The sequence below is a fragment of the Streptomyces harbinensis genome, assembly GCF_900116145.1.
Taxonomy (GTDB): Bacteria; Actinomycetota; Actinomycetes; order Streptomycetales; family Streptomycetaceae; genus Streptomyces; species Streptomyces carpaticus.
The window spans coordinates 33,316-143,335 of record NZ_FPAB01000007.1 but is presented as its reverse complement, the minus strand read 5'-3'; the positions used below and the strand labels follow the sequence as shown (position 1 = coordinate 143,335).

121 protein-coding genes, 4 tRNA genes and 1 pseudogene (1 of these 126 cut by a window edge) are annotated in these 110,020 nt (G+C 71.6%); 26 read left to right on the top strand and 100 right to left on the bottom strand.

Features of this window, described 5'->3' with window-relative positions:
* Positions 1-706, top strand: the 3' portion of a protein-coding gene (locus BM385_RS19910; protein WP_175543046.1) for a hypothetical protein. 74 nt of this gene lie to the left of the window's left edge; the window shows 706 of its 780 coding nt (coding positions 75-780); its start codon lies beyond the left edge, outside the window; it ends in the stop codon at positions 704-706.
* Positions 707-787: 81 nt separating this feature from the next.
* On the top strand, positions 788-1,339 hold the full coding sequence (mscL, locus tag BM385_RS19905) for a large conductance mechanosensitive channel protein MscL (protein ID WP_019433487.1): 552 nt from the start codon (positions 788-790) through the stop codon (positions 1,337-1,339).
* A gap of 26 nt (positions 1,340-1,365) precedes the next feature.
* Here the strand turns inward: mscL and BM385_RS19900 are convergent, their stop codons facing one another.
* Positions 1,366-1,776 (bottom strand): organic hydroperoxide resistance protein, encoded by a 411-nt coding sequence (locus BM385_RS19900; RefSeq protein WP_019433486.1) that lies wholly within the window; start codon positions 1,774-1,776, stop codon positions 1,366-1,368.
* 124 nt (positions 1,777-1,900) lie between these two features.
* On the opposite strand from BM385_RS19900, the gene BM385_RS19895 reads away from it, so the two are divergent.
* Positions 1,901-2,395: a MarR family winged helix-turn-helix transcriptional regulator gene (locus BM385_RS19895; protein ID WP_093843977.1), complete on the top strand. Its 495-nt coding sequence runs from the start codon at positions 1,901-1,903 to the stop codon at positions 2,393-2,395.
* Positions 2,396-2,419: 24 nt separating this feature from the next.
* Here the strand turns inward: BM385_RS19895 and BM385_RS27275 are convergent, their stop codons facing one another.
* Positions 2,420-2,650, bottom strand: a complete 231-nt coding sequence (locus BM385_RS27275) for a hypothetical protein (protein WP_380980031.1) — start codon at positions 2,648-2,650, stop codon at positions 2,420-2,422.
* Between the two features lie 102 nt (positions 2,651-2,752).
* Positions 2,753-3,115, bottom strand: a pseudogene (locus BM385_RS27270) (AMP-binding protein); the annotation flags it as partial.
* A gap of 93 nt (positions 3,116-3,208) precedes the next feature.
* On the opposite strand from BM385_RS27270, the gene BM385_RS19885 reads away from it, so the two are divergent.
* Genes BM385_RS19885 through BM385_RS19875 form a run of 3 tightly spaced genes read left to right on the top strand, consistent with a single transcriptional unit; the run spans position 3,209 to position 5,910 of the window.
* Positions 3,209-4,375, top strand: a complete 1,167-nt coding sequence (locus BM385_RS19885) for a P1 family peptidase (protein WP_093843872.1) — start codon at positions 3,209-3,211, stop codon at positions 4,373-4,375.
* Between the two features lie 45 nt (positions 4,376-4,420).
* Positions 4,421-5,041, top strand: coding sequence for a cyclodeaminase/cyclohydrolase family protein (locus tag BM385_RS19880; RefSeq protein WP_019433481.1), 621 nt, complete (start codon positions 4,421-4,423; stop codon positions 5,039-5,041).
* The gene (locus BM385_RS19875; protein WP_093843871.1) at positions 5,038-5,910 is read left to right on the top strand and encodes a bifunctional 5,10-methylenetetrahydrofolate dehydrogenase/5,10-methenyltetrahydrofolate cyclohydrolase; all 873 of its coding nucleotides are present in this window, start codon (positions 5,038-5,040) and stop codon (positions 5,908-5,910) included. Before BM385_RS19880 ends, BM385_RS19875 begins: the two co-directional genes overlap by 4 nt.
* Here BM385_RS19875 and BM385_RS19870 read toward each other — a convergent pair whose 3' ends face one another.
* The 5 genes from BM385_RS19870 to BM385_RS19850 form a co-directional block, all read right to left on the bottom strand.
* Positions 5,911-7,962, bottom strand: a complete 2,052-nt coding sequence (locus BM385_RS19870) for a PTS fructose transporter subunit IIABC (protein WP_093843870.1) — start codon at positions 7,960-7,962, stop codon at positions 5,911-5,913.
* Positions 7,959-8,906, bottom strand: a complete 948-nt coding sequence (gene pfkB / locus BM385_RS19865) for a 1-phosphofructokinase (RefSeq protein ID WP_019433478.1) — start codon at positions 8,904-8,906, stop codon at positions 7,959-7,961. Before pfkB ends, BM385_RS19870 begins: the two co-directional genes overlap by 4 nt.
* Entirely contained in the window at positions 8,903-9,664 is a 762-nt protein-coding gene (locus tag BM385_RS19860; protein ID WP_019433477.1) for a DeoR/GlpR family DNA-binding transcription regulator, read from the bottom strand. The genes pfkB and BM385_RS19860 overlap by 4 nt, the downstream gene beginning before the upstream one ends.
* Positions 9,665-9,835: 171 nt before the next feature.
* Positions 9,836-11,374 (bottom strand): MFS transporter, encoded by a 1,539-nt coding sequence (locus BM385_RS19855; protein WP_093843869.1) that lies wholly within the window; start codon positions 11,372-11,374, stop codon positions 9,836-9,838.
* Between the two features lie 106 nt (positions 11,375-11,480).
* Positions 11,481-12,131, bottom strand: coding sequence for a TetR/AcrR family transcriptional regulator (locus tag BM385_RS19850; RefSeq protein WP_019433475.1), 651 nt, complete (start codon positions 12,129-12,131; stop codon positions 11,481-11,483).
* A 211-nt stretch (positions 12,132-12,342) separates the two neighbouring features.
* Here BM385_RS19850 and BM385_RS19845 point away from each other — a divergent pair, with 211 nt between their 5' ends.
* Positions 12,343-13,137 carry a universal stress protein gene (locus BM385_RS19845; RefSeq protein WP_093843868.1) on the top strand — a complete coding sequence of 265 codons (795 nt, stop codon included), beginning with the start codon at positions 12,343-12,345 and terminating at the stop codon, positions 13,135-13,137.
* A gap of 180 nt (positions 13,138-13,317) precedes the next feature.
* Here the strand turns inward: BM385_RS19845 and BM385_RS19840 are convergent, their stop codons facing one another.
* From BM385_RS19840 to BM385_RS19830, 3 genes are all read right to left on the bottom strand, one after another.
* Positions 13,318-14,553, bottom strand: a complete 1,236-nt coding sequence (locus tag BM385_RS19840; protein ID WP_093843867.1) for a M20 metallopeptidase family protein — start codon at positions 14,551-14,553, stop codon at positions 13,318-13,320.
* A gap of 2 nt (positions 14,554-14,555) precedes the next feature.
* Positions 14,556-16,037, bottom strand: a complete 1,482-nt coding sequence (locus BM385_RS19835; RefSeq protein ID WP_093843866.1) for an FtsW/RodA/SpoVE family cell cycle protein — start codon at positions 16,035-16,037, stop codon at positions 14,556-14,558.
* Between the two features lie 74 nt (positions 16,038-16,111).
* Positions 16,112-17,371, bottom strand: coding sequence for a M6 family metalloprotease domain-containing protein (locus tag BM385_RS19830; RefSeq protein WP_093843865.1), 1,260 nt, complete (start codon positions 17,369-17,371; stop codon positions 16,112-16,114).
* A gap of 382 nt (positions 17,372-17,753) precedes the next feature.
* On the opposite strand from BM385_RS19830, the gene BM385_RS19825 reads away from it, so the two are divergent.
* Complete coding sequence (locus BM385_RS19825) at positions 17,754-18,767, top strand: sigma-70 family RNA polymerase sigma factor (protein WP_093843864.1); 1,014 nt, start codon at positions 17,754-17,756, stop codon at positions 18,765-18,767.
* 72 nt (positions 18,768-18,839) lie between these two features.
* On the opposite strand, the gene BM385_RS19820 is transcribed toward BM385_RS19825, so the two are convergent.
* Positions 18,840-19,238: an NUDIX hydrolase gene (locus BM385_RS19820; protein WP_093843863.1), complete on the bottom strand. Its 399-nt coding sequence runs from the start codon at positions 19,236-19,238 to the stop codon at positions 18,840-18,842.
* Positions 19,239-19,350: 112 nt separating this feature from the next.
* On the opposite strand from BM385_RS19820, the gene BM385_RS19815 reads away from it, so the two are divergent.
* Positions 19,351-20,091, top strand: a complete 741-nt coding sequence (locus BM385_RS19815) for a FadR/GntR family transcriptional regulator (RefSeq protein WP_093843862.1) — start codon at positions 19,351-19,353, stop codon at positions 20,089-20,091.
* On the opposite strand, the gene BM385_RS19810 is transcribed toward BM385_RS19815, so the two are convergent.
* The gene (locus tag BM385_RS19810; protein ID WP_093843861.1) at positions 20,064-21,374 is read right to left on the bottom strand and encodes an L-fuconate dehydratase; all 1,311 of its coding nucleotides are present in this window, start codon (positions 21,372-21,374) and stop codon (positions 20,064-20,066) included. The genes BM385_RS19815 and BM385_RS19810 overlap by 28 nt on opposite strands.
* 217 nt (positions 21,375-21,591) lie before the next feature.
* Here BM385_RS19810 and BM385_RS19805 point away from each other — a divergent pair.
* Both BM385_RS19805 and BM385_RS27265 read left to right on the top strand, forming a co-directional pair.
* Positions 21,592-21,664, top strand: a tRNA-Arg gene (locus BM385_RS19805).
* Positions 21,635-21,790, top strand: coding sequence for a hypothetical protein (locus BM385_RS27265; protein WP_158687193.1), 156 nt, complete (start codon positions 21,635-21,637; stop codon positions 21,788-21,790). Before BM385_RS19805 ends, BM385_RS27265 begins: the two co-directional genes overlap by 30 nt.
* 38 nt (positions 21,791-21,828) lie before the next feature.
* On the opposite strand, the gene BM385_RS19800 is transcribed toward BM385_RS27265, so the two are convergent.
* Genes BM385_RS19800 through tsaB form a run of 6 tightly spaced genes read right to left on the bottom strand, consistent with a single transcriptional unit; the run spans position 21,829 to position 26,074 of the window.
* Complete coding sequence (locus BM385_RS19800) at positions 21,829-22,338, bottom strand: methylated-DNA--[protein]-cysteine S-methyltransferase (RefSeq protein WP_093843860.1); 510 nt, start codon at positions 22,336-22,338, stop codon at positions 21,829-21,831.
* The gene (locus BM385_RS19795) at positions 22,335-23,513 is read right to left on the bottom strand and encodes a mandelate racemase/muconate lactonizing enzyme family protein (protein ID WP_175543045.1); all 1,179 of its coding nucleotides are present in this window, start codon (positions 23,511-23,513) and stop codon (positions 22,335-22,337) included. The genes BM385_RS19800 and BM385_RS19795 overlap by 4 nt, the downstream gene beginning before the upstream one ends.
* A complete protein-coding gene (locus tag BM385_RS27260; RefSeq protein ID WP_019433464.1) occupies positions 23,510-23,758 on the bottom strand; it encodes a hypothetical protein in 249 nt (82 codons plus the stop codon). The genes BM385_RS19795 and BM385_RS27260 overlap by 4 nt, the downstream gene beginning before the upstream one ends.
* Positions 23,755-24,903 carry a tRNA (adenosine(37)-N6)-threonylcarbamoyltransferase complex transferase subunit TsaD gene (tsaD, locus tag BM385_RS19785; RefSeq protein ID WP_019433463.1) on the bottom strand — a complete coding sequence of 383 codons (1,149 nt, stop codon included), beginning with the start codon at positions 24,901-24,903 and terminating at the stop codon, positions 23,755-23,757. Before tsaD ends, BM385_RS27260 begins: the two co-directional genes overlap by 4 nt.
* Positions 24,904-24,914: 11 nt before the next feature.
* Positions 24,915-25,412 (bottom strand): ribosomal protein S18-alanine N-acetyltransferase, encoded by a 498-nt coding sequence (rimI, locus tag BM385_RS19780; protein WP_093843858.1) that lies wholly within the window; start codon positions 25,410-25,412, stop codon positions 24,915-24,917.
* Positions 25,409-26,074, bottom strand: a complete 666-nt coding sequence (tsaB, locus tag BM385_RS19775) for a tRNA (adenosine(37)-N6)-threonylcarbamoyltransferase complex dimerization subunit type 1 TsaB (RefSeq protein ID WP_093843857.1) — start codon at positions 26,072-26,074, stop codon at positions 25,409-25,411. The genes rimI and tsaB overlap by 4 nt, the downstream gene beginning before the upstream one ends.
* A 94-nt stretch (positions 26,075-26,168) precedes the next feature.
* On the opposite strand from tsaB, the gene BM385_RS19770 reads away from it, so the two are divergent.
* The gene (locus BM385_RS19770) at positions 26,169-26,771 is read left to right on the top strand and encodes a L,D-transpeptidase (RefSeq protein ID WP_254791667.1); all 603 of its coding nucleotides are present in this window, start codon (positions 26,169-26,171) and stop codon (positions 26,769-26,771) included.
* A 121-nt stretch (positions 26,772-26,892) separates the two neighbouring features.
* Here BM385_RS19770 and tsaE read toward each other — a convergent pair whose 3' ends face one another.
* Together tsaE and alr are read right to left on the bottom strand one after the other, a co-directional pair.
* A complete protein-coding gene (gene tsaE / locus BM385_RS19765; RefSeq protein ID WP_106438414.1) occupies positions 26,893-27,387 on the bottom strand; it encodes a tRNA (adenosine(37)-N6)-threonylcarbamoyltransferase complex ATPase subunit type 1 TsaE in 495 nt (164 codons plus the stop codon).
* A 10-nt stretch (positions 27,388-27,397) separates the two neighbouring features.
* Entirely contained in the window at positions 27,398-28,555 is a 1,158-nt protein-coding gene (gene alr, locus BM385_RS19760; RefSeq protein WP_093843855.1) for an alanine racemase, read from the bottom strand.
* Between the two features lie 50 nt (positions 28,556-28,605).
* On the opposite strand from alr, the gene BM385_RS19755 reads away from it, so the two are divergent.
* Positions 28,606-30,183: an NAD(P)H-hydrate dehydratase gene (locus tag BM385_RS19755; RefSeq protein WP_217650961.1), complete on the top strand. Its 1,578-nt coding sequence runs from the start codon at positions 28,606-28,608 to the stop codon at positions 30,181-30,183.
* A gap of 165 nt (positions 30,184-30,348) precedes the next feature.
* Here BM385_RS19755 and BM385_RS19750 read toward each other — a convergent pair whose 3' ends face one another.
* Complete coding sequence (locus BM385_RS19750) at positions 30,349-30,717, bottom strand: holo-ACP synthase (RefSeq protein ID WP_019433456.1); 369 nt, start codon at positions 30,715-30,717, stop codon at positions 30,349-30,351.
* Positions 30,714-31,478: a hypothetical protein gene (locus tag BM385_RS27255; RefSeq protein ID WP_093843853.1), complete on the bottom strand. Its 765-nt coding sequence runs from the start codon at positions 31,476-31,478 to the stop codon at positions 30,714-30,716. The genes BM385_RS19750 and BM385_RS27255 overlap by 4 nt, the downstream gene beginning before the upstream one ends.
* 69 nt (positions 31,479-31,547) lie before the next feature.
* Here BM385_RS27255 and coaA point away from each other — a divergent pair, with 69 nt between their 5' ends.
* Positions 31,548-32,549, top strand: a complete 1,002-nt coding sequence (gene coaA, locus BM385_RS19740) for a type I pantothenate kinase (protein WP_019433453.1) — start codon at positions 31,548-31,550, stop codon at positions 32,547-32,549.
* A gap of 22 nt (positions 32,550-32,571) precedes the next feature.
* On the opposite strand, the gene glmM is transcribed toward coaA, so the two are convergent.
* From glmM to BM385_RS19710, 7 genes are all read right to left on the bottom strand, one after another.
* On the bottom strand, positions 32,572-33,927 hold the full coding sequence (gene glmM / locus BM385_RS19735; protein WP_026047372.1) for a phosphoglucosamine mutase: 1,356 nt from the start codon (positions 33,925-33,927) through the stop codon (positions 32,572-32,574).
* Positions 33,928-34,028: 101 nt separating this feature from the next.
* Positions 34,029-34,547, bottom strand: coding sequence for a 30S ribosomal protein S9 (rpsI, locus tag BM385_RS19730; RefSeq protein ID WP_374313350.1), 519 nt, complete (start codon positions 34,545-34,547; stop codon positions 34,029-34,031).
* Positions 34,548-34,586: 39 nt separating this feature from the next.
* Positions 34,587-35,030, bottom strand: a complete 444-nt coding sequence (gene rplM, locus BM385_RS19725) for a 50S ribosomal protein L13 (protein ID WP_019433450.1) — start codon at positions 35,028-35,030, stop codon at positions 34,587-34,589.
* Between the two features lie 219 nt (positions 35,031-35,249).
* On the bottom strand, positions 35,250-36,869 hold the full coding sequence (locus BM385_RS19720) for an ABC-F family ATP-binding cassette domain-containing protein (protein ID WP_019433449.1): 1,620 nt from the start codon (positions 36,867-36,869) through the stop codon (positions 35,250-35,252).
* A gap of 138 nt (positions 36,870-37,007) precedes the next feature.
* Positions 37,008-37,262, bottom strand: a complete 255-nt coding sequence (locus BM385_RS26850) for a hypothetical protein (protein WP_139275209.1) — start codon at positions 37,260-37,262, stop codon at positions 37,008-37,010.
* 114 nt (positions 37,263-37,376) lie between these two features.
* Complete coding sequence (locus tag BM385_RS19715) at positions 37,377-37,616, bottom strand: hypothetical protein (RefSeq protein WP_019433448.1); 240 nt, start codon at positions 37,614-37,616, stop codon at positions 37,377-37,379.
* Positions 37,617-37,674: 58 nt separating this feature from the next.
* Positions 37,675-39,288, bottom strand: coding sequence for a hypothetical protein (locus BM385_RS19710; protein ID WP_093843852.1), 1,614 nt, complete (start codon positions 39,286-39,288; stop codon positions 37,675-37,677).
* Positions 39,289-39,476: 188 nt separating this feature from the next.
* Here BM385_RS19710 and BM385_RS19705 point away from each other — a divergent pair, with 188 nt between their 5' ends.
* A complete protein-coding gene (locus BM385_RS19705; RefSeq protein ID WP_139275208.1) occupies positions 39,477-40,355 on the top strand; it encodes a hypothetical protein in 879 nt (292 codons plus the stop codon).
* Here the strand turns inward: BM385_RS19705 and truA are convergent.
* The 36 genes from truA to BM385_RS19525 all read right to left on the bottom strand — a co-directional run bounded on the left by truA (position 40,352) and on the right by BM385_RS19525 (position 61,831).
* Positions 40,352-41,191, bottom strand: a complete 840-nt coding sequence (gene truA / locus BM385_RS19700) for a tRNA pseudouridine(38-40) synthase TruA (protein ID WP_019433442.1) — start codon at positions 41,189-41,191, stop codon at positions 40,352-40,354. The two genes, BM385_RS19705 and truA, sit on opposite strands and share 4 nt — an antisense overlap.
* Before the next feature lie 84 nt (positions 41,192-41,275).
* Complete coding sequence (rplQ, locus tag BM385_RS19695) at positions 41,276-41,782, bottom strand: 50S ribosomal protein L17 (RefSeq protein ID WP_019433441.1); 507 nt, start codon at positions 41,780-41,782, stop codon at positions 41,276-41,278.
* Positions 41,783-41,875: 93 nt separating this feature from the next.
* Positions 41,876-42,898: a DNA-directed RNA polymerase subunit alpha gene (locus BM385_RS19690; protein ID WP_093843850.1), complete on the bottom strand. Its 1,023-nt coding sequence runs from the start codon at positions 42,896-42,898 to the stop codon at positions 41,876-41,878.
* Between the two features lie 112 nt (positions 42,899-43,010).
* Positions 43,011-43,637, bottom strand: a complete 627-nt coding sequence (rpsD, locus tag BM385_RS19685) for a 30S ribosomal protein S4 (protein WP_019433439.1) — start codon at positions 43,635-43,637, stop codon at positions 43,011-43,013.
* 28 nt (positions 43,638-43,665) lie between these two features.
* Positions 43,666-44,070, bottom strand: a complete 405-nt coding sequence (rpsK, locus tag BM385_RS19680; protein WP_019433438.1) for a 30S ribosomal protein S11 — start codon at positions 44,068-44,070, stop codon at positions 43,666-43,668.
* A 67-nt stretch (positions 44,071-44,137) separates the two neighbouring features.
* Positions 44,138-44,518, bottom strand: a complete 381-nt coding sequence (gene rpsM, locus BM385_RS19675) for a 30S ribosomal protein S13 (protein ID WP_019433437.1) — start codon at positions 44,516-44,518, stop codon at positions 44,138-44,140.
* A 211-nt stretch (positions 44,519-44,729) separates the two neighbouring features.
* The gene (rpmJ, locus tag BM385_RS19670; protein ID WP_009740505.1) at positions 44,730-44,843 is read right to left on the bottom strand and encodes a 50S ribosomal protein L36; all 114 of its coding nucleotides are present in this window, start codon (positions 44,841-44,843) and stop codon (positions 44,730-44,732) included.
* A gap of 39 nt (positions 44,844-44,882) precedes the next feature.
* Positions 44,883-45,104, bottom strand: a complete 222-nt coding sequence (gene infA, locus BM385_RS19665; protein WP_003948620.1) for a translation initiation factor IF-1 — start codon at positions 45,102-45,104, stop codon at positions 44,883-44,885.
* 135 nt (positions 45,105-45,239) lie between these two features.
* Positions 45,240-46,076, bottom strand: a complete 837-nt coding sequence (map, locus tag BM385_RS19660; protein ID WP_019433435.1) for a type I methionyl aminopeptidase — start codon at positions 46,074-46,076, stop codon at positions 45,240-45,242.
* Positions 46,077-46,207: 131 nt separating this feature from the next.
* A complete protein-coding gene (locus BM385_RS19655) occupies positions 46,208-46,867 on the bottom strand; it encodes an adenylate kinase (protein WP_019433434.1) in 660 nt (219 codons plus the stop codon).
* Complete coding sequence (secY, locus tag BM385_RS19650) at positions 46,867-48,189, bottom strand: preprotein translocase subunit SecY (RefSeq protein ID WP_019433433.1); 1,323 nt, start codon at positions 48,187-48,189, stop codon at positions 46,867-46,869. The genes BM385_RS19655 and secY overlap by 1 nt, the downstream gene beginning before the upstream one ends.
* A gap of 213 nt (positions 48,190-48,402) precedes the next feature.
* A complete protein-coding gene (rplO, locus tag BM385_RS19645) occupies positions 48,403-48,870 on the bottom strand; it encodes a 50S ribosomal protein L15 (protein WP_019433432.1) in 468 nt (155 codons plus the stop codon).
* A 1-nt stretch (position 48,871) separates the two neighbouring features.
* Positions 48,872-49,054: a 50S ribosomal protein L30 gene (rpmD, locus tag BM385_RS19640; RefSeq protein WP_019433431.1), complete on the bottom strand. Its 183-nt coding sequence runs from the start codon at positions 49,052-49,054 to the stop codon at positions 48,872-48,874.
* Positions 49,054-49,656, bottom strand: a complete 603-nt coding sequence (gene rpsE / locus BM385_RS19635; protein ID WP_016473411.1) for a 30S ribosomal protein S5 — start codon at positions 49,654-49,656, stop codon at positions 49,054-49,056. The genes rpmD and rpsE overlap by 1 nt, the downstream gene beginning before the upstream one ends.
* A 37-nt stretch (positions 49,657-49,693) precedes the next feature.
* Positions 49,694-50,077 (bottom strand): 50S ribosomal protein L18, encoded by a 384-nt coding sequence (gene rplR, locus BM385_RS19630; protein ID WP_093843849.1) that lies wholly within the window; start codon positions 50,075-50,077, stop codon positions 49,694-49,696.
* A 3-nt stretch (positions 50,078-50,080) separates the two neighbouring features.
* On the bottom strand, positions 50,081-50,620 hold the full coding sequence (gene rplF / locus BM385_RS19625; RefSeq protein WP_019433429.1) for a 50S ribosomal protein L6: 540 nt from the start codon (positions 50,618-50,620) through the stop codon (positions 50,081-50,083).
* A 19-nt stretch (positions 50,621-50,639) separates the two neighbouring features.
* The gene (rpsH, locus tag BM385_RS19620; RefSeq protein WP_026047368.1) at positions 50,640-51,038 is read right to left on the bottom strand and encodes a 30S ribosomal protein S8; all 399 of its coding nucleotides are present in this window, start codon (positions 51,036-51,038) and stop codon (positions 50,640-50,642) included.
* A 96-nt stretch (positions 51,039-51,134) separates the two neighbouring features.
* Positions 51,135-51,320: a type Z 30S ribosomal protein S14 gene (locus BM385_RS19615; protein WP_019433427.1), complete on the bottom strand. Its 186-nt coding sequence runs from the start codon at positions 51,318-51,320 to the stop codon at positions 51,135-51,137.
* A 3-nt stretch (positions 51,321-51,323) separates the two neighbouring features.
* A complete protein-coding gene (gene rplE / locus BM385_RS19610) occupies positions 51,324-51,890 on the bottom strand; it encodes a 50S ribosomal protein L5 (protein WP_019433426.1) in 567 nt (188 codons plus the stop codon).
* On the bottom strand, positions 51,890-52,213 hold the full coding sequence (gene rplX / locus BM385_RS19605; protein ID WP_019433425.1) for a 50S ribosomal protein L24: 324 nt from the start codon (positions 52,211-52,213) through the stop codon (positions 51,890-51,892). Before rplX ends, rplE begins: the two co-directional genes overlap by 1 nt.
* Positions 52,214-52,216: 3 nt before the next feature.
* Complete coding sequence (rplN, locus tag BM385_RS19600; protein ID WP_019433424.1) at positions 52,217-52,585, bottom strand: 50S ribosomal protein L14; 369 nt, start codon at positions 52,583-52,585, stop codon at positions 52,217-52,219.
* Between the two features lie 2 nt (positions 52,586-52,587).
* Positions 52,588-52,884 (bottom strand): 30S ribosomal protein S17, encoded by a 297-nt coding sequence (rpsQ, locus tag BM385_RS19595; protein WP_019433423.1) that lies wholly within the window; start codon positions 52,882-52,884, stop codon positions 52,588-52,590.
* Entirely contained in the window at positions 52,884-53,120 is a 237-nt protein-coding gene (gene rpmC, locus BM385_RS19590) for a 50S ribosomal protein L29 (protein WP_019433422.1), read from the bottom strand. Before rpmC ends, rpsQ begins: the two co-directional genes overlap by 1 nt.
* The gene (gene rplP, locus BM385_RS19585) at positions 53,120-53,539 is read right to left on the bottom strand and encodes a 50S ribosomal protein L16 (RefSeq protein ID WP_019433421.1); all 420 of its coding nucleotides are present in this window, start codon (positions 53,537-53,539) and stop codon (positions 53,120-53,122) included. The genes rpmC and rplP overlap by 1 nt, the downstream gene beginning before the upstream one ends.
* A gap of 5 nt (positions 53,540-53,544) precedes the next feature.
* Complete coding sequence (gene rpsC, locus BM385_RS19580; RefSeq protein WP_019433420.1) at positions 53,545-54,384, bottom strand: 30S ribosomal protein S3; 840 nt, start codon at positions 54,382-54,384, stop codon at positions 53,545-53,547.
* Complete coding sequence (gene rplV / locus BM385_RS19575; protein WP_026047367.1) at positions 54,384-54,731, bottom strand: 50S ribosomal protein L22; 348 nt, start codon at positions 54,729-54,731, stop codon at positions 54,384-54,386. Before rplV ends, rpsC begins: the two co-directional genes overlap by 1 nt.
* Before the next feature lie 41 nt (positions 54,732-54,772).
* Entirely contained in the window at positions 54,773-55,054 is a 282-nt protein-coding gene (rpsS, locus tag BM385_RS19570) for a 30S ribosomal protein S19 (RefSeq protein WP_019433418.1), read from the bottom strand.
* A gap of 14 nt (positions 55,055-55,068) precedes the next feature.
* The gene (gene rplB / locus BM385_RS19565; RefSeq protein WP_019433417.1) at positions 55,069-55,905 is read right to left on the bottom strand and encodes a 50S ribosomal protein L2; all 837 of its coding nucleotides are present in this window, start codon (positions 55,903-55,905) and stop codon (positions 55,069-55,071) included.
* A gap of 40 nt (positions 55,906-55,945) precedes the next feature.
* A complete protein-coding gene (gene rplW, locus BM385_RS19560) occupies positions 55,946-56,278 on the bottom strand; it encodes a 50S ribosomal protein L23 (RefSeq protein WP_019433416.1) in 333 nt (110 codons plus the stop codon).
* Complete coding sequence (gene rplD, locus BM385_RS19555; protein WP_019433415.1) at positions 56,278-56,943, bottom strand: 50S ribosomal protein L4; 666 nt, start codon at positions 56,941-56,943, stop codon at positions 56,278-56,280. Before rplD ends, rplW begins: the two co-directional genes overlap by 1 nt.
* A gap of 9 nt (positions 56,944-56,952) precedes the next feature.
* Positions 56,953-57,597, bottom strand: a complete 645-nt coding sequence (gene rplC, locus BM385_RS19550; protein WP_019433414.1) for a 50S ribosomal protein L3 — start codon at positions 57,595-57,597, stop codon at positions 56,953-56,955.
* 14 nt (positions 57,598-57,611) lie between these two features.
* Complete coding sequence (rpsJ, locus tag BM385_RS19545; RefSeq protein WP_016473429.1) at positions 57,612-57,920, bottom strand: 30S ribosomal protein S10; 309 nt, start codon at positions 57,918-57,920, stop codon at positions 57,612-57,614.
* 344 nt (positions 57,921-58,264) lie between these two features.
* Positions 58,265-59,740, bottom strand: coding sequence for a sodium/solute symporter (locus tag BM385_RS19540; RefSeq protein ID WP_093843848.1), 1,476 nt, complete (start codon positions 59,738-59,740; stop codon positions 58,265-58,267).
* On the bottom strand, positions 59,737-60,075 hold the full coding sequence (locus BM385_RS19535; protein ID WP_019433412.1) for a hypothetical protein: 339 nt from the start codon (positions 60,073-60,075) through the stop codon (positions 59,737-59,739). The genes BM385_RS19540 and BM385_RS19535 overlap by 4 nt, the downstream gene beginning before the upstream one ends.
* Positions 60,072-60,815, bottom strand: a complete 744-nt coding sequence (locus tag BM385_RS19530; protein ID WP_019433411.1) for a LytR/AlgR family response regulator transcription factor — start codon at positions 60,813-60,815, stop codon at positions 60,072-60,074. Before BM385_RS19530 ends, BM385_RS19535 begins: the two co-directional genes overlap by 4 nt.
* Positions 60,812-61,831 carry a sensor histidine kinase gene (locus BM385_RS19525; RefSeq protein ID WP_202803437.1) on the bottom strand — a complete coding sequence of 340 codons (1,020 nt, stop codon included), beginning with the start codon at positions 61,829-61,831 and terminating at the stop codon, positions 60,812-60,814. Before BM385_RS19525 ends, BM385_RS19530 begins: the two co-directional genes overlap by 4 nt.
* A gap of 190 nt (positions 61,832-62,021) precedes the next feature.
* On the opposite strand from BM385_RS19525, the gene BM385_RS19520 reads away from it, so the two are divergent.
* Genes BM385_RS19520 through BM385_RS19510 form a run of 3 tightly spaced genes read left to right on the top strand, consistent with a single transcriptional unit; the run spans position 62,022 to position 64,472 of the window.
* Positions 62,022-62,255 (top strand): acyl carrier protein, encoded by a 234-nt coding sequence (locus BM385_RS19520; RefSeq protein WP_026047365.1) that lies wholly within the window; start codon positions 62,022-62,024, stop codon positions 62,253-62,255.
* A complete protein-coding gene (locus tag BM385_RS19515; RefSeq protein ID WP_093843847.1) occupies positions 62,255-63,499 on the top strand; it encodes a beta-ketoacyl-[acyl-carrier-protein] synthase family protein in 1,245 nt (414 codons plus the stop codon). Before BM385_RS19520 ends, BM385_RS19515 begins: the two co-directional genes overlap by 1 nt.
* A 55-nt stretch (positions 63,500-63,554) precedes the next feature.
* Positions 63,555-64,472, top strand: coding sequence for an alpha/beta fold hydrolase (locus BM385_RS19510; protein ID WP_019433407.1), 918 nt, complete (start codon positions 63,555-63,557; stop codon positions 64,470-64,472).
* Between the two features lie 62 nt (positions 64,473-64,534).
* Here BM385_RS19510 and BM385_RS19505 read toward each other — a convergent pair whose 3' ends face one another.
* The 17 genes from BM385_RS19505 to dctA form a co-directional block, all read right to left on the bottom strand.
* The gene (locus BM385_RS19505; protein ID WP_175543044.1) at positions 64,535-65,923 is read right to left on the bottom strand and encodes an ABC transporter substrate-binding protein; all 1,389 of its coding nucleotides are present in this window, start codon (positions 65,921-65,923) and stop codon (positions 64,535-64,537) included.
* Between the two features lie 20 nt (positions 65,924-65,943).
* Positions 65,944-66,768, bottom strand: coding sequence for a carbohydrate ABC transporter permease (locus BM385_RS19500; RefSeq protein ID WP_093843845.1), 825 nt, complete (start codon positions 66,766-66,768; stop codon positions 65,944-65,946).
* A complete protein-coding gene (locus tag BM385_RS19495; protein ID WP_019433404.1) occupies positions 66,765-67,721 on the bottom strand; it encodes a carbohydrate ABC transporter permease in 957 nt (318 codons plus the stop codon). The genes BM385_RS19500 and BM385_RS19495 overlap by 4 nt, the downstream gene beginning before the upstream one ends.
* Before the next feature lie 200 nt (positions 67,722-67,921).
* A complete protein-coding gene (locus BM385_RS19490; RefSeq protein WP_093843844.1) occupies positions 67,922-69,622 on the bottom strand; it encodes a monocarboxylic acid transporter in 1,701 nt (566 codons plus the stop codon).
* Complete coding sequence (locus BM385_RS19485) at positions 69,619-69,984, bottom strand: DUF485 domain-containing protein (RefSeq protein WP_019433402.1); 366 nt, start codon at positions 69,982-69,984, stop codon at positions 69,619-69,621. The genes BM385_RS19490 and BM385_RS19485 overlap by 4 nt, the downstream gene beginning before the upstream one ends.
* 200 nt (positions 69,985-70,184) lie before the next feature.
* Positions 70,185-71,378 (bottom strand): elongation factor Tu, encoded by a 1,194-nt coding sequence (gene tuf, locus BM385_RS19480; RefSeq protein ID WP_019433401.1) that lies wholly within the window; start codon positions 71,376-71,378, stop codon positions 70,185-70,187.
* Between the two features lie 168 nt (positions 71,379-71,546).
* Entirely contained in the window at positions 71,547-73,670 is a 2,124-nt protein-coding gene (fusA, locus tag BM385_RS19475; protein WP_019433400.1) for an elongation factor G, read from the bottom strand.
* A 36-nt stretch (positions 73,671-73,706) separates the two neighbouring features.
* The gene (gene rpsG, locus BM385_RS19470) at positions 73,707-74,177 is read right to left on the bottom strand and encodes a 30S ribosomal protein S7 (RefSeq protein WP_019433399.1); all 471 of its coding nucleotides are present in this window, start codon (positions 74,175-74,177) and stop codon (positions 73,707-73,709) included.
* 3 nt (positions 74,178-74,180) lie between these two features.
* Positions 74,181-74,552, bottom strand: coding sequence for a 30S ribosomal protein S12 (rpsL, locus tag BM385_RS19465; protein ID WP_026047363.1), 372 nt, complete (start codon positions 74,550-74,552; stop codon positions 74,181-74,183).
* Positions 74,553-74,916: 364 nt separating this feature from the next.
* Positions 74,917-78,816, bottom strand: coding sequence for a DNA-directed RNA polymerase subunit beta' (locus tag BM385_RS19460; protein WP_019433397.1), 3,900 nt, complete (start codon positions 78,814-78,816; stop codon positions 74,917-74,919).
* A 92-nt stretch (positions 78,817-78,908) separates the two neighbouring features.
* A complete protein-coding gene (gene rpoB, locus BM385_RS19455) occupies positions 78,909-82,394 on the bottom strand; it encodes a DNA-directed RNA polymerase subunit beta (RefSeq protein ID WP_093843843.1) in 3,486 nt (1,161 codons plus the stop codon).
* 478 nt (positions 82,395-82,872) lie between these two features.
* Complete coding sequence (gene rplL, locus BM385_RS19450; protein WP_019433395.1) at positions 82,873-83,265, bottom strand: 50S ribosomal protein L7/L12; 393 nt, start codon at positions 83,263-83,265, stop codon at positions 82,873-82,875.
* Between the two features lie 88 nt (positions 83,266-83,353).
* Positions 83,354-83,914 (bottom strand): 50S ribosomal protein L10, encoded by a 561-nt coding sequence (gene rplJ / locus BM385_RS19445; protein WP_019433394.1) that lies wholly within the window; start codon positions 83,912-83,914, stop codon positions 83,354-83,356.
* 251 nt (positions 83,915-84,165) lie between these two features.
* Complete coding sequence (locus BM385_RS19440; RefSeq protein WP_093843842.1) at positions 84,166-85,074, bottom strand: SCO4651 family lipoprotein; 909 nt, start codon at positions 85,072-85,074, stop codon at positions 84,166-84,168.
* Positions 85,075-85,213: 139 nt separating this feature from the next.
* The gene (gene rplA, locus BM385_RS19435; protein ID WP_019433392.1) at positions 85,214-85,930 is read right to left on the bottom strand and encodes a 50S ribosomal protein L1; all 717 of its coding nucleotides are present in this window, start codon (positions 85,928-85,930) and stop codon (positions 85,214-85,216) included.
* A 75-nt stretch (positions 85,931-86,005) separates the two neighbouring features.
* Positions 86,006-86,440: a 50S ribosomal protein L11 gene (gene rplK / locus BM385_RS19430; RefSeq protein ID WP_019433391.1), complete on the bottom strand. Its 435-nt coding sequence runs from the start codon at positions 86,438-86,440 to the stop codon at positions 86,006-86,008.
* Positions 86,441-86,591: 151 nt separating this feature from the next.
* Positions 86,592-87,995, bottom strand: a complete 1,404-nt coding sequence (gene dctA / locus BM385_RS19425) for a C4-dicarboxylate transporter DctA (RefSeq protein WP_019433390.1) — start codon at positions 87,993-87,995, stop codon at positions 86,592-86,594.
* A 103-nt stretch (positions 87,996-88,098) separates the two neighbouring features.
* On the opposite strand from dctA, the gene BM385_RS19420 reads away from it, so the two are divergent.
* Positions 88,099-89,028, top strand: a complete 930-nt coding sequence (locus BM385_RS19420) for a TAXI family TRAP transporter solute-binding subunit (protein WP_019433389.1) — start codon at positions 88,099-88,101, stop codon at positions 89,026-89,028.
* A gap of 12 nt (positions 89,029-89,040) precedes the next feature.
* Here BM385_RS19420 and BM385_RS19415 read toward each other — a convergent pair whose 3' ends face one another.
* From BM385_RS19415 to BM385_RS19395, 5 genes are all read right to left on the bottom strand, one after another.
* The gene (locus BM385_RS19415; RefSeq protein WP_139275207.1) at positions 89,041-90,420 is read right to left on the bottom strand and encodes a HAMP domain-containing sensor histidine kinase; all 1,380 of its coding nucleotides are present in this window, start codon (positions 90,418-90,420) and stop codon (positions 89,041-89,043) included.
* 21 nt (positions 90,421-90,441) lie between these two features.
* Complete coding sequence (locus BM385_RS19410; RefSeq protein WP_093843841.1) at positions 90,442-91,131, bottom strand: response regulator transcription factor; 690 nt, start codon at positions 91,129-91,131, stop codon at positions 90,442-90,444.
* Between the two features lie 71 nt (positions 91,132-91,202).
* Positions 91,203-92,087 carry a transcription termination/antitermination protein NusG gene (gene nusG / locus BM385_RS19405; RefSeq protein WP_019433386.1) on the bottom strand — a complete coding sequence of 295 codons (885 nt, stop codon included), beginning with the start codon at positions 92,085-92,087 and terminating at the stop codon, positions 91,203-91,205.
* A gap of 76 nt (positions 92,088-92,163) precedes the next feature.
* Complete coding sequence (gene secE / locus BM385_RS19400) at positions 92,164-92,427, bottom strand: preprotein translocase subunit SecE (RefSeq protein ID WP_026047361.1); 264 nt, start codon at positions 92,425-92,427, stop codon at positions 92,164-92,166.
* Positions 92,428-92,534: 107 nt separating this feature from the next.
* Positions 92,535-92,607, bottom strand: a tRNA-Trp gene (locus tag BM385_RS19395).
* A 137-nt stretch (positions 92,608-92,744) separates the two neighbouring features.
* On the opposite strand from BM385_RS19395, the gene BM385_RS19390 reads away from it, so the two are divergent.
* A complete protein-coding gene (locus tag BM385_RS19390) occupies positions 92,745-93,989 on the top strand; it encodes a pyridoxal phosphate-dependent aminotransferase (protein ID WP_019433384.1) in 1,245 nt (414 codons plus the stop codon).
* A 71-nt stretch (positions 93,990-94,060) separates the two neighbouring features.
* Positions 94,061-95,080, top strand: a complete 1,020-nt coding sequence (locus BM385_RS19385; RefSeq protein ID WP_026047360.1) for an adenosine deaminase — start codon at positions 94,061-94,063, stop codon at positions 95,078-95,080.
* A 40-nt stretch (positions 95,081-95,120) separates the two neighbouring features.
* Here BM385_RS19385 and BM385_RS19380 read toward each other — a convergent pair whose 3' ends face one another.
* The 9 genes from BM385_RS19380 to BM385_RS19340 form a co-directional block, all read right to left on the bottom strand.
* Positions 95,121-95,975, bottom strand: coding sequence for an inositol polyphosphate kinase family protein (locus BM385_RS19380; RefSeq protein WP_093843840.1), 855 nt, complete (start codon positions 95,973-95,975; stop codon positions 95,121-95,123).
* 181 nt (positions 95,976-96,156) lie between these two features.
* Positions 96,157-97,221, bottom strand: coding sequence for a UDP-N-acetylmuramate dehydrogenase (locus BM385_RS19375; RefSeq protein WP_093843839.1), 1,065 nt, complete (start codon positions 97,219-97,221; stop codon positions 96,157-96,159).
* A 66-nt stretch (positions 97,222-97,287) separates the two neighbouring features.
* A complete protein-coding gene (locus BM385_RS19370; protein WP_093843838.1) occupies positions 97,288-98,742 on the bottom strand; it encodes a DHA2 family efflux MFS transporter permease subunit in 1,455 nt (484 codons plus the stop codon).
* Between the two features lie 87 nt (positions 98,743-98,829).
* The gene (locus BM385_RS19365; protein WP_037755831.1) at positions 98,830-99,405 is read right to left on the bottom strand and encodes a TetR/AcrR family transcriptional regulator; all 576 of its coding nucleotides are present in this window, start codon (positions 99,403-99,405) and stop codon (positions 98,830-98,832) included.
* Between the two features lie 65 nt (positions 99,406-99,470).
* A complete protein-coding gene (locus BM385_RS19360) occupies positions 99,471-99,905 on the bottom strand; it encodes a MaoC family dehydratase (RefSeq protein ID WP_019433378.1) in 435 nt (144 codons plus the stop codon).
* Entirely contained in the window at positions 99,902-100,357 is a 456-nt protein-coding gene (locus tag BM385_RS19355) for a MaoC family dehydratase N-terminal domain-containing protein (protein WP_019433377.1), read from the bottom strand. Before BM385_RS19355 ends, BM385_RS19360 begins: the two co-directional genes overlap by 4 nt.
* A 73-nt stretch (positions 100,358-100,430) precedes the next feature.
* A complete protein-coding gene (gene rpmG / locus BM385_RS19350) occupies positions 100,431-100,595 on the bottom strand; it encodes a 50S ribosomal protein L33 (RefSeq protein WP_019433376.1) in 165 nt (54 codons plus the stop codon).
* Positions 100,596-100,685: 90 nt separating this feature from the next.
* Positions 100,686-100,758: transfer RNA gene (locus tag BM385_RS19345), tRNA-Met, on the bottom strand.
* Between the two features lie 47 nt (positions 100,759-100,805).
* Positions 100,806-100,878 (bottom strand) — tRNA-Thr (locus tag BM385_RS19340).
* Between the two features lie 156 nt (positions 100,879-101,034).
* On the opposite strand from BM385_RS19340, the gene BM385_RS19335 reads away from it, so the two are divergent.
* Positions 101,035-102,276 (top strand): amidohydrolase family protein, encoded by a 1,242-nt coding sequence (locus tag BM385_RS19335; RefSeq protein WP_093843837.1) that lies wholly within the window; start codon positions 101,035-101,037, stop codon positions 102,274-102,276.
* Here the strand turns inward: BM385_RS19335 and BM385_RS19330 are convergent.
* Positions 102,255-103,085: an alpha/beta fold hydrolase gene (locus BM385_RS19330; RefSeq protein ID WP_019433374.1), complete on the bottom strand. Its 831-nt coding sequence runs from the start codon at positions 103,083-103,085 to the stop codon at positions 102,255-102,257. The two genes, BM385_RS19335 and BM385_RS19330, sit on opposite strands and share 22 nt — an antisense overlap.
* Positions 103,086-103,111: 26 nt before the next feature.
* On the opposite strand from BM385_RS19330, the gene BM385_RS19325 reads away from it, so the two are divergent.
* A complete protein-coding gene (locus BM385_RS19325) occupies positions 103,112-103,774 on the top strand; it encodes an NAD(P)H-binding protein (protein ID WP_093843836.1) in 663 nt (220 codons plus the stop codon).
* A gap of 68 nt (positions 103,775-103,842) precedes the next feature.
* Here the strand turns inward: BM385_RS19325 and BM385_RS19320 are convergent, their stop codons facing one another.
* Positions 103,843-104,445, bottom strand: coding sequence for a TetR/AcrR family transcriptional regulator (locus tag BM385_RS19320; protein WP_019433372.1), 603 nt, complete (start codon positions 104,443-104,445; stop codon positions 103,843-103,845).
* A gap of 369 nt (positions 104,446-104,814) precedes the next feature.
* Between BM385_RS19320 and BM385_RS19315 the strand changes: the two genes are divergently transcribed.
* The 3 genes from BM385_RS19315 (at position 104,815) to BM385_RS19305 (ending at position 108,547) form a co-directional block, all read left to right on the top strand.
* Entirely contained in the window at positions 104,815-105,528 is a 714-nt protein-coding gene (locus BM385_RS19315) for a helix-turn-helix transcriptional regulator (protein WP_019433371.1), read from the top strand.
* Positions 105,529-105,683: 155 nt separating this feature from the next.
* A complete protein-coding gene (locus BM385_RS19310) occupies positions 105,684-106,397 on the top strand; it encodes a Pvc16 family protein (RefSeq protein ID WP_019433370.1) in 714 nt (237 codons plus the stop codon).
* Entirely contained in the window at positions 106,394-108,547 is a 2,154-nt protein-coding gene (locus BM385_RS19305; RefSeq protein ID WP_093843834.1) for an AAA family ATPase, read from the top strand. Before BM385_RS19310 ends, BM385_RS19305 begins: the two co-directional genes overlap by 4 nt.
* A 24-nt stretch (positions 108,548-108,571) precedes the next feature.
* On the opposite strand, the gene BM385_RS19300 is transcribed toward BM385_RS19305, so the two are convergent.
* Entirely contained in the window at positions 108,572-110,002 is a 1,431-nt protein-coding gene (locus BM385_RS19300) for an RICIN domain-containing protein (protein WP_437438504.1), read from the bottom strand.
* Positions 110,003-110,020 lie beyond the last annotated feature (18 nt).

Here is a 110,020-nt window from a genome sequence, read left to right as displayed (position 1 = left end):
CGTCACCACTCCCCCCACTCCCCCCACTTTCCTCACCTCTCCCGCGTCCCCCGCGTCCCCCGCACCGGGTGCGTCCGCCCCGGCGGACGGCGGCGCGACCGCCACCACGGCCGGTCCGCCCGCTCCCGCCGCCTCGCTCCCGCACGTGCCCGGCCCGGGCTCCGGGACGGCCTTCGGGGCGGACCGGCCCGCGGTGCCGGAGTTCGCCCCGGTCCGCCCCCGCGCCCGCCGGTTCCGGCCGGGCCTGCCCCTGCGGGGCCGGGCCCGGGCGGTGACCGCGGCGCTGGTGGTGGCGGGGGCGGCGCTGGCGGTGGCGCTTCCGGCGGGCGGCACCGCGCCCCCGGCCGAGCAGCCGACCGCCACCGTGACGGTCGCCGACGCCCGGGAGGGGCCCGCGGAGCCACCACCGCCCGCTGAGCTGGTCGCGGCGCCGGTCCGGATCGCCGACGCGGAGGTGGTGCGGCTGCTGGCGCCCGGCGACGTGGTCGATGTGCTGGCCGCCGACCCCGGGGCGGCGGAGCCGGCCCGGGTGGTGGCACGCCGGGCGGAGGTGGCCGACATCCCCGGCCGGGACGAGGCCCCGCGGGAGCCCGGGCTTCTCGCCCCCACCGAGGGCGCGCTGCTGGTGCTGACCGTGCCCCGGGCGACGGCGGCCGAGCTGGCCGGGGCCGCGGCCGGATCCCTTCTGGCGGTGTCCCGATGGTAGTTCGAACCGATTGGACACGGAATGCCATCGTGGTGCACCGTGCGGGGTCCGATGCGGATCTCACCCCAGAAGGACAGAGCAGTGAGCGAGACCAAGGCAATCCTGAGTGGATTCAAAGAGTTCCTGATGCGCGGGAACGTGATCGAGCTGGCGGTGGCGGTCGTCGTCGGCGCCGCGTTCACCGGGATCGTCACCGCCGTGGTCGAGGGTGTCATCAACCCGCTGATCGGCGCCTTCGGCACCCAGGACCTCGATCAGTACGTGCTCTGCCTGACGGGGGACTGCTCGACGGACGGCGGCGGTGCGGCGATCCGCTGGGGCTCGGTGCTGACCGCCTCGCTGACCTTCCTGATGACCGCCGCGGTCGTCTACTTCCTGATGATCATGCCGATGAACAAGTTCAACGCCCGCCGGGCGGCGAAGGCCGAGGTGCCGCAGGAGGCGGTCGCCAAGACGGAGCTGGAGATCCTCATCGAGATCCGCGACGAGCTGATCGCCCAGCGCGCCGCCGGTGGCGGCGAGGGGACGGCGCCGGCCCTGGTGGGCCAGCGCGGCGCCCCGGCGGACGGTTCGGGAGCCGATGCCGCCCCGGCACCGGAGCGACCCGGGGACGGCTCCGACTCCCCGCGCTGACGGCCGGCGGCCCCGGCCGCAGCCGGCTACTCGACGACGAGCCGGACGTCGATGTTGCCCCGGGTGGCCCGGGAGTACGGGCACACCTGGTGCGCCTGGGCCACCAGCTTCTCCCCCGCCTCGCCGGCGAGCGCGTCCGGCAGCTCGACGCGCAGCACCACCGCGAGCCCGAACCCGGGCCCGTCCTTGCCGATGCCGACCTCGGCGGTCACCGAGACGTCGCTGGTGTCGACCTTCTCCTGACGTCCCACCGCGCCCAGCGCGCTGGCGAAGCAGGCGGCGTAGCCGGCCGCGAACAGCTGCTCGGGGTTGGTGCCCTTGCCGCTGCCGCCGAGTGCGGGCGGCGGGGCGAGGGTGAGGTCGAGCTGTCCGTCGGAGCTGACGGCGCGCCCCTCACGTCCGTTGGCGGTCGCGATCGCGGTGTACAGCGGTTCCATGACGCTCTCCCTCATCCCTCTCGTCGCCGGTATCGGCGGGGCCTTCCGTGCCGCCAACCTAAGCACACAATCAAGTTGTGCACAACTAAAATGGGGACAAGGAAGTCCGGGTACCGTGGAGACCATGACCACCGAGCCCAGCACCGTGCCCACCGGCGGGCCGCACCGGCCGCCGGAGGAGGAGTATCTGCGGCTGCACCACCAGATCTGCTTCTCGCTCCACGCCGCGTCCCGGGCCTTCAGCGGCGTCTACCGGGTCGTGCTCAAGGACCTGGGGCTCACCTACCCGCAGTACCTGGTGATGCTCGTGCTGTGGGAGCACGGCGAACTGCCGGTCAAGCGCATCGGCGAACTGCTGCGGCTGGACTCCGGCACGCTGTCCCCGCTGCTCAAGCGGCTGGAGGCGGCCGGCCTCGTCCACCGGGCACGCAGCACCGAGGACGAGCGCTCGGTGACCGTCCGGCTCACCGAGCGGGGCGATGCCCTGCGGGAGCCGGCGCAGCGGGTGCCGCGCCGCATCGCGGAGGCCACCGGCCTCACAGCCGCGGAGGTCACGGAGCTGCGGGAGCGGCTGACCCGGCTCACCGACGCCCTCGACTCCGCCCGCCTCACGGACTGAACGGCACCGCCCGCGCCGCCCGGCTCACAGATGGTGCGGGGGCTTCTCCTCCAGGAAACGGAGCAGATCGCCCCGCGCGCCGTCCGCCGCGGGACGCTCTCCCCAGCCCTGATCGCTGTCATCGGCCGAACGGCGGTCCAGCGGATCGTCGAAGATCAGCGCGGCGGGCGGAACCGGCGCGGCGGACCCCGCCTGCGGCCGGCCCTGCGCCCGGTCCGCCGACTGGTCCAACGGCTGGTCGGTGCTGCTGCTCATGGCTCCAGCGTACGGTCCGCCCGGCACCGGCCCGGCGGCCAGTGCCTCGTGCCACCACACATCACGGCCCGGCACCCACGGCACCGGCCTGGGCACCTGCTGCACCACGAGCACCGAATGCACCTCGGGGCAGGCCCACAAGGCGCGGTCGAGACCCGACTTGATGTCCCGGACCGTGCCGTCCACGGCACAGCTCCCGGCGGTGATCACCACCCGCGCTCCGGAGGTGCGCAGGCGATGACGGATGAATCCCAGATGGTCCCCCAGCGGCAGGGTCAGCCGCCGGGCCTCCAGCCGGATGCAGGCGAGCGTCACCACCACCGACTCCAGGGACATGGGCAGCAGCACCGCCACCTGATCGCCCGGGCGCACACCGAGTTTCGCCAGCGCCACGGCCGCCCGCTCCCCCTGGTCGAGCAGCTGGCTGTGGCTGAGCACATCGGCCGGGCCGTGTTGATCCACCATCATGACGGCAGCCTGACGGAAGGCGATGGATGACCGATAAACATCCGCTGTACGCCTGGCCGGGCGCTCGCGGGGCGTGATAGCTCTGAACACATGAGCGAGCTGGGACGGTCCTCGGGACCCGCCGACGCCCTGACAGACGTACCCGGCATACGCGTCGGTCATGCCCAGCGGATCGGCGACGGCTGGCTGACGGGCGTGACCGTGGTCCTCGCCCCGGAGGGCGGCGCGGTCGGCGCGGTCGACGTCCGCGGCGGCGGCCCCGGCACCCGGGAGACCGACGTCCTGGATCCACGCAACCTCGTCGAGAAGGTGAACGCCGTCGTGCTCACCGGCGGCAGCGCCTTCGGCCTCGACTCGGCCTCCGGCGTGATGAGCTGGCTGGAGGAGCAGGGCCGCGGCTACCAGGTCGGCCCCGGGCCCGGCCAGGTGGTGCCGATCGTGCCCGCCGCCGTGCTGTTCGACCTGGGCCGGGGCGGCGACTGGCACGCCCGCCCGGACGCGGCCCTCGGCCGCGCCGCCGTACAGGACGCCGCGGCCGGCCCGGCGGGCCCCGGCACGCCCGTCGCCATGGGCACCGTCGGCGCGGGCACCGGAGCCACCACCGGAGCCGGAACGGCACCCGGGGAGGGGGAGGGGGGTGGGTCCCCCGGAGGGCAGCCCAAGCTCAAGGGCGGCGTCGGCACCGCCAGCACCGTCCTGCCGAACGGCGTCACCGTCGCCGCACTGGTCGCCGTCAACGCCGCCGGCTCCCCGATCGACCCGGACACCGGGGCCTTCTACGGCGAGGACCCCGGCGCCCGGCCGCCCACCCCCGAACAGCACGCACGGGCCCGCCGCCTGCTGGCCGAGGCGCACCACGCCTCCACCCACCGCTCCCCCACCGCCGGCGACCCGCCGCTCAACACCACCCTCGCCGTCGTCGCCACCGACGCCGTCCTCACCCCCGCCCAGGCGCAGAAGCTCGCCGGCACCGCCCACGACGGGCTCGCCCGCGCCGTCCGCCCCGTCCACCTCATGACCGACGGCGACACGGTCTTCGCCCTCGCCACCGGCGACCGGCCCCTCACGTACCCCGACGGCACCCCGCCCGACCCCCGGTGGCCCATCGAGTCCGGGCTGCTCCTGAGCGAGTTGCTCGCCGCCGGCGCCGACGTCCTCTCCCGCGCCGTCGTCAAGGGCATTCGCGCTGCCCGGGGCACCGACACCCCCGGTGGCCGGTTCCCCGCCCACCGCGAGCTGTACGGCCGGCCGGACTGACCGATCCGCCCGGCACGCGCCCGCTCCCGTGACAGAATCCCTCCCGTGCGCGATCAGACGATCACCGAGTATCTGTCCCAGCTCGCCGCCCGCGTCCCCGCCCCCGGCGGCGGAGCCGCGGCAGCGCTGCACGCCGCCCAGGCCGCCGCCCTGCTGGGGATGGTCGCCCGCTACTCCACCGGCGGGAAATACGCCGCGCACGCCGTCACCGTCGACCGGATCGTCCGCGAGACCGACACGCTGCGCACCGCCGCCGTCCGGCTCGCCGAGGAGGACGCGGCGGCGTTCACCGCCGTCACCGACGCCTACCGGCTGCCCAAGGACACCGACGCCGCCAAGGCCGAGCGGTCGGCCGCCATCGCCCGCGCGCTGGCCGGCGCCGCCCGCCCCCCGGCCGAGGTCATCGGCCTGGCCCGCGCCGCTGTCGAACTCGCCGCCGAACTCCTGCCCATCGGCAACCGCAACGTCGTCACCGACATCGCCGCCGCCACCGAAGCGGCCCGCGCCGCCGCCACCACGGCCCGCGTCAATGTGGAGATCAACCTCGGCGGCATCCGCGACGACGCCCTGCGCGCCGAGCTGACGGCGGTCACCGCCGCCGTCGACACCATCGCCGAGCGCGCCGCCGCGATCACCGCCGCCATCCGTGAGGACATCGCCCCGTGACCGAGACCGCCACCCTCTCCGGCCGTGAACACGCCACCCGGCTGCGCGCCGACACCACCGTCGAGGCCGCCCGGCTGACCGCCACCGGCACGCCGCCGCGGCTGGCCGTCGTCACCGCCACCGCCGACGAGTCCAGCGCCTGGTACGTACGGTCCATCGCCAAGGCCGCCGGGAAGTGCGGCATCCACTGCGACATCGCCGACCTCGGCCCGGACGCGGCGCCCGCCGCGATCCGGGACCGGCTCACCGAGCTGAGCGCCGACCCGGCCGTGCACGGCATCATCCTCCAGACGCCGCTGCCGCCCGGGGCGAACGCCCAGGAGCTGGCCGGCGCGATCGCCGTCGCCAAGGACGTGGACGGCGCGGGCCCGCTCTCGCTCGGCCGGCTCACCGCCGGGCTGCCGGCGTTCGCGCCGGCCACCGCCGAGGCGGTCGTGGCGGTGCTGGACGCGCACGACATCCCGCTGGCGGGCCGCCGGGTCGCCGTCGTCGGCCGCTCCACGGTGGTCGGCAAGCCGGCCGCCCAGCTGCTGCTGGCCCGGGACGCGACCGTCACCGTGGCCCACTCCCGCACCACGGACCTCGCCGCCCTCACCGCGAGTGCCGACATCGTCGTGGCGGCGGCCGGCCGTCCGGGCCTGATCACCGCCGCCCACCTCCGCCCCGGGGCGGTGGTGGTGGACGTGGGCACCAACCCCACCCCGGACGGCGGCCTCACCGGCGACGTGGACGCCGCCTCGGTGACCGGCAAAGCCGCGGCCCTCACCCCCGTGCCCGGCGGCGTCGGCCCGGTGACCACGGCCCTGCTCCTGCACCACACGGTGCGCGCCGCGGCCACCGCCCACTCCGCCGCCGACTCCGCCGCCTGATCAGCGGGCCGCGCCGGCCGGCTCCGGTGCGGCCGTCGCGGACCCGGACCCGGACCCGGCCGCGACCGCCGTCTTCCGGGCGCGGCCGGTCTTGAGCAGGACGACCAGCGCCGTGCTGACGAGGGTGCCCGCCGCGATCGCGATCAGGTAGAGGAGCGGGCTGCCGATCAGCGGGACGACGAAGAACCCGCCGTGCGGCGCCCGCAGCGTGTTGCCGAACGCCATGGTCAGCGCGCCGGTGACCGCGCCGCCCGCCATGGCGGAGGGGATGACCCGCAGCGGGTCGGCGGCGGCGAACGGGATCGCGCCCTCGGTGATGAACGAGGCGCCCAGCACCCAGGCCGCCTTGCCGTTCTCCTTCTCCGTCCGGGTGAACAGCTTGCCGCGCACCGTGGTCGCCAGCGCCATGGCCAGCGGCGGGACCATGCCGGCCGCCATCACGGTGGCCATGATCTGGAGGCTGGTGTCGCTGGGGGCGGTGACCGCGATGCCGCCGGTGGCGAAGGCGTAGGCCACCTTGTTGACCGGCCCGCCGAGGTCGAAGCACATCATGAGCCCGAGCAGGATGCCCAGCAGGACGGCGTTGCTGCCGCTGAGTCCTTCCAGCCAGTCGGTGAGCCCGGACTGGGCGGAGGCGATGGGCTTGCCGATGACGATGTACATCAGGAAGCCGACGACGGCGGAGGAGATGAGCGGGATGACGACGACCGGCATGATGCCGCGCAGCGCCGCCGGGACGTCGACCCGCTGGATGGCCATCACCACCGCGCCCGCGAGGAGCCCGGCGGCGAGTCCGCCGAGGAATCCGGCGTCGATGGTGACGGCGATGGCGCCGCCGACGAAGCCGGGGACGAGTCCGGGCCGGTCGGCCATGCCGTAGGCGATGTAGCCGGCGAGTACCGGGATGAGGAAGCCGAACGCGGCGCCGCCGAGCTGGAAGAGCAGCGCGGCCCAGCTGTGGGCCTCGGTCCACACGAAGTGGTCGGCGACGGAGGGGGCGTCGCTGATCTCGTATCCGCCGAGGGCGAAGCCGAGGGCGATCATGAGTCCGCCGGCGGCGACGAACGGCACCATGTAGCTGACGCCGGTCATCAGCCAGGTGCGCAGCCGGGTGCCGAAGCCGTCGGCGCTGTCCCCGGCGGCGCGGTCCATGGGCGCGGTGTCGTCGCCGTCACCGTCGGTGCCGGTACGGGGCTGGGTGCCGGCGGGGGCGTCGGCGGCGCGCCGCCGGGCTTCGGCGATGAGTTCGGCGGGGCGGTTGATGGCGGCTTTGACGCCGACGTCGACGGTGGGAAGGCCTGCGAACCGGTGGCGTTCGCGTACTTCGACGTCGTGGGCGAAGACGACCGCGTCGGCGGCGGCGATGACGGCGGGGTCGAGGCGTTCGAAGCCGGCGGAGCCCTGGGTTTCGACGCTGATCAGGACGCCGTCGGCCTCGGCGGCGGCGCGGTCGAGGGATTCGGCGGCCATGTAGGTGTGGGCGATGCCGGTGGGGCAGGAGGTGACGGCGACGATACGGAACGGCGCGCCGTCCCCGGCCGCGTCCGCGTCCGCGTCTCCCTCATCGGCTGCCGGTGCGGCGGGGTCCGCCGCCTGCGCCGGGTCCTCGCCGCGGATGAGGGCGGCGGCCCGCTCGGGGGAGGTTTCGGCGCGCAGCGCGTCGGTGAACTCGGCGCGCATCAGGTCGCGCGCCAGGGTGGAGAGGATGCCGAGGTGGTCCTGGTCGGCGCCGGCGGGGGCGGCGATGAGGAAGACGAGGGTGGCCGGTCCGTCGGCGGCGCCGAAGTCGATGCCGGTGGTGCTGCGGCCGAAGGCGAGGGTGGGTTCGGTGACGTGGGCGCTGCGGCAGTGGGGTATGCCGATGCCGCCTTCGAGGCCGGTGGGCATCTGTTCCTCGCGGGCGGCGACGTCGGCGAGGAAGCCGTCGAGGTCGGTGACGCGTCCGGCGGCGGCCATGCGGCCGGCGAGGGAGCGGGCCGCCTCGTCCTTGGTGGTGGCGGTGCGGTCGAGGTCGAGGTCCACCAAATCAGCGGTGATCAGGGGGGTGTTCATCTCGTGGCTCCATCGAGGGGGCGGTCGAGGGGGACGTCGGTGGTGACGGTCACCGCTTCGGGGCGGAGGTCGTCGGGGGTGGGCATGAGGGAGCCGGGGAGTGCGACGGCGGCGGCTCCGTGGGCGAGGGCGGCGGCGAGGGCGGCGGGGCCGGTGCCGCCGGCGGTGAGGAATCCGGCGAGGGAGGCGTCTCCGGCGCCGACGTCGCTGCGGACGGCGGTGACGCGGGCGCTGCCGAAGCAGGTGCCGCGTTCGTCGACGAGGAGTTGTCCGGTGGCGCCGAGGCTGGCGAGGACGGCGCGGGCGCCGCGGGCGCGGAGTTCGCCGGCGGCTTTGACGGCGTCGCCGACGGTGGTGAGGGGGTGTCCGACGGCTTCGGCGAGTTCTTCGGCGTTGGGTTTGATGACGTCGGGGGCTTCGCGGAGGGCGGCGAGCAGGGCGGGGCCCGAGGTGTCGAGGGCGATGCGGGCGCCGGCCCGGTGGGTGCGGGCGACGAGTTCGGCGTACCAGTGGGCGTCGAGGCCGCGGGGCAGGCTGCCGCAGCAGACGGTCCAGGTGGCGCGGGCGGCGTGCACGCGGGCGGTTTCCAGGAGGGTTTCGGTCTCGGTGGGGCTGAGGTGGGGGCCGGCGGCGTTGAGTTTGGTGAGGGTGCCGTCGGGTTCGGCGATGGAGACGTTGACGCGGGTGGAGCCGGTGACGGGGACGCCGGCGACGTGGACGCCGAGTCCGGTGAGGAGGTCGGCGAGGAGGGCGCCTTCGGGTCCGCCGAGGGGGAGGACGGCGGTGGTGGGGAGGCCGGCGGCGGCGACGGCGCGGGAGACGTTGACGCCTTTGCCGCCGGGGTCGACGCGGTCGGTGCCGGCGCGCAGGACGGTGCCGCGTTGGAGTGCGGGGATGTCGTAGGTGCGGTCGAGGCTGGGGTTGGGGGTGATGGTGAGGATCATGCGCGGATCACCTCGGTGCCTCCGTCCTCGATGGCGCGGGTGGCGTCGTCGCTGAGGCCGGTGTCGGTGATGAGGAGGTCGAGCTGGTCGAGGGTGCCGAAGCGGGCGAAGTGTTCCTCGCCGTGTTTGCGGGAGTCGGCGAGCAGGACGACGCGGCGGGCGGCGGTGATGAGGGCGCGTTTGACGGCGGCTTCGGCGAGGTCGACGGTGGTGAGTCCCGAGGTGGTGCCGAAGCCGTTGGTGGCGAGGAAGAGAACGTCGGCGGTGATTTCGCCGTAGGTGCGCAGGGCCCAGGCGTCGACGGCGGCGCGGGTGCGGTGTCTGAGGCGTCCGCCGACGATGTGGAGTTCGATGCCGGGGTGGTCGGCGAGGCGGGTGGCGAGCGGCAGGGCGTGGGTGACGACGGTGAGGGCGGCGTCGGTGGGGAGGGCGGCGGCGAGGGCGGCGGTGGTGGTGCCGGCGTCGAGGATGACGGTGCCGTCCTGGGGGAGGTGGTCGAGGGCGGCGGTGGCGATGCGTTCCTTCTCGGCGACGGCGGTGGTTTCGCGTTCGCTGAGGTCGGGTTCGAAGTCGAGGCGGCCGACGGGGATGGCGCCGCCGTGGACGCGGCGGAGCAGGCCGGCGCGGCCGAGGGTGTTCAGGTCGCGGCGGATGGTTTCCGCGGTGACCTGGAAGGTGTCGGCGAGCGCGAGGACCTCGACCCGGCCTTTTTCGCGGGCCAGGTGGAGGATGGCTTGTTGCCTCTCCGGTGCGTACATCTGTGTTTGCGTCCGTTCTACGCCCGAACATGTGGTTTGGGCGCCAGATTACGGCCGCGCTGCCGGAATGTAAACACATCCGGAAATCGGAACACAGACGAACGGACCCCGCGGCGATCGCTGCGGGGTCCGTTCGGGTGGGTTCGGGCGGCGGCGGGGGGCCGGGCCGGATCAGTGCGCCAGCACCGGTACCGGCTCGCCCTCCTCCTCACCCGCGGCCGCGGCCTTGTGGGCGGCCGGCCCCTTGCCGTTGATGAGCACGCCCGCGATGGCGGCCGACAGCAGCAGGATGCCGAACGCCCACCAGATGCCGCGGGTGAACCCGTGCACCTGGCCCTCCAGGGCCAGCAGCCCCTGCGCCTGCTCGCCCATGCCCAGCTGGGTGCGGGCGGCGATGTAGGAGGTGGTGGCGGAGGCCGCGATGGTGTTGAGCAGCGCGGTGCCGATGGCGCCGCCGACCTGCTGGGAGGTGTTGACCATGGCGGAGGCGATCCCGGCGTCGGCCGGCTGCACGCCGCCGGTGGCCAGCTGCATCGCCGGCATCATCGCGGTGCCGAGCCCGAGGCCGATCAGCAGCATGGCGGGCAGGATCAGCAGCGGGTACGAGGTGTCCATCCCGATCTGGGTGAGCAGCAGCATGCCGACGGCCGCGACGAGGTAGCCGGGCACCATGAGCAGGCGCGGCGGTACCCGCAGCATCAGCCGGGTGGCGATCTGGGTCGAGCCGGTGATCATGCCGGCGACCATCGGCAGGAAGGCCAGGCCGGTGACGACCGGCGAGTACTCCTTGATGAGCTGCATGTAGAAGGTCAGGAACAGGAAGAGACCGAACATGCCGATCACCGCGATGCCGGTGGCCGCGTACGCGCCGCCCCGGTTGCGGTCCAGGACGACCCGCAGCGGCAGCAGCGGGTGCTTCACCCGGGCTTCGACGGCCACGAACGAGACCAGCAGGACGGCCGCGGCCACGAACATGCCGATGGTCAGCCCGTCGCCCCAGCCCGCTTCCTCGGCGCGGCTGAAGCCGTACACCAGGGCGACGAGGCCGGTGGTGGCGAGGACGACGCCGGGCAGGTCCAGCGGGGAGCGGTTGCGGGCGCCCTCGGGTTCCTTGATCAGCGCGACGGCGCCGGCTATGGCGACGGCGGCGAAGGGGATGTTGACGTAGAAGGTCCAGCGCCAGTCGAGGTACTCGGTGAGTACGCCGCCGAGCAGCAGCCCGACCGCGCCGCCGGCGCCGGCGATGGCGCCGAAGATGCCGAAGGCCTTGGCCCGTTCCCTGGCCTCGGTGAAGAGCACGGTGAGCAGGGAGAGCGCGGCCGGCGCCAGGAGGGCGGCGAAGACGCCCTGGAGCGCGCGGGAGGCGAACAGCAGCCCGGCGTTGGAGGCGGCGCCGCCGAGGGCGGAGGCGATGGCGAAGCCGACGAGGCCGGTGATGAAGGCGTTGCGCCGGCCCCACAGGTCGGCGATGCGACCGCCGAAGAGCAGCAGTCCGCCGAAGGCGAGGGCGTAGGCGGTGATGACCCACTGCCGGTTGCCGTCGGAGAGTCCGAGGTCCACCTGGGCGGAGGGCAGGGCGATGTTGACGATGGTGGCGTCCAGCACCACCATCAGCTGCGCGATGGCGATGAAGGCGAGGATCCGCCAGCGGCGCGGATCGAGCGCTCCGGGCGCGGGGGCCGGGGCGGTCTGGGTGGAGTCCGGTGGCATAGGGGTCGTAACCTCACGTTGCGGTCTGAGTAAAGACGGGTAAAACCTGGGCAAAGAGGACCCGGCTGGGCGCGCCGGGCCCCGGTGGTGGCCGGGGGGCGGTGGGTCAGATCAACTCGTCTTCGAGGTCTTCCACCTGGGCGGGTGCTCCCGGAAGCTCGGAGCGCGCCGGGGCGCGCAGCCCGTCCAGGAAGATCTGGAGGTGCCGGCGGGCCAGGAGTTCGCTGCCGGAGCAGCGGGTGCCGGGCAGCGGCCGGGTGAGGCGGCTGACGGCGACCAGCAGATCGCCGGCGCCGACGTCGTGCCGCAGCTGTCCGGAGGCCTGGGCCCGGTCGAGCAGCCGTCCGCAGACCTCCAGCAGCCGGTCGCGGCTGGCGGTCAGTTCGGGGTCGCCCGGGTCGAGGCTGATGCCGAGCACCGGGCAGAGCGCGCCGATGCGCTCGTCCGCGGAGCCGAGGATGGTCCGGCGCAGCGCCTCGAAGGGGTCGCTCTCCTCTTCCAGTGCCTGCTGTGCGCGCTCGGTGATCCGGTCGTTCACGTAGAGCACCACGTGGTAGAGGAGCGCTTCCCGGTCGGGGAAGTGCCTGTACAGGGTGGCATTGCCGACTCCGGCCTGTCGAGCGATTTCGTCGAGGGGGGCGTCCTTGCCCTGATCGACGAAGGCGTCGCGGGCGGCGGCCAGGATGCGCTCACGGTTGCGTACGGCGTCGGCGCGCAGCCTGGGCCGGGCCGCCGTGGTGCAGTCGCCGCCGATCATGTTCGCCGCCTTCGTCCGTGAGCCGGTCCGGGAAGCGGGGAGTGGTTCCCCGCTTGGACATACGGAGTTCCAAACGGGGAAGCCGTCCCCGGTTATTTCGGCTTCCCGTGTGCCGTGGGTCACAGGGCGCGGGTCCGGCCGGGCCCTGGCGAGAGATAATGGTTCACATCGGATGATGTGTGGATAAATACTCCTGCTGCGGAGGTGCCTCATGACTCTCCTCCCCGTCACGGCGGGCGTGGACGGCTCGGCGGAGAGTTCGGCCGCCGCCCACTGGGCCGCCGAAGAAGCGGTACGGCGCGGGCTGCGGCTGCGCCTGGTGCACGGCTGGGGCCTCTCCTCGCCCCTGGAGCCGGTGGTGGACCGGGCCGGCGACGAGCAGCGGCGCGCGCAGCGCCTGCTGCGCGAGACGCAGGAGGCGCTGCTGGATCGGCATCCCCGGCTGAACGTGTCCCTGGAGGCGATGGCGGACGGTCCGCGGGCCGCGCTGCTGGACGTCTCGCACGACTCGGAGCTGCTGGTGGTGGGCTCGCGCGGGCTCGGCGCGCTCTCCGGGTTCCTGCTGGGCTCGGTGAGCGGCCACCTGGTGGGAAACACCGCGTGCCCGGTGGTCGTGGTGCGCTCCGCCCCGGCGGGCGGGCCCGCGCCCGGCGGGGCGGACGCGGAGGTGGTGGTGGGCCTGAAGGACCCGGACCGGCCGCAGGGCACGGTGCTGGAGTTCGCCTTCACGGCCGCGGCGGGGCGCCGGGTGCCGCTGCGGATCGTGTACGCGGGCGAGCGCGACGACGCGGCGGTCGGCGCGGCCGTGGCGCGCTGGCGGGCGGCCCATCCGCAGGTGGTGGTCGTCGAGACGGCCGTGGCGGGCAGCGCCTCACCCGTCCTGCTGTCGGCGGCCTCCGACGCGGCGCTGGTCGTGGTGGGACGCGGGCCCGGCCGGGTCGGGCCGGTGGTGCACGGTCTGCTGCATCACGCGCGCAGCCCGGTGGCGGTCGTACCGCATCCCTGACCGGGAGCGTCCGTCCGGCCCCGGGCAGGACGGAAGCCAAGGGCCGTTCACCCGGAATGTCTTCCGAGCCCCTGATGTCGCGCGTCTGCTCCACTTCATCAAGGTGGTCCTTGGCTCCACTTCCATACTGCCACGCCGATCGCCCGAATGCCACCTTTTCGGACTATCGGAACATAAGGCTCAGGCAGCCGCGGCCCCGGCCTCCGCTTCCAGCCGCCGCAGCGCCAGCTCCGCGTACAGCGCGGCCCCGTCCGGCAGCACCGACTCGTCGAACACCGCCAGCGGCGAGTGATTGCTCGGCGCCGTCTCCGGATCCGCGCCCACCGGCGTCGCGCCCAGGAACACCATCGCGCCCGGCACCGCCTCGATCACCCGGGAGAAGTCCTCGGCCCCCAGGCTCGGGTTGTCCATCGGCGCGTACTTCTCCTCCCCCAGCAGCTCCCGCACCGTGTGCGCCGCGAAGTCCGTCTCGGCCCGGTCGTTGACGGTCACCGGGTACTGCTCGGAGAACACCGCCTCCACCTCGACCCCGTACGCCGCCGCGATCCCCTCGCACACCGCGACCGTACCGGCCCGCAGCCGCTCCAGGTTCTCCGCCGAGAAGCAGCGGATCGTGGCCTCGAACCGGGCCGTGTCCGGGATGATGTTGGTGGCCGTGCCCGCGTGGAAGGTCCCCACCGTCAGCACCACCGGGTCGAACACGTCGAAGCTCCGGGTGACGAACGTCTGCAGCGCGCCCACCATCTCGGCGGCCGGCGGGATCGGGTCCTTCCCCTTGTGCGGGGAACTGCCGTGCGCGCCCGCGCCCCGCACCGTCACCGACAGCACATTGGAGGAGGCCATCTGCGGGCCGCCGCGCGCCGTGAACACCCCGGCCGGCCAGCTGTGCGACATCACGTGCAGCGCGTACGCCGCCACCGGACGCCGGCCCGGCCCCGCCGCGTTCAGCACGCCCTCCGCCAGCATCCGGCCCGCACCGTCGTACCCCTCCTCGCCCGGCTGGAACATGAAGATCACGTCCCCGGCCAGCCGGTCCCGGCGCGCGCTCAGCAACCGCGCCGCGCCCGCCAGCATGGTGGTGTGCAGATCGTGCCCGCAGGCGTGCATCCGCTCCACCGGCGCGGCGAACTCCAGGCCGCTGCGCTCGGCCAGCGGCAGCGCGTCCATGTCACCGCGCAGCAGCACGGTGGGCCCGGGCAGCGCCCCGCGCAGCACGCCGGTCACCGAGCTGAGCCCGGTGCCGGTGGTGATCTCCAGCGGCAGCCCGTCCAGCGCGGCCAGCACCGCCTCCTGGGTGCGGGGCAGCTGGAGCCCCACCTCGGGGATGCCGTGCAGGGTGCGGCGCAGCCGGGTCAGCTCGCCGGCCAGCGCGCCGGCGTCATCGGTCAGGGAAGCACTGCTCGTGGTCACGGTCATGGTCAGCGGGGCTCCTTCGGTGCCGTGGAGGGTGAGGAGGGGGGAGCGGGGTCGTCGTCGGTCCGGATCACGGGGGTGAGGATGGTCGCGTTGCCCTCGGGCTCGGTGGACGCCTTCCCTGCGCTGTCGCTGATTCTGATCAGCAGCGCGACCAGCAGGAAGTTCGCCACGGTCGAGGAGCCGCCCTGGGCCAGGAACGGCAGCGCCTTGCCGGTGAGCGGGATCAGCCCGGTGACGCCGCCGGCGACCACGAAGACCTGGAGCGCGACGACGCAGGCCAGCCCGGCCGCCAGCAGCTTCCCGAACGGGTCGGTGACCGACAGCGCCGTGCGCATCGCCCGTTCGATGAGCAGCACGTACAGGAAGAGCACCGCGACGACGCCGGCCAGGCCGAGTTCCTCGCCGACCGTGGAGAGGATGAAGTCGGAGCGCCCGGCGAAGCCGATCAGATCGGGGTGCCCCTGGCCGAGACCCGTTCCGGTGAGCCCGCCGGTGCCGAAGCTGAACAGCGCCTGCGCCGACTGGTCGGAGATCAGGCCGGGCGGGCGCTGCTCCGGCGGCAGGTAGATCGCCATCGGGTCCAGCCACGCCTGGACCCGGCCCTTGACGTGCGGCTGGGTGGCGGCCACCAGGACGGTGCCGCCGACCGCCATCAGCCCGCCGAGGAGCACCCAGCTGGTGCGCTCGGTGGCGATGTAAAGCATGAGGATGAAGACACCGAAGAAGATCAGCGAGGTGCCGAGGTCGCGCTCGTAGAAGAGCACCACCAGCGAGACGCCCCACACCAGCAGCACCGGTCCCGCGTTGCGCCCGCGCGGCAGGGCAAGACCCAGGAAGCGGCGGCCGACCAGGGCGAGGGCGTCGCGATTGGCCATCAGATAGCTGGCGAAGAACACCACGATCATGACCTTGACGAACTCGCCCGGCTGGACCGACAGCGGCCCAAGGGTGATCCACCGCTTGGCGCCGTACCTGTCCGCGCCGAAGAACGCCGGGGCCATCAGCAGCAGCAGCGAGATCGCCATGCCGACGTAGGTGTAGCGGGCCAGCAGCCGGTGGTGGCGCAGCACGATCAGGGTGCCGATGAGCAGCGCGATGCCGATGACGGTCCACATGACCTGGCCGGACGCCACCGGATCGGAGCCGTAGCGCAGCGCGTAGGAGTGGTCGAGCCGGTCCATCAGGAGCAGGCCGAGCCCGGAGAGCATCACGGTGACCGGCAGGATCAGCGGGTCGGCGTGCCGGGCGAAGCGCCGTACCGCCAGATGGGCGGCGAGCGCGACGCCCGCGAGCAGCGCGGTGTACGGGAGCAGGCCGGACGGCACGCTCTCCTCCAGCGCGAGGCCGGCACTGGTGTGGCCGGCGGCGCAGACCAGGACGGCCAGGATGATGAGCACCAGTTCGGTGTTGCGCCGGTGGGCGATCCACCGTCTGATCTCGGCGCGCGGATCCGCTCCGTCCGCGCCGCGCCCGTTGCGCCCCATGTCCGTGTCCCGCCCCGCCCCTGCTGGTGGTGTGTGTGCTGTGGGCCGAACCTACCCCGGCCGGTGCCCCCGGGTCACCAGCGAGTGACCCGCACCCGGTGGGAGCCGTCGGGGTCGGCGGCCAGCACCTCGACGCGGACGCCGGCGGCCTCGTCGGTGAAGGTCTCGCCGGGGACGAAGGGGGCGTCCGTCAGCTCTGCGGTCACCTGCGGGTCGGGCAGGGTCTGGCAGCCGGCGGAGCCCGGGGTGGCGTCCTCGACCCGGACGGGGCCGCGGCCGGTGGGGACGGCGGCGTCCACCCGGGAGATCAGGACGCCGGGGCGGCACACCACGCTGTCGAGTTCGGCGGGGGTGCGCACCTCGACGGCGATGGCCTCGCTGGGGCCGGTGCGCAGGGCGAGCAGTTTGACGCCGGTGCCGGTACCGGGGTCGGCGACGGGGAGCAGGGTGTACTCGGTGGGGCCGCTGCCGGCCGGGACGCACACCACCTCGGCGTCGGTGAGCCAGCCGAGCTTCCACTTGTGCCAGGCGAGGAAGTCGTTGGTGGGGCCCCAGTCCTGTTCCATGACGTCCCAGTGGCCGGCGAGCAGCGGGGCGTCGTCCTGGCCGGTCCAGTAGAGGTCGGGGAGGCCGAAGGCGTGGCCGTTCTCGTGCACCAGGACGCGGTGCGGGCTCTCACCCGGCTGCCGGCTCCAGATGAAGCTGACATTGGAGAGGGTGCCGGTGGGGGTCTCGGCGAGCGGGCGGCCGGGGAAGGAGACGGAGAGCACCTTCTCGGTGGCGGGCGGTCCGGCGTTGGGGGTGGCGAGCACATTGACCAGGTCGTAGGCGGAGTGGTCCACCTCCTCGCCGAGGGCGGCGACGATCTCCTCGATCAGCCGGTTGTAGCCCTGGGGGTCCTCGGGGTGCCAGCCGGCGCCGCGGTCGATGCCGTAGGCCTCGAACGGCTGGGACATGCGCAGCCAGCGGTGGACGGGTTTGGCCCGGTAGTCGAGGAGCCCGTAGGAGCTGGTGCGGAAGTAGTCGCTGGTGGCGGGGAAGAACTCGGCGTACCGCTCGTGGGTGCTGCCGCGGGCCTCGGCACCGGGGAAGTCGATGAAGACGGTGAGCGCGGTGATGGTGCCGGTGGTGGGGGTGTAGCCGGGTGAGGTGGGCATGCCCACGCTCAGCCCCTCGTGCTCGGCGGGGGCGCAGGCGCCGTCGGTGGCGGCGGCGGCGCGCAGCAGGTGGTGCGGGAGTACGGGGGCCGTACCAGGCGTTGAACCGATGACCAGGGCCAGGGATCCGCCGACGGCGACGAGGGCTCGCCGGGGGCGGCCGGGTATGTGGGGCATCTCGCTTCTCGCCCTTCCCCGCCGTGCGGCCCCCGGGGTACGGGTGGCGGCGGTGGCGGTCCGGTCGGGGTGGAGGCCGGTTGGGAATCCACCTTCGGCCGGTGAAAGGGGGCGCGCTCGCGGAGTGACGCATCCGGGTGGTGGGCACCCGCGCAACCATCGGAGGGCGCCGTTCGTCTTCACAGACGTGGGGAGAAGATCGTGGACTGCGCGTGGGCGGGCAGGATACTGCATCGGCGGAAAAAGATGCGTCGCTTGGGAATTCTGTCCGGATTCCCGTCGTTGATTCGTTACGGACGCGGGAGGCGAGGGGGCATCCCAGGCGTCCGGGTTGACCAGCGCGTCAATCGATCAGGATTCGATCACTCGCAAGGGAGCACGTATGGCAACCCGTGCCGTCGCCCGACGTAAGGACACCGTGGAGGGTGCCGAGTCGACGGGCAGTGTCCGGTCCAGTGCAGGCGGTGATGCCACCGAGCGCGATCTCGTGGGGATGTATCTCGATGAGATAGCCCGCACGCCGCTGCTGGACGCGGCGAAAGAGGTCGAGCTGTCCCTCGCGATCGAAGCGGGGCTGTTCGCCGAGCGTCTGCTGAGCGGCGAGGAGCCGCCTCTCACGCAGGGGCCCGCCGCCGATGTCACCCGCGAGGAGCTGGAGGCGATCGCCGCCGCCGGCGAACGCGCCAAGGACGTCTTCATCCGCTCCAATCTGCGCCTGGTGGTGGCGGTGGCCCGCCGCTATCCGCGCAGTGGGCTGCCGCTGCTCGACCTGATCCAGGAGGGCAACGCCGGCCTGGTGCGCGCGGTGGAGAAGTTCGACTACAGCAAGGGCTTCAAGTTCTCCACCTACGCCACCTGGTGGATCCGGCAGGCCATCACCCGGTCGATCGCCGACCAGTCGCGCACCATCCGGCTGCCCGTCCACCTGGTGGAGGAGCTGGGCCGGATCCGGCGCGTGCAGCGGGAGTTCAACCGCGAGCAGGGCCGTGAGCCGGAGCCGTCGGAGGTGGCGGCCGAGCTGGGCTCCACCCCGGAGCGGGTCCAGGACGTCCTGGACTGGGCGCGCGACCCCGTCTCGCTGAACATGTCGGTGGACGACGAGGGCGAGACCCAGTTCGGCGACCTCCTGGAGGACACCTCGGCGGCCTCGCCGGAGCAGTCGGTGCTGGTGATGCTGCGCCGGGAGGGTCTGGAGGACCTGATCGGCCGTCTCGACCAGCGGACCGCGGCGATCATCCGGGCCCGTTACGGCATCGAGGACGGCCGCGAGCGCACCCTGACGGAGGTCGGCAAGCAGCACGGCCTCACCCGGGAGCGCATCCGGCAGATAGAGAAGCACGCCCTGCTGGAGCTGAAGAAGATGGCCAGCGACTCGGGGTTCGACGCGGCGGCGTGAGCCGCCCCGTCACCCTCCGGAAGGTCCCGGCGGAGGTCCGCCGGGACCTCGGCCTGTGCGGCCGGAGGGGGATCAGCGCAGTTCCCCCGCGGCGTGCAGCTGGTCGAGGATCTGCCGGGTGGCCGGGGAGACCCGGTCCCGGTCGGCGTGGCCGAGCCAGGTGAGTTCCTCGATCTCCGCGCTGGGGGCCAGGGTGCCCCGGTAGTCGGCGGTGTAGCAGGTGATGCGGACCGTGGTGCCGGAGGTACGGCCGTGGGCCTGGGCCTCGAAGGTGCCGGCGTGCGCGGCGCCGGCCGGGTCGATGGTCACGGCCAGTTCCTCGGCGACCTCCCGGACCAGGGTCTGCAGGTCGCTCTCCCCCGGCTCGCGCTTGCCGCCGGGGATGTAGTAGGTGTCCTTGCCGCGGGAGCGGGCGGCGAGCACCTTCCCGTCCTCCAGCCGCAGCCAGGCGACCTTGTCGATGATCGTCATGCTCGTCCGTTCCTGCCGTTTCCGTGCGGGTGCGCCGACGACGATATCCCCGGCTACCCGCACGGCCGGGAACGGCCCCGGGCCGGGCGGCGCCTGGCGATAGAGTGACGCGGTGACCAACCGTGACGACGGGTCCCGCTCCCAGACCGACGTGGTGGTCGACGGCGTCAAGCAGATGATCGTCACCGGCGAGCTGGCCGCCGGCGCCCGCCTCCCGGTGGAGAAGGAGCTGGCCGCCCGGCTCGGTGTCTCGCGCGGGTCGCTGCGCGAGGGCGTGCGCGCGCTGACCCTCACCGGTGTGCTGGAGACCCGGCAGGGCGCCGGTACGTTCGTCACCGCGCTGGATCCGGGCCGGCTGCTCGGCCCGGTGCGGTTCCTGGCCGAGCTGAACCGGCCCGGGGACCTGGCCGATCTCCAGTCCGTCCGCCGGGTCCTGGAGGTGGAGGCGGCCGGCCGGGCGGCGCTGCGGATCACCGGCGCCGAGCTGGAGCGGGCCGAGGAGATCCTGGCCGCCCTCGACGGGCCGGTGGACGGCGGCGCCCCGGACCACCAGGCGGCGATGGAGGCCGACCTCGCCTTCCACCGGGTGATCGCCGGGGCCGCCGGCAACGCCACCCTGGCGGCGCTGATCGACGTGCTGGCCGGGCGCACCGTACGGGCCAGGCTGTGGCGCGCCATCGAGGAGGAGGGCGCCGGGCGGGCCACCCACCACGAGCACCGGGCGATCCTGGCCGCGCTGCGCTCGGGCGATCCGGAGGCCGCCCGGCTGCGGATGGGGGTGCATCTGCTGGCCGTGGAGCAGTACCTGGCCGGCCGGGCCGGCGGTCAGGCGCCGCCCCGGCCCGCCCAGTAGGCGCCGTCCGGGTAGCGGTACGCGGCCACGCTCGCCGGGTGCAGTTCGGCGCTGTAGCCGGGGGCGGACGGCAGGACGTACGCGCCGTCGCGCACCACGCACGGGTCGGTGAAGTGCTCGTGCAGATGGTCGACGTACTCGGTGACCCGGCCCTCCAGCGAGCCGGACACCGCGACGTAGTCGAAGACCGACAGATGCTGGACGAGTTCGCACAGCCCGACCCCGCCCGCGTGCGGGCAGACCGGCACCCCGAACTTGGCGGCCATCAGCAGGACGGCGATGACCTCGTTGACGCTCGCGAGCCGGGCGGCGTCCAGCTGGCAGTAGTCGATCGCCTCCGCCTGGAACAGCTGCTTGAACAGCACCCGGTTCATGCCGTGTTCGCCGGTGGCCACCCCGATCGGGGCGACCGCGCGGCGGATGGCGGCGTGGCCGAGGATGTCGTCCGGGGAGGTGGGTTCCTCGATCCACAGCGGCTCGAACGGGGCGAGCGCGCGCACCCACGCGATGGCCTCGGGGACGTCCCACACCTGGTTGGCGTCGATCATCAGCCGGGCGTCCCCGTACCCGATGACCTCGCGGGCGATGCGCAACCGCCGGATGTCGTCCTCCAGGTTGCCGCCGACCTTGAGCTTGATGTGCCGGTAGCCGGAGTCCACCGCTTCCTGGCACAGCCGGCGCAGTTTGGCGTCGGAGTAGCCGAGCCAGCCGGCGCTGGTGGTGTAGCAGGGGTAGCCGGTCGCGGTCAGCTCGGCGATGCGCCGGTCCCGGGTGGGCGCCCGTTCGGTGAGCAGGCCGATGGCCTCCTCCCGGGTGAGGACGTCGGAGAGATAGCTGAGGTCGGCGGCGTCGGCGAGTTCGGTGGGCGTCATGTCGGTGAGCAGCCGCCACAGCGGCTTCCCGGCGGCGCGGGCGGCGAGATCCCACACGGCGTTCATCACGGCGGCCAGCGCCAGATGCTCCACTCCCTTGTCGGGGCCGAGCCAGCGCAGCTGGGAGTCCGAGGCCAAGTCCCGGTAGACGGCGCCGAGATCGCCGGTGACCTCGGCCACCGTCCGGCCGACCAGCGGCCGGCCGCGCAGCCGGGCGGCGAGCACGCACACGTCGTTGCCGCGCCCGATGGTGAAGGTGAACCCGAAGCCGGACAGCCGCGGGTCGTCGGTCCTGATGACGACATAGGCGGCGGAGTAGTCGCCGTCCTTGTTCATGGCGTCGGAGCCGTCCAGGTCGACGGAGGTCGGGAACCGGACGTCGGACACCTCGACGCTGACGATCGTGGTCATCGTTTCTCCCCGGGCGCGGGTACGGAATCGCCCGAGCCTAGATCCGATGATTCGGCCCTTACAAGACCACCCGTCCCCACAAAAGGGCCGAAAACCGGGCCGCAAGCACGGCATTCATCTGATGTATCGGCCAGGTGGCGCCACCCGCCGCGACCACACCCACCGGAACACGCCACCGGCCGGCCGCCCCGGCCCCACCCGCTACACTTGCACAACCGCCTCCGTAGCTCAGGGGATAGAGCACGGCTCTCCTAAAGCCGGTGTCGCAGGTTCGAATCCTGCCGGGGGCACACGACATGCGCGGCGGGCGCGCGGCGGCCATGCCGGCCGTGCGGGGCTGGATGAACAGCCACAGCCGGCCGATCACCATCGGCGCCTGCGCCCTCGTCATCGTGCCGATCCCGACGGGCGGCTGACCGGCCCTCAGCCGCACAGGCCCCCAGCCCGCGCCGGCTCAGAACAGCCGGGCGGCCCGGTCCGCGGCCGGCTCCTCCAGCTCCAGCAGGAAGCGTTTGCGCGCCAGCCCGCCCGCGTACCCCGTCAGGCTGCCGTCCGCGCCCACCACCCGGTGGCAGGGCACGATCACCGAGATCGGGTTACGGGCGTTGGCCGACCCGACCGCCTGGGCCAGCGACACATCGCCCAGCTCGCGCGCCAACTGTCCGTACGAGCGCCGCTGTCCGTACGGGATCCGCTCCAGCAGCCGCCACACCTTCAGCTGGAAGGCGTTGCCGCGCGGCGCCAGCGGCAGGTCGAAGCGGGTGCGCTCGCCGCTGAAGTACTCCGCGAGCTGGCCGCGCACCGCCACGAAGCCGGTGCTCACGCGCCGGCCCAGCTCCTCCGGCGGCGGCATCCGCAGATGCCGGGCGAAGTACAGCCCGGTCAGCGCCCCCGACTCCTCCTCCGCCACCGCCGTCAGCGGGCCGAGCGGCGAGTCGATCACGGTGTGCACCAGTACCGTCATGCACGCAGCTCCACGGTGTGGTCCGGCAGCCGGTGGGCGCGGACCCACTCCTCGTCGACGGTGACGCCGAGCCCGGGTCCTTCCGGGATCGGGGCCCGGCCGCCCGGGGCCGGGCGCACCGGGTCGGCGAGCACGCCCTCGCGCAGCGGGTTGGTGCCCCGGTCGAACTCGAACAGCAGCGGCTCGCCGCCGGCCGGTCCGTGCGGGACGTCCGGTACCGCCGACAGCAGCTGGAGCGTCGCGGCCTGCGCGAGCCCGGTGCCCCAGCAGTGCGGGGACAGCCGCAGGTTCCAGGCCGCCGCCAGGGCGCGGATCGCCTGCGCCTCGGTGAACCCGCCGCACTTGGCCAGGTCCGGCTGCACGATGTCGAGCAGGCCGTGCGCGATCGGATCGCGGAACCCGTACCGGGTGTACAGCGCCTCCCCGCCGGCCACCGGCGGCAGTCCGGCGGCGCGCAGGGCGCGGTAGCCGTCGTGGTCGTGCGGCGGCACCGGTTCCTCGATCCAGTACGGGTCGAGGTCCGCCAGCCGGGCGGCGGAACGGCGGGCCGAGGCGGCGGTGGTGGCGCTGTTGTAGTCCACCAGGACCAGCCCGTCGTCGCCGAACACCTCGCGGGCCACCCGGGTGCGCGCCCGGTCCTCGGCCGGGCCGAGCCCGATCTTGATCTTGACGGCGCGGAAGCCCTCGGCGGCCGTGCCCGCCAGCATGGCGCGCAGCTCGCCCAGGTCACGGCCGGGGGTGACATAGCCGCTTGAGGCGTACGCGGCCACGCTGTCCCGCAGCCGCCCGCCCAGCAGGGCACCGACCGGCACCCCGAACGTCCGGGCCCTGGCGTCCCACAGCGCGATGTCCAGGCCGCTGAGCGCGGCCACGTGGGGGCCGCCGGTGGTGTGGTGGTAGCCGGCGGACAGGTGCTGGAGGATGTGCTGCTCGGTGATGTCGGCGGGGGCGCCGAGCAGCGCCGCGCCGTACTCGGCCAGGAACGGCGCCACCCGGCGCGGCGGCCCGAACGCCTCACCCCAGCCGGCCACCCCGTCCGAGGTCGTGACCTTGACCAGCGTCGCCACCCGCCGGTCGCCCAGCGCCTTGGCGGTGCCGTACACGTCGTCCGGCAGCAGGGCCTCCAGCGGGAAGGTCTCCACGCCGGTGACGACCGGCCGCCCGGGGCCGCTCACTCCGGGACCCGCTGGAAGCGCCAGCGGTGCACCGGCCGGTGCAGCAGCCCGGCGGGCGGCTCGGGGAGTTCGGCGATCGGGCCGTCGGTGTCCCACCAGGTGATGACGAGCACCCGGTCGGCGGCGGCCGTGAACGTCTCCCGGCGCACCGGCGCCGGGTCCAGCTTCTGGCCGCGTACCCAGTCCAGCAGTTCGGCGCCGCGCCCCTCGGCGGCCCGCGCCTCCCACATGAGGGTGGTGGTCACCCCTGCCCCCCGTAGAGATTGGCGGCGCTCAGCTCGTGCACATGGTCGTGGCCGTGGTCATGACTGTGGTCGTGGCTGTGCTCGTGGTCGTGGCTGTGGGCCTGTCCCGGGATGTGGGGCTCGGTCACCGGCAGCGAGGAGTCGGCCGGCAGGTCGAGCCCGGAGGCCGGACGGTTGCGCGCCACCATCTCCGCGCCGAGCGCCGCCACCATCGCGCCGTTGTCCGTGCACAGCTTGGGCCGGGGCACCCGCAGGACGATCCCGGCGGCGTCGCAGCGCTCCTGCGCCATGGCGCGCAGCCGGGAGTTGGCCGCCACCCCGCCGCCGATCATCAGATGGTCCACGCCCTGTTCCTGGCAGGCACGCACCGCCTTGCGGGTCAGCACATCCGTGACCGCTTCCTGGAACGAGGCCGCCACATCCGCCACCGGTACCGGCTCGCCGGCCCGCCGCCTGGCCTCCACCCAGCGGGCCACCGCGGTCTTCAGCCCGGAGAAGGAGAAGTCGAACGGCGCGTCCCGCGGCCCGGTCAGCCCGCGCGGGAACCGGATCGCCTCCGGATCGCCCTCGCGCGCGTACCGGTCGATCACCGGACCGCCGGGGAACCCGAGCCCCAGCACCCGCGCCACCTTGTCGAACGCCTCCCCCGCCGCGTCGTCGATCGTCGAGCCCAGCGGCCGGACGTCGGCCGTGATGTCGGGGGCGAGCAGCAGCGAGGAGTGCCCGCCGGAGACCAGCAGCGCCATGGTCGGCTCGGGCAGCGGGCCGTGCTCCAGCTGGTCCACGCAGATGTGCGAGGCCAGGTGGTTCACGCCGTACAGCGGCTTGCCCAGCGCGTACGCGTACGCCTTCGCCGCCGAGACGCCCACCAGCAGCGCGCCCGCGAGCCCGGGCCCGGCGGTCACGGCGATGCCGTCCAGATCGCTCGCCGCGATCCCCGCCTCCTTCAGCGCCCGCTCGATCGTGGGGACCATCGCCTCCAGGTGCGCCCGGCTGGCGATCTCCGGGACCACGCCCCCGAACCGGGCGTGGTCGTCCACGCTCGACGCCACGGCGTCCGCGAGCAGCGTGGTCCCGCGCACGATCCCGACCCCGGTCTCGTCGCAGGAGGTCTCGATGCCCAGCACGAGCGGTTCGTCAGCCATCTCTTTCCGTCTCAGCTCTCGTCGGGGTGATCGTGCGGCGCCGTCCGCCGCATCACCAGCGCGTCATGGTTGCCCGGCTGGTAGTAGCCGCGCCGGATGCCCAGCGGCTCGAAGCCGAACCGGGTGTACAGCCGCTGGGCCCGGGCGTTGTCCACCCGCACCTCCAGGAACACCTCGCCGCAGCCGGCCGCCCCGGCGGCGGCCAGCAGCTCGGTGAGCAGCCGGGCGCCGAGGCCGGTGCCCTGCCGGTCGGGGGCCACCGCGATCGTCTGCACATCGGCTTGGTCCCCGGCCACCGCGAGACCGGCGTACCCGGCCGCGGCGCCGCCGGGGCCGTCGGCCACCACGTAGTGCCGGCTGCGCCGGGGGCCGTGGGCCAGTGCCAGCTCGGACCAGAACATCCCCGGCGACCAGGCGTCCTCCGGGAACACCGCCCGCTCCAGCTCCAGCACCGGCTCGATGTCCCACCAGCGCATCTCGCGCAGGCCGCCGGGTCCGCCGTCCGTCATGGGGTGACGACCTTGTAGCCGGCCGGCACCTGGGCGTCGGGCCGGCGCAGGTAGAGGGGGTGCGGCGGCCCGGGCTCCTCGCCCGCGGCCAGCCGCTCGGCGGCCAGCGCGGCCAGCGCCCCGGCCGAGGCGTGCTGGGGGGCGTCCCGGCGCGGGTCGGCGAAGGCGTCCGCGTACAGCAGGGCGCCCGCGCCGGCGGCCGGCAGGGCGGTCACCTCGGCCGGCAGTTCCCCGGCCCGGTCGACGGCGGGGCCGGTGGCCCGGGTGCGGGCGTCGGTGTACCGGGCCCAGTACACCTCTTTGCGCCGGGCGTCGGTGGCCACCACGAAGGGGCCGCTCAGTCCGGCCTGCCCGGCTGCGTACGCGATGCCGTCCAGGGTGCACAGCCCGTACACGGGAACGGAGAGGGCCGCGCCGAGGGTGGCGGCCGTCACCAGGCCCACCCGCAGCCCGGTGTACGGGCCGGGCCCGTTGCCCACCACCAGGCCGGTGACCTCGCTGATCTTCCGTCCGGCGGAGGTCAGCACCCGGTCCACGGCGGGCATCAGCAGCTCGCCGTGCCGGCGGGCGTCAATCTGTTCCCAGGAGGCGAGCACCCGGCCCTCCCCGTACAGCGCGACGGTGACGGCGGGGGTGGCGGTATCCATGGCAAGCAGCAGCACGTCAGCAAGCGTACGGTCTCTCGCGCCCGGCCATGCGGCTGATAGCGTCACCACAGGTTTTCCCCGCATCACAGCGAAAGGCGGCAGCAGCCCCGTGGCGCGCAGTCACTCCCGCTCCCGGCCAGGACCCACCGTGGCCGTGCTCACCGCTGTCGCCCTCGCGGTGGTCGCATTCTTCGCCTACCAGGCGAACGCGGCCCCCGACCGGCCCGGGGCCTCCGGGAAGCCGGAGCCGGCCCCGACCGACGAGATCGTGCCGGACAAGCCCGACGGGGACGAGCAGGAGGACCCGGAGAATCCGGCCCTGCCCGCCGACTCGGGCGAGGGCGTGCGGGTGGTCTACTCGCTGGGCGAGCAGCGGCTGTGGCTGGTGACCGAGGCGCTGGACGGGCTGGGCGAGGAGGTGCTGCACACCTACCCCGCGCACCGCAGCACGGTGGACCCGCAGCCCGGGACGTACGAGGTGACGCGCCGGGACGAGGCCATCCCCGGCTCGGACGGGGTGCCGATCCAGCACGTGGTGGTCTTCCACACCGACCCGGAGGGCATCGTCTTCGGCTTCTCGGCCGCGGTGGACGGCTCGCTCCCGGACCCATCGGCCCAGGCCCGCACCGGCGGCATCCGCCAGTCCCCGGAGGACAGCCCCCAGCTGTGGGACTTCGCCGAGGTGGGCACCAAGGTGGTCGTGGTCCCCTGACCGCACTGTCCTGACCGCGCCGCCCCGACCCGGCCGGGGGCCGACCCGGCCCGCCGGATCAGCGGGTCAGCGGGCCCCGGCAGGCCGCCGGGGCCGTACCGCCCGCCCCGGCGGACCTCGCTCAGTCGCTCTCCGCCAGCGCGGCGAGCGGGACCCCGGCCCAGCGCTCGCCGACACCGGTGAGGAGAAGCGTGCGGCTCTCCTCGCCGTCCTGGCCGATGGCGATGTGCAGCCGGTCCCCGGACAACTCCTCGACCTTGCCCTCGCCCCACTCGACGACGATCACGGACTCGGGGAGCGAGACATCGAGATCGAGGTCCTCCATCTCCTCGAGACCGCCGCCCAGCCGGTACGCGTCCACGTGCACCAGCGCGGGACCCTCGGCCAGCGGCGGATGGACCCGGGCGATGACGAAGGTCGGCGAGGTCACCGCCCCGCGCACCCCCAGGGCCTCGCCGATGCCCCGGGTGAGCGTGGTCTTCCCGGCACCGAGATCACCACTGAGCACCAGCAGGTCACCGGCCCGCAGCAGCCCGCCGAGCCGGCGCCCCAGCGCCGTCATCCGCTCGGGGCCGTGAACGGTGATCCGGGTGCCCGCTCCCGCAGAGGTCGTCATGCTCTGGATGCTACGCGCCGCCGGCGGCGTAGACGCGCGGCACCCGGGGGCCGATCCGGGTGACGATCTCGTAGCCGATGGTGCCGGTGGCCCGCGCCCAGTCCTCGGCGGTCGGCTCCCCGGCGTCGCCCGGGCCGAACAGCACCGCCTCGTCCCCGGTCTCCGCCAGATCACCGCCGAGGTCGACGACGAACTGGTCCATGGCCACCCGCCCGGCCACCGTCCGCCACTTCCCGGCCACCAGCACCGGGCCGCTGCCCGAGGCGTGCCGGGGGATGCCGTCCGCGTACCCGGCCGGCACCAGCGCCAGGGTGGTCGCGCCGGGCGTGACATAGCTGTGGCCGTAGCTGACGCCGTGGCCGCCCGGCACCCGCTTCACCATCGCCAGCCGGGCCGTCAGGGTCATCACCGGGCGCAGCCCGAAGTCCTGCGGGGTGCCCACCTCGGGTGAGGGCGACAGGCCGTAGACCGCGATCCCGGGGCGCACCAGGTCGTAGTGGGCGTCCGGCAGGGTGAGGGTGGCGGGCGAGTTCGCGAAGTGCCGGACCTCGGGCCGGATCCCGGCCCGCTCGGCGACCGCGAGCGCCGTGCGGAAGGACTCCTGTTGGGCGGCGATGGACGGGTGCCCCGGCTCGTCCGCGCACGCGAAGTGCGACCACAGGCCGGTGACCGTGATGGCGCCCTCGGCCTCCGCCGCCCGGGCGGCGGCGACCAGGTCCGGCCAGTCGGCCGGCTGGCAGCCGTTGCGCCCCAGCCCGGTGTCGGCCTTGAGGTGCACCCGGGCGGTACGCCCGCAGGCCCGGGCCGCCGCGACGATCTCCTCCAGCGCCCAGCGCCCGCTCGCCGAGACGTCGATGTCCGCCTCGATGGCCTCCCGCCACGGCCCGCCGGGCGTCCACAGCCAGCACAGCACCCGGCCGCCGTCCCCGGCCGCCCGCAGCGCCAGCGCCTCGTGCGGCGTGGCGGTCCCCAGCCAGGCCGCCCCGGCGTCCCGGGCCGCCCGGGCACAGGGCACCAGGCCGTGTCCGTAGGCGTCGGCCTTGACCACGGCCATCACCTGCGCGCCGCCCACCGCCCGCTCGCGCAGCACGCGGACGTTGGACCGCAGCGCGGCCAGATCGATCTCGGCACGCAGCCGGGCACATTCCGGCGGCAACTGGTCGCTCATAGGCTCAAGTGTCGCAGGAGAGAACGCCCGCTCTGCCGCAGACTGGGCCCATGAGGACCGCTTACCGCGTGGAGACCGTACGCGCCGCCGAGCGCGCCCTGCTGGCCCGGCTGCCCGAAGGCACCCTGATGTCCCGCGCCGCTGCCGGCCTCGCCGCCGCCTGCGCCCGGCTGCTGACGACCGCGCCCGGCCGGCCCGCCGACCGCCCCACCCGCACCGCCCGGCTCTACGGCGCCCGGGTGGCGCTGCTGGTCGGCAGCGGCGACAACGGCGGCGACGCCCTGTACGCCGGCGCCCGGCTGGCGCGCCGGGGCGCGGCCGTCACCGCCGTGCTGCTGGCTCCCGACCGGGCCCACGGCGCCGGTCTGGCCGCCCTGCGCCGGGCCGGCGGCCGGGTGCTCACCCCGGAGCGTTCCTCATCGGTGTCCTCCCTTCTGCGGTCGGCGGATCTGGTGGTGGACGGCATCGTGGGCATCGGCGGCCGGGGCGGGCTGCGCCCCGACGCCGCCCACCTGGCCCAGCGGGTGGCCGAGGCGGGGGTGCCGGTGGTGGCGGTCGATCTGCCCTCCGGCATCGACCCGGACACCGGCGAGGTGAACGGCCCGGCCGTGCGGGCCCGGCTGACCGTCTCCTTCGGCACCCTCAAGCCGGGGCTGCTGGTGGACCCGGCCCGCGACCGTACCGGCGAGGTGCACCTCGTCGACATCGGTCTCGGCCCCGAACTGCCACCCGTCCCCGAGCTGGCCGCCCTGGAACGCGCCGACGTGGCGGCCCTGCTGCCCCGGCCCGCCGCCGAGAGCGACAAGTACCGGCGCGGTGTGGTCGGCGTCGCCGCCGGCTCCGCCCGCTACCCGGGCGCCGCCGTGCTGTGCGTGGCCGGTGCGCTGCACGGCGGGGCGGGCGCCGTCCGCTACGCGGGCCCGGCGGCCGACCCCGTGCTCGCCCGCTACCCGGAGACGCTGGTCTCCTCCGGGTCCCCGCACCGGGCCGGCCGGGTCCAGTCCTGGGTGGTGGGCCCCGGGCTGGGCGAGGAGCCGGCCGCGCGGGAGACGGTCGCGGACGTGCTGGCCACCGAGGTGCCGGTGCTGGTGGACGCGGACGGGCTGCGCGCGCTCGATCCCGGCCGGCTGCGGAGCCGCGAGGCCCCCACCCTGCTCACCCCGCACGCGGGTGAGGCAGCCGCCCTGCTGGGCACCAGCCGGGAGCGGGTCGAGTCCGCACGGCTGGCCGCCGTGCGCGAACTGTCCCGGCGCTACGGCGCGACGGTCCTGCTGAAGGGCTCCACCACGCTGATCGCCGGGCCCGATCCCCGGGAGCCGGTGCGCGTGAACCTGACCGGCACCCCCTGGCTGGCCACCGCCGGCAGCGGTGATGTGCTCTCCGGCCTGGCCGGCTCCCTCCTCGCCGCGGGGCTCTCCCCGCTGGACGCGGCCTCGGCCGGGGCCTGGCTGCACGGCCTCGCCGGCACCCTGGCGGCCACCCCGCCCAGCGCCACCACCGTCGCCGCCGCTCTCCCCCGGGCCTGGGCCCACGTCACCGGCACGCGCTCCGGAACGGGCACCCCGGGCGGCACCGGCGAAGGACCGGCGCTGCCATCTCTCCCCTCATCCGCATTCCCCCTCTCCTGAACCCGGGCGACCACCCGCGGCCCGCCCTCGGCGCCGGGCCCCGGCCCCAGCACGCCGGCCCCCGACTCCCCTCCGTGACCGCCCCCTTGACCGTCACACCCCAAGGCTGCCCCAGCCCGGCCCGCCTGCACACCCCTCACCAGCACAGTTCACTCGAACTGGTGATCATCCCTCCGCGATGACAACAGCCGAGGCCACTCCCGCGTCGTGACTCAGTGACACATGCCAGGACCGCACCCCCAGCACGGCCGCCCGCTCCGCCACCGTCCCCCGTACCCGCAGCCACGGCCGCCCCGAGTCCTCCTGGCAGATCTCCGCGTCCGTCCACCGCAGCCCGCCCGGCGCCCCCAGCGCCTTCGCCAGCGCCTCCTTCGCCGCGAACCGCGCCGCCAGCGAGGCCACCCCCCGCCGCTCCCCGCCCGGCAGCCACAACTCGCCCGTCACGAACAGCCGGTCCGCCAGCTGCGGCGTCCGCTCCAGCGACTCCCCGAACCGCGCGATCTCCGCCACATCGATACCCACCCCCACGATCACGGCGCCACCACCGCACCCCGCCCGTCGGTGATCTCCCACCGCACCTCGTCGAACTCCCGCCGCACCAGCACCACCTGATCGCTCCCCAGCACCGCACTCTTCCCGTCCCCGGCCCCCGGAACACCCGCCCCCGAGGCAACCCGCACCTCACCGTCCCCGGCCGACACCACCAGCGGCGGCCCGCCCCCCGCGCCCACCACCGTGTCCGGCTCGTCGGCATGCACCGCCAGCACCGCGAACTCTCCTGCCAGCGCCCCGCGCACCTGCCGCACCGCCTCCACCAGCTCACCGCACGAGGAGAACGCCTCCGCGACCAGATGCGCCACCACCTCCGCGTCCGCCCCCGAGGCACCCAGCGCATGCCCGCGCCCCCGGAGCTCCGCCCGCAGCCGCGCCCCCGCTCCGGCCTCCAGCCCGCCCGCCAGCACCACCGCGACCCGCCCCGCGCCGTCCAGCCCCGGCACCCCGCCCAGCTGCCCGATTCCGCACGTCCCGGCCGGCACCGGCCGCCGCCCCAGCGCCCCGCGCAGCCCGCGCAGCCCACCACCGGCACCACCGGAACCAGCGACCCCCGGAGCACCCGCCGGACCGGCACCACCCCCGTCCCACACCGCCGCAAGCCCCCCGTCGGCCGGTACCGCGACCCCGGCCGCCACCCCCACCCCGGCACCCGCACCGCCTCCCAGCCGGCCGAGCCCCGCCAGCAGCTCATCCTCGGCCGACCGGCCTCCTGCCCCCGCATACCCGACGATGCCGCACATGCGGGCAGACTAGCCCGCCGCATTGCCCCCACCACGCCCGGCATGGCACGGCCGAGCACAATGTTCCCCGTGACCCCTTCGCCCCCGGACGTCCCCCCGGTCCCGGCCGCCACCCCCACCCCGGCACCCGCGCCCGCGTCCTCCCCCGCCCCGCACCCCAGCCCGTACATCGACCTCTCCCGCGCCGAGTGGAGCGCCCTGCGCGACCGCACCCCGCTCCCCCTCACCGCCGCCGAGCTGGAATCGCTGCGCGGCCTCGGCGACGTCATCGACCTCGACGAGGTCCGCGAGATCTACCTCCCGCTCTCCCGCCTCCTCAACCTGCACGTCGCCGCCACCCACCAGCTGCGCGCCGCCGTCGGCTCCTTCCTCGGCGGCCCCCAGCCCACCACCCCCTTCGTCATCGGCGTGGCCGGCAGCGTCGCGGTCGGCAAGTCCACCGTCTCCCGTCTCCTCCAGGCGCTCCTCGCCCGCTGGCCCGAACACCCCCAAGTCGCCCGCGTCACCACCGACGGCTTCCTCTACCCCAAGGCCGAACTGGAACGCCGCGGCCTGATGTCCCGCAAGGGCTTCCCCGAGTCGTACGACCGCCGCGCCCTCACCCGGTTCGTCGCCGAGGTCAAGGCCGGCCGCGCCGAGGTGAGCGCGCCGGTGTACTCGCACCTCTCCTACGACATCGTGCCCGGCGAGCGGCTGACCGTACGCCGCCCGGACATACTGATCGTCGAGGGCCTGAACGTCCTCCAGCCCGCCGCCCCCGGCCAGGTCGGGCTCGCCGACTACTTCGACTTCTCGGTGTACGTGGACGCCCGCCCCGCCGACGTCGAGTCCTGGTACCTGGAGCGGTTCCGCCAGCTGCGCGCCACCGCCTTCCAGAACCCCGCCTCGCACTTCCACCGGCACGCGGCCCTGCCCGAGGACGAGGCCATGGAGTACGCCCTCACCACCTGGCGCACCATCAACGAGCCGAACCTCCGGGAGAACATCGCCCCCACCCGGGGCCGCGCCACCCTGGTACTGCAGAAGGCGGCGGACCACTCGGTCCGCCGCCTGAGGCTGCGCAAGATCTGAGCTGAGAAGCCCCGGGAAGGCGTCAGCCCAGCGCCGACTTCACCGCGTCCGCGAGACCGGACGCCACCGCCCGCGCCTGCGCCGCGTCCGCCGCCTCCACCATCACCCGCACCAGCGGCTCGGTACCCGAGGGCCGCAGCAGCACCCGGCCGGTCGCGCCCAGCTGGCGCTCGGCGTCCGTGACCGCGTCCGCCAGCTCCGGCGAGCGGCCCACCCGGGCCTTGTCCACGTCCGGCACATTGATCAGCACCTGCGGCAGCCGCTCCATCACGGCGCCCAGCTCCGCCAGGCTCCGCCCGGTCGCCGCCACCCGGGCCGCCAGCAGCAGACCGGTCAGCGTGCCGTCGCCCGTCGTCGCGTGCTCGGTGACGATGACGTGCCCGGACTGCTCGCCGCCCAGCGCGTACCCGCCGCGCCGCATCTCCTCCAGGACGTACCGGTCCCCCACCGCCGTCCGGCGCAGCGACAGCCCCTCGCGCTCCAGGGCGAGCGACAGGCCGAGGTTGGACATGACGGTGGCCACCACCGTGTCCTCGCTCAGCGTGCCGGCCTCGCGCATCGCCACCCCGAGGACGGCGAGGATCTGGTCCCCGTCGATGTCCCGGCCGGCCGCGTCCACCGCCAGGCAGCGGTCGGCGTCGCCGTCCACCGCGATCCCGAGGTCCGCGCCGTGCTCCACCACGGCCGCCCGCAGCGGCTCCAGGTGGGTGGAGCCGCAGCCCTCGTTGATGTTGAGCCCGTCGGGCGCGGCGCCGATCGCCACCACCTCGGCGCCGGCCCGCGCGAACGCCTCCGGCGCCACCCGCGCCGCGGCGCCGTGCGCGGTGTCCACCACGATCTTCAGTCCGTCGAGCCGGTTGGGCAGCGCGCCCACCAGGTGCGCGGCGTAGTCGTCGGCCCCCGCGCCGTACTCCGTCACGCGCCCCACCCCGGCGCCCACCGGCCGGTCCCACGGCTCACCGGCCGCGTGCGCCCGGTAGGCCGTCTCGATCCGGTCCTCCAGTTCGTCGGCCAGCTTGTGCCCGCCGCGGGCGAAGAACTTGATGCCGTTGTCCGGCATCGGGTTGTGGCTGGCCGAGAGCATGACGCCGAAGGCGGCGTCCAGCGCGCCGGTCAGGTACGCGACGGCCGGTGTCGGCAGGACGCCCACCCGCACCACGTCCACTCCGGCGCTGGCGAGGCCGGACACCACCGCCGCCTCCAGGAACTCGCCCGAGGCGCGCGGGTCGCGCCCGACCACCGCCGTGGGCCGACCGTCACCGGTACTGTCGCCGCGCAGCACGCCCGCCGCCGCCACGGACAGCCCGAGGGCCATCTCGGCCGTCAGATCCGCGTTGGCGATTCCGCGCACTCCGTCGGTACCGAAGAGTCGTCCCACTGTCATTCCTCCACGTTCACAAGGCTGACCCGCGTCGTTAACCTTATAAAAGAACGCCCCGACAGCGCGGAAGCACTGTCGGGGCGTCAGCAGCAATCGGGTTAGCGCTTGCTGTACTGGGTACCCTTACGGGCCTTCTTCAGACCGGCCTTCTTGCGCTCGACGGCGCGGGCGTCACGGGTCAGGAAGCCGGCCTTCTTGAGGGCGGCGCGGTTGTTCTCCACGTCGGCCTCGTTCAGGGCGCGGGCGACACCGAGACGGAGCGCACCGGCCTGGCCGGAGATGCCGCCGCCGGAGATGCGGGCGACCACGTCGTAGCGGTCGTCCAGCTCCAGCACCTTGAACGGCTCGTTGACTTCCTGCTGGTGCACCTTGTTGGGGAAGTACCCCTCCAGGGTGCGACCGTTGATCTTCCACTTGCCGGTGCCGGGCAGGATGCGCACCCGGGCGATGGCGTTCTTGCGGCGCCCGGTGCCGGCACCCGGCAGCGGCTCACCGAAACGCGCGGCGAACTCGTCGCCCTCGGCCGCGAACTGCTCCGGCGCGCTCTCGGTGGTGTACTCCTCGACCTCGGGGACCTCGGTGTCGATGGTCTCGTCAGTGGTGGGCTCGGCCACGATTCTCCTCGGAATTCTCTTCGTCTTAGGGGTGTGGCCGGACTACTGCGCGACCTGGGTGATCTCGAAAGGCACCGGCTGCTGGGCGGCATGCGGGTGCTGGGGCCCTGCGTAGACCTTCAGCTTCGAGAAGACCTGACGGCCGAGGGAGTTCTTCGGGAGCATGCCCTTGATGGCCTTCTCGACGGCCTTCTCGGGGTTCTTCTCGAGCAGCTCGTCGTAACGGATGGACCGCAGACCACCCGGGTAGCCGGAGTGGCGGTAGGCCAGCTTCTGGGTCCGCTTGTTGCCGGACAGGTGCACCTTGTCGGCGTTGACGATGATGACGAAGTCACCGGTGTCAACGTGCGGCGCGTACACCGGCTTGTGCTTGCCCCGCAGAAGGGTGGCGGCCTGAGAGGCCAGGCGGCCCAGGACGACGTCGGTGGCGTCGATGACGTGCCACTGACGCTGCACGTCTCCGGGCTTGGGGCTGTACGTACGCACGGTCGTAGCCTTCGCTTCTTCAGTGAATGGGTCCTGACAAGGCCACCCGAGCGATCGCAGCGAGGCCCGCACCCGGTGACGCATACCGGAAACGGGCCGCTGGAAACCGGCCGGGTGAACCGGCGCAAGGCCCCTCACGTGAGAACGAGCAAGCCAAACGCATTCGACCAGGCAGGTTACCGTCCCCGCCCCACGCCGGTCAAAACGCGCCCGCCCCGGCTACCGCTCCCGCACGACCCGCCGCTCGTCCCACACCGGCTCGGCGGTCTCCCTTACCACACCGTCCGACCCGAAGACCAGGAAGCGGTCGAAGGAACGCGCGAACCACCGGTCGTGCGTGACGGCCAGCACCGTCCCCTCGTACGCCTCAAGGCCCGCCTGGAGGGCCTCGGCGCTCTCCAGGTCCAGGTTGTCGGTGGGCTCGTCCAGCAGCAGGGCGGTGGAGCCCGCCAGCTCCAGCAGCAGGATCTGGAACCGCGCCTGCTGCCCGCCCGACAGCCGCTCGAACCGCTGCTCGGCCTGCCGGTCCAGCTCGTAGCGGCGCAGCGCGGACATGGCGGGACCGCGGGCCCTGGCGTGCTCCGTCCACAGGATGTCCAGCAGGGTGCGGCCGAGCAGCTCGGGGTGCGCATGGGTCTGGGCGAAATGCCCCGGTACGACCCGGGCGCCCAGCTTCCACGCACCGCTGTGGTTCACCGCGTCCCCGCCCAGCAGCCGCAGGAAGTGCGACTTCCCCGAACCGTTGGACCCGAGCACGGCCACCCGCTCCCCGTAGAACACCTCCAGGTCGAAGGGCCGCATCAGCCCGGTCAGCTCCAGGCCCTCGCAGGTGATCGCCCGCAGCCCGGTACGGCCGCCGCGCAGCCGCATCCGGATGTCCTGCCGGCGCGGCGGCTCCTGCGGCGGCCCGGCCTCCTCGAACTTCCGCAGCCGGGTCTGCGCCGCCTTGTACCGGGAGGCCATCTCGTCGCTGCGGGACGCGTACTGCCGCAGGTCCACGACCAGCTTCTTCAGCTGGGCCCGCTTCTCGTCCCAGCGCCGGCGCAGCTCCTCGAACCGCTCGAAGCGCTTCTCGCGCGCCGCGTGATACGTGTCGAACCCGGCGCCGTGCACCCAGACGTCCGAGCCGGCCGGGCCCGGCTCCACACTGATGATCTTCTCGGCGGCCCGGGCCAGCAGCTCCCGGTCGTGGGAGACGAACAGCACGGTCTTCCGGGTCTCCCGCAGCCGCTCCTCCAGCCAGCGCTTGCCGGGGACGTCCAGATAGTTGTCCGGCTCGTCCAGCAGCAGCACCTCCTCGGTGCCGCGCAGCAGCGCCTCCAGCACCAGCCGCTTCTGCTCACCGCCGGACAGGGTCCGTACCTGCCGCCACTGGGCGCGCTCGTACGGCACGCCGAGCGCCGCCGTGGTGCAGATGTCCCACAGCGTCTCGGCCTCGTACCCGCGCACCTCGCCCCAGTCGGCCAGCGCCTGCGCGTACGCCATCTGCGCGGCCTCGTCGTCCCGGGTCATGACGGCCAGCTCCGCCTCGTCCACGGCCGCGGCGGCGGCCCGCAGCGGCGCAGGGGACACGGACACCAGCAGATCCCGTACGGTCCGCTCGTCGCGGACGCTCCCCACGAACTGCGGCATGACGGCGAGCCCGCCACTGACGGTGACGCTGCCCGCCTGCGGGCTCAGCTCCCCGCCGATGAGCCGCAGCAGGGTGGTCTTCCCGGCCCCGTTCCCCCCGACGAGCGCGACGGCGGACCCTTCCCCGACCCGGAACGACACATCGTCGAGCAGCATCCGCCCGTCCCCGAGCACATACTCCAGATGCGCGACCTCAACATGCCCCATGCCCCCCATGCTCCCAGCCGGGACCGGCCACCCCAACCGGATTTCGCTCGCCGACCCGTTCGACGGAACACCCGATCGCCAACGGGGCGGACCATCGCTTCGCCGATGCCCACCGCGCCAGCTCTGCCCCACCCGAGGTCATCCGGCCAGCTCAAGAACTCCGGCATAGGCGAGAAAGCAGGCGGTCACCAGGCCCGAACCCAGCAGCATCCAGACGCCACCCTGGATTTTCACATTCGCCAGAAAGCGAAGAGGAGAATGACCCGGCAGATTGCGGTGACGCCCCGCATTGATACGGTCAGCCAACCCTGCGACGTTGAAGACGATGCAACACCCGAGCACGGTAAAGGCGAGACCGGCCAGAACCGGGAAAGCGATACGGGAAACAGTCATAGTGAACTCCTTGCCCGCCGGCTCACACCGACCGCCAGGTACGAGACCCCTCGGCCCTGACGCACGTCAACCCACAGAAAAGTACGGAACCGGTCGGATCGCCCCGGAGGGAGGCTATCGATTCACCAGGTTCACCACCGAGGTGAGTACGAACAGGCCGCCGATCAATATCGACGCGCCTCCCTGAATTCTCGCATCCCCCAGCGGCTGCAGGGAGGGCATGACGTCCTCCCCTATCCTCGCTTTCATACGAGCGTCGAGACGGTCGGCGACTTCGCGGACATTGGCCAGCACGATGATCCCTGCCGCCATGATCACGGCACCGACAGCGAGGCCTGCAATCTCACCGATCATAAAAGGAACACTCCCTGTCACATTACGGCCCGAACCGGGCACGGCCCGGGCCGTGCGGTCAGCCACGGGGCCAGAACACCTCGCCGTCGATACGCGGCACCCGCGGCCCGTAGCCGTGCACCCAGGCGGTACCCACCGGCTCCGGACGGTGCGGCCAGGGGCACCGGCCGGTGGGCGGCTCCAGGGGCAGTACGTCAACGGGGCGGGCGTCCGGTCCCGGCTCCGTGTCCGGGGGGAAGAGCGCGAGCACCGGCTCGCCGCCCTCCGGGTGGCGCAGTTCGTACCGGTAGGGCAGCGCGTAAGGCGTCCGGGCGGTCCTCGCCAGCGCCCGCACCCGCTCGAGCTTGATCAGCGCCCGGATGCCCAGGACGATCAGCACCGGGAAGATCGCCAGGGGCAGCAGGAAGACCGCCACCCGGGGCCCTGCGGGCAGCGACGACAGAGCGACCTGGAGGACGAACACGAGCAGGATCAGCGGCTGCCAGGCAGCCATCGCGATCAGGGCCGCCGGTATCCCGGAGCGCCACCACAAGGCCGGTATCCGCCACCACGGCAGCATCCACTCCGCTGGGTGCGAGGCCGCGCGCACCGGGCCCGCGACGCTCGGCGGCACAGCGGACGCGACCGGTACGGACCCGGGCCCGTACGTCGCCGCCGCATCGCGCAGCCGCTGCCGTCCCTCCCTGCGGATCGCCAGGGCCGGCAGGCAGCCGGCCAGCAACAGCAAGCCGCCGTCGGAGAGCCCGGTGTACACGATCTCGGCCATACCGCCCGGGCCCGCCAGCCGTTCCTGCGGATGGTGGTAGTACTCGCCCCGCCACGGGCCGTCCGCGACGATCCAGATGTACAGCGGCGAGTCCACCGACCAGCGGCCGAAGGCGTTGTCGGGCGGGCAGGACACCCGCTCCGCGTGCCGTTCGCCGCCCCCGAACGGGTCCTCCCAGGCGATCGCGCACCAGTCGCCCGCCACCACGGTGCCGTACTCGGCAGCCGTCACGGTCGCCTGCACCAGTTCGTCCCGCTCGTACCGCGCCCAGTGACCCAGTTGCCCGAGGACGAGCAGCAGCAGGCCCAGCACCGCGCCCCAGGGCAGCAGCAGCCGGCTGCGCACCGGCCGCACCGCCGCGCGGTCCGGATATACGGGCTCGGCGTTCCCGCCGGTGGCTTCCCCGGTGGGCCCGGACTCCGCCGCCACCGGCCCGGCCCAGCTCAGCCCCGTACCGTCCGCGCGGGCGACGACCCCGCCCGCGCCCGGCGGACCGGCCCACCACAACGGGACCGCGTCGCCGTCCGGCACCGGCCGGGGCCGCCACGGGGTGCGCGGGACGCGGACCTGCCACCTCGGCTCCGTGTCCTCGGCACGCAATACCAGCACGCCCTGCCGGATCACCGCCGAGCACGCCGTCCACGGGTGCCGGGCGAGCGTGCGCCGCATCCGCCCGTACTCGGAGAGCCGCCACACCCCGCCCGCGACCCCGACGGCGCCGAGCAGCACCCCCCAGCCGACCGGAACCGGGACCGGGTAGGCGGGCCATTCCGACTCCAGGAGCAGCAGCTGACAGCTCACACCGGCCACCGCGAGCCCGAGGTACACCCAGCGCCAGGACCGCACCCGGACGCGCTCCAGGGCCGGCGCGGTCCAGTCCGTCTCTTGGACGTCCGACGGCTCCATGCCGCAACCCCTCACGTCGATGACAACGGAGTGGCCGGTCAACTCCGTTGTCCACCATTCAACTTCACAAAGGTCACAGCAGACTCACAATCGCCACAGGCCACTTCGGCCGTCGCACCGCGCATGCGCCGCCCACCGCGGCCCACCACCGGGGGCCCGTGCCGCCCGGCCGCCGCTAGGATTCGTCCATGAGTTTTGGGCAAGGGGCCGGGCCCGGGTGGGGTCAGCAGCCGGGGCAGCAGGGGACTCCGGACTGGGGGGCGCTCGCCGCCGAGGCCGAGAAGAAGCGCGGGCGCAAGCGGCTGCTCGTCGTGGGGGGCAGCGTGCTGGCCACGCTCGCCGTGGGGACCGTGGTCGCGCTCGCCATCGTGCAGCAGGACAGCGGGTCCGGCGGCCAAGCCGCCGGGGACACCGGGGGGCAGTCCGGCGGGCCGGACGACGGGGCCAGTACCACGCCCGCGCCCGATCCGACCTTCGAGGAGACGACGCTCCCGCCGCTGCCCAAGCCGCGCGAGTTCATCTCCGACGCCGACAAGGACCTCGCGCCCTTCACCGCCGAGGAGCTGTACCCCGGCGACGCCATGACCGTGGAGGGCCGCGAGTACACCAAGACCGCGGCCGAGGGCTCCGAGGACTGCACCGCGGGCGTCACCGACGAGCTGGGCGCCGTGCTCACCGAGCACGGGTGCGCCGCCCTGCTGCGCGCCACGTTCACCGGGGACGGCACCGCCGTCACCGTCGGCATCGCGCAGTTCCCGACCGAGGAGGACGCGCAGGCCGCCAGTGCCGCCTACGTCCGCAACCTCCTGCCGCTCACCGCCGGCGACAGCCCCGAGTTCTGCCAGCGCGGCGGCTGCCGCACCACCACCAACCAGGTGGGGCGCTACACGTACTTCACCATCGCGGGCAACGCCGACGGCACCCCCGACAGCGGCGACGGCACCCCCGCCCAGCAGGCCGCCCGGGACGGGAACGACCACGCGTTCGCCCGCATCATCCAGCGCGGCGAGGCGCAGGCGTCCGCCAGCGCCTCCGCCCTGGTGGAGGAGCGGCGCAACAGCAGCTAGCAGCAGCCGGCCTGCGCCGGGAGTGTGCGGACGTTGCGGGCCTCCCGGTTGCGGGCCGCGAGCAGGTCGTCGGCCGGGTAGCCGACCTCCTCCAGGGTCAGGCCGTGCGGGCGCACCACGTGTACCGCCGAGTCCCGTACTCCGCGCGCCAGCACCTGGCCGGGCCACTCCGGGGAGCGGTGCCCGTCGCCGACGAAGAGCAGTGCGCCGACCAGTGAGCGCACCATGTTGTGGCAGAACGCGTCCGCCTCCACCGTGCCCTCCAGCACCCCGTCCGCGCCGCGCTCCCAGCTCAGCCGGCGCAGGGTGCGGATCGTGGTGGCGCCCTCGCGGCGCTTGCAGTACGCCGCGAAGTCGTGCTCGCCCAGCAGCGGGCGCGAGGCGGCGTTCATCGCGGCCACGTCCAGCGGCCAGTTGTGCCACAGCACGTGCCCGCGCCGCAGCGGGTCCACGCCGCCCGGGTGGTCGCTGACCCGGTACACGTACCGGCGCCAGATCGCCGAGAAGCGGGCGTCGAAGTCGGCGGGGGCCGCCGACACCCGGCGCACCCGGACGTCCATCGGCAGCCGGCCGGTCAGCCGGCGCAGCAGCGCCTCGCGCTGTTCGTCCCACACCCGGGCCGGCAGGTCCACGTGCGCCACCTGGCCGCGCGCGTGCACCCCGGCGTCCGTGCGGCCGGCCACCGTCAGCTCGAACACCTGGTCGGAGCGGGTGACGACCCGCAGCGCCTCCTCCAGCTCCTCCTGTACGGTCCGCCGCCCCCGCTGGCGGGCCCAGCCGGAGAACGCCGCCCCGTCGTAACTCACGTCAAGACGCACCCGTACCGTCTCGGACACCCGCTGCTCCCTCTCCTGCGCACATGGCGCTGGGCCTGTCTCCCCCGGAAGGGTGACAGGCCCAGCGGCGTGGACTCCGGACCGTCAGGCCTCGGTGTCGTCCTTCTTCTCCTCGGCCTTCGCCTCGGTCGCCTCGGCGGCGGGGGCCTCGGTCGCCGTGGTGGCGGCCTCGGTCTCCTTCACCGAACGCTTGGTGGCGGCCTCGGCCTCGCCGACCGCCTCCTGCTGCACGGTGAGCGCCTCGACCAGCTCGATCACGGCCATCGGGGCGTTGTCGCCGCGACGGGGACCGATCTTGGTGATGCGGGTGTAGCCGCCCGGCCGGTTCGCGAACTGCGGACCGATCTCGGTGAAGAGGGTGTGCACGACGCTCTTGTCGGTGATGGTGCGCATCACCTGACGGCGGTTGTGCAGGTCACCCTTCTTCGCCTTGGTGATCAGCCGCTCGGCCACCGGACGCAGCCGGCGCGCCTTCGCCACCGTGGTGGTGATCCGGCCGTGCTCGAACAGCGCCGTGGCGAGGTTCGCCAGCATGAGCCGCTCGTGGGCCGGGCCGCCACCGAGCCGGGTGCCCTTCGTGGGCTTCGGCATGGTCTGTCTCCTTCATCTGTCTGCACCGGCCGTGTCAGGTACCGGTGTCAGGGTGCCACTGGTCAGCAGTGGCCACTGTGAGACGCGGGACCGTCAGTACTGCTCGGTCTCCGCGAAGCCCGTGTCCCCGTCGTCCTCGGCCCCGAAGGCGTCGGCGGCGGTGGTCGGGTCGAATCCGGGCGGGCTGTCCTTCAGGGCCAGGCCCATGCCGGCCAGCTTCGCCTTGACCTCGTCGATCGACTTGGCACCGAAGTTCCGGATGTCCAGCAGATCGGCCTCGGAGCGGGCCACCAGCTCGCCCACCGAGTGGATGCCCTCGCGCTTGAGGCAGTTGTAGGAGCGGACGGTCAGCTCCAGCTCCTCGATCGGCAGCGCCAGGTCGGCGGCGAGCGCCGCGTCGGTCGGCGAGGGGCCCATGTCGATGCCCTCGGCGTCGACGTTGAGCTCACGGGCCAGGCCGAACAGCTCGACCAGGGTCTTGCCGGCGGACGCCATGGCGTCACGCGGACGCATGGCCTCCTTGGTCTCGACGTCGACGATCAGCTTGTCGAAGTCGGTGCGCTGCTCCACACGGGTGGCCTCGACCTTGTAGGTGACCTTCAGCACGGGGCTGTAGATCGAGTCGACCGGGATCCGGCCGATCTCCTGGCCCGCCGCCTTGTTCTGCACGGCGGAGACGTAGCCGCGACCGCGCTCGACGGTCAGCTCCATCTCCAGCTTGCCCTTGTTGTTCAGGCTGGCCAGCACCAGGTCGGGGTTGTGGACCTCCACCCCGGCCGGCGGGGCGATGTCGGCCGCGGTCACCAGGCCGGGGCCCTGCTTGCGCAGGTACATCACCACGGGCTCGTCGTGCTCCGAGGAGACGACCAGCTGCTTGATGTTGAGGATGAGGTCGGTGACATCCTCCTTGACGCCCGGCACGGTGGAGAACTCGTGCAGCACCCCGTCGATCCGGATGCTGGTGACGGCCGCGCCCGGGATCGAGGACAGCAGCGTACGCCGCAGAGAGTTACCGAGCGTGTACCCGAAGCCCGGCTCCAGCGGCTCGATCACGAACCGGGAGCGGAACTCGTCGACGACCTCTTCGGTCAAAGAGGGACGCTGAGCGATCAGCATGAAAAGAACTCCAGTCTTCGGCACCCACTATTTGATGCCAAGCCAGACAACACACGTCATTCAAGAGTACGGGCGGAGCCCCCGGTGACCCGGGGTGACTCCGCCCACACCACTACTTGGAGTACAGCTCCACGATCAGCTGCTCCTGCACCTGGGTGTCGATCACCTGGCGCTCGGGCAGCGCGTGCACCAGCACCCGCAGGTTCGACGGGATGGCCTCCAGCCACGCCGGCACGGTCTTCTCGCCGGCCTCGGCCTTGGCCACCTCGAACGGGGTCAGGGAACGGGAGGACTCCCGCACCTCGACGATGTCGTTCGGGGACACCCGCGCCGAGGGAATGTCGGTCTTGCGGCCGTTCAGCAGGATGTGGCCGTGCCGCACCAGCTGACGGGCGTGGTCCCGGGACTTGGCGAAGCCGGCCCGGTAGACGACATTGTCCAGTCGCGACTCGAGGATGCGCAGCAGGTTCTCACCCGTCTTGCCCTGCTGGCGGTTGGCCTCGGTGTAGTAGCCGCGGAACTGCTTCTCGAGGACACCGTAGATCCGCGCGCACTTCTGCTTCTCACGCATCTGAAGCAGGTACTCGCTGTCCTTGGTGCGCCCGCGTCCGTGCTCACCCGGGGGGTAAGGACGGATCTCGATCGGGCACTTCGCGCTCTCGCACTTGCTCCCCTTGAGGAAGAGCTTCTGCTTCTCCCGACGGCAACGCTTGCAGTCGGCCCCGGTGTAACGCGCCATGGTCTATCTGTCTCCTACTTCGAGCTGGTCAGACGCGGCGGCGCTTGGGCGGGCGGCATCCGTTGTGCGGGGTGGGGGTGACGTCCTGGATGGAGCCGACCTCGAGGCCGGTCGCCTGGAGCGAGCGGATCGCGGTCTCCCGGCCGGAACCGGGGCCCTTCACGAAGACGTCGACCTTGCGCATGCCGTGCTCCTGCGCCCGCCGGGCCGCGTTCTCGGCGGCCATCTGCGCGGCGAAGGGGGTGGACTTGCGCGAGCCCTTGAAGCCGACATGGCCGGCGGAGGCCCACGAGATCACGTTCCCGGACGGGTCCGTGATCGAGACGATGGTGTTGTTGAACGTGCTCTTGATGTGAGCGTGCCCGTGGGCAACGTTCTTCTTTTCCTTGCGGCGCACCTTCTTGGCGCCGGCCGTACGGCCCTTCGGAGGCATATACACGTACTCCCGTGGAGGTGGTCGGTCCTACAACTCGGACCGCTGGAACAGCGTCCGGTGCGGACTACTTCTTGCCCGGCTTCTTCTTGCCGGCGATCGCGCGACGCGGGCCCTTGCGGGTACGCGCGTTGGTCTTGGTGCGCTGACCGTGGACCGGCAGGCCGCGGCGGTGACGCAGACCCTCGTAGCAGCCGATCTCGACCTTGCGGCGGATGTCGGCCTGGATCTCGCGACGGAGGTCACCCTCGGTCTTGAGGTTGGCGTCCACGTACTCGCGGAGCTTGACGAGGTCGTCCTCGCCGAGGTCGCGGACGCGGGTGTCCGGGTTGACCCCGGTGCTGGCAAGGGTCTCCTTGGCACGGGTGCGCCCGATGCCGAAGACGTAGGTGAGGGCGACCTCGACGCGCTTGTCACGCGGGAGGTCGACGCCTGCGAGGCGTGCCATGAATGTGGCTCCTGATGGGCTCTTCGGAGGTCTTCCGCAGCACCGTTCCCGTAAGACTCACGAAGTTTTACGAGCCGGGTCCCCGGCCTCCGACCGGGGGTGTCGTCCCCGCGCTGATCGGCGAGGGGTCGGGTATCTGCGTATCTACATATGTGCGTGTCGCGGCGTCGCGCGAAGAACTGCTACGAGTACGAGGCGGTGGCGGTCTGCGTCAGCCCTGGCGCTGCTTGTGGCGCAGGTTCTCGCAAATGACCATGACCCGCCCGTGGCGGCGGATCACCTTGCACTTGTCGCAGATCTTCTTGACGCTCGGCTTGACCTTCATGAGAGTGAGGTTCTCCGAGTCGGTACGAACGATCTGGATTTACTTGTAGCGGTAGACGATCCGCCCGCGGGTCAGGTCGTAGGGAGACAGCTCCACCACGACCCGGTCGTCGGGAAGAATACGGATGTAGTGCATCCGCATCTTGCCGCTGATGTGCGCGAGGACCTGGTGCCCGTTCTGGAGCTCCACCTTGAACATCGCGTTCGGCAGGGACTCGACAACAGTGCCCTCGATCTCGATGGCCCCTTGTTTTTTGGCCATACTTGAGCGCTTCACCTTCCGGGATCGGCTACCTGGACAGCCCTGAATACACAGGTGTACCAGGACCGACGTATCACTCTACGCCACCCCACCCGAAAAGACGAATCCATGATCTTTTCCCCGGATCGGAGATCATTACGCCAGCGGATCGGGCGCCGCCCGCACGCCCAGCTCGGCCAGCCGCGCCGCGCCGCCGTCCACCGCGGTCAGCACCAGCGGGCCCTGTTCGGTCAGCGCCACCGAGTGCTCCCAGTGCGCCGCCCAGCTGCCGTCGTTCGTCTTGACGGTCCACTCGTCGTCCAGCACGTGCGTCTTCGCGGTGCCCAGCGACAGCATCGGCTCGATCGCCAGGCACATCCCCGGCACCAGCTTCGGACCGCGTCCGCGCCGGCGCTCCACGTAGTTCAGGACGTGCGGGTCCATGTGCATCTCGGAGCCGATGCCGTGCCCGCCGTACTCCTCGATGATCCCGTACTTGCCGGAGGCCGGCCGCGGCTGGCGCCGGATGTAGCCCTCGATCGCCTTGGAGATGTCGACCAGCCGGCCGCCCTTGCGCATCGCGGCGATCCCCGCCCACAGCGACGCGTCGGTCACCCGGCTCAGCTCGCGCACCTCCTCCGGGTGCCCCTCGCCCACGAAGACCGTCAGCGCCGCGTCCGCGTGCCAGCCGTCCACCACGGCGCCCGCGTCGATCGAGATGATGTCGCCGGAGGCCAGCACCGTCTCAGGACCGGGGATGCCGTGCACGACCACCTCGTTCACCGAGGTGCAGATGTTGCCGGTGAACCCCCCGTACCCGAGGAAGTTCGGCTTGGCCCCCATCTCCCGCAGGGTGGCCGCCGCGATCTCGTCCAGCTCCGCCGTGGAGGCCCCCGGCACCGCCGCCGCCGCGCACCTGCGGTGGATCTCCGCCACCACGAGCCCGGCCGCCCGCATCTTCGCGATCTGCTCGGGGGTCTTGATCTCCACCATCGAAGGTTCCTCGTCCTCGTCCGTATCGGGGCGGCCCCAGCGGGCCCTTTCCACAGTACGGCCGCAGCGCCCGCCCGTAGGCGGTCGCTGCGGCCGTCACAGCGGCGGGGACACGCCCCGTACGCGCCGCGCTACGCGGCGTCCGCCTCGGGCAGCGCCGACAGCGCGCGCTGCGTGATCTCCGGAACCGGGCCGAGCGCCTGAATGGTCACGACCAGGCCCTGCTCGCGGTAGTAGCCGATGATCGGCTCGGTCTCCTGGTGGTACAGCTCCAGCCGGTGCCGGACCGTGTCCTCCTGGTCGTCACTGCGCTGGTACAGCTCACCGCCGCACTCGTCGCAGACGCCCGGGACGGCCGGCGGCGCGTACTCCACGTGGAAGACGTGCTGGCTGTTCTTGCGGCACATCCGGCGGCCGGCGATCCGCTTGACCACCTCGTCCTCGGGGACCTCCAGGTCGAGCACCGCGGTCAGCTTGTGCCCGTCCTTGCCGAGCAGCTCGTCCAGCGCCTGGGCCTGGGCGATGTTGCGCGGGAAGCCGTCCAGCAGAAAACCGTCCCCGGCGTCCGGCTGCGCGAGCCGGTCCGCCGCCATCGCGATGGTCACCTCGTCCGGGACCAGACCACCCTCGTCCAGGATCTGCTTGACCGCGAGGCCCAGCTCCGTGCCCTGGCTGATGTTGTCCCGGAACAGGTTTCCGGTCGAGATGTGCGGAATACCGAGACGTTCGGCGAGGAGCGCGGCCTGCGTGCCCTTGCCCGCGCCCGGCGGTCCGACGAGGACGATTCGCATCAGCGGAGGAACCCTTCGTAATTGCGCTGGTGGAGCTGGCTCTCGATCTGCCGCACCGTTTCCAGGCCGACACCCACGATGATCAGGATGGATGTGCCACCGAAGGGGAAGTCCTGCTGGGCGTTGAACATCACCAGCGCCACGGTGGGCACCAGCGCGATCAGACCCAGGTACAGCGACCCGGGCCAGGTGATGCGGTTCAGCACATAGCTCAGGTATTCGACCGTGGGTCGGCCAGCCCGGATGCCCGGGATGAAACCACCATACTTCTTCATGTTTTCGGCCACGTCTTCGGGGTTGAAGGTGATGGCCACGTAGAAGAACGCGAAGAAGACGATCAGCAGGAAGTAGGTGATGATGTAGTACGGGTGGTCACCACCGGTGAAGTACCGCTGCACCCAGTCCGCCCAGCCGCCCGCGTCCGTCCCGGCGAACTGCACCAGCAGCTGCGGGATGTAGAGCAGCGAGGAAGCGAAGATCACCGGGATCACACCGGCCTGGTTCACCTTGAGCGGGATGTACGTGGACGTGCCGCCGTACGAGCGCCGGCCGATCATGCGCTTGGCGTACTGCACCGGGATCCGGCGCTGCGCCAGCTCCACGAAGACCACCAGGCCGACCATCGCCAGACCACAGGCCACCACGACGCCGAACTCGATCCAGCCGTCCGCGAGCGAACCGGAGAGCTTGATCTGCCACAGCGCCGACGGGAAGCCGGCCGCGATCGAGGTGAACATCAGCATCGACATGCCGTTGCCGATGCCGCGGTCGGTGATCAGCTCACCCATCCACATGATCAGCGCGGTGGCCGAGGTCAGCGCGATCACCATGAGGACCGTGGTGAAGATCGAGTCGGAGGGGATGATCTCGCCCGCGACCGTGCAGTTCGGGAAGAGCGAGCCGCTGCGGGCGGTGGCCACCAGGCCGGTGGCCTGGAGCACGGCCAGGGCCATCGTCAGATAACGCGTGTACTGGGTGATCTTCGCCTGCCCCGACTGGCCCTCCTTCTTCAGGGCTTCGAGGCGGGGGATCACGACGACAAGCAGCTGCAGAATGATGCTCGCGGTGATGTACGGCATGATGCCGAGCGCGAAGATCGTCAGCTGGAGCAGAGCCCCACCGCTGAACATGTTGACCAGACCGAAGAGCCCGGAGTTGCCTCCGGCCGCCGCCTGGTCCACACACTCCTGGACGTTCTGGAAACTCACACCGGGAACCGGGATGTGCTGCCCGAAGCGGAACAGCACCACGATGCCGAGCGTGAAGAGCAGCTTCTTGCGCAGGTCAGGCGTCCGGAACGCCCGGGCGAACGCGGTGAGCACGGTTCCTCCTGCGCCCCCCGCGGCGCGCGCGAGAGGTGATGGTCTTGAAGGTCAACGGATAGAAAGCTGGGCACGAACTCCGCTGCCCGCCGGGCAGCGGTCGGCCCCGGTTGACGGCAACGCACGCCACCTTACCGGCGGATGCGCCGGGCCGGAACGACTGACCGGGGATGCCTCCTTCAGGCATCCCCGGTCACTCGCACTTCATGCGGCTCAGAGCAGCTCGGTCACGGTGCCGCCGGCCGCGGTGATCTTCTCCTTGGCGGAGCCGGAAACGGCGTCAACCGTCACCGTCAGCGCCACCGAGACGTCACCGGAGCCGAGGACCTTCACCAGCTCGTTCTTCCGCACCGCGCCCTTGGCCACGAGGTCGGCGACGGTCACGTCGCCACCCTCGGGGTACAACTGCGCCAGCTTGTCCAGGTTGACGACCTGGAACTGCTTGTGGTTCGGGTTGTTGAAGCCCTTGAGCTTGGGCAGCCGCATGTGCAGCGGCAGCTGCCCGCCCTCGAAGCCCGCCCGCACCTGGTACCGGGCCTTGGTGCCCTTGGTACCGCGGCCGGCGGTCTTGCCCTTGGACGCCTCACCACGACCCACCCGGATCTTGGCGGTCTTGGCGCCGGGGGCGGGCCGCAGGTGGTGCAGCTTCAGCGGCGCGCCGCTGTTCTCTTCCTGCGCCATGTCAGTCGACCTCCTCGACCTTCACCAGGTGCCGCACCGCGTTGGCCATGCCGCGGATCTCCGGGCGGTCGTCCTTGACGACCACGTCGTTGATCTTCTTCAGACCGAGCGAACGCAGCGAGTCACGGTGATTCTGCTTGCTGCCGATGTAGGACTTGACCTGGGTGATCTTCAGCCGCGCCATCACGCACTCACCCCGGCCCTGGCCCGCAGCAGAGCGGCGGGAGCCACGTCCTCCAGCGGCAGACCACGGCGGGCGGCGATCTCCTCGGGGCGCTGCAGGCCCCGCAGAGCGGCCACCGTGGCGTGCACGATGTTGATGGGGTTCGACGAACCGAGCGACTTGCTCAGCACGTCGTGGATGCCCGCGCACTCCAGGACGGCGCGCACCGGGCCACCGGCGATCACACCGGTACCGGGGGACGCCGGCTTGAGCAGCACGACACCCGCGGCCTCCTCACCCTGGATCGGGTGCGGGATGGTGCCCTGGATACGGGGGACCTTGAAGAAGTGCTTCTTGGCCTCCTCCACACCCTTGGCGATGGCGGCCGGCACCTCCTTGGCCTTGCCGTAACCGACACCCACGGTGCCGTCACCGTCGCCCACCACGACCAGCGCGGTGAAGCTGAAGCGACGACCACCCTTCACAACCTTGGCGACGCGGTTGATCGCGACGACACGCTCGACGTACGCGGTCTTCTCGGCGGCAGCGCCACCGTCCCGACCCTTACGGTCCCGTCGCTCGCCGCCACCGGCGCCGCCACCGCGGCGCTGGGGTCCAGCCATTGGAATTACCTCTCTCGAATCAGTCGACGGAACCGGCTCAGAACTTGAGCCCCGCCTCACGGGCGGCGTCCGCGAGCGCGGCCACGCGCCCGGCGTACTTGTTGCCGCCACGGTCGAAGACCACGGCCTCGATGCCCGCGGCCTTGGCCCGCTCGGCCACCAGGGCGCCGACCTTCTTGGCCTTGTCGCTCTTGTCGCCCTCCTTGCCCCGGATGGAGACATCCAGGGAGGAGGCCGACGCCAGCGTGTGACCCTCGATGTCGTCGATGACCTGGGCCACCATGTGACGGTTCGAGCGGGTCACGACCAGCCGCGGACGCGCGGCGGTGCCGGAGACCTTCTTGCGGATCCGCAGGTGACGCCGCTTGTTCGCCGTACGCTTACGGGCATCGCCCTTGGCGATCTTGATGCCGTATGCCATGGCTTACTTACCAGCCTTTCCGACCTTGCGGCGGATGACCTCGCCCGCGTACTTGACGCCCTTGGCCTTGTACGGGTCGGGCTTGCGCAGCTTGCGGATCTTCGCGGCGACCTCGCCGACCTTCTGCTTGTCGATCCCCTGGACGCTCAGCTTCGTGGGCGAGTCCACCTTGAAGGTGATGCCCTCGGGGGCCTCGACGAGGATCGGGTGGCTGTAGCCGAGGGAGAACTCCAGGTTGGAGCCCTTCGCGGCCACGCGGTAACCGACACCGCTGATTTCGAGGTCCTTGCTGTAACCCTCGGTCACGCCGATGATCAGGTTCGCCACCAGCGTGCGGGACAGGCCGTGCAGGGACTTGTTCCGGTTCTCGTCGTTCGGGCGGGAGACGACGATGGTGCCGTCCTCACTCCGCTCGACGTCGATAGGCGCGGCGACCGTGTGCGAGAGAGAGCCCTTGGGGCCCTTCACCGCGACCGTACGGCCGTCGATGGTGACGTCCACACCGGCGGGAACCTGGATGGGGAGCTTGCCGATACGCGACATGGCTATCCGTTCCCTTCCGTTACCAGACGTAGGCGAGGACTTCCCCACCCACGCCCTTCTTCTGAGCCTGCTGGCCGGTCAGGAGGCCGTTGGACGTGGAGATGATCGCCACGCCGAGGCCGCCCAGCACGCGGGGCAGGTTGGTGGACTTCGCGTAGACCCGCAGGCCCGGCTTCGAGATCCGCTTGATGCCGGCGATCGAACGCTCGCGGTTCGGGCCGTACTTCAGCTCCAGAACGAGGCTCTGGCCGACGGGGGCCTCCTCGGTCTTCCAGCCGGTGATGTAGCCCTCCTGCTGGAGGATCTCCGCGATGTGCGTCTTGATCTTGCTGTGCGGCATCACGACGGTGTCGTGGTACGCCGAGTTCGCGTTCCGCAGACGCGTGAGCATGTCTGCGATCGGGTCGGTCATGGTCATGAGATGGCCTTCGGCCTCTCCCACCGGGGTTTCCCCGGGGCCGCCACCCACCGAAGTGTGGGCAGCGGACCCCGAGGACCTACGGCGTAGTAGTGATTACCAGGAGCTCTTGGTGACGCCCGGCAGCTCGCCGCGGTGCGCCATCTCGCGAAGGCACACGCGGCACAGGCCGAACTTGCGGTACACGGAGTGCGGCCGTCCGCAGCGCTGGCAGCGGGTGTACCCGCGCACCGCGAACTTCGGCTTGCGAGCGGCCTTCTGGATCAGGGCCTTCTTCGCCATGGCTCACGCCTCCTTGAACGGGAAACCGAGGTGACGCAGCAGGGCGCGGCCCTCCTCGTCGGTGGTCGCCGTGGTCACCACGGTGATGTCCATACCACGGACCCGGTCGATCTTGTCCGGGTCGATCTCGTGGAACATGACCTGCTCGGTCAGCCCGAAGGTGTAGTTCCCCCGGCCGTCGAACTGCTTCGGGGACAGGCCCCGGAAGTCGCGGATGCGCGGCAGCGCCAGCGACAGCAGACGGTCGAGGAACTCCCACATCCGGTCGCCGCGCAGCGTGGTGTGCGCGCCGATCGGCTGACCCTCGCGCAGCTTGAACTGCGCGATGGACTTGCGGGCCTTCGTCACGGACGGCTTCTGTCCGGTGATCGTGGCGAGGTCGCGGATGGCGCCCTCGATCAGCTTGGAGTCGCGGGCGGCGTCGCCCACACCCATGTTGACCACGATCTTGGTCAGGCCGGGGATCTGCATGACGTTCTCGTACTTGAACTCGTCGTGCAGCTTGCCGGCGATCTCTTCGCGGTAGCGCGTCTTCAGACGCGGGATCGCGGTGGTGGCAGTGGCAGTCATCAGATGTCCTCACCGGTCCGCCGGGCAACGCGGATCTTGTTGCCCTCGTCGTCGAAGCGGTAACCGACGCGGGTGGTGACCTTCTTGCCGTCCTTCTCCACGACGAGCGCGACATTGCTCACGTGGATCGGGGCTTCGGTCGTCACGATGCCACCGGTCTTCGAACCACGGGCCGTCTGTCCGGCCTTGGTGTGCTTCTTGACCCGGTTGACACCCTCGACCAGGACGCGGTCCTCGCGGGGGAAGGCCACGATGACCTTGCCCTGCTTGCCCTTGTCCTTTCCGGTGATGACCTGGACCAGGTCGCCCTTCTTGATCTTCATCGGTTACAGCACCTCCGGCGCGAGGGAGATGATCTTCATGAACTTCTTCTCGCGCAGCTCACGGCCGACGGGGCCGAAGATACGGGTGCCGCGGGGGTCGCCGTCGTTCTTCAGAATGACGGCGGCGTTCTCGTCGAAGCGGATGTACGAGCCGTCGGGACGACGGCGCTCCTTGACCGCGCGGACGATGACCGCCTTGACGACGTCACCCTTCTTGACGTTGCCACCGGGGATCGCGTCCTTGACGGTGGCGACAATGACGTCCCCGATGCCCGCGTAGCGGCGACCCGAACCACCGAGCACACGGATGCAAAGGATTTCCTTCGCGCCCGTGTTGTCGGCGACGCGCAGTCGCGACTCCTGCTGGATCATGGTTACTTCGCCTTCTCTAGGATCTCGACGACGCGCCACCGCTTGGTGGCGGACAGCGGCCGGGTCTCCATCAGGAGCACGCGGTCACCGATGCCTGCGGCATTCTGCTCGTCGTGCGCCTTGAGCTTGTTGGTCCGGCGGATGATCTTGCCGTAGAGCGCGTGCTTGACGCGGTCCTCAACAGCGACAACGACGGTCTTGTCCATCTTGTCGCTGACGACCAGACCCTCACGGGTCTTCCGCCGGCCGCGCTCCGCCTCGGAGGTCGGGGTCGTCTCAGTCACATTCTTCTCACTCATCAGGCGCTCTCCACCGTCTCCACCGAGACCTCGATGCCCAGCTCGCGCTCACGCATCAGGGTGTAGATCCGGGCGATGTCCTTGCGGACGGCCTTGAGCCGGCTGTTGTTCTCCAGCTGTCCGGTCGCCGACTGGAAGCGGAGCCGGAACAGCTCCTCCTTGGCCTCACGCAGCTTCGCAACGAGTTCCTCGTTGTTCAGCTCGCGCAGCTCCGAAACCTTGGTTCCGGTCGCCATCACGCCTCACCTGCCTCGCGCCGCACGATCCGGCACTTCATCGGAAGCTTGTGAGCAGCGCGGATCAGCGCCTCACGAGCAATCTTCTCGTTGGGGTAGGACAGCTCGAACATCACCCGTCCCGGCTTGACGTTCGCGATCCACCACTCCGGCGAACCCTTACCGGAACCCATGCGGGTCTCGGCGGGCTTCTTGGTCAGCGGACGGTCGGGGTAGATGTTGATCCACACCTTGCCGCCACGCTTGATGTGCCGGGTCATCGAGATACGCGCGGCCTCGATCTGCCGGTTGGTGACGTACGCACCGGTGACGGCCTGGATGCCGTACTCGCCGAATGCGACCTCGGTACCGCCCTTGGCCGCACCCGAGCGCTTCGGGTGGTGCTGCTTGCGGTGCTTGACCCTGCGGGGGATCAGCATGACGGTCAGCCCTCCGTTCCGGTGCTCTCAGCAGCCGGAGCGGCAGCGGCGGGAGCCTCGGCCTTGGGGGCCTCGGCGCCGGCGCTCTGCTGCTGCTGCGGCTTGCGGCCGCGGCCACCGCGCTCACCGCGACCGCCCCGCGCGGGACGGTCACCGGCGCCACCGCGCGAGGGGCGGTTGCCCGCCCGGGCGGCGGCGTTCTCGGCGCGGACCTCGGCGATGTTCTTGACGTCGCCCTTGTAGATCCAGACCTTCACACCGATGCGGCCGAAGGTGGTGCGGGCCTCGAAGAAGCCGTAGTCCACGTTCGCGCGCAGGGTGTGCAGCGGAACCCGGCCCTCGCGGTAGAACTCGGAGCGGGACATCTCGGCGCCGCCGAGACGGCCACCGCACTGGATCTTGATGCCCTTGGCGCCGGCCTTCATGGTGCTCTGCATCGACTTGCGCATCGCACGGCGGAAGGAGACGCGGGAGGACAGCTGCTCGGCGACCGCCTGGGCCACCAGCTGGGCGTCCAGCTCGGGGTTCTTGACCTCGAGGATGTTGAACTGGATCTGCTTGCCGGTCAGCTTCTCCAGGTTGCCGCGCAGCCGGTCCGCCTCGGCGCCGCGGCGGCCGATGACGATGCCCGGGCGGGCGGTGTGGACGTCGACGCGGACCCGGTCACGGGTGCGCTCGATCTCCACCTTGGAGATGCCGGCCCGCTCCATGCCCTGGGTGAGCATGCGGCGGATGGCCACGTCTTCCTTGACGTAGTCCTTGTAGAGCTTGTCGGCGTACCAGCGCGACTTGAAGTCGGTCGTGACGCCGAGGCGGAACCCGTGCGGGTTTACCTTCTGGCCCATTACCGGGTCCCTTCCTTGCTGCTGACGACCACGGTGATGTGGCTGGTCCGCTTACGGATCCGGTAGGCACGGCCCTGGGCACGCGGCTGGAACCGCTTCAGGGTCGGACCCTCGTCGACGTACGCCTCGGAGACGTACAGACTGTCGATGTCCGTGTGGTCGTAGTTGTGCGCGGCGTTGGCGATGGCGCTGTCCAGCACCTTCCCCACCGGCACGCTCGCGGCCTGCGGCGCGAAGCGCAGGACCGCCTGAGCCTCCGCGGCGTTCAGCCCACGGATGAGGTCCACCACGCGGCGGGCCTTCATGGGCGTGACGCGGATGTGCCGCGCACGGGCCCTGGCTTCCATGGTTGTCCCTTCGGTGTCGGTCATGGTCATTCACACCCGCCTCAGCGGCGGCGCGACTTCCGGTCGTCCTTGACGTGGCCCCGGAAGGTGCGCGTCGGCGCGAACTCGCCGAGCTTGTGGCCGACCATCGACTCGGTGACGAACACCGGGACGTGCTTGCGGCCGTCGTGCACCGCGATGGTGTGCCCCAGCATGGCCGGGATGATCATCGAGCGGCGAGACCAGGTCTTGATGACGTTCTTGGTGCCGGCTTCGTTCTGTGCGTCCACCTTCTTGATCAGGTGGTCGTCGACGAAGGGCCCCTTCTTGAGACTGCGTGGCATGTTCTCGCCGGCTCCTAGCGCTTCTTGTTCGTCTTGCGGCGGCGGACGATGTACTTGTTGCTGGCCTTCTTCGGCGAGCGCGTACGACCTTCCTTCTTGCCCCAGGGCGAAACCGGGTGGCGGCCACCCGAGGTCCGGCCCTCACCACCACCGTGCGGGTGGTCGACGGGGTTCATCACCACACCGCGGACGGTCGGGCGAACGCCCTTCCAGCGCATACGGCCGGCCTTGCCCCAGTTGATGTTCGACTGCTCGGCATTGCCGACCTCGCCGATGGTGGCGCGGCAGCGGATGTCGACCAGCCGGATCTCACCGGACGGCATCCGGAGGTGGGCCATGCGGCCCTCCTTCGCCAGGAGCTGCACGGAGGCACCGGCGGAGCGGGCGAACTTGGCGCCGCCGCCGGGCTGGAGCTCGATGGCGTGGATGACCGTACCGACCGGGATGTTGCGCAGCGGCAGGTTGTTGCCCGGCTTGATGTCGGCGCCGGGGCCGTTCTCGATCCGGTCACCCTGCTTCAGGTGGGCCGGGGCGATGATGTACCGCTTCTCGCCGTCCGCGTAGTGCAGGAGGGCGATACGCGCGGTGCGGTTGGGGTCGTACTCGATGTGCGCGACCTTGGCCGGCACACCGTCCTTGTCGTGCCGCCGGAAGTCGATCAGGCGGTAGGCACGCTTGTGGCCACCACCCTGGTGGCGGACGGTCACACGACCGGCGTTGTTACGGCCGCCCTTGCTGTGCAGCGGGCGGACCAGCGACTTCTCCGGCGTGGACCGCGTGATCTCGACGAAGTCGGCGACACTGGCGCCACGACGGCCCGGAGTCGTCGGCTTGTACTTGCGGATTCCCATTTCTCAGTCCTCGTCCGATATCGGACGACTCGACCTCCGTTTAGGAGACCGGGCCGCCGAAGATGTCGATGCTGTCGCCCTCGGCGAGGGTCACGATGGCGCGCTTGGTGTTCGCGCGCTTGCCGTAACCGGTGCGGGTGCGCTTGCGCTTGCCCTGCCGGTTGATCGTGTTGACCCCGGTGACCTTGACCGAGAAGACCTCTTCGACGGCCTGCTTGATCTGGGTCTTGTTGGCGCGCGGGTCGACGATGAACGTGTACTTGTTCTCGTCGAGGAGCGCGTAGCTCTTCTCCGACACCACGGGCTTGATCAGGAGGTCACGGGGGTCCGAGAACTCCTTGCTGCTGACCGGGGCGGCGATCGCGTCGCTCATCAGGCGTCGCTCCCTTCGAGCTGCTTGTCGAACGTCACCTTGGCCTCGCCGGCCACGAAACGGTCGAAGGCGGCCTTGGTGAAGACGACATCGTCGGAGTCGACCACGTCGTACGTGTTCAGCTGACCCGGGTCCAGGATGTGCACCTGGGGCAGGTTGCGGGCGGACAGCCAGCCGGCCTCGTCCGAGCGCTCCACGACGAGCAGGACCTTCTTGCGGTCGCTGATCTTGCCGAGCAGGGTCTTGACCGCCTTGGTGGAGATCAGCCCCTCGGCCACCACGTCGGTGACGACGTGGATGCGCTCGTGGCGGGCCCGGTCGGTGAGGGCACCGCGCAGGGCGGCGGCCTTCATCTTCTTCGGGGTCCGCTGGCTGTAGTCACGCGGCACGGGGCCGTGGACGACGCCACCGCCGGCGAACTGCGGCGCGCGGGTCGAGCCCTGGCGGGCGCGGCCGGTGCCCTTCTGGCGGTACGGCTTCTTGCCACCGCCGCGGACCTCGCCGCGCGTCTTGGTCTTGTGCGTACCCTGTCGGGCCGCGGCCTGCTGGGCGATGACGACCTGGTGGATCAGCGGAATGCTGACCTTGGCGTCGAAGATCTCCGCGGGGAGCTCGACGGTACCGGTCTTCTCGCCGGCGGGCGAAAGAATGTCAACGGTGCTCATTGGTTACCCTCAGGCCCCCTTGGCCGCGGTGCGGACCAGGACGAGGCCGCCGTTCGGACCGGGAACCGCGCCCTTGATGAGCAGCAGACCCTTCTCCGCGTCAACGGCGTGGACGGTCAGGTTCTGGGTGGTGACCCGCTCGTTGCCCATCCGGCCCGCCATGCGCAGGCCCTTGAAGACACGGCCCGGGGTGGCGCAGCCACCGATGGAGCCGGGCGAGCGGTGCTTGCGCTGCGTACCGTGCGAGGCGCCGAGACCGCCGAAGCCATGACGCTTCATGACACCGGCGAAGCCCTTGCCCTTGCTCTTGCCGGTCACGTCGACCTTGACACCGGAGTCGAACGCCTCGGCCGTGATCTCCTGGCCCAGGGTGTACTCGCTGGCGTCGGCGGTCCGCAGCTCGACCAGGTGGCGGCGCGGGGTGACATCGGCCTTGGCGAAGTGGCCCTTGAGGGGGCGGTTCACCTTGCGCGGGTCGATCTCGCCGAACGCGATCTGGACGGCCTCGTAGCCGTCCTTGTCGTTGGTGCGCACCTGGGTGACGATGCAGGGTCCGGCCTTGACGACGGTCACTGGGACGACACGGTTGTTCTCGTCCCAGACCTGGGTCATGCCGAGCTTCTCGCCCAGGACACCCTTGATCTGCTTGGTCATCTCTCCCGCGCCTCTCAGAGCTTGATCTCGATGTCGACGCCGGCCGGAAGGTCCAGGCGCATCAGCGAGTCAACGGTCTTGGGGGTCGGGTCGAGGATGTCGATCAGACGCTTGTGGGTGCGCATCTCGAAGTGCTCGCGCGAGTCCTTGTACTTGTGCGGCGACTTGATGACGCAGTACACGTTCTTCTCAGTGGGCAGCGGCACCGGGCCCGCGACCGACGCACCCGTGCGGGTCACCGTCTCGACGATCTTCTTCGCCGAGTTGTCGATGACCTCGTGGTCGTAGGCCTTGAGCCGGATGCGGATCTTCTGTCCCGCCATGGCTACTTCGTAGTCCTGTCTCTTCGTTTAACGCCCTGGAACCTGGCTTCCGCGGCCCCCGGCTCCGACCCACGCGGTCGGGCGTGTCGCGCTCCTCGCGGGGATCGCCCCCGAAGGTTTCTCCGGGGCGGAGGGTGGGGATGACTTCCACCAGGCGCCTGGCTCGGATCCCCGCCCACGCTTCCCGGAAGATCCCGGTATTTCCGCACCTCAACAGGCGCGACGAATACAGTGGGACTCGCTTCCGGTCCTCCCGGCGGGAGGCGCGCGGCATCGGCTCCGGGCCGAGCAACCTGCTCAGTGTGCCATACCGGACACTCCCCTCGCCAATCGCGCGGGGTCGCTCAGCCGTCCCCGGCCGCGCGCTGTGGTATGTGCAGCCGCAGCAGGGCACGTTCGGCCCACTCCGGCGGCCGGGTCAGCAGCGAGACCCCGGCCATCACCGCGAACGCCAGCGGTACGGTCCAGGCCGCCGGCTGCGCCAGCAGCACCGTCAGCCACCCCGGATGCGGCCCGGTGACCACCGAGGCCAGCGCCGCGCCGGTGGCCGCGCACACCCCCGCGATCAGCCCGGCGGCGGCGCCGGGCACGGTGAGCCCGCGCCACCATATCCCCAGCACCAGCAGCGGGCAGAAGGTGGAGGCGGCCACCGCGAACGCCCAGCCCACCAGCACATTGATGTCCACCCGCTCCGCCGGCAGCGACAGCCCCACCGCCACCAGCGCCCCGGCCGCCACCGCCAGCCGCAGCCGGGGCACCGAGGACCGCGACAGATCGTGCGAGAGCCCGCCGGCCAGCGCCAGCAGCAGCCCGGAGGAGGTGGACAGGAACGCCGCGAACGCGCCCGCCGCCACCAGCGCGGTGAGCACCGCGCCCCACACCCCCGGCACCATCGCGCCCGGCAGCACCACGGTCACCTGGTCGGTGTGCCCCTCGGTGATCAGCCCGGGCGCGAACACCCGCCCCAGCAGCCCGTACACGGCGGGGAAGAGATAGAAGAGGCCCAGCAGCACGATCACCCACACCGCCACCCGGCGCGCGATCCGCGCGGTGGCGCTGGTGTGGAACCGCATGATCACATGCGGCAGTCCGACCGCCCCGAGCGTGGTGGCCAGCAGCACGGACCAGGTCGCCAGCAGCGGCTGCCCCGAACCGTGCAGGTCGAGCAGCGGCCGCGACCACGCCCCGGCGTCCACCCGCAGCACCAGCTCCCGGCCCTCGCCCCCGGCCCGTACCAGCAGCACCAGGGCCGGCACCGCGATGAAGATCAGCTTCACCACGTAGTGGAACGCCTGCACATAGGTGGCAGCCCGCATCCCGCCCACCGCGATCGAGGAGCTGACCACCGCCCCCGCCAGCACCACCCCCACCCAGTACGGCGTCCCGCTCACCAGGTGCAGCACCACGCCCGCGCCCTTGAACTGCGGGATCAGATACAGCCACATGATCACCAGCACGATCACCGCGCACAGCTTCCGCACGGCCCGCGACCCCAGCCGGTAGTCGGCGAAGTCCGGCACGGTGTACGCGCCCGAGCGCCGCATCGGCCCGGCCACCAGCGCGGCCACCGCCACGTACCCGGCGGTGAAGCCGACCGCCCACCACAGCGAGCCGACCCCGTTCTTCAGCATCAGCCCGGCCAGGCCCAGCACCGAGGCGGCCGAGACGTACTCGCCGGCGATCGCCATGGCGTTCCAGCCCGGGCTGATCTGCTGGGAGGCGACCAGGAAGTCCGGGGTGCTGCGGGCCGCCCGCACCCCGTACACGCCGATGATCACACTGGAGCCGAGGAGCAGGCCGATGGCCAGCAGCGAGGTCACGGCGCGCGGTCCTCGTTCCGCTCGGCCGCCCGGACGTGACACACCGCGATCACCAGCAGCAGCGGGTAGCTGCCGACCATCAGCACCACCCAGGACAGCGGCGCCGGCAGCAGCCACAGCAGTCCGCTGAGCCCGAGCAGCAGCCCGCCCAGCAGGCCCAGGGTGCGGGCGGCGAGCCGCCGCTGCCGGCGGAACAGCGCGCGGGCCGCCTCGGTGTCCGCGCCGGAGTCCGGGGAGGGCAGCGGCAGCAGATGCTGGGCGGGCCGGTGCCGCCGGGCGAGCGCGACCCGGGTCTGCGGGCTGGTGACGCGCACCCGCCCGCCCGCACCGCTCATCCCTGCTCCCGGACCGCGGCCAGCAGCCGCTCCTTCAGCGCGCGGGCGTGCCGGCGGCTGACCGGGACGTCCCCGGCCGGGGTGTGGGCCAGCAGGCCGGAGGACGAGCCGGCCCGCAGATCGCGCACCCACCGGATGGCGACCAGATAGCCCCGGTGCACCCGGACGAACCCGGCAGGCCCCCACACCGTCTCCAGATGGGACAGCGCCTGCCGGATCAGATGGACGCCGGCCCCGGTGTGCAGCCGTACGTAGTCGCCGTGCGCCTCGACGAAGTACACGTCGTCGCGCCGCACGAAGAAGATGTGCCGGCCGGTGTCGATGCGCACCACGGCCAGCTCGTCGGCGACCGGCTCGGGCCGGCGCGCGGCCCGGACGCGGGCGACGGCCTCGGCGAGCCGCTCGTCGCGCACGGGCTTGAGCAGATAGTCGACCGCGCCCATGTCCCTGGCCGCGTCCCGGTGCGCCTCGGAGGCGGTGACGAAGACGATGGCGGGCGGCTCGGAGAGCATCCCCAGCACCCGGCCCACCTCCACCCCGCTGAGCCCCGGCATGGAGACGTCGAGGAAAACGGCGTCGAAGGCGTCGGTGCCCAGCAGCCGCACCGCGGCCTCGCCGCTCTCGGCCGCGCGCACGGCGCGCACCTCCCCGGCCGCGCCCAGCAGGGTGGCCAGCTCCTCGCGGGTGGCGGACTCGTCCTCCACCACCAGGACCCGCAGCCCCTCCCTCCGCCCGCTCATCCGGCCACCACCCCGCGCCGGAACCGGGGCACCCGGATGACGACCTTGGTGCCGCTGCCGGGGGCGGTCTCGATGACCAGGCCGTACTCGGCGCCGTAGACGGCGCGCAGCCGGCGGTCGACGTTGGCGAGCCCGACGCTGCGGGTGGGCGGGCCGGTCCCGGCCAGCACCCCCTGGGCGAACTCCGGATCCATGCCCATCCCGTCGTCCTCCACCTCGATGACGCACAGCGGTCCCTCGCCGAAGCCGGAGACGGAGATGCTGCCCTTGCCGGTCTTGGGTTCCAGGCCGTGCCGTACCGCGTTCTCCACCAGCGGCTGGATGACCAGGAACGGGATGGCGACGGCGAGGATGTCGGGCGCCATCCGCACCATGAGTTCCATCCGGTCGTCGAAGCGGGCCCGCTGGAGCTCCAGATAGGTCTGGACGGCCTGGAGTTCGTCGGCGACGGTGGCGTAGTCGCCGCGCGAGGCGAAGCTGTAGCGCAGATAGTCGGCGAAGTCGTGCAGCAGTTCCCTGGCCCGCTCCGGCTCGGTGCGGATCCGGGCGCCGATGACGGCCAGGGCGTTGTGCAGGAAGTGCGGGGAGATCTGGGCGCGCAGGGTCCGCAGGTCGGCCTGGGCGATCCGGCCCCGGGCGCGGCCGAGCGCGGCGTGGTCGAGGGAGCGCGCCACCAGCGCGCCGACCGGGACGAGCGCCTCTTCGGGGCCGCCGCGCATCACCAGCGCTCCGCACAGTTCGCCGGCCACCAGCAGCGGTACGGCCGCCCACGGGCCGCGCTGGACGGGGCCGCCCTGTTCGTACGCCAGGGCCAGTACCTCCCGGACCCCCTCCCCCACCGGTCCGGCCGAGGCCACCGGGCCGTCGAGGTCGGTGAGCACCACCACCTCGGCGCCCAGCAGCGCGCGCAGCCGGCGCACCGCCCGGCCGGTGCCGCGCCCGTACAGGCCGTCCCGCAGCGCCGCGTCGACGCCCCGTACCCCCTCCAGCACCCGCACGACATCGTTCCCCCTCACCCCCCGCCCCCACCCGCGCCCTCGCACCATGGCCCGCACGCTAACCCAGGGGTGTACGCGTGCTGAAGGCTTGTGCGCCGCTCTTTCTCCGCTCCCGGGAGGGCCGGTGGGGGGACTGGTGCGTTTCCATGTCGCGGCCCGCTCGTTGAACCGTCGTATGCAGCACCCACTGCGGACGCGGGAGAGCCTCTTGATCGCAACAGATGTGGTGAACCAGCTGCTCGTGCAGCGTTTCGGGGTCGCCGCGTCCCGGGTCGAGGACGGGGCGCCGCTCGGCTCGCTCGGCCTGGACTCGCTGGCCCTGGAGGAGTTGCGGCTGCTGATCGAGGACCGGCTGGACATCGATCTGGACGCGGTGGAGCTGACCCCGCGCGACACCGTGGGGAGACTGGTCACGGTGGTCGGCCGGGAGGTCGTGACCTGATGCCGGGCCGGCAGCCGTTCGCAGCGGCGGTCACGGGGCTCGGTCTTGTCACCGCGGCCGGTACCGGGGTGAAGGCCACCTGGCACGCGGTGGCGGGCGGTGGCAGGCCGGAGGGGGTGCGCCGCCATCCGGAGCTGGCGGAGCTGCCCTGCGATTTCATGTACACGGCGGCCGGGCTCGATCCGGCCGCCGAGCTGGGGGCGGCGGCGGCCCGGCTGATGGACCGGTTCTCGCAGCTGGCGGTGCTCGCCGCGCGCGAGGCGGTCGCGGACGCCGGCCTCGATCCGGCCGCCTGGGACGGCTCCCGGGTCGCGGTGGTGATCGGCTCGGCGCACGGCGGGCTGCCGTTCTACGACGAGCAGCACGCGGTGCTGGCCGAGCGGGGCCCGCGCCGGGTGTCGCCCAAGCTGGCGCCGCTGACCGTGGTCAACGGCGCCGCCTCCAGCGTGTGCGGGGATCTGGGCGCTCTCGGGCCCAGTCTGGCGGTGTCCACCGCCTGTTCCTCGGGCACGGTGGCGCTGGGCACCGCGCATCAGCTGCTGCGCTCGGGTGCCTGCGACCTCGTGGTGGCCGGCGGCGCGGAGTCGGTGCTGTCCCGGCTGCTGATCGCCAGCGCCTGCCGGCTCAAGGCGGTCTCCACCCGGCGCGAGGACCCGGCGACGGCCTGCCGCCCCTTCGACGCCGGGCGGGACGGGTTCGTGGTGGGCGAGGGCGCCGGGCTGCTGGTGCTGGAGCGCCCCGAGCACGCCCGGGCGCGCGGTGCCACCCCCCGCGCGGTGATCCGGGGGTACGGCGCGTCGAGCGACGCCGCTTCGATGGTGGCGCCGGACCCGGAGGGCGCGGGCATCGAGCGGGCGCTGCGGGCGGCGCTCGCGGACGCGCAGGTGGCGGGCGCCGAGGTGGACCATGTGAACGCCCACGGCACCTCCACCGTGCTGAACGATCTGATCGAGGGCCGGGCGCTGGTCCGGGTGCTGGGCGAGGGGCCGCTGGTGACCTCGACGAAGGCCGTCACCGGGCACACGCTCGGCGCGGCGGGCGGCATCGAGACGGCGCTCACCGTGCTGGCCCTGGAGGAGCAGACGGTTCCGCCGACGGTCAATCTGACGACGCCCGACCCGCAGCTGCCGGCCGGGCTCGATCTGGTGCGCGGGGCGGCCCGCCGGGCCCGGCTGCGGTGCGCGGTGAAGACCTCGCTCGGGTTCGGTGGGCACAACGCGGCGCTCGTCCTCACCCGTGACTGATCCGCGCGCCGCCGCCCGTTCCGCGCCGTCCCTGCCCTGCCGAGAGGAAGGCCCCATGTCCGACGAGGTGATCCGGTCCCTGACGGTGAGCGGCGTCCCGTACTCCTACCGGCTGCTGCGGCACCGCGGCCCGGGGCCGGCGCGCACGGAGCCGGTGCTGGTCATCGGCGGGGCGCTGCAGGGGATGGGCGGCTGGCAGCAACTGGAGGCGGCGCTGGGTCCGTTCGCCGACGTGGTGACCACGGATCTGCCGGGCATGGGCGGGGCCGGGCCGCTGCCGCCGGGGCCGAGCCATGGCCTGCTGGGCCGGGCGCTGGAGGGCATCCTGGACGATCTGGGGTGCGCGCGGGTCAATGTCTTCGGCTTCTCCTACGGGGCCGGTCTCGCCCACGGCCTGGTGCGCCGCTCTCCGCACCGGGTGGCCCGGGCGGTGCTGGGCGGGGTGCCGGTGGAGATCTCCGACGGGCTGCTGCGGGCGGGTCTCGATGCCGAGCGGCTGCTGGCGCGGGGCGAGGCGGAGGCGTTCGCCGAGCACATCGCGGCGATGCTGCTGTGCCTGGACGAGCGCCGCCATGTCACCCGGCGGGCGCTGGCCTACCGGTACGTACGCCGGGCGCTGTTGCACACGGCCCGGCACTCCCCGCATCTGGGGGATTCGGTGCGCCGGGCGCTGACCGAGCGGGCGGACTTCTCCGGCGGGCCCACCGGGGTGCCGACGCTGGTGTTCAGCGGGGAGCACGACACGGTGACCTCCGCCGGGCGGCAGCGGCTGTTCGCCGAGCGGATCGGGGCGCGGCACTTCCTCACCGTCCCGGACACCGACCACTGGGTGGTGCTGGAGCGGGCCCGGGAGACCGCCGATCTGGCGGCCCGGTTCTTCACCGACCGGTCGCCGGCCGGCGCGCCGTGCCTGCGGCCGGTGGCCCGCGATCCGGAGCCGGCCGGGCTCGGCGCGGCGGCCGGCGTCCGCTGACGACGGCGCGTGGCCGCCTCCGCGGTACGGGGGCGGCCACGCGCGTGCGGGCGGTGCGGGGGTCAGCCGACCGAGGCGTTGTACTCCTCGATCTTGCGGCTGACCTTGTCGGTGCCGGCGCTCAGCGCGTCGGCCGCCGTGGTGTCGGTGACCAGGGCCGCTTCCCAGGCTTCCTCGGCCGCCACCCGGGCCTCGGACATGACGCCCATCATGCAGCCGGCGGTGTTGATGTTGGTCTCGGAGTTCGCCAGCTGGTCGGCGGCGACCGAGAACTGCGGGTACTCGGCGGCCCGTTCACTGGCCTCCGGGCCGTTGTAGCCCTCGGTGTTGACCGACAGGTAGCCGGTGCCGGCGTGCCACTTCGACTGGGCGGCGGGGGTCAGCAGGAACTGCACGAACTCCCAGGAGGCGCGGGTCTCGGCGTCGCTGTGCCCGGCGCCGTTGATCCACAGCGAGGCGCCGCCGATGATCGAGCCGGCCGGGTCGTCCGCGTGGATGAGCGGGAAGTAGCCGGCGCCGACCTCGAAGCCGGACTGTTCCAGGAAGCCGCCCATGGCGCCGGTGGACTCCAGGGTCATCGCGGCCCGGCCGGCGGTGAAGGCGGCCTGCGCGTCGTCGGTGCCCCGGCCGAGCGGCGCGGCGAGTTCGTCGTCGATCATGCCCTGCCACCACTCGACCAGTTCGACCACGTTCGGGTCGTCGAAGAGGACCTCGGTGGCCCGGCCCTCGCGGCCGTTGCCGCTGTCGCAGTAGGGGACGGCGGCCCGGGCCATGAACTGCTCGATGAACCAGCCGTAGACGGCGGCGCCGAATCCGTACCGCTCGACCTGGCCGTTGGCGCCCCGGACGGTGAGGGCTTCGGCGTACTCCCGGATCCCGGCCAGGTCCTTCGGCGGCTGCTCCGGGTCCAGGCCGGCCTCCTCGAAGGCGTCCTTGTTGATGTACATGAGCGGGGTGGAGTTGTTGAACGGGAAGGACCGCAGCTCGCCGTCGACGGTGAAGTAGTTGAGCAGCGCGTCCTCGATCGGGCCGGTGTCGTAGCCGTCCTTGTCGACGAACGACTGGGCCGGCACGGTCTGCCCGGAGTCGATCATGAACTGGGTGCCCAGGTCGTAGATCTGCACGATGTTGGCGGTGTTGCCCTGCTGGATGGCCGCGCGGTGCTGGGCCAGGGTGGTGTCGTAGTCGCCCTGGAAGGAGCCGGTGACCTTGATCCGGCCCTCGTGCTCGGCGTTGAACTCGTCGATCAGGCCGTTGAGTACCTGGCCGTTGGTGCTGTCCATGCTGTGCCAGAACTCGACCTGCACGGTGCTGTCCAGGTCCTCCAGGGCCTCGGGGCCCGGGGCGCTCAGCGAGCCGCCGCCCTCGCTGTCGCCGCCGCAGGCGGTGATGCTCAGACACAGGGCCGCGGCCCCGGCCACCAGTGCGGTACGGGTACGGGTTCTTCTCATGATCCGTGGGGTTCCCATCATCACTTGACTGCGCCCGCGGTGAGTCCGCGGACGATGAAGCGCTGCCCGAAGAGCACCAGCGCCAGGGTGGGGAGCACCGACAGGGCGGCGCCGGCCAGCCAGAGTCCGGGGTTGGCGGACTCGGCGTTGCGGAGGGAGTTGAGGCCGATCTGAAGCGTCTGCATCTCGGTGGTGCGCGTCATGATCAGCGGCCGGAAGTACATGTTCCAGGAGGTGATGAAGACGTAGACGCCCACCGCGCTCAGGGTCGGTTTGGACAGCGGCAGCAGCACGGTCCAGATGAAGCGCAGGTGGCCCATGCCGTCCACCCGGGCGGCGTCGCGCAGTTCGGTGGGGAACTGCTTGAAACTCTGCCGCAGCAGGAAGGTGCCGAACGCGTAGGCGAGGAACGGCAGCACCAGGCCGGCGAACGTGTTGTGCAGGCCCCAGTCGGACAGGGTCAGGTAGTTGGGGATGATCGTCGACTCGGAGGGCACCATCAGCGTGGACAGGAACAGCGCGAACACGATGGCGCTGAACCGGAACCGCAGGAAGACGAAGGCGTAGGCCGCCAGCGCCGAGGTGATCAGCTGGGCGAGGGTGATGATCCCGGCCATCAGCAGCGAGTTGCCGTACATCCGCACCAGCGGTACCGCGTCCAGGACCCGCTGGATGTTGTCCAGGTGGAAGCCGGTGGGCACCAGCTGCGGCGGGAAGGTCGCCAGTTCCCGGGGCTGCATGAACGTTCCGGCGAACACGTAGTACACCGGGAACAGCACCGGGACCAGGGCCAGCAGCAGCACCGCGTACAGGGCGATCCGCCCCGCCACCCTGCGCGCGCTCATGAGTAGTGCACCTTCCGCTCGATGACGCCGAACTGGAGCGCCGTGCAGCCGAGGACCATCAGCAGCAGGACGAGCGCCTGGGCGCTGGCCCGGCCGAAGTCGCTGGTGCCGTACGCGAAGGCGTACTCGTAGATCGAATAGACCAGGGTGGTGGTCGAGCCGACCGGGCCGCCCTGGGTGAGGATGTGGATCTGGCCGAAGCTCTGGAGGGCGTTGATCGTGGAGATCACCGCGAGGAAGAAGAGCTGCGGCCCCAGCAGCGGCACCGTGATGTGCCAGGCCCGCCGGCCGCCCGTGGCACCGTCCAGCAGCGCGGCCTCGTTCACCTCGCGCGGGATGGAGCCGACCCCCGCGGCCAGCACCAGGACGCCGTACCCGAGGTTCATCCACACGGTGGTGAGGCTGACCGAGATCAGCGACCAGTCGGTGGAGTTCAGCCATTTCACCTGGCCGAGGCCCAGCTCGTACAGGATGCCGTTGAGGACGCCGGAGGCCGGGTTGTAGAAGACCGCGAAGATCACCGAGGCGCTGGCCACCGAGAAGGCGAACGGCAGGGCGAAGGCGCTGCGGAAGAACCGCTGCCCCCGGATGCCGGACTCCAGCAGCAGCACCACGGCGAGCGCGCCCAGCACGCCGGGGACGACCACGAGCAAGGTGAACAGCAAGGTGGTGACCAGGACCTTGCCGAAGTCGGCCGTCAGCAGTTCGGAGAAGTGGTCGAAGCCGACGAAGCGGGTGGGGCGGCCGATGATGTCGTTGCCGTGCATCGACAGGTAGACGGTCCGGCCCAGCGGATAGAGCAGGAACAGGGCGAAGACGATCAGCGAGGGAGCGAGGAAGGCCCAGGCCAGCAGGGTCTCCTTGCGGCGCTCGCGGACCAGCGTCCGTGGTGGCCCGGTGCGGGGCGGGGCCCCGCCGGGTCTGCCGTCCCGGTTTGTGGAGGATATGGACACGCGAGGCAGCGTTGTCCCGGAAGGTGACGCCATCAGCACCTCAGGAATAACAGGAGTTCAACTGGTTCACTGGATCGGATGAAAGATGCCCGGGGGTCCGAGTGTTGACTCGGGCCCCCGGGCATTGGGGTGCCGGACTTGTGGGGAAGTGCCCGGCTAGCTGCGGAAAGTCAGGTGCACGTCAGAGCCGACGGAGGCCCTCAGTCCTTCGCCGCGCGCTCCGCGCCGGCCCCGGTGAGCGCCCGCACCTGGAGCCGGGCGAACTTCACATCGTCCTTCTCCTTGGACAGCAGCGTGCCGATGATCGCGCACAGCAGCCCCACCGGGATCGACACCAGCCCCGGGTTCTCCAGCGGGAACCAGGCGAAGTCCACCCCCTTGGGGAACAGCGAGGCGCTCTCCCCGTCCGCGTTGAGCTTCCCGGACACCACCGGCGAGAAGAACACCAGGCCCACCGCGCTGATCAGACCGCCGTAGATGCCGGCCACCGCGCCCGCGGTGTTGAACCGCTTCCAGAACAGGCTCAGCACGATCGTCGGCAGGTTCGCCGAAGCCGCGATGGCGAAGGCCAGCGCCACCAGGAACGCCACGTTCAGGCTCTGGGCGAAGATCGCCAGCACGATGGCGACCACCCCGACCCCGATCGCGGCGAACCGCGCCACCTTGACCTCTTCCTGCTCGCTCGCCTTCCCCCGCCGCAGCACGCTGTTGTAGAAGTCGTGCGCCAGCGAGGAGGAGGACGCGATGGTCAGCCCGGCGACCGTGGAGAGGATCGTGGCGAACGCGACCGCCGCGATCAGGGCCAGCAGCACGGCACCCAGGAAGTCGCCACCGAAGTGGATGCCCACTTCCTCCGCCAGTTGGGGCGCCGCCGCGTTCCCCGCCGCGTCCTGCGTGGTGATGGCCTCCTTGCCCACCAGCGCCGCCGCACCGAAACCGAGGATCAGGGTGAAGAGGTAGAAGGTACCGATCAGCCCGATGCCCCAGTTGACGGACTTCCGCGCTGCCTTGGAGTCCGGCACCGTGTAGAAGCGGATCAGGATGTGCGGCAGCCCGGCCGTCCCCAGCACCAGGGCCAGGCCCAGGCTGATCAGGTCCAGCTTGTTGACCATCGTCTGCCAGGCGTCGCCCGCGACCTCCACCCCGTACCGCTGGCCGGGCTCCAGGAAGGCGTCGCCGACACCGCTGGCCTTCGCCGCGTCGTCCATCAGCGCGCCGAAGTTGAAGTTGTAGATCGACAGCACCAGCAGACACAGCATCGCGGCGCCGGTCATCAGCATGACGGCCTTGACGATCTGCACCCAGGTGGTGCCCTTCATCCCGCCGAAGGACACGTACACGATCATCAGCAGGCCGACCGTCACGATGCCGACGATCTTGGCGACGTCCGCGCTCATCCCCAGATACGTCTCGCCCGGGGAGATCCCCAGCAGCAGCGCCACCAGGGCGCCCGCGCCCACCATCTGCGCCAGCAGATAGAAGATCGAGACGGTGAGCGTGGAGACCGAGGCCGCGGTGCGCACCGGCCGCTGCTTCATCCGGTACGAGACGACGTCCGCCATCGTGAACCGGCCCGAGTTCCGCAGCAGCTCCGCGACCAGCAGCAGCGCCACCAGCCAGGCCACCAGGAAGCCGATCGAGTAGAGGAAGCTGTCGTAGCCGTACAGGGCGATCATGCCGGCGATGCCGAGGAAGGAGGCGGCCGACATGTAGTCGCCGCCGATCGCGAAGCCGTTCTGGATACCGGAGAAGCCGCGGCCCCCGGAGTGGAAGTCGGTCGCCGACTTGGTCTGCCGGCTGGCCCAGATGGTGATGCCGAGCGTGACGGCGATCAGGACCGAGAAGAGGATGACGGTGATCAGCCGGCCCTCGGCGGACACCTCGCGTGCCATCGTGATCATGACCGGCCCTCGCTCTCCAGCTCGTCGCGCAGCTCATCGGCCAGCGGATCGAGCCGGCGGTTGGCGTACCGGGAGTAGAGAATGGCGATCCCGAACGTGGTCACGAACTGGAGCAGTCCGAAGATCAGCGCCACGTTGGCGTCGCCGATCACCTTGGTGGACATCACGCCGCGGGCGTAGCCGGACATCAGGACGTACAGCGTGTACCAGGCGAGGAAGGCGATGCTCGCCGGCACCACAAAGCGCAGCAACCGTCCGCGCAACTCCTGGAACCGGGGGTCGTCGTGCATCGCGGCCGAGCGGGTCTCCAGATCGTCGCCCGGCGGCTCGCCTGCGTCGGGAACGGGTTGCGTCGTCGTCATCGACGGGCTCCTGTGGGTCGGTCGGGGGCTGAGCGGCCCCAAATGTAAGGAGGGTCACACTCACCCCACAGCGACCAGGACCCGGACACTCGGCGAACGGTCGAAATACGCGCCGAACGGCTTACCCGCCCGCACACACGACCGGGGCCCGTCCCCACCGTGCGGTGGAAACGGGCCCCGGTACGCGGGTGCGACTCAGGTCACTTCTTGATCTTGGTGACCTGGCCGGCGCCGACGGTCCGGCCACCCTCACGGATGGCGAACTTCAGGCCTTCCTCCATGGCGACCGGCTGGATCAGCTGGACGCTCATCTCGGTGTTGTCGCCCGGCATGACCATCTCGGTGCCCTCGGGGAGGGTCACCACACCGGTCACGTCGGTGGTACGGAAGTAGAACTGCGGACGGTAGTTGTTGAAGAACGGGGTGTGGCGACCACCCTCGTCCTTCGACAGGATGTACGCCGTCGCCTCGAACTCCGTGTGCGGGGTGACCGAGCCCGGCTTGATGATGACCTGGCCGCGCTCGACGTCCTCGCGCTTGACACCGCGGAGCAGCAGACCGACGTTCTCACCGGCCTGACCCTCGTCCAGCAGCTTCCGGAACATCTCGATCCCGGTCACCGTGGTGGTGGTCTTCTCTTCCTTGATGCCGATGATGTCGACGGTCTCGTTGACCTTCAGGACACCACGCTCGATACGGCCGGTGACGACCGTACCGCGACCGGTGATCGTGAAGACGTCCTCGATCGGCATCAGGAACGGCTTGTCCACGTCACGCTCGGGCTGCGGGATGGCCTCGTCGACGGCCTTCATCAGGTCGAGGACGGACTGGCCCCACTCCTTGTCGCCCTCCAGCGCCTTCAGCGCGGAGACCTTCACGACCGGGGTGTCGTCGCCGGGGAACTCGTACTCGTTGAGCAGCTCCCGGACCTCGAGCTCGACGAGCTCCAGGATCTCCTCGTCGTCCACCATGTCGGCCTTGTTCAGGGCGACAACGATGTACGGAACGCCGACCTGGCGGGCCAGGAGCACGTGCTCCTTGGTCTGCGGCATCGGGCCGTCGGTGGCGGCCACGACCAGGATGGCGCCGTCCATCTGGGCAGCACCGGTGATCATGTTCTTGATGTAGTCGGCGTGACCCGGGCAGTCGACGTGAGCGTAGTGCCGGCTCTCCGTCTGGTACTCGACGTGCGCGATGGAGATGGTGATACCGCGCTGGCGCTCCTCGGGAGCCTTGTCGATCTGGTCGAAGGCCGAGGCCTCGTTCAGCTCGGGGTACGCGTCGTGCAGCACCTTGGTGATCGCCGCGGTAAGAGTGGTCTTACCGTGGTCGATGTGACCGATGGTGCCGATGTTGACGTGCGGCTTAGTCCGCTCGAACTTCGCCTTCGCCACTGGGGTCCTCCTGTGGACTGGTGCTGTACGCCCCCGCACGGTGCGGGGGTTCCAGGTGGTCGTACCGAACCGGCCAGGACCCCTAGGGGGACGCCCTAGACCAGTTCGCTTATCGGGGCTGGTGCGGGGGCAAAATGCCCCCTATACCGTGTTGCTCCAGCTTAAGGGTTACTCGCCCTTGGCCTTCGCGATGATCTCCTCGGCGACGTTCCGCGGAACCTCACCGTAGGAATCGAACTGCATGCTGTAGCTCGCGCGACCCGAGGTCTTGCTGCGCAGGTCGCCGACGTACCCGAACATCTCCGACAGCGGAACCAGGGCCTTGACGACCTTGGCGCCACTACGGTCCTCCATGGCCTGGATCTGGCCACGGCGGGAGTTCAGGTCACCGATCACATCGCCCATGTAGTCCTCGGGCGTGGTGACCTCGACGGCCATCAGGGGCTCCAGCAGCACCGGACCGGCCTTCCGCGCGGCCTCCTTGAACGCCTGGATACCGGCGGTCTTGAAGGCCATCTCGGAGGAGTCCACGTCGTGGTACGCACCGTCGAGCAGGATCACCTTGACACCCGTCAGCGGGTAGCCGGCGAGCACGCCGAACTCCATCGCCTCCTGGGCGCCCGCGTCCACCGAAGGGATGTACTCCTTGGGGATGCGGCCACCGGTGACCTTGTTCTCGAACTCGTAGCCGTCGCCCTCCAGAGGCTCCAGGGAGATCTGGACCTTGGCGAACTGGCCGGAGCCACCGGTCTGCTTCTTGTGCGTGTAGTCGTGCTTCTCGACGACCTTCCGCAGGGTCTCCCGGTAGGCGACCTGCGGCTTGCCGACGTTGGCCTCGACCTTGAACTCACGGCGCATCCGGTCGACCAGCACGTCGAGGTGGAGCTCGCCCATCCCCTTGATGATGGTCTGGCCGGTGTCCTCGTTGGTGGCGACCTGGAAGGACGGGTCCTCCTCGGCCAGCCGCTGGATGGCGACACCCAGCTTCTCCTGGTCGCCCTTGGTCTTGGGCTCGATGGCGACCTCGATGACCGGGGCCGGGAAGTCCATCGACTCCAGGATGACCTGGTTGGTGGCGTCGGACAGCGTCTCACCGGTGGTGGTCTGCTTCAGACCCATCACCGCGACGATGTCGCCGGCGCCCACCCGCTCGATCTCCTCACGCTTGTTGGCGTGCATGCGGTAGATCTTGCCGATGCGCTCCTTGCGGCCCTTGACCGAGTTGAGCACCTGGGTGCCCGCGGTCAGGACGCCGGAGTACACCCGGATGAAGGTCAGCTTGCCGAGGTGCGGGTCGCTGGCGATCTTGAACGCCAGGGCCGCCAGCGGCTCGTCCTCCGAAGGCTTCCGGGTGACGACCTCCTCGGGGTCCTTCGGGGAGTGACCCTCGACGGCCTCGATGTCCAGCGGCGTGGGCAGGTAACGCACCACGGCGTCCAGCAGGGGCTGCACGCCCTTGTTCTTGAACGCGGTACCGCAGAAGACCGGGGTGATGGTGGTCGCGTCGGCGCCACCGGTGGAGGCGAGGGTGATACGACGGATGGCGGCATACAGCTGCTCCTCGGTGGGCTCCTCGCCCTCCAGGTACAGCTCCATGACCTCCTCGTCGTTCTCCGCGACGGCCTCGATCAGCTTGGCGCGGTATTCCTCCGCCTGATCCACGTAGTCGGCCGGGATGTCGACGGTGTCGTACATCTCGCCCAGCTTGGTGTCCTCGGACCACACCAGAGCCTTGTTCTTGACAAGGTCGATGACGCCCTTGAAGTCCGACTCGGCCCCGATGGGGAGCTGCATGACCAGCGGCACGGCGTTCAGCCGGTCCACGATCATGTCCACGCAGCGCAGGAAGTCCGCGCCGGTGCGGTCGAGCTTGTTGACGAAGCAGATCCGCGGCACGCCGTACCGGTCCGCCTGCCGCCAGACGGTCTCGGACTGCGGCTCCACACCCGCGACACCATCGAAGACCGTGACCGCGCCGTCGAGCACGCGCAGCGAACGCTCCACCTCGACCGTGAAGTCGACGTGACCGGGGGTGTCAATGATGTTGATGGTGTGGTCGACGCCATCGAGCGGCCAGTGACAGGTGGTCGCGGCGGACGTGATCGTGATGCCGCGTTCCTGCTCCTGCGCCATCCAGTCCATGGTGGCAGCACCGTCGTGGACTTCACCGATCTTGTAGCTCACACCGGTGTAGTACAGGATGCGCTCGGTGGTCGTCGTCTTGCCCGCGTCGATGTGGGCCATGATCCCGATGTTGCGGACCTTGGCCAGGTCAAGTGAAGTGGTAGCCATAAGGCTTCAGTTCTCTCGGTCTCGATGGGGTAGCGACTACCAGCGGTAGTGCGCGAAGGCCTTGTTGGACTCGGCCATCTTGTGGGTGTCCTCGCGCTTCTTGACGGACGCGCCGAGGCCGTTGGAGGCGTCGAGCAGTTCGTTCATCAGGCGCTCGGTCATGGTCTTCTCGCGGCGCGCCCGCGAGTAGCCCACGAGCCAGCGCAGCGCGAGGGTGGAGGAACGGCCGGGGCGGACCTCGACCGGCACCTGGTAGGTGGCGCCACCGACCCGGCGGGAGCGGACCTCGAGGGTCGGCTTCACATTCTCCAGGGCACGCTTGAGCGTGATGACCGGGTCGTTGCCGGTCTTGTCCCGCAGACCCTCCATGGCGCCGTAGACGATGCGCTCCGCGGTGGAGCGCTTGCCGTTCAGCAGCACCTTGTTGATCAGGGAGGTCACCAGAGGAGAGCCGTAGACCGGGTCGACGTGGACCGGGCGCTTCGGGGCAGGGCCCTTACGAGGCATTGCTTACTTCTCCTTCTTGGCGCCGTAGCGGCTGCGGGCCTGCTTGCGGTTGCGGACACCCTGGGTGTCCAGCGAACCACGGATGATCTTGTAACGGACACCCGGCAGGTCCTTCACACGGCCACCGCGCACCAGCACGATGGAGTGCTCCTGAAGGTTGTGGTTCTCGCCCGGGATGTAGGCGGTGACCTCGATCCCGCTGCTGAGCTTCACACGGGCCACCTTGCGCAGCGCCGAGTTCGGCTTCTTCGGCGTGGTGGTGAACACACGCGTGCAGACGCCACGGCGCTGGGGGGACCCATTGAGCGCGGGCGTCTTGTTCTTCTCGACCTTGTCCTGCCGGCCCTTGCGGACCAGCTGCTGGATCGTTGGCACCATTTCTCCAGTTCTGTGTGCCGACTCGTCAAGCTAACCTGGAACACGGCGACCGACCCACGCGGTCGGGCGTGTCGGAGACTGCATGACCCCCGCGAGAGCGCGGGAAGAGAACGCAGATCCCGGAGTTCCGACTGACGCCCCGCGAAAAAGAGCGCACGGAACACCCCAGGCACAAGGTCTGAGCGTACCTACCCCACGGCCAACGGTCAAAACCACTATCTCCGGTCACCGACACCCCGGGGTATCGCTGTGACCTGCCCCACACATTCTCCCTGGCCGGCCGGCCGGAATCCCGCCCCGAACGCCGCCGGGCGGCTCCCCCCGAAGGGGAAGCCGCCCGGCGGGTGCGCCTGCGACCGGCTCAGCCCTGGTACGGGCCGTAGTCGTAGTCCTCCAGCGGGACCGCCTGGCCGGAGCCCGTGCCGAAGGGGGAGTAGTCGATGTCGTCGTAGCCGACAGCCGAGTACATCGCCGCCTTCGCCTCCTCGGTCGGCTCCACCCGGATGTTGCGGTACCGGGCCAGGCCCGTACCGGCCGGGATGAGCTTACCGATGATCACGTTCTCCTTGAGGCCGATCAGGGAGTCCGACTTGGCGTTGATCGCCGCGTCGGTGAGCACCCGGGTCGTCTCCTGGAAGGACGCCGCCGACAGCCACGATTCGGTGGCCAGCGACGCCTTGGTGATACCCATCAGCTGCGGACGGCCGGAGGCCGGGTGACCGCCCTCCGCCACCACGCGGCGGTTCTCGCTCTCGAACTTCGAGCGCTCCACCAGCTCACCGGGCAGCAGCTCCGCGTCGCCCGACTCGATGATCGTCACCCGGCGCAGCATCTGCCGGACGATGATCTCGATGTGCTTGTCGTGGATGGCCACACCCTGCGAGTTGTAGACCTTCTGGACCTCGCCGACCAGGTAGATCTGGACGGCGCGCTGGCCCAGGATCCGCAGCACGTCGTGCGGGTTGGCCGCGCCGAGGGTCAGCGGCTGGCCGACCACCACGTGGTCGCCCTCGCCGACCAGCAGCCGGGTCCGCTTGGAGACCGGGTAGGAGGTCTCGTCGGTGCCGTCGTCCGGCGTGACGATGACCTTCTTGGTCTTCTCGGTCTCCTCGATCCGCACCCGGCCCGCCGACTCGGAGATCGGCGCGACACCCTTGGGCTGCCGGGCCTCGAACAGCTCGACCACACGCGGCAGACCCTGGGTGATGTCCTCACCGGCCACACCACCGGTGTGGAAGGTCCGCATCGTCAGCTGGGTACCGGGCTCACCGATCGACTGGGCGGCGATGATGCCGACCGCCTCGCCGATGTCCACCAGCTTGCCGGTGGCCAGCGAACGCCCGTAGCACATGGCGCAGGTGCCGACCGCCGACTCACAGGTGAGCACGGAGCGGGTCTTGACCGTCTGGACGCCGTGCCGCACCAGCTCGTCGATGAGCACATCGCCCAGGTCGGTGCCGGCCGGGGCCAGCACCTTGCCGTCGACGACGATCTCCTCGGCGAGGCAGCGCGCGTACACGCTGGACTCGACGTTGTCGGCCTTGCGCAGCACACCGTCGGCACCCTTGGCCGCGATGTCCAGCTTGAGGCCGCGCTCGGTGCCGCAGTCCTCCTCGCGGATGATGACGTCCTGCGAGACGTCCACCAGACGCCGGGTGAGGTACCCGGAGTCGGCGGTACGCAGCGCGGTGTCCGCCAGACCCTTACGGGCACCGTGCGTGGAGATGAAGTACTCCAGCACGGACAGGCCCTCACGGAAGGACGCCTTGATCGGACGCGGGATGGTCTCGTTCTTCGCGTTGGACACCAGACCACGCATACCCGCGATCTGACGCATCTGCATCATGTTTCCGCGGGCCCCGGAGTCCACCATCATGAAGATGGGGTTGGTCTTCGGGAAGTTCTCGTTCATGGTCTCGGCGACCTCGTTGGTCGCCTTGGTCCAGATCGCGATGAGCTCCTGCGTGCGCTCGTCCTTGGTGATCAGACCGCGCTCGTACTGCTTCTGGATCTTCTCGTCCTGGGCCTCGTAGTCCGCGATGATCTGCTTCTTGGCATCGGGAACGACGATGTCGGAGACCGCGACGGTGACACCGGAGCGGGTGGCCCAGTAGTAACCGGCGGACTTCAGGTTGTCCAGGGTGGCCGCGACGACGACCTTCGGGTAGCGCTCGGCCAGGTCGTTGACGATCTGGGAGAGCTGCTTCTTGCCCACCGAGCCGTCGACGAACGGGTAGTCCTCGGGCAGCAGCTCGTTGAAGAGCGCGCGGCCCAGGGTGGTGCGCATCCGGAAGCTGTCGCCCGGCTGCCACTCGCCCTCGCCCTCGGCCGGGGCCGGCGGGGTCCAGCCCCGGGGCGGCACCGAGCCGATCGGGAAGCGGATGTCGATCTTCGCCTGGAGCGACAGCTCCCCGGCGTCGAACGCCATGATCGCCTCGGCGGTGGACGCGAAGGACCGGCCCTCGCCGCGGACCTCGCGCTCCTCCTCGTCGGTGGTGAGGAAGAACAGGCCCAGCACCATGTCCTGGGTGGGCATGGTCACCGGCCGGCCGTCGGCCGGCTTGAGGATGTTGTTCGAGGACAGCATCAGGATGCGGGCCTCGGCCTGCGCCTCCGCCGACAGCGGCAGGTGGACGGCCATCTGGTCGCCGTCGAAGTCCGCGTTGAAGGCGGTGCACACCAGCGGGTGGATCTGGATGGCCTTGCCCTCGACCAGCTGCGGCTCGAAGGCCTGGATGCCAAGACGGTGCAGGGTCGGCGCGCGGTTCAGCAGCACCGGGTGCTCGGCGATGACCTCTTCGAGGACGTCGTACACCACGGTGCGCTGGCGCTCGACCATGCGCTTGGCCGACTTGATGTTCTGCGCGTGGTTCAGATCGACCAGGCGCTTCATCACGAACGGCTTGAACAGCTCCAGCGCCATCGCCTTGGGCAGACCGCACTGGTGCAGCTTCAGCTGAGGGCCGACGACGATCACGGAACGGGCCGAGTAGTCGACGCGCTTGCCCAGCAGGTTCTGCCGGAAGCGGCCCTGCTTGCCCTTGAGCATGTCGGACAGCGACTTGAGCGGACGGTTGCCCGGGCCGGTGACCGGCCGGCCGCGGCGGCCGTTGTCGAACAGCGCGTCGACGGCCTCCTGCAGCATCCGCTTCTCGTTGTTCACGATGATCTCGGGGGCACCGAGGTCGAGCAGCCGCTTGAGGCGGTTGTTCCGGTTGATGACCCGGCGGTACAGGTCGTTCAGGTCGGAGGTCGCGAAGCGGCCACCGTCCAGCTGCACCATCGGACGCAGGTCCGGCGGGATGACCGGGACGCAGTCCAGCACCATGCCCTTGGGGCTGTTGCTGGTCTGGAGGAACGCGGAGACGACCTTCAGCCGCTTGAGGGCGCGGGTCTTCTTCTGGCCCTTGCCGGTGCGGATGATCTCCCGCAGCCGGGCGGCCTCCTCGTCGAGGTCGAAGGTCTCCAGGCGCTTCTGGAGCGCCGCGGCGCCCATCGAGCCGTCGAAGTAGGTGCCGAAGCGGTCGCGCAGCTCACGGTAGAGCAGCTCGTCGCCCTCCAGGTCCTGGACCTTGAGGTTCTTGAAGCGGTTCCACACCTCGTCCAGGCGGTCGATCTCGCGCTGGGCGCGGTCGCGCAGCTGCTTCATCTCCCGCTCGGCGCCTTCGCGCACCTTGCGGCGGACGTCCGCCTTGGCGCCCTCGGCCTCCAGCTCGGCGAGGTCCGACTCCTGCTTCTTGGCGCGGGCCTCCAGGTCGGCGTCGCGGCGCTGCTCGATCTGCTGGCGCTCCACGGAGACGTGCGCCTCCAGCGAGGGCAGGTCCCGGGTGCGGCGCTCCTCGTCCACGTACGTGATCATGTACGCGGCGAAGTAGATGACCTTCTCCAGGTCCTTCGGCGCCAGGTCCAGCAGGTAGCCGAGCCGCGAGGGCACGCCCTTGAAGTACCAGATGTGGGTGACGGGCGCGGCCAGCTCGATGTGGCCCATCCGCTCACGGCGCACCTTGGCGCGGGTCACCTCGACGCCGCAGCGCTCACAGATGATGCCCTTGAAACGGACGCGCTTGTACTTGCCGCAGTAGCACTCCCAGTCCCGGGTCGGGCCGAAGATCTTCTCGCAGAAGAGGCCGTCCTTCTCGGGCTTGAGGGTGCGGTAGTTGATGGTCTCCGGCTTCTTGACCTCGCCGTGAGACCACTGACGGATGTCGTCAGCGGTGGCCAGGCCGATCCGCAGTTCGTCGAAGAAGTTGACGTCGAGCACTCTCGTCAATCCCTCTCAGTGTCGTGAGTCAATGGTCTGTCGGGGTCCGGGTGGGGGGACCGGAAGGGCACGGACCCTTCCGGTCGGGCCCGTCAGACCTCTTCGACGCTGCTCGGCTCGCGCCGGGACAGGTCGATGCCAAGCTCCTCCGCCGCGCGGAAGACGTCCTCATCGGTGTCACGCATCTCGATGGACATACCGTCCGAGGACAGCACCTCCACATTGAGGCAGAGCGACTGCATTTCCTTGATGAGCACCTTGAAGGACTCGGGAATGCCGGGCTCGGGGATGTTCTCGCCCTTGACGATGGCCTCGTAGACCTTCACGCGGCCGGTCACGTCGTCGGACTTGATGGTCAGCAGCTCCTGGAGCGCGTAGGCGGCGCCGTACGCCTCCAGGGCCCACACCTCCATCTCACCGAAGCGCTGGCCACCGAACTGGGCCTTACCGCCGAGCGGCTGCTGGGTGATCATGGAGTACGGGCCGGTCGAGCGGGCGTGCAGCTTGTCGTCGACCAGGTGGTGCAGCTTGAGGATGTACATGTAGCCGACCGAGATCGGGTCCGGGAACGGCTCGCCGGAGCGGCCGTCGTACATCCGGGCCTTGCCGGTGGGCAGCACCAGCCGGTCGCCGTCGCGGTTGGGGATGGTGGACTCGAAGAGCCCGGCCATCTCGTCCTCGCGGGCACCGTCGAACACCGGGGTGGCGACGTTGGTGCCGGGGGCGACCTCGTCGGCGCCGATCGCGGCGAGCCGCTGCTTCCACTCCTCCTCGGTGCCCTCCACCTTCCAGCCCTGCGAGGCGAGCCACCCGAGGTGGATCTCCAGCACCTGGCCGGGGTTCATCCGGGAGGGGACGCCCAGCGGGTTGAGGATGATGTCGACCGGGGTGCCGTCCTCCAGGAAGGGCATGTCCTCCACGGGGAGGATCTTGGAGATGACACCCTTGTTGCCGTGCCGGCCGGCCAGCTTGTCGCCATCGGTGATCTTGCGCTTCTGCGCGACGTACACCCGGACCAGCTGGTTTACGCCCGGGGGCAGCTCGTCGCCCTCGTCGCGGTCGAAGACGCGCACCCCGATGACCTTGCCGGTCTCGCCGTGCGGCACCTTCAGCGAGGTGTCGCGCACCTCGCGGGCCTTCTCACCGAAGATCGCGCGCAGCAGCCGCTCCTCGGGGGTCAGCTCGGTCTCGCCCTTCGGGGTGACCTTGCCGACCAGGATGTCGCCGGCCTCGACCTCGGCACCGATGCGGATGATGCCGCGGTCGTCCAGGTCGGCGAGCACCTCCTCGGAGACGTTCGGGATGTCCCGGGTGATCTCCTCGGGGCCCAGCTTGGTGTCCCGGGCGTCGACCTCGTGCTCCTCGATGTGGATCGAGGAGAGGACGTCGTCCTGCACCAGACGCTGGGAGAGGATGATCGCGTCCTCGTAGTTGTAGCCCTCCCACGGCATGAACGCGACCAGCAGGTTCTTGCCGAGCGCCATCTCACCGCGGTCGGTGGAGGGGCCGTCGGCGATGACCTGGCCGGTCACCACGCGCTCGTTCTCCTCGACCAGGACCTTCTGGTTGACGCAGGTGCCCTGGTTGGAGCGGGTGAACTTCGACAGCCGGTGCGTGACGTGGGTGCCGTCGTCGTTGGCGATCGTCACGTAGTCGGCGGAGACGTCGGAGATGACGCCGTTCTGCTCGGCCCGGATGACATCGCCCGCGTCGGTGGCGCAGCGGTACTCCATGCCGGTGCCGACCAGCGGAGCCTCGGCGTTGATCAGCGGCACCGCCTGGCGCATCATGTTCGAGCCCATGAGCGCGCGGTTGGCGTCGTCGTGCTCCAGGAACGGGATCATGGCGGTCGCGACCGACACCATCTGGCGCGGCGAGACGTCCATGTAGTCGACCTCGCTGCCGGGGATGTAGTCGATCTCCCCACCACGGCGGCGCACCAGGACGCGGGCCTCGGCGAACCGGTAGTCGTCGGTCAGCTTGGCGTTGGCCTGCGCGATGACGAAGCGGTCCTCCTCGTCGGCGGTCAGGTAGTTCACCTCGTCGGTGACCACACCGTCGACGACCTTGCGGTACGGGGTCTCCACGAAACCGAAGGCGTTGATCCGCGCGAACGCCGCCAGCGAGCCGATCAGACCGATGTTCGGGCCTTCGGGGGTCTCGATGGGGCACATGCGGCCGTAGTGCGAGGGGTGCACGTCACGGACTTCCAGACCGGCCCGCTCACGGCTCAGACCACCGGGGCCCAGCGCGTTGAGACGGCGCTTGTGGGTCAGCCCGGAGAGCGGGTTGGTGTGGTCCATGAACTGCGACAGCTGGCTGGTGCCGAAGAACTCCTTGATGGAGGCGACGACCGGCCGGATGTTGATCAGCGTCTGCGGCGTGATGGCCTCGACGTCCTGCGTGGTCATGCGCTCGCGGACCACGCGCTCCATCCGGGCCAGACCGGTGCGGATCTGGTTCTGGATCAGCTCGCCGACGTTGCGCAGACGGCGGTTGCCGAAGTGGTCGATGTCGTCGGTCTCGACGATGATCGTCCGCCCGCTGGGGGCGACGGTCTCGGTCTCACCGGCGTGCAGCCGGACCAGGTACTTGATCGTGGCGACGATGTCCTCGACCGTGAGGACGCCGGCGTCCAGCGGCTCGTCGCCGCCCAGCTTCTTGTTGATCTTGTACCGGCCGACCTTGGCCAGGTCGTACCGCTTCGGGTTGAAGTACAGGTTCTCCAGCAGGGTCTGCGCGGCCTCGCGGGTCGGCGGCTCGCCCGGGCGGAGCTTGCGGTAGATGTCCAGCAGCGCGTCGTCCTGGCCCTGGGTGTGGTCCTTCTCCAGGGTGGCCCGCATCGACTCGTACTCGCCGAACTCCTCCAGGATCTGGTCGGAGGTCCAGCCGAGCGCCTTCAGCAGCACGGTGACGGACTGCTTGCGCTTGCGGTCGATGCGCACGCCGACCATGTCGCGCTTGTCGATCTCCATCTCCAGCCAGGCACCCCGGGACGGGATGATCTTGGCGGAGAAGAGGTCCTTGTCCGACGTCTTGTCGATCGTGCTGTCGAAGTAGGCGCCGGGGGAACGGACCAGCTGCGTCACGACGACGCGCTCGGTGCCGTTGATGCAGAAGGTGCCCTTGTCGGTCATGAGCGGGAAGTCGCCCATGAAGACCGTCTGGGACTTGATCTCACCGGTCTCGTTGTTCGTGAACTCGGCGGTGACGAAGAGCGGCGCGGCGTAGGTGAAGTCGCGCTCCTTGCACTCCTCGATGGAGTTCTTCGGCGGCTCGAACCGGTGGTCGCGGAAGGTCAGGGACATCGACCCGGAGAAGTCCTCGATCGGGGAGATCTCCTCGAAGATCTCCTCCAGACCGGACTTGGTGGGGACGTCCTGCCCACTCTCCAGCGCGGCCTCGACGCGACCCTTCCAGGCGTCGTTGCCGAGCAGCCAGTCAAAGCTCTCGGTTTGCAGCGCCAGAAGGTTCGGAACCTCGAGAGGCTCCTTGATCTTCGCAAAAGAGACACGCAGTGGTGCGGTGCTGGTGCCATTAGTCGTACTGGTTGTCGAGGCATTGCGCGAGGCGGCCAAGAGGGGGTCCTTCCGAGGGCTCGGACTCTCTGCGCGCATACCCGCCCCCCTGGTGACGGGCAGGAGGCAGCTAGGCAGCGCAAAGGGTCAGTGTAGTCACAAGACCCACTGATGTCCAATGCCTCCGCCACACCAACAAGGCGCCACCCTCGCTGTACCCTCGCGCCCGCTTCCGGCTGCCTCGGTCGCCGGGTGCGGACCCGTCTGCCGCAACCTTTCCCGCTTCGCCAGCGATCCATGCCTCGAATCAGGGACCGATGTGCGACGCGACCTGAGAATCGCGTGCCGGGAGCAGTTCGTCAAGGCCCCCGAAGGGCCTGTCGACAACCGAAGATCACCATACCTGCCGATCGCGGCAGGTGGCCAAGTCGTCACCACAACGCCGAAGGGCGACCACCCGACTGGGTGATCGCCCTCGGTTGAGTCATGTGGACTCAGGGTGATCCCGGAGGATCAGCGGGTCAGCGGACCCGGGAGGTCACTTGACCTCGACGGAGGCGCCGGCGCCCTCGAGGGACTCCTTGGCCTTCTCCGCGGCGTCCTTCGCGACCTTCTCCAGGACCGGCTTCGGCGCGTTGTCGACCAGGTCCTTGGCCTCCTTCAGGCCCAGCGAGGTCAGCTCACGCACGACCTTGATGACCTGGATCTTCTTGTCGCCGGCGCCGGTCAGGACGACGTCGAACTCGTCCTTCTCCTCGGCGGCCTCGGCGGCGCCACCGGCACCACCGGGGGCGGCGACGGCGACGGCGGCCGGGGCGGCGGCCTTGACGTCGAACTTCTCCTCGAAGGCCTTGACCAGCGCGGAGAGCTCGATCAGGGTCAGGTTCTCGAACTGCTCCAGCAGCTCTTCCTGGGTCAGCTTGGTCGCCATGGTGGGCGGTCCTTCCACTAAGTCGGCTGGTGCCGGGATGATGTTTCTCGGCGGGCGTTCGCGGGCCCGCTGTGACCGAACGCCGTGATTACTCGGCGGACTCGGCCTCGGCGGGAGCCGGCGTACCGGCACCGCCCTGCTCGGCCTTCTCGCGCAGCGCGTCCACGGTGCGGACGAACTCCGTGAGCGGGGCCTGGAAGGTCGCCGCGGCCTTGGCCATGGACGCCTTCATGTTGCCGGCCAGCTTGGCGAGCAGAACCTCGCGGGACTCGAGGTCCGCGAGGGTGTTGATCTCTTCGGCGCTGAGCGCGTTGCCGTCGAGAACACCGCCCTTGATCACCAGGGCGGGGTTGGCCTTCGCGAAGTCGCGCAGACCCTTCGCCGCCTCCACCGGGTCACCGGTGATGAAGGCGACCGCCGTCGAGCCCGTGAGGTGCTCGTCCAGCTCCGCGATCCCGGCCTCGTTGGCCGCGATCTTGGTCAGCGTGTTCTTCGTCACGTGGTACTGAGTGTTCTCACCGAGAGAACGGCGCAGGTCCTTCAGCTGCGCCACGGTGAGACCGGTGTACGCGGTGACAACCGCCGCGTTGGAGTTCTCGAACTTCTCCTTGATCTCCGCGACGGCTGTGACCTTGTCGGGGCTCGCCATGAACCTCGGCCCTCCTTCCGGGATGTCGGACCGCACGGAAGGGGCTGTACACAACAAACGCCCCGGCGCAGGCGCACGGGGCAGACTTCGAGAACACGGTCTTCCACAGTCACCTGCGCAGGTCGCCCGCGATCAGCGGATCCTTCGGCCACCCTGTCCGGAGGACACGGCGACAACCAGCGGTCTTTGGCTTCCGTGGAAGATTACGCGAACACGTTCGGGTCAGGCAAATCGGCCGCCGGCGGCGGCGCTCAGAAGCCGGCGCCCAGCATCTGCATCAGCTCCACGAAGTCGATGACCTCGTCGGCCGGCGGGGCCTCGGCGTTCACCTCGGTGCCGAAGTTGCTGTAGGTGGTCTCCTGCTCGGCCGGGCCCATCGCGGTGTCGTAGGACTGGCTCACCTTGACCGGGAAGTCGTCCTCGTTGAGCCAGACCTCCAGCTCGTAGAGCTCGGTGCCCTGCTCGCTCAGCAGATCCAGCAGGGAGGCGCGCTCCTCCTCGCTCAGCCCGTCGAAGGTGCCCTGGAGTTCGTAGACCTCCTCGATGGCCAGGGTGCCCTTGTAGTGGTTGACGGTGGCGCCGTCGAGTTCCTCCTCGCCGATCCACTCGACGTCATCGGACTCCAGCAGCATCGCCATCTGCTCGGCCGGGCTCTGCGCGCCCTGGTCCATGGAGGTGGACAGCGCGGCACCGAGCCCTTCCTCGCCCGCCTCCTCCATGAGCGCCACCATGTCCATGGACATCCACGGCCGGCCGTCGGACTCGGCGGCGAACTGCGGGCCCAGGTTCATGTACATCACGCCGTCGACCCACACGACGTCGATCTCACCGGAGCCGCCGAGCGCCGAGCCGAACTCGTCGCCGGTCATCACGGCGGTCATCTCGACGCCGTCCGCCCAGGACAGCGAACCGTCGAGAACGGCCTCGGTGCCGCCCTGCCGGCTGACGGAGACGACATCCGCCGAGGTGATCTCGTCGGTGGTCCGCGCCGCCGCCGTCAGCGCCTCGAAGGCGCTGCGCGCGGAGGTGCCGGAGCCGGCCTCGCTGTCGCCGCCATTCCCCTTGGCGTCCGAACTGCCGCTCTCGCTGCTGCATGCCGCCGTGCCGGCCAGCAGCGCCGCGGTGGCGACCCCCAGCAGTGCCTTGCGAACGGGACGCATGTCATCCCCCACAATCGGTTGGAACTCGCTTTACCCGAACGACACTAACCGGTACGACCGTCATGCAAGAGGCCCGCCCCGGCTCTGTGACAGAGCTGGGACGGGCCTCACCGCGCCTGCGATCGGCCGGCCGTCACGGTCAGACGGCGGGCTCCTCCTCCAGGAGGTTGCGGGTGCGGTTGGGGTCGACGGGAACGCCGGGGCCCATGGTCGTGGTGAAGGTCGCCTTCTTCACGTACCGGCCCTTGGCGGCGGCCGGCTTCAGCCGGGTGACCTCTTCGAGGGCCGCCGCGTAGTTCTCCACCAGCTGGGCGTCGGAGAAGGACGCCTTGCCGATGATGAAGTGGAGGTTGGCGTGCTTGTCCACCCGGAACTCGATCTTGCCGCCCTTGATCTCGGTGACGGCCTTGGCGACGTCCGGGGTGACGGTGCCGGTCTTCGGGTTCGGCATCAGACCACGCGGACCGAGCACCCGGCCCAGCCGGCCGACCTTGCCCATCAGGTCCGGGGTCGCCACCACGGCGTCGAAGTCCAGGCGGCCCTTGGAGACCTCGTCGATCAGTTCGTCCGAGCCGACGATGTCGGCGCCGGCGGCCTCCGCGGCCGCGGCACGGTCACCGGTCGCGAAGACCAGGACCCGGGCGGTCTTGCCGGTGCCGTGCGGGAGGTTCACGGTGCCACGCACCATCTGGTCCGCCTTGCGGGGGTCGACACCCAGCCGCATGGCGACCTCGACGGTCGCGTCGAACTTCTGCGAAGAGGTCTCCTTGGCGAGCCGGACGGCCTCCAGGGGGGCGTACAGCCGCTCCCGGTCGATCTTGGCGTCCGCGCCGCGGTAGTTCTTGCTGCGCTTCACTGCTGCTCCTCAAATGCTGATGCTGTGGAGTCGTGGTCCGGGCCAGCGCCTGGCCCTGCCACGGTGGTACGGGGCTCAGCCCTCGACGGTGACACCCATGGAACGCGCGGTGCCCTCGATGATCTTCGAGGCGGCGTCCAGGTCGTTGGCGTTGAGGTCGGGGAGCTTGGTGGTGGCGATCTCCCGGACCTGGGCCGCCGTGATCTTGGCGACCTTGGTCTTGTGGGGCTCGCCGGAGCCCTTCTCCACACCCGCGGCCTTGAGGATCATCTTCGCGGCCGGCGGGGTCTTGGTGATGAAGGTGAAGGAACGGTCCTCGTAGACCGTGATCTCCACCGGGATCACCCAGCCACGCTGCGACTCGGTCGCCGCGTTGTAGGCCTTGCAGAACTCCATGATGTTGACGCCGTGCTGGCCCAGCGCCGGGCCGACCGGCGGCGCCGGGTTGGCGGCGCCGGCCTGGATCTGGAGCTTGATCAGCCCCGTGACCTTCTTCTTCTTGGGAGGCATGCTCTCTCCGGGTCAGTGAGTGAGAGGTTGTGAGCCCCCGGCGGCGGATCGACCGGATCGATGGAAACCGGACATCATCCATACGGAGGCATACCGCACCACGATATCGGGTACCGCCATGCCGCCCAAATCCGCCGCCGGGGGCCGGGGGTCAGGCGCCGCGGTCCGCGGTCTCCTTCGCCGGCTCGGTCTTCCCGCCGGCCGCGTCCGTGGCCGAGGTGGTGGCGCCCAGCGCCTCCTGCTTCATCAGCTCGTCCACGTCGACGGTCTGCGGGTTGTCCAGCACGTACTTCAGCCGGTCGCGGTCCAGGTCACCGGTCCAGCGGGCGATCGCCAGCGTACCGATCCCGTTGCCGGTGAGGTTGGTCAGCGCCCGGCCCTCGCTCATGAAGCGGTCGATGCCGACGATCAGCGCGATGCCCGCCACCGGGATCACCGAGTCGAAGGCGGCCAGCGAGGCGGCCAGGGTCACCAGACCCGCGCCGGAGACGCCCGCGGCACCGTTGGAGGAGATCAGCATGAAGACCAGCAGACCGATCTGGGTCCAGATGGACACGTCCACGCCGAAGGCCTGCGCGATGAACAGCGCGCCCATGGACATGTAGATCGCGGTGCCGTCCAGGTTGAAGGAGTACCCGGTCGGGATGGTCATGCCCACCACGTGCTTGGGGGTACCGGCGGCCTCCAGCTTGGTCAGCATGCGCGGCAGCACGGTCTCGGAGGAGGAGGTGCCCAGCACGATGAGCAGTTCGTCCTTGATGAAGCGGACGTACTTCAGCAGGCTGAAGCCGGTCATCCGGCAGACCGCGCCCAGCACCAGCGTGATGAACAGCAGACAGGTGATCCAGAACGAGAGCATGAACGAGGCCAGCGAACCGAGGATCGCGCTGCCGTGCTGGCCGATGGTGAAGGCCATCCCGCCCATGGCGCCCAGCGGGGCGACCCACATGACCAGCTTGATGACGCCGAACATGGTCTTGGCGAAGGTGTCCAGACCGCGCACCATGCCCTCGGCGCGCGAGCCCAGCATGCTCAGCGCCACCGCGACCAGGATGGCCAGCAGCAGCACCTGGAGCAGCTTGCCCTCGACGAACGCGCTGGCGAAGGAGGTCGGGACCAGATCCAGGACGAACCCGGAGAAGCCGGAGTCGGTCGCGCCGGCCGACTCGATGGTGGCGTCGGCCGCCGAGGTGTCGAAGGACTCGATGTCGTAGCCGAGACCGGATCCGGGCTGCCAGATGTTGATCACCACCAGGCCGATGGCCAGCGCGAAGACGGTGGTGATGTTGAAGTACAGCACCGTCTTCAGGGCCAGGCCGCCCGCCTTGGCGAGGTTGCCCATGCCGGCGATGCCCACCACCACGGTGGCGAAGATGGTCGGCGCGATCACCACCTTCACCAGCTTGATGAAGAGGTCGGCCAGCCACTTCATGTCGGCGCCCACCCCGGGCGCCGCCAGTCCTATGCCGATGCCGATACTGATGCCGACCAGCACCCAGAAGTAAAGGTGCTGGTAGATCCGCTTCTTCGGTTTTGCGGCCGGAGCATTCGTCATGGGTCGTCCATCCCTGTGACTGTTAATCTGTGGATCGCATCACAGTGCGGGCGGGCAGGCGTCGCAGCAACGCATCGGGAAAGAATTTGGGGTTGATCTGACATTGGGGTCGCCGCGCGGGATCTCCAGACGCGCGCTGCTGGCCGCCGGTCCGCTGGGACTGACGGCCGGCATGTGCGGCGCCGGCCCCGTGCTCGGCATCGACCGCCTCAAGCTCGCCACCGGCCCCGAGGGCGCCACGTACCGCGAATCAGGCGCCGCCCTCGTCGCCCTGTGGAACGACGCGCTCGGCCGGGACGCCGTGGAGGTCGTCTTCACCGAGGCGTCGGTCGACAATCTGCGGCTGCTGCTGGCCGAGGAGGTCGATCTCGCCTACGCCAACGTGGACGTGCTGCGCCCGCACGACGGCGAGACCTCCGCCCTGCTGCGGATCTTCGACTCGGTGGTGCACCTGGTCACGCTGCGGGACAGCGGGCTGCGCACCCTCACCGACCTGGCCGGGCGGCCGGTCGCCTGCGGGCTGCCGGGCTCGGGCACCCGGTTCACCGGCCAGCGGCTGATGGACGCCGCCCGGGTCGAGGTGGACGTACGGGACCTCGGCCAGCAGGAGGCCGCGCAGGCGCTGGTGGACGGCCGGGTGGACGCGGTGTTCTCACTCACGGCGATGCCCACCCCCGCCATCTCCTGGCTGCTGGAGCACGCGCCGCCGCTGCACTTCGTGGACCTGGCGGCCGAGGCGGAGGCCATGCGCTCCGCGCACCCCGGGGAGTATCTGCCGGTGACGATCTCCGGCACCGTCTACCCGGAGGTCGCCACCACCGTGACCCTGGCCGTCCCCACCCTGATCGCGGTGCGGGCCGGCTTCCCGGCGGACGCGGCGCGGTTCTTCACCCGCACCACCGTGGAGGGCGCCGACGCGCTGGCGCGGAGCCGGCCCGAGGCGTACCAGATCAACCCGCGCACCGCCGCCGCCACCGTGCCCATCGCCCTGCACCCGGGCGCGGCCGACTGGTTCCGCTCGGCGAAGCTGTGACCCGCGGCGGCCTCAGCCGCCGGTGCGCCGGACCACCGGCAGCCGTACCGCCACCCGCAGCCCGTGCGGGTGGCGCTCCTCCAGCCGCACCTCGCCGCCCACGTCCTCCACCACGTCGTGGATGATCGCCAGGCCGAGCCCGGTGCCCCGGACGTTCTGGTGGCGCGGCGCCCGCCAGAACCGGCCGCGGGCCGCCTCCCGCTCCTCGGCGCTCAGACCGGTGCCGTCGTCGGCCACGACCACCGTGCCGAAGGCCCCGTCCGGATCCACCGACGCGGTGACCGTCACCGTGCTGCCGCCCGAGAGCCAGGCGGCGTTGTCCACCAGCTCGTCGAGCACCGCCACCAGACCGCCGGGCGGCTGCCGTACCGCCAGCCCCGGTGGCGGTTCGGTCACCCGCAGCGCCAGGCCGTGCTCGCCGGTGACCGCGTCCCAGTGCGGCCGGCCGGTGACGAAGACCCGGTCCAGCGTCCACGCCTCGCTGTCGCGCACCCGCTCCCGGCTGGCCGCCGCGGTGGCGGCCAGCATCGCCTCGAACATCTCCCCCATCCGCTCGGCGCCGTCCACCGCCTCGTCGAACGCCTCGCGCGCCGCGGGCTCCCGGGTCCACGGCCGCAGGTTCTCCACCGACAGCCGGAGCCCGGCCAGCGGATTGCGCAGCTGGTGGGCGACATCGCCGACGAACATCCGCTGCCGCTCCAGGGAGCGCTGCACCGTGTCCACCATCTGGTTGAAGGCGGAGGCGAGACCGCGCAGCTCCGGCGGGCCGTGCTCCGCCGGGGCGCGCGCCCCCAGCTCGCCGCCGCGCACGTCCAGCGCGATGCGCTCCAGGTCGCGCACCGGGCGCAGGATCCAGCGGGTCAGCGGCCACAGCGCGCCCACCAGCGCCAGCACCGGGACCAGCAGCAGCGCCGCCCCGGTCCCCCAGCGGCGCATAGTGGCCGCGCGCAGCCCGTCGGTGGGCGCCTCGATCACCACCACGGCCGTCACCTGCGAATCCCGGCCCACCGGCTCCACCACCCGCAGCGGGCCGCGCTGCCAGGGCCACACGGTGGCCGCCTCCGTCGCCCGCGCGCCCGCGAACGCCCGCCGCACCTCGGCGCTGGCCGCCAGCCCCTCGGGCGGGGCCGGCCCCGGGTCGTGGACGAGCCCGCCGTCCAGGCCCAGCACCCACACCGGGGAGTCGTACAGCTCGTGGTAGGCGTCCAGCTCCGCGTGCATCCGGGTCCACTCGCCGGAGGCGATGGCCGCCTCGGCGAGGGTGGCGAACCGTACGGCGTCGCCGCTGCGGTCGATGAACACCTGCTGGGTGGTCCGCTCGCTCACCACCACCGCGTACGCCAGGCCGATCCCCACCACCAGCAGCGCCAGGACCGGGAGCAGCGCGGCCATGATGCGCCGGCGCACCGGTGGCTACCCGTCCGCCGGGCCGGCGGCCTCAAGACGGTAGCCGACGCCGCGCACCGTGGTGATGCGCGCGGACGGGCCGAGCTTGGCGCGCAGCGAGGTCATATGGGTGTCGAGGGTGCGGCTGCTCCCCTCCCAGGCGGACTGCCAGACCTGGTCGAGGATGCGTTCGCGCTCCACCACCGTGCCGGTGTTGCGGGCGAGGAGCACCAGCACCTCGAACTCCTTGCGGGTCAGCCGCAGCCGCTCGCCGTGCCGGGAGACCTCGTGCCGGTCGCGGTCGATCAGCAGGTCGCCGTGGCCGATGGTGCCGCGCGGCGCGGGGCCGGTGCGCAGCACGCGCAGCCGGCGGGTGACGGCCTCGATGCGGGCCAGCAGTTCGGCCACCCCGAACGGTTTGACCAGGTAGTCGTCGGCGCCGGCCCGCAGCCCGCGCACCCGGTCGGTCTGCTCGCCGCGCGCGGTGACGGCGATGACGCCGGTGGCGGCGCGGTCGCGCAGCAGCCGGATCACCTCGACACCGTCGCCGTCGTCCAGCCCGAGGTCCACCAGGGCGATCTCGAAGTCGGCGGTGCCGATCGCCTCGGCCGCCTCGCTGACGCTGCGCGAGCGCTCCACGTCGTACCCCTCGGCCCGCAGCGTCCGGGCGAGGGCGCGCGCCACCCGGTCATCGTTCTCGACTATGAGGGCGCGCATGCGCACAGACTAGCGGCGCCCCGGTACCGGGGTGGAGGCCCGGTACCGGGGCGGAGCGGAACGGGCCGCTGTCAGTTCTTCTGGATCTGGTCGAAGCTCAGCTCGACCGGGGTCTCGCGGCCGAAGATCTCCACCAGGCCCTTGACCTTCTTGGAGTCGGCGTTGATCTCGTTGATCGTGGCCTGGAGGGTCGCGAAGGGGCCGTCGGTGACGGTGACCGAGTCGCCGACCTCGAAGTCCAGCACCTGGACCTCGACGCGGCGGCCGGCCGCCGGGGCGCCGCCCTCGGCCGCGGCCTGCTCGGCGGCCTTCTGCTCGGCCTCGGGGGCCAGCATCTTGACGATCTCGTCCAGCGTCAGCGGGTACGGGTCGTAGGCGTTGCCCACGAAGCCGGTGACGCCGGGGGTGTTGCGCACGACGCCCCAGGACTCGTTGGTCAGGTCCATGCGCACCAGCACATAGCTGGGGAGCTTGTTCTGCTTGATGGTGCGGCGGTCGCCGTTCTTGATCTGGACGACCTCTTCCTGCGGCACCTCGACCTGGAAGATGTAGTCCTCGACGTTGAGCGACACGGCGCGCTGTTCGAGGTTGGTCTTCACCCGGTTCTCGTAGCCGGCGTAGGTGTGCACCACGTACCACTCGCCGGGCAGCACCCGCAGTTCCTCGCGCAGCTGCGCGACCGGGTCGACGGGCTCGGGGGCCTCGGCCTCGGCCTCCGCCTCCTCGGCGGGCTCGTCCCCGTCGGCCTGTGCCTCGTCCTCCGCGTGGACGGCGGCGGACTCGGCGGGCTCGCCCGCGGCGGCGTCGGCAGCCTCGGCCCGGTCGACGGTGTCCGCTGCCTCGACGATGTCGCGCGCGGTGTCGTCGCCCTCGGCGGCGTCGTCGGTCAGATGCGGGTCAGACTTCGGGTCAGACACGGTGGCTGCTTCTTCCTGCTTCACATTGACGTGGAACATCCGGGCGGGATCGCCGCGGCTCGCGGTGTCGGGACGACGTCACGTCCGCGCCCGCCGCGCCCCGTCCGGAGCGGGGTCAGCCGAAGACGTACTCGACGACCCGGCTGAATCCCCAGTCAAGCACGGTGAGGATGCCGATGACGATCAGAACGAAAACGATCACCGCGGACGTGTAGGTGGTCAGCTGGCGCCGCGAGGGCCAGACGACCTTGCGCAGCTCGGCGATGACCTGCCGGTAGAACAGCGCGAGCTTGCCCAGCGGGCCGCGCTTGGCGCGCCGCCCGCGTCCGCGGCCGGCGCCGTCCCCCCGGGGCTCCGGCGTCTCGACGGAGTCCGTGATCCCAGCCACTCGCCCTCACCTGATCCCGGTCATGGTCGTAAGCCGCCCGGTCCCCCGGACGGCTTGCATTGCGGTACGTACTACCACTATCCACCTGCTGTGCGTAGCAGGGCCGGAGGGACTTGAACCCCCAACCGCTGGTTTTGGAGACCAGTGCTCTACCAATTGAGCTACGACCCTTTGCTCGCGGCACCGGGAAAACCTACCGCACCCGGCGCCACTGGGTGGAGAGTGTACGTGGTCAATCGCCGCCCGTCGAACGGACAACCGCCGCAACCCGGGTGCCGCGGCCGGGCGCCGTCTGCGACGATGCCCCTATGAGCGCAGCGACACCCACCGCACAGTCCGCATCGGCAGCCGCCGGACGCCGGGTCTCCGCCCGCGTCGGGGCGATCTCCGAGTCCGCGACCCTGGCCGTCGACGCCAAGGCGAAGGCCCTCAAGGCGGCCGGCCGCCCGGTGATCGGCTTCGGCGCCGGCGAGCCCGATTTCCCCACCCCCGGGTACATCGTGGACGCCGCCGTGGCCGCCTGCCGCGAGCCGCGGTTCCACCGTTACACGCCGGCCGGCGGGCTGCCCGAGCTGAAGCAGGCGATCGCGGCGAAGACGCTGCGTGACTCCGGCTACGAGGTCTCCCCGTCCCAGGTGCTGGTGACCAACGGCGGCAAGCAGGCGATCTACGAGGCGTTCGCCGCGCTGCTCGACCCGGGTGACGAGGTGATCGTCCCGGCGCCGTACTGGACCACCTACCCCGAGTCGATCCGGCTGGCCGGCGGCGTTCCGGTGGAGGTCGTCGCGGACGAGACCACCGGGTACCGGGTGAGTGTGGAGCAGCTGGAGGCGGCGCGCACCGAGCGCACCAAGGTGCTGCTGTTCGTCTCCCCGTCGAACCCGACCGGCGCCGTGTACCCGCGCGAGCAGGTCGAGGCGATCGGCCGCTGGGCGGTGGAGCACGGTCTGTGGGTGCTCACCGACGAGATTTACGAACATCTGGTCTACGGGGACGCCGAGTTCTCCTCGCTGCCGGTGGTGGTCCCGGAGCTGGCCGACCGCACCGTGATCGTCAACGGGGTGGCCAAGACGTACGCGATGACCGGCTGGCGGGTGGGCTGGCTGATCGGCCCGCAGGACGTGGTGAAGGCCGCCACCAACCTCCAGTCGCACGCCACCTCCAATGTGAGCAACGTCGCCCAGGCGGCGGCGATCGCGGCGGTCTCCGGGGACCTGGACGCGGTGGCCGAGATGGGCCGGGCGTTCGACCGGCGCCGGCGCACCATCGTGAAGATGCTGAACGAGATCGACGGCGTGGTGTGCCCGGAGCCGGAGGGCGCCTTCTACGTGTACCCGTCGGTCAAGGCGCTGCTCGGCAAGGAACTGCGCGGCCGGCGTCCGGCCACCTCGGTGGAGCTGGCCGAGGTGATCCTGGAGGAGGCCGAGGTCGCGGTGGTCCCGGGTGAGGCGTTCGGCACGCCCGGCTATCTGCGGCTGTCGTACGCGCTGGGTGACGACGACCTGGTGGAGGGCGTCTCGCGGCTCCAGAAGCTGCTGGCGGAGGCGGTCTGAGCCACCGGAGCGGGCTCACGTTCGGGTGACGCGGCTACCGGCCGGACGGCGCAATGCGGCAAGATTCCTGGATGGATCGTGTGCGTGACGTCCGGCTGCTGCCGAAGGCCCATCTGCATCTGCACTTCACCGGCTCGATGCGGCCTTCCACCCTGCTGGAACTGGCGGACAAGTACGGGGTGCACCTGCCGGACGCGCTGCGCGGCGGCGAGCCCCCGCGGCTGCGGGCCACGGACGAGCGGGGCTGGTTCCGGTTCCAGCGGCTGTACGACATCGCCCGCTCCTGTCTGCGCGAGCCGGAGGACATCCAGCGGCTGGTGCGCGAGGCGGCCGAGGAGGACCTGCGGGACGGCGCGCGCTGGCTGGAGATCCAGGTCGACCCGACCTCGTACGCGCCCCGGCTCGGCGGGCTGATCCCGGCGCTGGAGATCATCCTGGAGGCGGTGCGGGTCACCTCGCGGGACACCGGGGTGGGCATGCGGGTGCTGGTGGCCGCGAACCGGATGAAGCATCCGCTGGACGCCCGCACCCTGGCCCGGCTCGCCGTGCGCTACCGGGACCACGGCGTGGTGGGCTTCGGGCTCTCCAACGACGAGCGGCGCGGCTTCGCCCGCGACTTCGACCGGGCGTTCGCGATCGCCCGGGACGGCGGGCTGCTGGCCGCGCCGCACGGCGGGGAGCTGTCGGGCCCGGCCAGCGTCCGGGACTGCCTGGACGATCTGCGGGCCTCCCGGGTGGGCCACGGGGTGCGGGCGGCGGAGGACCCCCGGCTGCTGGAGCGGCTGGCCCGGGACCGGGTGACGTGCGAGGTGTGCCCGGCGTCGAATGTGGCGCTCGGGGTGTACGAGCGGCCGGCGGACGTCCCGCTGCGCACGCTGTGGGACGCCGGGGTGCCGATGGCGCTGGGCGCGGACGATCCGCTGCTGTTCGGGGCGCGGCTGGCGGCGCAGTACGAGATCGCGCGCGAGCACCACGGTTTCTCGGACCGGGAGCTGGCGGAGCTGGCCCGGCAGTCGGTGCGCGGGTCGGCGGCGCCCCGGGACGTGCAGGAGAAGATCATGGTCGAGATCGACGAGTGGCTGGCGCTGTAGCCGGCGGGACCACCGCAGGGCCCGGTCCCTGCGCCCCGGGTCAGCTGCCGCGTTTGCGCTCGGCCCGCCGTCTGGCCTCGCCTGCGGCCCGGACGTCCTCGATCAGCCGGGCCAGGCCGGCGTCGAAGCGGTCCCGGTACTTCGCCACCTGCCCCGGGCTCTGGGTGTCGGGGCCGAAGGTGTGCGCGAAGTCGACGAGCGTGGTGCGGACCGTACGCGCCGGGTCGGCCGCGTACGGGTCCTCGTCCACGGCGATGAGGACGCTCGCCGCGAGGAAGGCGAGACCGGTGCCGGCGGCGGCCGTGCGGATCCGCTCCAGCTGGGCGGCGAGCGTTTCGTAGACGCCGGGCTCCAGGGAGAGTCCGCGCACGATCTCCTCGGAGGCGCGTCCCACCGCCAGCCGGGATCCGCGCCACAGCCCGGTGCTGCCGACCACGCGGTAGCCGCGGGTAGCCGAGCCGGTGATGCGGTCGGCGAGGGTCAGCCGGGTCTTCTTGATCCGGGCGCGGGCCCGGGACATGGAGGTGAGCAGTTCGCGGCGGCTGGCGGTGGCGGAGCCGACCTTGATGTCGAGGACCCGGGGCCGGGTCATGCCGTGGGTCAGATGGGCCAGGTAGACGTGGGTAGTGTCGTCGCCCGCGCCGTCCCGGCCGTCCAGGGCGCGGACCTCGGCGGCGGTGTAGGAGCGCGGGAGCACGCCGAGGAGTCCGGGGTGGCGGCCCGCGCGCAGGGCGGCGTAGAAGGCGCGTTCGACCGCGTTGGTGGGTTTCTCCACGATCCGGCCGCCGGCCCGGGTCGCGATCCCGCCGTGTCCGCCGGCCACCTCCGCGCGCGGCACGGCCGGGCCGGGCGGCGGGGCCGCCGGGCGCCGGGCACGCTGCTGGTCGGGCGGCACGCGCCGCCGGGTCCTGTGCGAGCGCACTGTGTTCCCTCCCGCGGGCCGTGGCGGCCCACAGCCGATGCGTGGGTGGGTACCGGGGGTCCCCGCCGAGGAGCGTTCCCCGGGCGCGGTGCCCGGACCGTCTCGGCGGCCGTCGCCCGGGGGTGGCCGGACGGCGTGCGGGAGCGGGGACGGGTCAGAGGCTGACGCCGACCGTCACCGGCTCGTTGACCAGGGTGACGCCGAAGGCGGCGTGCACGCCGTCGCGCACCTCGCGGGCGAGGGCGAGCAGATCGGCGGTGGTGGCGCCGCCCCGGTTGGTGAGGGCGAGGGTGTGCTTGCCGGAGATGCGGGCCGGTCCTGTGCCGTACCCCTTGGTGAAGCCGGCCTTGTCGATCAGCCAGGCGGCGGAGGTCTTGGTGCGGCCCTCGCCGGCCGGGAAGGCGGGGGGCTCGGTGCCGGGGCCGAGCCGCTGGGCGACCCGCTCCCGGAAGGCGGCGAAGTCGGTGTCGGTGAGCAGCGGGTTGGTGAAGAAGGAGCCGGCCGACCAGGTGTCGTGGTCGGCGGGGTCGAGGACCATGCCCTTGCCGGCCCGCAGCGCGAGGACGGTCGCGCGGGCGGTGGCGGCGGGCACCCGCTCGCCGGCGGCGACGCCGAGGGCGCGGGCGGTCTCGGGGTAGGCGAGGGGGGCGGAGAGCCCGCCGGCGTCCTCCAGGGCGAAGCGGACCCGCAGGACGACGTACCGGTGCGGGTCGGCCTTGAAGCGGCTGTGCCGGTAGCCGAAGCCGCAGGCGGCGGCGGGCAGGGTGACGGTGCGGCGCTCGGTGCGGTCGTAGGCGATGACCTCGGTGATGACCGAGGAGACCTCCTGGCCGTAGGCGCCGACGTTCTGGATGGGGGTGGCGCCGGCCGAGCCGGGGATGCCGGCCAGGCATTCGATGCCGGCCAGCCCGGCCTCGACGGTGCGGGCCACCGCGTCCGACCACACCTCGCCGGCAGCCAGCTCCAGGCGGGTGCCGTCCAGGTGGTAGCCGGTGGTGGCGATGCGCAGGGCGGTACCGCGGAAGCCCTCGTCGGCGATCAGCAGGTTGCTGCCGCCGCCGATGATCAGCAGCGGGGTGCCGGTGGCGTCGGCTTCCTCGACGGTGGCGACGACCTCGGCGTCGGTGCTCGCGGTGACCAGCCGGTCGGCGGGGCCGCCGAGCCGGAAAGTGGTCAGATCGGCGAGGACGGTACCGGCGGTCTCAGTGGTTTCGAGCACCCGCCCAGAATACGGCCCGGCCGGCGCCCGGACCGTTCCCCCGCACGGGGAACGGTCCGGGGCGGGTCAGGCCGGGACGCGGTCGGCGGGCCGGGCGCCGGGGGTCTCGCCGGGCACGGGTCCCGGCCGGCCGTCCTCCCGCCGGGGCAGCCAGGTGATGACGGCGGCCGAGACCACCAGCAGCCCGACGGCCACCCACAGCGCCGGGACCAGGCCGTCGGTGAACTCCTGGCCGGAGGCGTAGCCGCCGCGGGCGGCGAAGACCGAGGCGAGGACGGCGACCCCGAGCGCGCCGCCGACCTCGCGGGCGGAGTTGTTGACGCCGGAGGCGATGCCCTGCATGCCCGGGGGCACGGCGCCCATCGCCATCGCCCCGGACGGTGCGAAGAACATGGCCATGCCGATGCCGCACAGGATGAAGGCGGGCACCATGCCGGCGTACGAGACGGCGGGATCGGCGTACAGCGCGAACCAGCCCATGCCGATCGCCATCAGCAGCAGCCCGGAGGCGACGACGGGCCGGCCGCCGATCCGGTCGGTGAGGGCGCCGGCCAGCGGGGCGACGATCATCGGCATCGCGGTCCACGGCAGCATCCGCACCCCGGCCTCCATGGGCGAGTAGCCCATGATCAGCTGGAGGAACTGGGTGAGCAGGAAGATCGAGCCGAACATCCCGGCGTACATCAGCAGGCTGGTGATGTTGATCGCGGTGAAGGCGCGGGAGCGGAAGAGGCCCAGCGGCAGCAGCGGCTCGGGGGTGCGGGACTCGTGGCGGACGAAGGCGTACAGCAGGACCGCGCCGAGCGCGAAGCCGGCCAGGACGGTGGTGGAGGTCCAGCCGTGCTCGTGGGCGCGGACGATGGCGAGGACGACGCCGAAGAGGCCGGCGCTGGCCAGTGCGGTGCCCACCGCGTCGAGCCGCTTGACGGGGCCGCGGCTCTCGGGGAGCCGGGTCAGGACCAGGGGCAGCACGAGCAGGCCGATCGGGATGTTCAGCCAGAAGATCCAGTGCCAGGACAGGTGTTCGGTGATGGTGCCGCCGACGAGCGGGCCACCGGCGATGGCGAGGCCGTTGACCGCGCCCCAGATCCCGAAGGCGGCGCCGCGCCGCTCGGGCGGGACGGCGGCGGAGATCAGGGTGAGGCTGAGCGGGATGAGCGCAGCGGCGGCGGCGCCCTGGACGGCACGGGCGGCTATCAGCGCGTCGGTGGAGCCGGCGAGGGCTGCGCCGGCCGAGGCGAGGGTGAAGAGGGCGACGCCGGAGGCGAAGACCCGCCGGCGGCCGTAGCGGTCGCCGAGCGCGGAGGCGAAGAGCAGCAGGCAGGCGAACGGCAGGGTGTAGCCGTTGACGATCCACTCCAGCGCGGCGAGGTCGCCGCCGAGGTCCTCGCGGATGATGGGCAGGGCGGTGGTGACGACGAGGTTGTCCAGGGACGCCATGAAGGTGGCGGCCGAGGTGAGCAGCAGGGTCCACACGACGACCGCGCGCGGACGGCGCGGTGAGTGCCGGGTGTCGGACATCTTCCCCCCAGGGAATCTAGTGATTGATCAATAACTTTCATGGACAGACGGGTGCCCCCACCGGCGGCGCCGGCGGGGGTCGCCGGGTCAGCCGTAGCGCCTCTTGCCGGGATGGTCGTGCCCGCAGGCGACCCACAGCGGATGGTCCGCCGGGAAGCCGAGCGCGAGCAGCACATTGATGAGCATGCCGGTACCGAGGAAGTCGGCGGTCTCCCGGCCGTCCGCCCCCAGCCGCAGATGCACGGCCTCGAACAGCTCGTTCCAGTGCGCGCGGATCCGGGCGGCGAACTCCTCGTCCCCGTCCGACTCCGCGGTGTACACCGCGGCGTACATCTGCATCTGGAACATGAGCTTGTCGCGATCGGCGGTGAGCCCGGTGTACGCCTCCGCCATCGCGTCGTGCGCGGCCCGTGGCTCCAGGCCCTCGCCCGCCCGCTCGAAGGCGCGCCGGATCTCCGCCGTGCAGTGGTCGGCGGCGGCCAGGAAGATCGCCCGCTTGTCGGGGAACAGCCGGAAGAGATACGGCTGCGAGACCCCGACCCGGCGGGCGATGGCGGCGGTGGTGGTTCCCGCGTAGCCGCCCCTGGCGAACTCGGTGACGGCGGCGCGGATGACGGCGGTCCGCCGCTCCTGAGCCGTCATCCTGCCGCTGTCCCTGGCCATACGAGAAAGTTATTGACCAATCACTATGTTGTCAACGGGGGCGACGAAAGGCGATGCCGGCCCGCTCAGGCCAGCCGCACCACGGCCCGGGACAGCCCCAGCACCTTGACGCCCGCGCTGCGCGCCACCAGATCGACCCGCACCGTCCGCGCCTCGTCGTCCAGCTTGGCCGCGACCTTCGCCGAGACCTCGATCTCCGCCCCGGTGTCGTCGTCCGGCACCACCACGGGGTTGGTGAACCGCACCCCGTACTCCACCACGGCCGCCGGATCCCCGGCCCAGTCGGTGACCACCCGGGCTGCCTCGGCCATGGTGAACATGCCGTGCGCGATCACATCGGGCAGCCCGACGCCCTTGGCGAAGCGCTCGTTCCAGTGGATGGGGTTGAAATCCCCCGAGGCCCCCGCGTACCGCACCAGCGTGGCGCGGGTCACCGGGAACGTACGGGCCGGCAGCTCCGTACCCACCTCGACATCGGCGTACGCGATCCGCGCGGTCACTTGTCCTCCTCCGGCGCGCGCGCCACCAGCTTGGTGTACGCGGTCACCACATGCTCGCCCGCGGCATCGTGCACATCGCCGCGGATGTCCAGGATGTCGTTGCCCGCCATCGACTTCACGGACTCGATCACCGAGGTCACCGTGAGCACGTCGCCGGCCACCACCGGACGGCTGTAGCGGAACTTCTGGTCACCGTGCACCACCCGGCTGTAGTCCAGGCCCAGCTTCGGGTCCTGGGTCACCATCTCGGCGGCGGCGAAGGTGATCGAGAAGACGAACGTCGGCGGGGCGATCACATCCGGGTGCCCCAGCGCCCGCGCGGCGGCCGGGTCGGTGTACGCCGGGTTCGCGTCCCCGATCGCCACCGCGAACTCGCGGATCTTCTCCCGCCCCACCTCGTACGGCTCGGTCGGCGGATAGGTCCGCCCGGTGAAGGACTGGTCCAGGGCCATCGGGCCGTCAACCTCCCAGAAATCACGCGAGGCCGCCCCCGAAGAACCGGGGGCGGCCTCGCACAGTGACAAGTCAGCGGGTCTCGCGGTGCGCCGTGTGGACGTTGCAGCGCGGGCAGTGCTTCTTCAGCTCAAGACGATCCGGGTCGTTGCGCCGGTTCTTCTTGGTGATGTAGTTCCGCTCCTTGCACTCCACGCAGGCCAGCGTGATCTTCGGGCGGACGTCGGTGGCAGCCACGTGAGTGCTCCTTGACGGATGGACGGGTTCAACACAGGGAAGAGTAGCCGATCGGAGGACCGACCCCGCAATCGGCTACTCGGAGTGAAGTAGCGGCGACCGGACTTGAACCGGTGACACAACGATTATGAGCCGTTTGCTCTACCGACTGAGCTACGCCGCCACGAGCTGCGCGGCTCCCGCCCTCAGGAGGAAGACCTCACATCTCAGAGCCCCAAAACGGAATCGAACCGTTGACCTTCTCCTTACCATGGAGACGCTCTGCCGACTGAGCTATTGGGGCGAGCGAGAAAGAGATTACACGCTCCGGGGCCGAAGACGAAATCCGTTCAGGGACACCCCGAGCCCGCCCAACACCACCCAAGTCCCCGGAAACCACAGCAGTACGACTAATGGCTTCTTCCCCACCCAACCACCCCGGGCGAACTAGCCTCGCCTCGTGCCCGACCACCGCGACCGCACCGCTGCCGCCGCCACCACGAGCGCACTGCTGCTCAGCGGAGCCCGGCTGGCCGACGGCCGTACCGTGGACGTCCGCCTCGGCGGCGGCCGGGTCGAGGCCGTCGGCACCCCCGGGAGCCTGGCCGCAGCGCCCGGCACCCAGCGCCTCGACCTGGGCGGCTATCTGCTGCTGCCCGCCCCCGCCGAACCGCACGCCCACCACGACACGGCCCTCACCAGCGGCGGTGGCGGACCCCCTTCGGAGGAACCGGACCGGCTGCGGCGCCGCATCATCGAGGCCGCGCTGCTCCAGCTCAGCCACGGCGCCACCGCCCAGCGCAGCCAGATCAGGATCGGCGACGTCCTCGGGCTGCGCGCCCTGGAGGCCGCCCAGGGCGCGCGCCGGGCGCTCCTCGGGCTCGCCGAACTCCAGCCGGTGGCCGCGCCCCGGGTACTGACCGGGCTGGCTGGCGCGGACAACCGCGCCCAGCTCGCGGAGGCCGCCCAGCTCGCCGGCACCACGCTCGGCGGCTGCCCGGACCTCGACCCGGACCCGGCCGGGTACGCGGAGATCGTGCTGGCCATCGCGGACGACCGGGACTGCCCCATCGACCTGCACACCGACGCCGACGACCCGGCCAGGTTCGCCCGGCTGGTGACCGCCGCCGGGGCCTGCCGCACCGCCGTCACGCTCGGCCCGTGCACCGGCCTGTCCCTGCTGCCGCCGGAGGGCGCGGCCCGCGCCGCCGACCAGCTCGCGGCGGCCGGGGTGGCGGTGAGCTGCCTGCCGCAGTCCCCGTGCGCCGCCCTGCCGCCGCGCCGCCCGGCCTGGCCGCCGACCCCGCCGGTACGGACGCTGCTGGCCGCCGGGGTGACGGTGGCGGCCGGCAGCGGCGCGGTCCGGGACGCGGGCAACCCGGTCGGGCGCGGCGATCCGCTGGAGGCCGCGTATCTGCTGGCGGTGCGCGGGGCCTGCGACACCTTCGGCGCGTACCGGGCGGTCAGCTCGGCGGCGCGCGCCGTGCTCGGACTGCCGAAGGTGCGCATCGAGCCCGGCTTCCCGGCCGAACTGCTGGCGGTGCGCGGCGAGAACCTGCCCGGGGCGCTGTCGCTGGCCTACAGCCGGGTGGTGATCCACCGGGGCCGGGTGGTGGCCAGGACCAGCGCCGTACGGGAGTACTGCGGATCACCGTCGGGGCCGCTGGCGGAGCTGCCGCGTCAGCTGGACTCCAGGAACTGAGCCACCGCGGCCAGCCACGGCTCCGGCTGGTCGATGTGCGCCATGTGGGCGGCACGCGGCAGGACGACGCCGCGCGCGCCGGGGATCAGCGGCAGGGTGTCCGCGACCAGCCCGGCGGGGAACGTGCGGTCGTGCGCGCCGTGCAGGAGGAGCAGCGGGGTGCCGAGCGCGGCCAGCCGGTGGGCGGCGTCCGGCACCCGGGGCGAGGGCAACCGGCCGGCCCGGAGGGCGCGCAGCCACTCGGCGGAGAACCGCACCCGCGCCAGGCGCGCGCGGTACTCCGCGCGCCGGTCCGCGCTCCACACGTCCTGCTCCGCCCCGGCGAACGCGGCGGCGCGGGTCAGCGCGGGCCCGGTGAGCGCCGGGTCGTCGGGAAACCGCGGCCCGGCCCCGCCGGGCGGGGGCGGCAGGACGCTGCTGGAGGCGATGATCAGCCGGCGCACCCGGTCGGGGGCGGTGAGCGCGAGGAGCTGGGCGAGCAGTCCGCCGTAGGAGAAGCCGAGGACGTCCACGGGGGTGGCGTCGGTGGTGCGCTCCAGCAGGGTGACGAGGTCGGAGACGACCGCGTCCGGCGTGTACTGGTCGTCCGGCAGGCCGCGGGTGGAACGTCCGCAGCCGCGCAGATCGGGCATCAGCAGCCGGTGCGTGCCGGCGAGCCGGTCCAGGGGCTCGCGCAGATAGCTGTGGTCCCAGTCGGGGCCGCCGTGGAGGACGAGCAGTGTCCGGTCGGGCGGGCCGGCGGTGCTCGCGAGGTACAGCTCGACGGGTGGCGGTCCGGACGCCACCGGTATCAGGTCTTCCGTGAACACCGGCTCAGTGTGCCAAGCTCGACGGCATGCGCACAGTCATCGCCGGAGGACATGGAAAGATCGCCCAGCGCCTCGAAAGGCTGCTGGCCGCACGCGGGGACCGGCCCGCCGGTCTGATCCGGAAGCCGGAGCAGGCCGAGGCGCTGCTGGCGGCGGGGGCCGAACCGCTGGTGTGCGACCTGGAGTCGGCCTCGGTCGCCGAGCTGACGCGGCATCTGGAGGGCGCGGACGCGGTGGTCTTCGCGGCCGGCGCGGGCCCGGGTTCCGGCGCGGAGCGCAAGGAGACGGTGGACCGGGCGGCGGCGGCGCTGCTCGCGGACGCGGCCGAGGCGGCGGGGGTGCGGCGCTATGTGATGGTGTCCGCCATCAATGTGGACGAGGAGCCCCCGGCCGGCACCGACCCGGTGTTCGCGGCCTATCTGCGGGCCAAGGCCGCCGCCGACGCGGACCTGCGGGCGCGGACCGGTCTGGACTGGACGATCCTGCGCCCCGGCCGGCTCACCGACGCGCCGGGCACCGGCCTGGTGGACCTCTCCCCGGACGCGCCGCGCGGCGAGATCACCCGCGACGACGTGGCGGCGGTGCTGGCGGCGCTGCTGGACACCCCGGCCACCACGGGCCTCACCCTGAACCTGGTCAACGGCGCCACGGCGATCCCGGCGGCGGTGGCCCGGCTGACGGCCGGCTGACACCGGCCACCGGCCCAGGCGGCGTCCGCGCCGCCGGGCGTCGCCGTCCCGGTACGGGGGGGGCGGGGTCAGGCCGTCTCCTGCTCGGCGGCGAGCCGGGCCCGGTGGGCGGCTTTGGAGTGGCGCAGGCTGTCGGTCAGGACGTCGGCCCATTTCTCGTCGACGGAGAACGCGTCGACGCTGGTGAGCAGGTGGCACAGCTGGCCGAAGGCCATGAAGTACTGGATGTCGGCGGCTCCGGCGCCGGAGCGGGCGATCACGTAGTCGGTGACCCGGCCGATGCCCCGGCGGACCGCTTCGGCGACGGCCGGGCGGTCGGTGCTCGCCTGGGCGTGGACCTGGAGCATCATCAGGTCGCGGTCCTCGATCAGCCGGGCGTACGCGCCGCCCATGCCCAGGAGCAGACCGGTGGGTGAGGGGTCCTCGCTCTGCCGCGCGCCGCGTTCGAGGGCCTCCACGATCCGGGTGTAGCAGAGGTCGAGGGCGGCGACGAAGAGCCGTTCCTTGGAGGAGAACAGCTTGGAGACGTACGCCGGCGAGATGCCGGCGTGCTGGGCGACGTCCGCGATGCGGGTGCCCAGGAAGCCGTGCCGGGCGAAGGTGGCGATCGCGCTGCTCACGACGATCGTCCGGCGGTGCTCGGCGGTGGAGAGGGTGCGCTCCGTGGGCATGTGAGTGACCGTACATTCACCGATCCTGGCCGGGCAAGTGCCCGGTGGAACAGCGTTGTTGCCAGTCGGGGCCCGGCTTGACACCTCTGATGAGTGAATGTTCAATCACTCTCGTCACCAAAGAGTGAATGGGCAACCACTCACTTTCCGGTGCCTGTCACCGCCCCCACAGCCCGACCGAGCGGCCGGGAAGCGCAACTCCCGTGCCCTCCCGGGCACATGATCGGACGACACACCCGGCCCTGCGCGGTACCTCCGCGAGGCCGTGGTGAGATGCCGCGCAACAGAACCGCTCAGTCGCAACGTCATACGAACAGAAGCGCTTCTGCCCCCACACCCCAACTCACGCACCACTCCGAGGGAAAACTGTTGCCCAGTCGACTCCCGACCCCCGATACCGGCCAGGTCACCGCACCCGGCCTCCCCACCCCCCGCCGCCCCCAGCCCGAGGAACGCACCGGCCCCCGGGTCCCCGTCACCGTCCACACCTCGGAACCGCTCTCCCGCGAAGGCGCCGTCAGCCTGCTGGGACGCCACCGCGAGATAGAACTGCGCGAGGACACCGGCCTCGAACCCGGCACCGTCGTCCTGCTCATCGCCGACACCCTCGACGGCCCCACCCTCACACTGCTGCGCCGCGTCGCCCGCAGCGACGGCGCCCGCGCCGTCCTGGTCGTCGGCACCCTGCGCGAGGCCGAGCTGCTCGACGTGGTCGCCTGCGGCATCAGCGCCATCGTCTGGCGCCGCGAGGCCACCGAGAAGCAGCTCGTCCAGGCCGTGGTCGCGGCGGCGCGCGGGGACGGCAATTTACCGGGGGACCTGCTCGGCAGGCTCATCAACCAGGTCGGCGCCCTGCACCGGTCGGCGGCCGGCCGGGACGGCGTTCCCACCAGCGGGCTGACCCCACGCGAGGCGGAGGTGCTGCGGCTGGTCGCCGACGGCCTCGACACCGGGGAGATCGCGAGCGAACTCGCCTACTCCGAACGCACCATCAAGAACATCATGCACGGGCTCACCACCCGCTTCCAGCTGCGCAACCGGGCGCACGCCGTCGCCTACGCGCTCCGGGAGGGCTACATTTGAACCAGCACCGGCACCGGCAGGCCCCGGGCAGGTGCCCTGCCCCCGGGGGCAGGGCACCTGCCCGTGGCTCGGCACCGGCGCCCCTGGGCGGGCCCGGTGCCCGCCCGCCACGATGGAGTCGTACGGGCGCGACGCGGAACTGCGGGAGTACGACAGTGATCCACGAGGTGGACGAAACCCTCAAAGGACTGCTCCTGGGCGGACCGCTGGCCGACTCCGGCATCGAGGTCTCCTTCGAGGTACCCAGCCGCGACTGGGCCGCCCGCCGCAACGGGCCGGTGATCAACGCCTATCTGTACGACATCCGCGAGGACACCACCCGCCGCCGGCGCGGCGAGATCTCCGTACGGGACGAGCGCGCCGTCACCGTGAAACGCCTGGAGCCGCCCCGCTGGCTGCGGCTGTCGTACCTGGTCACCGCCTGGACCACCCGCCCCGAGGACGAGCACCGGCTGCTGTCCGCCGTGCTGGCCACCCTGCTGCCGCGCGAGAGCATCACCCCCGGTGACCTCCCGGACGGCCTGCGCTCCCTGGGCCTGCCGGTCCCGATGACGGTGGCCGGCCCGCACGGGGAGTCCCGCTCGCTCGCGGAGATCTGGTCGGCGCTCGGCGGCGAGCTGAAGCCGTCCGTCGACGTCACCATCACCGCGCCCTTCCCGCCCGCCCAGGAGTACCCGCTCGCCCCGCCGATCACGGAGGTGGCGGTACGGGTCCGGGGCCGGCACCCCGGCCCGGCGGCCGAGGACGAGCGCAACTACCGGCCCGCCCTCGCCCCGACCGCTCCCCGGGGCCCGGGCACCGGCCCGGCATCCCCGGAACCGGGACGCATCCGGCAACTGCGCCGGCTGCGCCGGGGCGGTGTCCGGTGACCGACACCCCCACCCGGCCCCCGGCCCACCCCGGGGCCGCCCCGCACCCCGGCCCGGCCGACGTGCTCCTCGCCCGCCTCGGCCGGCTGCGCGCCTGCGTCGCCCTGCTCGTGGAAGGACAGTCCGCCGACGACCCGACGGCCGGCGACCCGATGCGCGGGCTCTACCTCCCCGACGAAACGGTGCGGTTCCTGCTGCGCCGCCCCCGGCTCAACGGCCCGGACCCCGGGCCGGGGCCGGAAGACGGGCCCCAGGACGGGCCGCAGGACGGGCCCGACGCGGAACGGGACACGGAAGCGACGCAGGACGCGCGGCCGGAACGGGAGCCGGAGGCGGGCCCGGAGCCCGGACCGGACGCGCCGGGGCAGCCGCCGCGCGCGCCGGCGGCGTCCGGCGACCGGCTCGACGCCCTCGCCGGCCGCCTCGGCCTGACCGAGCTGGACACCGCCTTCCTCCTCATCGCCCTCGCCCCGGACATCGACCGCACCTTCGAGCCGCTGTACGGCTACCTCAACGACGACGTCAGCCGGCGCCGCGCCTCGATCGGCCTCGCCCTCGACCTGTGCGGGCTGCCCGCCGAACACCCCACGGCCCGCGCCAGGTTCCACCCCTCGGCCCCGCTGACGGCGCTCGGCCTGCTCACCGTCGAGGACCCCGAACGCCCGCTGCTCAGCCGCGCCCTGCGGGTCCCCGACCGCGTGGTGGGCCATCTGCTCGGCGACGACACCCCCGACCCGTCGCTCGCCGGCCACCTGCCGGCCGCGCCCCTCCCCGCCCCGGACGACGGCACCGGCTTCATCGACCGGCTGGCCGGCCGGCTGGCGCCCGGCCGCATCACCTATCTGCGCGAACAGCGCGAGGGCGACGGCCCGGCCTACGTGGCCGCCGCCGTCCACGCCGCCGGGACCCGGGCCCTGTACTACACGGGCCCCGCCGAAGGGGTGCCCGACGTCCTGCGCGAGGCACGGCTGGCCGGCCACGCCCTCGCGGTACCCGGCCTCCCGGACCCGCCGCACGCCATGCTGCGGGCGCTGACCACCCAGACCGACGTCGCCGTCCTCGTCACGGACCGGCGCCCGTACGACGCCGAGTGGTGCCGGGACGACCCGCTGGTGCTGGAGCTGCCCCGGCCGCGCTCGGCCACCCACCACGCCTGGTCGGCGGCGATCGGCGCGCCGGACGCCGGCCCCGGCTTCGATCTCGCCGCCACCGTCGCCCCGTACCACCTCGGCGGCGAGCAGATCACCCGCGCCGCGCGCGCCGCACGGGAGATGGCCGGCTTCGACGGCGGCCCGCTCACCGCCGGCCATCTGCGCCGCGCCGCCCAGCAGCAGTCCGCGTCCGGTCTCGAACGGCACGCCCGGCGGATCCGCCCCGACGTGAGCTGGACCGACCTGGTCCTCCCCGAGAAGCCGCTCACCCAGCTGCACGAACTCGCGCTGCGCGCCCGCCACCGCGATCTGGTCCTCGGCGACTGGCGGCTGAGCGCCGGCGGCGGACGCGGCCGGGGCGTGCTGGGCCTGTTCGCGGGCGACTCGGGCACCGGCAAGACCCTGTCGGCGGAGGTGGTGGCGGCCGAACTGGGCCTGGACCTCTATGTGATCCAGCTGTCGTCCGTCGTGGACAAGTACGTCGGCGAGACCGAGAAGAACCTGGAGCGGATCTTCACCGAGGCCGACCGCACCGACGCGGTGCTGCTGTTCGACGAGGCCGACTCCGTGTTCGGCAAACGGTCGGCGGTGACCAGTTCGAACGACCGGTACGCCAACATGGAGAGTTCCTATCTGCTCCAGCGGCTGGAATCGTTCAGCGGCATCGCCCTGCTCACGACCAATCTGCGGGCCAATGTCGATGAGGCGTTCACCCGGCGGCTCGACCTGGTCATCGACTTCCCGTTCCCCGACCGGCCGCAGCGGCTGGCGCTGTGGCAGCACAGCCTCACGCACGTCCCGCACACCGACGGCATCGAACTCACCCCGCTGAGCGAGGCGTTCGAGCTGGCCGGCGGCGCCATCCGCAGCGCGGTGGTGACCGCCGCCTATCTGGCCGCCGGACGCGGTGACAAGGTCACGGCCGCCGATCTGCTGGAGGGGGCGCGCCGCGAGTACCGCAAGGCGGGACGGCTGGTGCCGGGCGAGGGCAGCTGGTGATGCCGGCCCCCGCCCGGGGCGTCCTCACAGGAACCTGTTGTTCTCGAAGTCGAAGATGAGCCAGGCGGAGTGCTCCGAGCCGGCACAGTCGCCGAGGCTCAGCGGGTAGTCGACGGTGTCCGCGTCCTCGCCTTCGACGACCAGGCACAGATCGTCGCTCTTGGCGTTGCGCACCCAGTAGGTGTTCTCGCTCTGCCGGTCGAGCCACCACAGCTGGTTGTCATCGGTGTTGACGACACACCTGTACTGGGTCACTTCCTGTCCGGCCTCGCTTGCGTCGAGCCCCGGCAGGTCCATGCAGTAGTCGGCCCAGACGTTGCGGATCTGGAAGAGCGGCCGGCCCTCCGGTCCCGCGTCGGTGAGCCGTACCTCCAGGTCCCACAGCTGGCTCTGCTGGTCCGTCCGGCACCGGTGCTGCTCCACCTGGTAGTCCAACTCGGGCTCCGGTCCGGGGATGTCCGCGCACCGCTCGGTGCTGACGTTCTTCAGCATGACCCGCTCGACCGGGACCACGGGGTCTTCCTCTTCCTCCTCTTCCTCGCCGCCACCGCCGCCGGAGCTGTCGTCCTCCGGCTCCTGCTGGACCGGCGGGTCGGGGATCACGACCTCGGGTTCCGGTTCCTGGGAGGGCGGGGGCGGCTCCACGGTGGGCGGATCGGATGGCGGGGGGTCGAGGACGTTGGCGGCCTCGGTGGTCCGGTCGGCAGCCCGGGTCATCACGCCGGGATCGTGGGTGATCCAGAGCAGGGCGAACGCCACGGCAGCCGCCGCGAACGCTCCGAGGACCCCGGCGAGCCAGCGGGGCAGGAACCCGCTCTGGAGGAACGTTCCCTCCACCGGCAGCGGTTCGGTACCGGACCGCTGGATCGCCAGTGCGTACGGCTGTTCCTGCTGCCCGCCGAGCCAGCGGATCTCCTTCGGCCGCAGCGTCACCTTGACGAACGCGGCGCGGCCGGGCTCGATCCGTACGTTGCCGGGCTGGAGGTCGTACGACAGCCGGTCACCGCTGTCACTGCCGGTCAGCGACGCGGTCAGCGGGGTGTTCCCCAGATTGTCGACCGCGAGCCGGGGCCGGCCCCGCAGCCGGCCCTTCACGACCGGCGGCACCAACTCCGCCCGGACCTCGGTGAACGGCAGCACCGTCACATTGCCCTCCGGAACGACGACCGCCTCCGGATGCTCGGTCGGCGTGACCCGCACCGCGTACGGTGTCGGCCCCGCCGCGGCATCCGGCGAACGCGGCGGCGCGAACGTCAGCTCCACCGTCCCCGTCGTCCCCGGATACAGCCGCAGGGTCTCCGGCTCGACCGTCGTCCACGGCGCCACCTCCCCCACCGGCTCGAAGCGGTACTCGTCCACCACATCACCGGTATTGCGCAGCCGCAGGCGCACCCGCGTCTCATCACCGGGCGCAACAGTCGCGGAAGCAGGTTCCAGAGAGGTCCACAAGCTCACCAGGCGAGCGTAAGGAAA

Bases quoted from the DNA above. Each gene is read 5' to 3' on its own strand.
- BM385_RS19900 (WP_019433486.1), bottom strand. From the start codon at position 1,776: ATGGAACCGCTGTACACCGCGATCGCGACCGCCAACGGACGTGAGGGG.
- BM385_RS19895 (WP_093843977.1), top strand. From the start codon at position 1,901: ATGACCACCGAGCCCAGCACCGTGCCCACCGGCGGGCCGCACCGGCCG.
- BM385_RS27275 (WP_380980031.1), bottom strand. From the start codon at position 2,650: ATGAGCAGCAGCACCGACCAGCCGTTGGACCAGTCGGCGGACCGGGCG.
- BM385_RS19885 (WP_093843872.1), top strand. From the start codon at position 3,209: ATGAGCGAGCTGGGACGGTCCTCGGGACCCGCCGACGCCCTGACAGAC.
- BM385_RS19870 (WP_093843870.1), bottom strand. From the start codon at position 7,962: ATGAACACCCCCCTGATCACCGCTGATTTGGTGGACCTCGACCTCGAC.
- pfkB (WP_019433478.1), bottom strand. From the start codon at position 8,906: ATGATCCTCACCATCACCCCCAACCCCAGCCTCGACCGCACCTACGAC.
- BM385_RS19860 (WP_019433477.1), bottom strand. From the start codon at position 9,664: ATGTACGCACCGGAGAGGCAACAAGCCATCCTCCACCTGGCCCGCGAA.
- BM385_RS19855 (WP_093843869.1), bottom strand. From the start codon at position 11,374: ATGCCACCGGACTCCACCCAGACCGCCCCGGCCCCCGCGCCCGGAGCG.
- BM385_RS19850 (WP_019433475.1), bottom strand. From the start codon at position 12,131: ATGATCGGCGGCGACTGCACCACGGCGGCCCGGCCCAGGCTGCGCGCC.
- BM385_RS19845 (WP_093843868.1), top strand. From the start codon at position 12,343: ATGACTCTCCTCCCCGTCACGGCGGGCGTGGACGGCTCGGCGGAGAGT.
- BM385_RS19840 (WP_093843867.1), bottom strand. From the start codon at position 14,553: ATGACCGTGACCACGAGCAGTGCTTCCCTGACCGATGACGCCGGCGCG.
- BM385_RS19835 (WP_093843866.1), bottom strand. From the start codon at position 16,037: ATGGGGCGCAACGGGCGCGGCGCGGACGGAGCGGATCCGCGCGCCGAG.
- BM385_RS19830 (WP_093843865.1), bottom strand. From the start codon at position 17,371: ATGCCCCACATACCCGGCCGCCCCCGGCGAGCCCTCGTCGCCGTCGGC.
- BM385_RS19825 (WP_093843864.1), top strand. From the start codon at position 17,754: ATGGCAACCCGTGCCGTCGCCCGACGTAAGGACACCGTGGAGGGTGCC.
- BM385_RS19820 (WP_093843863.1), bottom strand. From the start codon at position 19,238: ATGACGATCATCGACAAGGTCGCCTGGCTGCGGCTGGAGGACGGGAAG.
- BM385_RS19810 (WP_093843861.1), bottom strand. From the start codon at position 21,374: ATGACCACGATCGTCAGCGTCGAGGTGTCCGACGTCCGGTTCCCGACC.
- BM385_RS19800 (WP_093843860.1), bottom strand. From the start codon at position 22,338: ATGACGGTACTGGTGCACACCGTGATCGACTCGCCGCTCGGCCCGCTG.
- tsaD (WP_019433463.1), bottom strand. From the start codon at position 24,903: ATGGCTGACGAACCGCTCGTGCTGGGCATCGAGACCTCCTGCGACGAG.
- rimI (WP_093843858.1), bottom strand. From the start codon at position 25,412: ATGACGGACGGCGGACCCGGCGGCCTGCGCGAGATGCGCTGGTGGGAC.
- tsaE (WP_106438414.1), bottom strand. From the start codon at position 27,387: ATGACGACCTCTGCGGGAGCGGGCACCCGGATCACCGTTCACGGCCCC.
- alr (WP_093843855.1), bottom strand. From the start codon at position 28,555: ATGAGCGACCAGTTGCCGCCGGAATGTGCCCGGCTGCGTGCCGAGATC.
- BM385_RS19755 (WP_217650961.1), top strand. From the start codon at position 28,606: ATGAGGACCGCTTACCGCGTGGAGACCGTACGCGCCGCCGAGCGCGCC.
- BM385_RS27255 (WP_093843853.1), bottom strand. From the start codon at position 31,478: ATGTGCGGCATCGTCGGGTATGCGGGGGCAGGAGGCCGGTCGGCCGAG.
- BM385_RS19720 (WP_019433449.1), bottom strand. From the start codon at position 36,869: ATGGGGCATGTTGAGGTCGCGCATCTGGAGTATGTGCTCGGGGACGGG.
- BM385_RS26850 (WP_139275209.1), bottom strand. From the start codon at position 37,262: ATGACTGTTTCCCGTATCGCTTTCCCGGTTCTGGCCGGTCTCGCCTTT.
- BM385_RS19715 (WP_019433448.1), bottom strand. From the start codon at position 37,616: ATGATCGGTGAGATTGCAGGCCTCGCTGTCGGTGCCGTGATCATGGCG.
- BM385_RS19710 (WP_093843852.1), bottom strand. From the start codon at position 39,288: ATGGAGCCGTCGGACGTCCAAGAGACGGACTGGACCGCGCCGGCCCTG.
- BM385_RS19705 (WP_139275208.1), top strand. From the start codon at position 39,477: ATGAGTTTTGGGCAAGGGGCCGGGCCCGGGTGGGGTCAGCAGCCGGGG.
- rplQ (WP_019433441.1), bottom strand. From the start codon at position 41,782: ATGCCGAAGCCCACGAAGGGCACCCGGCTCGGTGGCGGCCCGGCCCAC.
- BM385_RS19690 (WP_093843850.1), bottom strand. From the start codon at position 42,898: ATGCTGATCGCTCAGCGTCCCTCTTTGACCGAAGAGGTCGTCGACGAG.
- rpsD (WP_019433439.1), bottom strand. From the start codon at position 43,637: ATGGCGCGTTACACCGGGGCCGACTGCAAGCGTTGCCGTCGGGAGAAG.
- rpsK (WP_019433438.1), bottom strand. From the start codon at position 44,070: ATGCCTCCGAAGGGCCGTACGGCCGGCGCCAAGAAGGTGCGCCGCAAG.
- rpsM (WP_019433437.1), bottom strand. From the start codon at position 44,518: ATGGCACGCCTCGCAGGCGTCGACCTCCCGCGTGACAAGCGCGTCGAG.
- rpmJ (WP_009740505.1), bottom strand. From the start codon at position 44,843: ATGAAGGTCAAGCCGAGCGTCAAGAAGATCTGCGACAAGTGCAAGGTG.
- infA (WP_003948620.1), bottom strand. From the start codon at position 45,104: ATGGCCAAAAAACAAGGGGCCATCGAGATCGAGGGCACTGTTGTCGAG.
- map (WP_019433435.1), bottom strand. From the start codon at position 46,076: ATGGTGGAGATCAAGACCCCCGAGCAGATCGCGAAGATGCGGGCGGCC.
- BM385_RS19655 (WP_019433434.1), bottom strand. From the start codon at position 46,867: ATGCGAATCGTCCTCGTCGGACCGCCGGGCGCGGGCAAGGGCACGCAG.
- rplO (WP_019433432.1), bottom strand. From the start codon at position 48,870: ATGGCGCAGGAAGAGAACAGCGGCGCGCCGCTGAAGCTGCACCACCTG.
- rpmD (WP_019433431.1), bottom strand. From the start codon at position 49,054: ATGGCGCGGCTGAAGATCACCCAGGTCAAGTCCTACATCGGCAGCAAG.
- rpsE (WP_016473411.1), bottom strand. From the start codon at position 49,656: ATGGCTGGACCCCAGCGCCGCGGTGGCGGCGCCGGTGGCGGCGAGCGA.
- rplR (WP_093843849.1), bottom strand. From the start codon at position 50,077: ATGGCATACGGCATCAAGATCGCCAAGGGCGATGCCCGTAAGCGTACG.
- rplF (WP_019433429.1), bottom strand. From the start codon at position 50,620: ATGTCGCGTATCGGCAAGCTCCCCATCCAGGTTCCCGCCGGTGTGGAC.
- rpsH (WP_026047368.1), bottom strand. From the start codon at position 51,038: ATGACCATGACCGACCCGATCGCAGACATGCTCACGCGTCTGCGGAAC.
- BM385_RS19615 (WP_019433427.1), bottom strand. From the start codon at position 51,320: ATGGCGAAGAAGGCCCTGATCCAGAAGGCCGCTCGCAAGCCGAAGTTC.
- rplE (WP_019433426.1), bottom strand. From the start codon at position 51,890: ATGACTGCCACTGCCACCACCGCGATCCCGCGTCTGAAGACGCGCTAC.
- rplX (WP_019433425.1), bottom strand. From the start codon at position 52,213: ATGAAGATCAAGAAGGGCGACCTGGTCCAGGTCATCACCGGAAAGGAC.
- rplN (WP_019433424.1), bottom strand. From the start codon at position 52,585: ATGATCCAGCAGGAGTCGCGACTGCGCGTCGCCGACAACACGGGCGCG.
- rpsQ (WP_019433423.1), bottom strand. From the start codon at position 52,884: ATGAGTGAGAAGAATGTGACTGAGACGACCCCGACCTCCGAGGCGGAG.
- rpmC (WP_019433422.1), bottom strand. From the start codon at position 53,120: ATGGCGACCGGAACCAAGGTTTCGGAGCTGCGCGAGCTGAACAACGAG.
- rplP (WP_019433421.1), bottom strand. From the start codon at position 53,539: ATGCTGATCCCCCGCAGGGTCAAGCACCGCAAGCAGCACCACCCGAAG.
- rpsC (WP_019433420.1), bottom strand. From the start codon at position 54,384: ATGGGCCAGAAGGTAAACCCGCACGGGTTCCGCCTCGGCGTCACGACC.
- rplV (WP_026047367.1), bottom strand. From the start codon at position 54,731: ATGGAAGCCAGGGCCCGTGCGCGGCACATCCGCGTCACGCCCATGAAG.
- rpsS (WP_019433418.1), bottom strand. From the start codon at position 55,054: ATGCCACGCAGTCTCAAGAAGGGGCCCTTCGTCGACGACCACCTGATC.
- rplB (WP_019433417.1), bottom strand. From the start codon at position 55,905: ATGGGAATCCGCAAGTACAAGCCGACGACTCCGGGCCGTCGTGGCGCC.
- rplW (WP_019433416.1), bottom strand. From the start codon at position 56,278: ATGAGCGACGCGATCGCCGCCCCGGTCAGCAGCAAGGAGTTCTCGGAC.
- rplD (WP_019433415.1), bottom strand. From the start codon at position 56,943: ATGAGCACCGTTGACATTCTTTCGCCCGCCGGCGAGAAGACCGGTACC.
- rplC (WP_019433414.1), bottom strand. From the start codon at position 57,597: ATGACCAAGCAGATCAAGGGTGTCCTGGGCGAGAAGCTCGGCATGACC.
- rpsJ (WP_016473429.1), bottom strand. From the start codon at position 57,920: ATGGCGGGACAGAAGATCCGCATCCGGCTCAAGGCCTACGACCACGAG.
- BM385_RS19535 (WP_019433412.1), bottom strand. From the start codon at position 60,075: ATGAGCGGTGCGGGCGGGCGGGTGCGCGTCACCAGCCCGCAGACCCGG.
- BM385_RS19530 (WP_019433411.1), bottom strand. From the start codon at position 60,815: ATGAGCGGGCGGAGGGAGGGGCTGCGGGTCCTGGTGGTGGAGGACGAG.
- BM385_RS19515 (WP_093843847.1), top strand. From the start codon at position 62,255: ATGCCGGGCCGGCAGCCGTTCGCAGCGGCGGTCACGGGGCTCGGTCTT.
- BM385_RS19510 (WP_019433407.1), top strand. From the start codon at position 63,555: ATGTCCGACGAGGTGATCCGGTCCCTGACGGTGAGCGGCGTCCCGTAC.
- BM385_RS19505 (WP_175543044.1), bottom strand. From the start codon at position 65,923: ATGAGAAGAACCCGTACCCGTACCGCACTGGTGGCCGGGGCCGCGGCC.
- BM385_RS19500 (WP_093843845.1), bottom strand. From the start codon at position 66,768: ATGAGCGCGCGCAGGGTGGCGGGGCGGATCGCCCTGTACGCGGTGCTG.
- BM385_RS19490 (WP_093843844.1), bottom strand. From the start codon at position 69,622: ATGATCACGATGGCACGCGAGGTGTCCGCCGAGGGCCGGCTGATCACC.
- BM385_RS19485 (WP_019433402.1), bottom strand. From the start codon at position 69,984: ATGACGACGACGCAACCCGTTCCCGACGCAGGCGAGCCGCCGGGCGAC.
- fusA (WP_019433400.1), bottom strand. From the start codon at position 73,670: ATGGCTACCACTTCACTTGACCTGGCCAAGGTCCGCAACATCGGGATC.
- rpsG (WP_019433399.1), bottom strand. From the start codon at position 74,177: ATGCCTCGTAAGGGCCCTGCCCCGAAGCGCCCGGTCCACGTCGACCCG.
- rplL (WP_019433395.1), bottom strand. From the start codon at position 83,265: ATGGCGACCAAGCTGACCCAGGAAGAGCTGCTGGAGCAGTTCGAGAAC.
- rplJ (WP_019433394.1), bottom strand. From the start codon at position 83,914: ATGGCGAGCCCCGACAAGGTCACAGCCGTCGCGGAGATCAAGGAGAAG.
- BM385_RS19440 (WP_093843842.1), bottom strand. From the start codon at position 85,074: ATGCGTCCCGTTCGCAAGGCACTGCTGGGGGTCGCCACCGCGGCGCTG.
- rplK (WP_019433391.1), bottom strand. From the start codon at position 86,440: ATGCCTCCCAAGAAGAAGAAGGTCACGGGGCTGATCAAGCTCCAGATC.
- dctA (WP_019433390.1), bottom strand. From the start codon at position 87,995: ATGACGAATGCTCCGGCCGCAAAACCGAAGAAGCGGATCTACCAGCAC.
- BM385_RS19415 (WP_139275207.1), bottom strand. From the start codon at position 90,420: ATGGCCGCGCTGCTCCCGGTCCTGGCGCTGCTGGTGGTGGGGATCGGC.
- BM385_RS19410 (WP_093843841.1), bottom strand. From the start codon at position 91,131: ATGCGCGCCCTCATAGTCGAGAACGATGACCGGGTGGCGCGCGCCCTC.
- nusG (WP_019433386.1), bottom strand. From the start codon at position 92,087: ATGTTCCACGTCAATGTGAAGCAGGAAGAAGCAGCCACCGTGTCTGAC.
- BM385_RS19390 (WP_019433384.1), top strand. From the start codon at position 92,745: ATGAGCGCAGCGACACCCACCGCACAGTCCGCATCGGCAGCCGCCGGA.
- BM385_RS19385 (WP_026047360.1), top strand. From the start codon at position 94,061: ATGGATCGTGTGCGTGACGTCCGGCTGCTGCCGAAGGCCCATCTGCAT.
- BM385_RS19370 (WP_093843838.1), bottom strand. From the start codon at position 98,742: ATGTCCGACACCCGGCACTCACCGCGCCGTCCGCGCGCGGTCGTCGTG.
- BM385_RS19365 (WP_037755831.1), bottom strand. From the start codon at position 99,405: ATGGCCAGGGACAGCGGCAGGATGACGGCTCAGGAGCGGCGGACCGCC.
- BM385_RS19355 (WP_019433377.1), bottom strand. From the start codon at position 100,357: ATGGCCCTGGACCAGTCCTTCACCGGGCGGACCTATCCGCCGACCGAG.
- BM385_RS19325 (WP_093843836.1), top strand. From the start codon at position 103,112: ATGCGCACAGTCATCGCCGGAGGACATGGAAAGATCGCCCAGCGCCTC.
- BM385_RS19320 (WP_019433372.1), bottom strand. From the start codon at position 104,445: ATGCCCACGGAGCGCACCCTCTCCACCGCCGAGCACCGCCGGACGATC.